Genomic DNA, 104,737 nt, shown 5'->3' on the forward strand with positions numbered 1-104,737 from the left:
GGACACGACGTCGGGGTGAGGAGATCATGCTCGTCAGGACGCCGACAGGATCGGTCGCGGCATGGGCACAGCGTCGGACCCGTCGACCAGGACCGCCCCGAACACATCCGCGTGCGCTTTACTCAGGGAGTCGGCGGCCGAACTCACATCTCCTGCTCGCGTCACATTCTTCACCACGGTCAGGACGGTCAAATCAGCTGCCGCACAAATGAGTTGCGTGTCACCGGACGCAGCGACCGGGGGCGCCATCATCACGATCACGTCAGCTACCGTACGGATCTCGTCGAGGACGGCAGCAACGCGCTCGCGGGTGATCCGGCGCCAGTCCGATCCGTCGGTACGGCCGCCGGGCAGGATCTTCAAGGTCTCGATGTCGCTGTCCCGCAGGAGCGCGTGCACCAGGGTGCTGTCATCGAGTGCCTCGAGGAATCCGTGGGAATCGGTGTCGCACCAACCCCCACGATCCGCACCGATCAGAACGGTGCGATAGCCCTGCCGGGCCCAGAACCCGGCGAGTTCTCCGGCCAGCGGCGACGGCGCCTGCGTACCGGAGCAGTTGGCCACGACGACCGCGGCGTTCTTCGGGAGATCCTCCAGGCTGATCAGGTTGGCGAGCGTACGCACGCGTTCCTGACGCATCTGAATGGCATGGACGTTCGCGCCCGCGGGTATCTCGATGAGCGGTTCGACGGTGGTCTTCTCGCGGATGTCGTCGAGGTTCTTGAGACGTGTCGAGACGGTCGCCAGGGCCAGTGCGGACAGGATCCCCAACGCGAGTCCGCCGATCCCGCCCAGTGCGATCTGCAGTCCCGTCTGCGTTGAGATCTCGGTGACGCCCGCCCTGGGCTGCAGCACCTGCAATTCGTTGGTCCTGTCCGCACTCATCTCCATGATCCTGTTCTGCAGCGCAGCGGCTTCCGCAGGATCATCCGGCGCGCCGGTGGCCAACACCTTCTCCAGCCTGCGCTCCGCGTCCTTGATGGCGGCGCCGAGGCGGGCCTGCTGCATGGCGTTGATGTCGTTGCGGAAGGCGCCGGCCATCCTCTCGGCGGCGTCCTGCGCGACCCTCGGATCACCCGCAGTCGCGTCGACCGTCACGATCGGACTGCTTGCGGCCGTCGCTGCTTGGACCTCGACTCCCGGCGGGATCTCGCTCTTGGCCGCCAACCGGGCATTCACCGCCTCATCGTTGAACAGTTGAACGTAGCCCTGGACGATCACCGCGTCCTGATCGGTAGGCCGGTTCGGGGACGCCACCACCAGCGTCGATTTGCCGACATACGTGGTGTGGGCCTGCGCGACCGACACGGTCGCCGCGCCTGCGCCCAGAACGGCGAACGCGATAACCAGCCACCGGTAGTTCCAGACCTGGCGCACCCGCCGTCCGGGTGATGCGGCTCGGTGATCGCCGGGCACATCGATGTAGCGCTCGGATTCTGCCTTCTTGGATGCGGTCATCGGGATCCTTCCATCAGCCAGTCGCTGTCGTGGTGGTTCGCACCCGCGACCAGATGCTTCGGAGAGCTCAGCTCCACGTCGACGCCGGGAGGCTCGGCGCTCTGGCTACCTGAGGTGACACGGTTCGCACGTGAAACGACACTGTCCACAACTGCCCCCGTCCCATCCGTCAATTTCAGGACTGAGTGTGGCCCAGCTACCGTGCGTCCGGTAGACAACTGCTCAGTGTGAAACACAACGTGCGACGGGCCTTGTCGACGATTCGGAGGACAATCCCGCATACGTCGAATCCCCCGCCTGCCGCACGGTGGCGGGGATCGCTCCTCGTCGCCGGGCATGCGCCGGTGTCGCATGCCCTCACACGCTTGGGCGGATTCGCCCCACTGGCCATTCCTACGAAGTCGGACCTGCCAGCAATCGGGCTTGGCCCGATCGGTTCGGCCTGATGCCGGCGGTCATCCCGTCGACCGCTGAAAGTGTCAGCTACATAGTCGATTCCCTGTAGCATCGGCCGGATGGGCGCGATTGCACGCGATCGACTCGGCCTGAATCCGACCGCGGCGCCGCCGGCGCTGGCGGCGTTCGTGGTCTGCGCCGTGGCCGTCGCGGTCTCGGCGTCCGGAGTCGTGGCGACATCGGCAGGCGTGGACCAGCGGCAGTACCACTGGGTGACCATCCAGTACTTCCGGGAGATCTTTCCGCGCATCGATATCGTCAATGTGGACACGGCGACCGGACCTCTCTATCACCTGATCGTCGCTGCTGTCTCGGGCCCACTTCACCTGGGCGAGTTCGGAACTCAGTTTCTCTCCAGCTTCTTCGCGGCCGGTCTCGCGGCGCTCGCAGTGTGGTACGTGGGCATCGTGACAGAGCCGGTGCTGCGGGTGCTGGCGGTGGCGCCGCTGCTGCTCTCGCCCTACTTCTGGGAGTCGGCTCTGTGGATGCTGACAGACGCCGCGGCACTCCTGTTCGCCTTCGCCGCGTTCGTGTTGCTCCTGCGCCGCGAGTCGATGGACGGCGTGGGTTGTGTGAGCGCCGGACTGCTGCTGGCAGCCGCGGTCGCGACGCGGCAGACATACGTGTGGTCGCTGGTCCCGACGATCGCGGTGATCTGGTATCAGCACCGTGAATCAGATTCCGGGACAAGGCTGTTGCGTGTGCTGGCGGTGGCAGCACCCGCGTTGGTGGTACTCGCCGGGTTGGTGGCACTGTGGCACGGCTTTCTCCCGCCGCGATTCCACGAGATGAACGCTGCCAATCGCAGCTGGCTTTCCCCGACGTACTGCGCCGCGGTGGCCGCAGTGTTCTTCGTGCCGATCTCACTTGCCACGTATGGTCGTGGCCGTCCGCGGCTGTCGACCACGCTGGGAGCGGGCGCGGCTGTCGCGCTGCCCGCACTGGTATGGACGAGTTCTGCAACGACGGGAACCGACAATGCGCGGCGCGGTGGACTGATCTGGGAGTCCGTGGAGCACACTCCGCTGCTGGATGGGCGTTCACTACTGCTGACGCTGCTCGCCTTCGCCGGTGGCTGTTCCATCTGCCACGTTCTGCTCCTGCTCGACAACACCACGGCGATTCTGATCGGGACCGGCCTCATCGGTCTGGCGGCGACGATGACAGCGGGAGGGCAGCTCTACCAGAAGTACTTCGAATTGCCCGTCGCTGCAATGGCATTGATCGCGATCTGCGCACTAGCAGCCAACGGCGCGATCGAACGTCGCTGGCCACTGGTCGGATTGGCGGCACTGCAGGCCCTGTTGACGGCAGCGCTGGTGGCGGGGCCGGTCATCACCGCGCCGTGACCCGCGGGCGATCCTACGGCGTCGTCAGCCTCGCACGGCCACGATCGACTTGACCAGCCCTGCGAAGCGCTCGTGCCATATCGACGATGTCGGAAAGTACCGCCGCATCTGAGAAATGGAGAGCAGGTCGACCTGGTCGACAGCGTTCTCGGCGTCCTCACGGGTGTAGGTGTGCACGTTTCCGCGGTTCCAGCGCAGAGATATCTGCACGCGGGCCTCGTACGGAAGCCACTGCATGCCGGGAAACACCCAGTGCGGCTCGACCGGGAAGTACCGGTACGGCGTCTGTACCCAATATCGCTCGGCGAGAACGCCAATCGTGTCTGCGAGGCGCTGACGTTGGGGGTGGCCACCGACATGCTCGATGAGCGAGTTCGAGAACACCAGATCGAAACGCTCGTGGCGGACAGCGGCGGGCAGGTCGCACGCGTCGGCTTGGACGACGTCGACGGTCGGTTCGTCCGAGGTCAGTGGCAGGAGATTGACGATCGTGACGGCCCGGGGCCGCACGGGAGCGAGAGCCCATGACTCCGGGGTGCCGCCGAGGTCGATCACGCGCATCTCCGAGATCGCCGGAAAGCGTTGTGCGAAACACTGCCAGCGACGTGTCCTGGCGCGGCCCGCCAGCGAGTGTGCCGAATCGAAATCGGCGATGGTGTCATGCAACCAGTTCGTCACCGCTCCCCCATCCACCTCAGCGTTGCTGCGCGACGCCACCTGTCTACGGTCCCCACCTTCGTGCATGCCACGTCAGGTGCTGAGACTTCCGCCGGTCTTGACTACCTTGAGGCGACAGAGGTGTCGGTCATCCGGGGGACATCGCGAAGACGATTTCGCAGCCGATCATCGCGACAGCCCGGCCTCGGTCGCGGCGACGCGAAATCCGGCGTGATACACGATCCCGGTCGGTGCGATACCACGCTGGCGGTAGTAGCCCTCTTTGTAATAGATGCCTGACGTGCCCGGAACCATGGTCCTCACGGTGTAGGTGTTCGAGCCGTTGGTGAACATCTGCGGCACACCGTTCATCCACAGCCTGAGGTAGCCTTCGCTGTCCGACGCGGAGTACTTGATCTCCATCATGACGTCGTGCCAGATCCCTACCGCCAACGGCGTGTCGTAGATGTCCAACCTGTCGATGACGACGTTCGGCGCTGACTGCTTGTGGACGATCAGCGACCACTGTCCGTTCTTCTCGTTCACATCCCAGCCGACCGGTGGACTGCCGCCGCAGTTGCAGTGCCACTGATTGGTCACACCCCAGCCCAGCGACGCATGGTCCTGAGGGAAGCTGGGATCGAACTTGACAGAGAATGCGTACCAGCGCGTCTGACCCTCGGTACCGCCGCTCAGCGGGGTCGTACTCTGCACCTCGGAGCGATCCCCGGACGGAAAGCCGGGATAGTCACCGTCGCGAACCTCGAACCTGGCGGCTTTGCCTTTCGCCGGGTCGTCGACGACGGCAGCGGCATATGTCGGCGTGTAAGCGGCGCCCGACGAGTTGTAGAACTTGTTCTGCACGATGTCCCATTGACTGAAATCACCTGTGCTGTAGTCGCCGACGAACAGCGCAGTGTCACCGGACGCGGGCGGAGCCGCAGTGGTTGTCGGCGCGCACCCCATGCCGCAGGAGAGCACCGCAACAGCCGCCACCCGAGCGAACGTGCTCCTTGATCGACCCACTGCGCACCCCCGATTGAAAGGACGACGGCGTCCGGCGATCAGTGAGTCGAGCACTGACGGGAGCCATCAGCCCCAACGTACGCCGGTTGTGACGGGTCCGACGACGAGTCCGGTGGGACGAGGCAACCGGCAGCGGGCGGTCGACCCCGGACTAGAGTCCCAGTCCTGCCTGGGTTGAGGCCACCCGGAATCCGGCGTGATAGACGATTCCGGTGGGTGCGAGGTCCCGTTGCCGGTAGTAGCCCTCCTTGTAGTAGACACCGCCGCCACCGGGGACCAGCGTCCGCACGTGATATGTGGTCGAGCCGTTGGTGAGGGTTTGGGCGACGCCGTTCTCCCACAGCCGCACTGAACCGATGGTGTCCGAGGCCGACCAGGTGACCTCCATCGTGATGTCGTGCCACGTGCCGACGTTCAGCGGGGTCTGCCAGAGGATGACCTTCCCCAGGTACTGCGCTGGTGCGGACTGCCTCTCGGCCATCAGAGACAGATAACCGTTCTGTCCGTTGACGATGAAGGCCAGCGGCGGGCTGCCACCGGCATCACTGGCGTGCCACTGGTTCACCAGCCCCCAGCCAAGGTTGGCGTGGTTCTGCGGGAATCCGGCATCGAACTTCGTGGAAAGCGAGTACCACGATGTCTGTCCCTCGGTGGCACCGCCGCTCAGCGCGGTCGTGCTCTGCACCTCGGAGCGATCCCCCGACACGAATCCCGGATAGTCGCCCGAGCGCACTTCGAACCGCGCCACTTTGCCCTTCACCGGATCGTTGACGATCGTCGCGGGATACTGCGGTACGTAGTCCTTGCCGTAGGAGTTGAAGTACTTGTTCTGCACCACCGACCACTGGCTGAAGTTGCCGGTGCTGTAGTCGCCGACGAAGATCGGCGGTGCGACGGCCGTGTTGGCGACGGTGACGGTGACCGGCGCGGACACCGCGGTGTTGCCGCTCGTGTCGATTGCCCGTGCGGTCAACGTGTGCGTTCCGTTGCTGACCCCGGCGCTGTTCCAGGACACGCTGTACGGCGACGAATTATCCTGACTACCAATGACTTTGTTGTCGACCAGGAACTGCACCCCGGCCACCGCGACGTTGTCCGACGCGGTCGCGGTCAGGGTCACCGTCCCCGACACTGTCCCGCCGGGCACCGTCACGGACACCGTCGGCGCGAGGGAGTCGACAGCGGTGTTGCCGACGGTGAAGACGATCGGCGCCGACAGTGCGGTGTTGCCGCTGGTGTCGGTCGCCCGCGCGGTCACCGTGTGGGCGCCGTTGGCGGCCCCGGCGCTGTTCCACGACACGCTGTAGGGCGACGACGGATCTGCGGCGCCCACCGCCGCGTTGTCGACCAGGAACTGCACGCCGGCGACCCCGACGTTGTCCGTCGCCGTCGCGGTGAACGTCACCGTGCCCGAGACGGTCCCGGCCGGAACGCTCACCGATACCGTCGGCGCCGTGGTGTCGGGAACGGCAGCCGGTGCTGAGGCCGCTCTGAAGGTGGCCACCTGCATGAGCCACCTGCTGTAGCCGCGCAACGACGCCGTCGCGCTGTACCTCCCGGCGGTGCTCACCGCCTTGTCCTGGGCGATGTCGCCGTCGGGCGTGGTGATGATCCGGGAACTGAAACCGCTGCCGGCGGCGGTGAATCCCCCGGTGGTGATGCCGGCGCCGAACACGAGTTCGTTGCCCGCCGTGGTCCTCACCGTTCCGCTGCTGGCCGACCGTCCCCAGCCCTTCCCTGACGCACCCACGTCGAACGGATCGACCGGGTCGAGTCCGCGGTACTCAAGTGCACGCAGGTCCACGTACGGCGTGGCGGTGTTGAACACGACGGTCACCGTGTTCGAACCCGCGGCGGCGCTGCTGATCCCCGAGGCGTAGTAGATGGCCTGACTGATCCCCGACCCTCGCGCCGTCGGCACCGCGGCGCGGTAGGTGTTGCCGGCCGAATCGGTGACGGACCTGATCGTCGATGTCGCGTTGTTCCAGCCGATGGCAACGACATTCGTGTCACCGGCGGTCTGCGCACCCGAGTACTTCACGGCAACCGAGGTCTGCGGTGTCTGCGGCGTCGCCGCAGCGACCTGTACGAAGGTCGGTGTCACGGCGACCGTCGCCAGCGCTGTCGGCGCGGTGGAGGTCGTCGACCGGAGCGCGGCGGTCGGCTCCGCCTGGCCGGACACCCGGCTCGTCCAGGCCACCAGAAGGGACAGCAGGGCGGTCTGCGCGGGCGTCGCCGGCTGCGGACGTGCCGACAGGTCACGGGTGAGCGTCTCGAGCACCCTCACCACCCGCGGCCGGGCGGGGACGGATTGGCTCGCCGGCGTCACCACAGACGTATCGGGCGCCGGCGCTGCACTGGCGGCCAGCCGTCGCGGCACTCGCGTCGCGCGCACGGTGTCACTGACCGCCTCCCCGGTGGCGGAATCTGCCGCGCCCGCGGTGTCGTCATCCCGGCGCAATCGGTGTCCGGCGCGGGCAGTCCTGTCCGCGACGCCGGGCCCGGCCGCGCTGCGGAACCGCTTCTTCCCCGTGGTCGGCGATTCGGCGTCGTCGCCCTTGGCAGCGGCTCGCCGTTCGGCGCGGGTCACCGAGGGTCCTGCGCCGGCTGCCGCGCCACCGTCGGCCGACGATTGCGCGGCGGGTGAACCGGTGCTGTCCGCAAACGCGACACCCGCACCGCCGAGAAGTGCGCTACCGATGCCCAGCGCCACGGCGAGCGCGCCCACTCGGCCGACATGACGGGCTGATCCATGAGAAATGCAGATCGCATACGAGGGGTTTGCTGTGTTCATAGTCGAACTCCAACGGGATTAAGGCAACCGGGGCGCGCCGACGCACAGCGCGTTAGCTCACTTCGAATCGCCAGGGGGCAATCATCACATGTACCAGTTGTTTAACCTCGGCAGCACTCTCTCACAGAGCATGCAATCCGATAGCCAATCACTGTCTGTTCATTGCGATTGCAATCGATATCGTTTGCTGAATGTCCGATACCTGGTTTGCGGGCAATCGGCCAACGGATAACTGTATTTCGCCGCATGGATAGGTCAGGACGCATTTGCACTGGCCGGCGCCCTCTTCGCCGCTCTCCCACCCGGGCGGCGCGCTCGCCCACATAACGTCAGTTACGTCGCGGATTACCCGCCGAAGTCAAGTGATCAGCAAAAATTACCGTTGGCGGCAATTGTCGCTCCCAACCGGGCCGAGCCGGCTTCTACGCTGTCGCGGCGCACTCGGATTCGGCTGCGGCAGAAGCGAATCGGCGCCGGTAATCCGAGGGGGTGACGCCGATGATCCGGCGGAAGTGGTGCCGCAGCAGCGTGGCGTTACCGAAGCCCGACTGGTCGGCGATGCCGTCGATGTCCATCGTGGTCTCCTCGAGCAACCGGCGGGCGAAGAGCACGCGCTGATCGGTGACCCACTGCATCGGCGTGCGGCCGGTCTCCTCGACGAAGCGGCGCGCGAACGTGCGGCCCGACATGTGCGCCCGGCGCGCCAGCGACGTGACGGTGTGCGGCTTGTCCAGGTTGGCCAGGATCCAGTCCAGGTGCGGGGCGAAACGCTCCGAACATCGCACCGGGATCGGCTGGTCGATGTACTGGCGCTGCCCGCCGTCACGCTGCGGTGGCACCACCATGCGACGAGCGATCTTGTTGGTGATCTCGCTGCCCATCTCGCGGCGCACCAAGTGCAGGCACGCGTCGATGCCCGCTGCGGTCCCCGCGCTGGTGATCAGGTTGCCGTCGTCGACGAACAGCACGTTGCGGTCCACCTTGGCGGTCGGATACATGCGCGCGAGTTCGTCGGCGTGCATCCAGTGGGTGGTGCACGGCCGTCCGTCGAGCAGGCCGGCCGCGCCCGCGACGAACGCACCCGAGCACACCGTCAGGATGATCGACCCGGAGTCGGCGGCCCGGCGAATCGCTTCGAGCGCCTCGGGCAGATACTCCGAACCGCCGATCGCCGGAATGGCGACCAGGTCGGCGCCCACGAGATCGTCGAGGCCGTGATCGGGGATGATCGTCGCGCCGACCGAGGTGCGCAGCGGCTTACCCGGCTCAGGTCCGCAGACCTTGAAGTCGAAGTTGGGAACGCCGTCGGCGGAGCGGTCGATGCCGAACACCTCGCAGATCACGCCGAACTCGAACACTGCCAATCCATCGAGGACCAACGCCGACACCGTGCGGATCGTCATGGCAGCATCTTATCCACGGATGTCGCTTCTGCCACTGTTGGCACGATATTTCGTTGGCGCACGATTACTGCCATGAGCATTGCACTGACCTTCCTGATCCTGTCCCTCCCGTTCGCCCTCGCAGCCGCGCTGACATGGGCGGCTCACCGCTCCGGCGTGCTGCGGCTGCACCGCGAGCAGTTCCGCTTCGCCGCGCCGCTGGCGGGCCGCCTCTTCGAGGACGACCGTGACCTCTCCCGCGTCGCGCACGATGTGGACGCCATCCGGACCCGCTTCGAACGTCAGCCGTCCTGGCCGCGCTCAAGCGCCACGGGTGAACGTCGTTAGAAACGTCTCGACGGCGTCCCGATATTTCCCCGGGGCGTCGTCGTGCACGAGATGACCGGCCCCGGGCACCTGCACGTAGGTGGTGCGCCTGCCCACCCGCGCCATCTCGGCCATCTGGCCCGGCGGCGTCACCGAGTTGCCTGCCTCGATCAGCAGCGTCGGCACGTCGACGGCCCGCCACTGCTCCCAGTAGTCGCGGGTGCCCCATTCCGCCGCGATCTCGATCCACCGGCGGGGGTGCCCGTGCAGCCGCCACCCCGTCGCCGTGCGGTCGAACGCCTCCAGGAAGTACCGCCCCGCGACCGGGCCGAACTCCGCATAGACCTGCTCCTCGGCGCCGAACTCGACCGGCAGCGCGTGCACCCACGGCTCCCACGGCCCCGTCGTCCGGCCGCGGAAATCCGGCGCCATGTCCTCGACGACCACCGCCTCGACCAGTTCCGGCCGGGCCGCGGCCAGACACCACGAGTGCAGGCCGCCCATCGAGTGGCCGATCATGATCGCCGGCTCCCCCAGCGACCCGACGGCGTCGGCGAGATCGGCGACGAAACGTTCGGTCGAGACCGGGTGGTCGTCGGGGACCTCGCGACCGCGGTGCCACGGAGCGTCGTAGGTGTGGACCCGGCCCCAGCGGGTCAGCCACGGCAGTTGCCGCGACCACGTGGAGCCCCGGCCCATCAGCCCGTGCACCAGCACCAGCGGGCGGCCACTGCCGCCCACGGCGGTGAGCAGGTCCATGGGGTCATCATGCCGGGGCCACGCGGTAGCCTGAACGCCATGTCCGAGCAGAACGCCAAGCCGACACCGGTGGTGAAGATCAACGCGATCGAGGTCCCGCCCGGCGCCGGCCCGGAACTGGAGAAGCGGTTCGCCCACCGCGCCCACGCCGTCGACAACCAAGCCGGTTTCCTCGGCTTCCAGCTGCTGCGCCCGATAAAGGGCGAGGACCGGTACTTCGTCGTCACGCAGTGGGAGTCCGAAGAGGCGTTCCAGGCATGGGCCAGCGGACCGGCCATCGAGGCGCACGCCGGTGAGCGTGCCAACCCGGTCGCCAAGGGCGCGTCGCTGCTCGAGTTCGAGGTTGTGCTCGACGTTGCAGGAACCCGCACCGACGCGTAGGGCCGCCGGGGCTCGACGCCGAGTGACCGCCTGCGCGGTCGCGCTGCTGTCCGTCGCAGCCCTGGCGTGCGGCTGCACCGGTACCCGACCCGCCCCGGCCGACGCCGCCTACGGCGTCCCCATCCAGATCAACACCCCGCAGGGTCTGCGCGCCAAGCAGACGATGGACATGCTCAACAGCGACTGGCCCATCGGGGAGAACGGCGTGCGCACCCTGGCGGCGCCGCAGGTCCTCGAGGCCGTCGGCGTGACGATGGACCGGATGTGGTGGGACCGGCCGTTCACCGTGACCAAGGTCGACGTCGGCGCCGGCAGCGCCACCCTGCACGTGCTCACGTCCTACGGGGTGGCTCAGACGATCGAACTGCGCACCGACGACGCCGGCATGGTCGACCGGTTCTCGGCCGAGCTCGTGCCGCCGCGGATCACGTCGTGGCCCGACGTCGACAGGGAGCTGACGAAGTCGGGCGCGAAGTACTCCTACCAGGTGGCCAAGGTGACCGACGGACGGTGCACGAAGGTGGCGGGCACCAACACCGAGATGTCGCTGCCGCTGGCGTCGATCTTCAAGCTGTACGTGCTCTACGCCCTGTCCGACGCGGTCAAGGCCCACACGGTCGCATGGACCGACCCCCTGACCATCACGACCGAGGCCAAGGCCGTCGGTTCCTCGGGCTTCGACAAGCTGCCGCCGGGCGCGACGGTGACGGTGCGCGACGCCGCGCAACAGATGATCTCCGCGAGCGACAACATGGCCACCGACCTGCTCATCGAGCGGATGGGCCCCCGCGCCATCGAACGCGCCCTGGTGGCCGCGGGCCATCACGACCCGGCGAGCATGACGCCGTTCCCGACCATGCACGAGCTGTTCTCGGTGGGCTGGGGCGAACCCAACCTCCGCGAACAGTGGAAGCAGGCCACCCCCGCCGGCCGTGCGCAACTGCTGCAGCAGACCAACGCGCGACCCTACGAGCCGGATCCGCAGCGCACCCACATGCCGGCCTCCGACATCGGCGCCGAGTGGTACGCCAGCGCCGCCGACATCTGCCGACTGCACGCCGCGCTGCAGCGCAACGCGACCGGCGAGGCCGCACCGGTGCACGACATCCTGTCCGTCGTGCCCGGGATCGACCTGGACCGCACGCTGTGGCCCTACATCGGGGCCAAGGCCGGCAACCTGCCCGGCGATCTGACGTTCAGCTGGTACGCCGAGGACCGCACCGGTCAGGGCTGGGTGGTCAGCATGCAGACCAACTGGTCGCAGTACCGCAGCCCGACCGCGGCGTCCTGGCTGCTGTCGATCGCCCGGCAGATGTTCGGCATGGTGGCGCCGCGGTAGCTCAGGGCTGCGCGTGCAGGGTCCAGGCGTGCCCGCGAAAGTGCATCACGGTCGCGCTCACCGGTGCGATGTCGATGCGCCAGAACGACTTCGGCGGCGCATCGAGCACGACCAGCATCGCGGCGCGGATCACCGCCGGATGGGTGACGGCGAGAACCCGGATCCGCTCGGCGGTCAGCGCTTCCATCCACCCGCGGACCCGCTCGATGAGGTCGATGACGGTCTCGCCGCCGTGCGGCGCCTGCGCCGGGTCGGTCAGCCAGATCGCCAGTTCGGCGGGCGGCACCCGGCCCAGCACCTCGCCGCGCCACCGTCCGCAGTCCAGGTCGGCGAGCCGGGGTTCGATCTGCGGGTGCGCGCCGAGCAGGTCGGCGGTCTGGATGGTCCGCGCCTCCGGACCGCAGTAGACGCGGTCGGCGCCGCGCAGGTCGATCCCCGCACCGGCCTGCCTGCGCCCCAGTGCGTTGAGCGGTTCGTCGGTGGGAAATCGTCCGGCCGCCATCGCGTCGGTCATGCCGTGCGACACGAAGGTCAGCCGGACGACCTCGCTCACGATGACCAGACGTCCTGCTTTCGCTCCCCGAGCAGACGCGACACCAGCGCGGCGAAGACCAGTCCGATCGTCGCGTAGACGACCACCTGCGTGCCGAGCGAGGCGAGCCGGAACTCGTAGAGCACGTCGGCGGGGAAACCGCCGTACAGGATCGTGCCCGCGTCGTCGACCAGCGGACCCGGCGTCTCGTCCACCGTCGGCAACGCCAGCATCACGGCGGCGACCGCGACGACGTACGCGCCGGCGGCCGCCAGCGTGGCGTTCCACCCGCCGAGCCGCCCCGCCAGCCGCCGCCCGAGGATCACCGCGCCCACCAGCAGCGCGGCCGAGACCACCACCATCAGCAGGTAGAGAAGTGTGCGCTGGCGGATCGTCTCGTCGAGGCTGAGCGCAGGCGGGCTGGCCGGGTACTTCAGGAACGGCACGACGTACAGGCTGAGCAGCATGCCGCCCGCGACGTAGACCGCCAACAGGCGCGCGGAGACGTCGCCCACCCGGCCGTAGGCCACCGCGAAGACGACGGCGAACAGTGCGCCGATCGCGACGCTGAACAGCAACACACCCAGACCCATCCCGATGTTGGCCTGGATGGCGCGGCTGAAGCCGCCACCCGCCTCGCCGTGGCTGTGTCCGCCGTGTTCCATCGCCTCGTGGGCGGCGCCCACGCCGTCCTCATAGGCGATGGCCTTGTCGATCTGCGGCTCGACGAACAGCCGCGCGAAAAGAAACGCCAGCACACCGGCGACGGCGCCGGCCAGCAGGCCGCGCCCGATGATCTGCTTCTCCATGTTCGGTTGTCCCCTGGGTCGCCGGGTCAGTGGCAGGGGAAGCCGAGCAGGTGCCGCCCGTCGTGCAGGAACTCGTGAATGGCGGTGTTGGCGCCGAACACCGAGGTGGCGCCCTGGTCGAGGCCGACGAAGTACAGCGTCAGCAGCGCGAAGAACGCCGTCAGCGACAGCCAGAGCACCGCCTTGGTGGCGGAGAAGTCGATGGCCTTCGCGCGTGTGGTGGGGGCGTGAGGAGCGGTCATGGTGAGTCCTTTCCGGGATTTCGCGTCCCAGTCGGCGGGTGCCGACGGCATCGGGTCTGACTGTTCACAGTGGCGCGACCGTTCTGGAGTCTCACCAGATTCCGATTTCCGTCGATGACAAGCAGGATCGTATGACAAACGGGCGGCCACTGGTGAAGTGACCGCCCGTTTGCGTGATCGTGCGTTACTCGGCGACGCTCGGCGCGCCCGCCGCTCCCGCCTGGGCCAGATCCGGCTCCGGCGTCTCGGCGCGCTTCGGCCCACCAAGGAAGGTGAACACCGCGTCCTCGCCGGGACCCTCGCCGTCCCAGTTGTCGACGTCGACGGTGACGTTCTGGCCGGGTCCGACCTCCTCGAAGAGGATCTTCTCCGACAGCTGGTCCTCGATCTCGCGCTGGATGGTGCGCCGCAGCGGACGGGCACCGAGCACCGGGTCGAAGCCGCGCTTGGCCAGCAGAGCCTTGGCCCGATCCGTCAGCTCCATGGTCATGTCCTTGGCCCGCAACTGATTGCCGACCCGGCCGATCATCAGGTCGACCATCTTGATGATCTCGTCCTGCGTCAGCTGGTGGAACACGATGATGTCGTCGATACGGTTCAGGAACTCCGGCCGGAAGTGCTTCTTCAGCTCGTCGTTGACCTTCTGCTTCATCCGCTCGTAGTTGTTCTCGCCACCACCCTGGGTGAAGCCGAGGCCCACCGCCTTGGAGATGTCGGACGTCCCGAGGTTCGAGGTGAAGATCAGCACGGTGTTCTTGAAGTCGACCGTGCGGCCCTGACCGTCGGTGAGACGGCCGTCCTCCAGCACCTGCAGGAGGCTGTTGTAGATCTCCTGGTGGGCCTTCTCGATCTCGTCGAACAGCACGACGCTGAACGGCTTGCGGCGCACCTTCTCGGTGAGCTGGCCGCCCTCCTCGTAGCCGACGTACCCCGGAGGGGCACCGAACAGGCGCGAGGCGGTGAAGCGGTCGTGGAACTCGCCCATGTCGATCTGGATGAGCGCGTCGTCGTCGCCGAACAGGAAGTTGGCCAGCGCCTTGGACAGCTCGGTCTTACCGACACCGGACGGGCCGGCGAAGATGAACGAGCCCGACGGACGCTTGGGGTCCTTCAGACCGGCACGCGTACGACGGATCGCCTTGGAGACCGCCTTGACGGCGTCCTCCTGGCCGATGATCCGCTTGTGCAGCTCGTCCTCCATGCGGAGCAGCCGGGTGGTCTCCTCCTCGGTGAGCTTGAACACCGGGATACCGGTCCAGTTGCCCAGCACCTCGGCGATCTGCTCGTCGTCGACCTCGGCGACCACGTCGAGATCGCCTGAGCGCCACTGCTTCTCACGCTCGGCCCGCTGCGCGACGAGCTGCTTCTCCTTGTCGCGCAGGTTCGCGGCCTTCTCGAAGTCCTGCGCGTCGATCGCGGACTCCTTCTCCCGGCGCGCGTCGGCGATCTTCTCGTCGAACTCGCGCAGGTCCGGCGGCGCGGTCATCCGGCGGATCCGCATCCGCGCACCGGCCTCGTCGATCAGGTCGATCGCCTTGTCGGGCAGGAAACGGTCGTTGATGTAGCGGTCGGCCAGGGTCGCGGCCGCCGCGATCGCACCGTCGGTGATCGAGACGCGGTGGTGTGCCTCGTACCGGTCGCGCAGCCCCTTGAGGATCTCGATGGTGTGCGCCACCGTCGGCTCGCCGACCTGCACCGGCTGGAACCGGCGCTCGAGCGCGGCGTCCTTCTCGATGTACTTGCGGTACTCGTCGAGGGTGGTCGCGCCGATGGTCTGCAGCTCACCGCGGGCCAGCTTCGGCTTGAGGATGCTCGCGGCGTCGATCGCGCCCTCGGCGGCACCGGCACCGACGAGCGTGTGCAGCTCGTCGATGAACAGGATGATGTCGCCGCGGGTGTTGATCTCCTTGAGGACCTTCTTCAGGCGCTCCTCGAAGTCACCGCGGTAGCGGCTGCCTGCGACCAGCGAACCCAGGTCCAGGGTGTAGAGCTGCTTGTCCTTGAGCGTCTCGGGAACGTCGCCGTGCACGATCGCCTGCGCGAGCCCCTCCACGACGGCGGTCTTACCGACGCCGGGCTCACCGATCAGCACCGGGTTGTTCTTGGTGCGGCGGCTCAGCACCTGCATGACCCGCTCGATTTCCTTCTCGCGGCCGATGACCGGGTCGAGCTTGCCCTCCATCGCGGCGGCGGTCAGATTGCGGCCGAACTGGTCGAGCACCAGCGACGTCGACGGGTTGCCCGCCTCGCCGCCGCGCCCGCCGGTGCCGGCTTCGGCGGTCTCCTTGCCCTGGTATCCGCTCAGCAGCTGGATGACCTGCTGGCGCACCCGGGTCAGTTCCGCGCCGAGCTTGACCAGCACCTGGGCGGCCACGCCCTCGCCTTCGCGGATCAGGCCCAGCAGGATGTGCTCGGTGCCGATGTAGTTGTGGCCGAGCTGCAGCGCCTCGCGCAGGCTCAGCTCCAGCACCTTCTTCGCACGCGGGGTGAAGGGGATGTGCCCGGACGGCGCCTGCTGGCCCTGACCGATGATCTCCTCGACCTGGCTGCGCACACCCTCCAGGGAGATGCCCAGCGATTCGAGTGACTTGGCGGCCACTCCCTCACCCTCGTGAATGAGTCCCAGCAGGATGTGCTCGGTGCCGATGTAGTTGTGATTGAGCATCCGGGCCTCTTCTTGAGCCAGGACGACAACCCGACGTGCACGGTCGGTGAATCTTTCGAACATCCGTGGTTACCTGCTCTCCATCGCATAGGTAGGCACACGCACGAGAAAGTGCTCTGCACCTGCCGTCCACTGTAATGGGCGGCGGCCCCGGGTGCCCCGCCTGTCGCCCCGGTTCACCGCCGGCTGAAACCGGCGATGGCAACGGGAGCGGATGCGGTGACCACCCGGCACTGCCCAGACCAACGCGTCGGGCCCGGATTTCGTTTCGTCCCGAGCGCCCGGGTGGGTTCGCCGCGAGCGAACGATCACCCCGGAAAGTGTGCTGGCAACGAGGCCCTACGTTGCCTCGTGGAACGCGTCGATGACATCAGCGGGGATTCTGCCGCGAGTGGAGACGTTGTGACCGTTGCGGCGCGCCCACTCCCTGATTGCCGCGCTCTGCTCGCGGTCGATGGCGGCGCGACCCCGGCCGGTACCGACGGCGCGGCCGCGGCGACGGCCACCGACCCGGCGGCCCGCCTCGACCCACTGCTTGAGATCGTTGCGGAGTTTGGCGGCGTTCTTGGCGGACAGGTCGATCTCGTAACTCACTCCGTCGAGACCGAATTCGACGGTCTCGTCGGCGGCGCCTTCACCGTCGAAATCGTCGACGAGGGTGACGGTGACTTTCTTGGCCATGGCCAGTGCCCTTCTGTACGCGCTGCGCGACACAAATGCTCGCTAGGCTCCCAATCCCCGGCACCAATCTGCCATAAATGGGGTTGCCATTCAACAACGCGACAATCGCGGCGGTTCAGTAGCCGTGCCGACGAACAATCGGGAACAAAACCGTCTCCCTAATGGACAGCCCTGTCAACGCCATGAGCAGGCGGTCGATGCCCATTCCGGTACCCGTTGTCGGGGGCATGCCGTACTCGAGCGCGGACAGAAAATCCTCGTCGAGCGCCATTGCTTCGTCATCGCCCGCGGCCGCGGCGCGCGCTTGGGCTTCGAACCTTTCCCGCTGGATCACCGGATCGATCAGTTCGGAATAGCCGGTCGCGAGTTCGATGTGACGAATGTAGAGATCCCATTTTTCGGTGACGCCGTCGATACTGCGATGCTCGCGGGTCAGCGGTGTGGTCTCCACCGGGAAGTCGCGGACGAATGTCGGCGCCCACAAAGTGTCGCCGACCGCGTGCTCCCACAGTTCCTCCACCAATTTCCCGTGCCCATATCCGCGATCACGGGGAATCTCGACACCGAGTCGGTCGGCGATCTGCCAGAGCCGTTCGGCGGAAGTCTGCGGCGTGATCTCCTCCCCGAGCGCTTCGGACAAAGACGGATACATTCCGACGCTGTCCCATTCGCCGTCGAGGTCGTAGACACTTCCGTCGGGCAAAGTCACCTGGCGCGTGCCGATCGCCTCGTCGGCGACCTCCTGGATGAGTTCTCGCGTCACCTTCGCGGAATCGTCGTATGTACCGTAGGCCTGATAAGTCTCCAGCATCGCGAATTCGGGGGAATGGGTGGAATCGGCGCCTTCGTTTCGGAACACCCGATTCAACTCGAAAACCCGGTCGAAACCGCCGACGACGCAACGCTTGAGAAAAAGTTCCGGGGCAATGCGCAGATAAAGATCCGCGTCGAGCGCATTGGAGTGGGTGACGAAGGGACGCGCCGCCGCGCCGCCGGCCAGCGTCTGCAGCATGGGGGTCTCGACCTCGAGGAAGCCCCGCCGCTCCAGCGCCGAGCGCACGGCCCGCACCACCGCGATGCGCTGGCGGGCGATGGTGCGCGCCTCGGGGCGCACGATGAGATCCACGTAGCGCTGCCGCACCCGTGCCTCTTCGCTCATCTCCTTGTGCGCCACCGGCAGCGGCCGCAACGACTTGGACGCGATTTGCCAGGAGTCGGCCAGCACAGACAATTCGCCGCGCCGCGAACTGATGACCTCCCCGTGCACGAACACGATGTCGCCGAGATCGACGTCGGCCTTCCACGCGTCGAGTGATTCCTGGCCGACGCGGTCCAGGCTGATCATCGCCTGCAGCTGGGTGCCGTCGCCCTCCTGCAGCGTCGCGAAGCAGAGCTTGCCGGAGTTACGGGCGAAGATGACCCGGCCCGACACCCCAACCAGCGTGCCGGTCGTCTCGTCGGCGGCGAGCGCGGGGAACGCCTGGCGCACCTCGGCGAGGGTGTGGGTGCGCGCCACCTCGACGGGATAGGGCTCGCGACCCTCGTCGAGCAACTTCTGGCGCTTCGCCTGACGGATCCGGAACTGCTCGGGGAGGTCGTCGGGGATGTCCCCGGGGATGTCACTGGCCAGATCTGCGTTGCCGGATTCGTCGGTCACGACGTGCCAGCTTAAATGAACGGGTGACCGTGCCCGCAGCTGCCGACGAGCCGCTGGACTGGCGCTTCAAGGGCGTCCCGGTGCAGTGGTGGGGTCGCACGGCCGCCGAGATCGTCGCCGAGGGACCCCGGTGGTCCGACGACGACGCCCCCGGTCCGGTCTGCGTGCTGCGCGCCGAGGCGCTGACGCACAACCTGGAGACGATGGCGGCGTGGTGCCGGCAGCGCGGTGTGGAGTTGGCTCCCCACGGCAAGACGCACATGGCGCCGCAGCTGGCCGCGCGCCAGCTCGCGGCCGGAGCGTGTGCGATCACCGTGGCCACCGTGGCGCAGGCCGCGGTCTACCGCGCCTTCGGGGTGACGTCACTGGTCTTGGCGGGCGAACTCGTGGACCGCGCCGGGCTGGCCTGGGTGGGCGCCGAGCTCGACGCCGACCCGCAGCTGACGTTCACGTGCTGGGTGGACTCGGTGCGCGGCGTGGAGCTGATGACGGCGGGGCTGGCCGGCTCGAGCCGCCCGGTCGACGTGTGCGTCGAGGTGGGGATTCCCGGCGGCCGAAGCGGCTGCCGGGATCGCGCCGAGATCGACGCCGTCGCCCGTGCTGTCGCGGCCTCCCCGCGGCTGCGGCTGGCGGGCGTCGCCGGATACGAGGCGGCCGTCGGACAGAAGCTGACGCCGCAGGAGCAGGACGTGGTGGCCGAGCACCTGCGACTGCTGCGCGCGACGGCGATCGGGCTGGCGCCGCTGGTGCAGACCGAGTCGATGATGGTCAGCGCGGGCGGGAGCACATACTTCGACGCCGTCGCCGACGCGCTGACCGGGTGGCCCGGCGAGGTCCCGGTGCGCACGGTGCTGCGCAGTGGGTGCTACCTGACCCACGATCACGGGATCTATCAGCGGACGTCGCCGCTGACCCGGGACGGCGGCGACGCGCTGCGGCCGGCGTTCGAGGTACGCGCGGCGGTGGTGTCCCGGCCGGAACCGGAGCTGGCCGTGGTCGCGATGGGCCGGCGTGACGTCGGATTCGACCAGGGCCTGCCGATGCCGCTCGATCTGCCCGGCAGCGCGTTGACCACGCTGTACGACCAGCACGCCAATCTGCGGCTCGGCGGCGCCGACAGCGCCGACGTCGGGCAGTGGCTGCGGTTCGGGATCTCGCACCCCTGCACCGTGTTCGACAAGTGGCGGCTGATCCCCGTGCTCGACGCCGGGGACCGGGTGGTCGACCTGATCCGGACGTACTTTTAGCGCGGCCCTGACAAGCAGGCCGCTCGGCCTTCTAGCGGGCCTGCTTGAGCTTGCCCCGCTGCCCGTCGCGGTTGCGTTCGAACACCAGCCGCAGCCCGTCCAGCGTCAGGTGCCGGTCGTAGTGCTCGACGGTCCGCAGATCGGGCAGCACCAGCGGCGCGGTGTGGCCGGTGGCCACCACCGCGACGTCGTCGCCGCCGAAACCCTCGACGTCCTCGCGCACCCGGCTGACCAGACCGTCCACCAGGCCGGCGAACCCGAACACCGCACCGGCCTGCATGCATTCGACGGTGTTCTTGCCGACCACCGAGCGCGGCCGGGTCAGCTCGACGCGCCGCAGGGCCGCCGACCGCGCCGCCGCGGCGTCCGAGGACACCTGCACGCCGGGCGCGATCGCACCGCCGAGGAACTCCCCCCGGGCCGACACCACATCGACGCAGATCGACGACCCGAAGTCGACGACGATCGCGGCCGTACCGTACTTCTGGTACGCGGCAAGGCAATTGACGATGCGGTCCGCCCCGACCTCCTTGGGGTTGTCGACCAGCAGCGGGATCCCGGTTCGCACACCGGGTTCGATCAGCACGTGCGGCACCGAAGGCCAGTACTGCTCGAGCATCACCCGCACCTCGTGGAGCACCGATGGCACCGTCGACAGGCCCGCCGCGCCGGTGAGTCGCTCGGCGTCGTCGCCGATCAACCCGTCGATGGTCAGCGCGAGCTCATCGGCGGTGACCTCGGATTCGGTGCGGATCCGCCAGTGCGACACCACCTTGGCGTGGTCGCCGGCGCCGGAGATCAGGCCGACGACGGTGTGGGTGTTACGGACGTCGATCGCAAGGAGCACCGCAGATCACCGAGCCGACAACAGATCCGGCGCGCCTGCCGGCGCGTGCGCGGGAACCCCGGCCGGAACTTCTGCGGGATCACTGCCGAGCTCAACCAATCGGTTCTCGGCGTCGACGAACACCACCCGCGGCTGCAGCGCCTTGGCTTCGGCGTCGTCGACCACCGCGTAGGCGATCAAGATCACCAGATCTCCTGGATGCACCAGATGAGCTGCAGCGCCGTTGATTCCGATGACACCGCTGCCACGCTCGCCGGTGATCACATAGGTGACCAGCCGGGCGCCGTTGTCGACGTCGACGATGGTGACCTGCTCCCCCTCGATCAGATCGGCGGCCTCCATCAGGTCCGCGTCGATCGTCACCGATCCCACATAGTGCAGATCGGCCTGGGTCACGGTGGCGCGATGGATCTTGCTCTTGAGCATCGTGCGGAACATCAATTCCTCCAGGGCAATTCGTGGCTGTCACCGCTGGGGGTGCGGGGATGGCCGTCGATGCCGGCGCTGGCGCCGACGTCGATCGCGATGTTGTCGAGCAGGCGGGTGGCGCCGAGCTTGGCGGCGATCAGCATCCGTGCGGGGCCCTCGGCGGGAGCCGGCCCGAGCATCGGGTCGCGCACCTCCAGGTAGTCCAGCGTGAGTGCGGGCACCTCGTCGAGCACCGCGCGGGCGGCGTCCAGCGCGGCGGGCACCCCGGTGGCCGCGGCGTACATGCCGGCCAGCAGCGCCGCGGACAGCGCCCCGGCCTGCTCGCGCTGCACCGGGTCGAGGTAGCGGTTGCGCGACGACATCGCCAGCCCGTCGGCCTCGCGCACGATCGGGACGCCGATGACCTCGATACCCAGATCGAGGTCGGTGACCATCTGCCGGATCAGCGTCAGCTGCTGATAGTCCTTCTCGCCGAAGTAGGCGCGGTCGGGATGCACGGTGTTGAACAGCTTCAGCACCACGGTCAGCACACCCGCGAAATGCGTTGGCCGCGAAGCGCCTTCGAGTTCAGCCCCCAGCGGCCCGGGCACCACGGTGGTGCGTCGGCCCTGCGGATACATGTCGTCCTCGGTCGGGGTGAACGCAATCTGCACGCCCTCGGCCCGCAGCGCGTCGAGGTCGTCGTCGAGGGTGCGCGGATAGGCGTCGAGATCCTCACCGGCGCCGAACTGCAGCGGGTTGACGAAGATCGACACCACCACCACCGCCCCCTGGACGCGCTTGGCGGCGCGGATCAGCGTGAGGTGTCCCTCGTGCAGGGCGCCCATGGTCGGCACGAGCACGATCCGGCGGCCGGTCGCGCGCAGCGCCTTCGTCACATCGGAGACATCGCGCGGCCGCGCATACACATTCAGGTGACCGGCCGAGAACTTCGGCGCCCTACCGGTGATCATCGTCGTTCCGCCTCCGCCAGCACGTCGAGGACAGCGCGCGGGGCCCGGGCCCGCTGCGCCGTCCGCCACGAATTCGTTCGATACGCCTCTGCCAGTTCGTGGTCCACCTCGTCGAGCGCCTCGAGATGGGCGGCCACGGCGCGCGCGTCGCCGCGGGCCACCGGGCCCGTCAGCGCGCGCTGCCCGCGCCGCAGCGCGTTGTCCAGCGACGCCCGCGCCAGCGGGCCGATGATGCGCTCGGCCAGCCCGCCCGGCGCGTCGGCGACGAGATCCTGCCCCAGGAGCTCCTGACCGCTCAGCGCTGCCCGCAACGCCTCGAGCGCGTCGAGCACCACGGTCACCACGTGATTGCTGCCGTGCGCGAGCGCCGCGTGATAGAGCGTGCGGGCGTCCTCGCGCACCCGGAACGGCTCCCCGCCGATCTCGAGCACCAGCGACTGCGCGATCGCGTACCCGATCTCGTCGGCCGCGGTGATCCCGAAGCAGGTGCCCCGCAGCCGGTCGACGTCCTCGTCGGTGCCGGCGAATGTCATCGCCGGATGGATGGCCAGCGTGATGCAGCCGCGCTCGGCCAGCGGCGCCAGCACCGCGATGCCGTTGGCACCCGAGGTGTGCGCCACGATCGTGTTGGGCCGCACGGCGCCGGTGGCCGCCAGCCCCGCGACCAGGTCGGCCAGCTCGGCGTCGGGGACGGCCAGCAGCAGCAGCTCGGCGCGCGCGGCGACCTCGTCGACCGGGAGCACGGGCGTGTCGGGCAGCCACCGCGCGGCGCGGGCGCGCGACGCGTTCGACACGGCGGCGCACCCGGCGACGACGTGTTCAGCACGCTCGAGGGCCGCGCCGAGGGCAGAGCCCACCCTCCCGGCCGAGAGAACACCGACGGTGAGCCGGGCGGGGCGGAGCCCGTCGTGGGGGGCATTCCCACCGACCGGGGGCTGCACCATTGCAGACGACCTCGCTGGTTGTCGAAGGGTTTCGTTCCGGTCTCGCAGGCGGGTACCGGACGGTCGGCCACAGCCTAACGCAGGCCCGGTTTCAGTCCTCGCGGCGTCGGCGCCGGCCTCCGCCCGACGGCGTGGCCTGCAGCCGGGCCAGCAGTTCGGCGACCGACTGGCCACCGGTGTGGGCGCCTCCGTCCCGGTCGTCGTCGGTCTCCTCGGGGACCGGCTCGGGTTCGGGCGTCTCGCCGGCCGACGAGTGCCGGCCCCGCGGCGCCTCGGGCTCGGGTTCCGATTCGGGTGCGCGCCTGCGGCCGACGTACTCCGGCCCGGTGCCGTTCGCCGGCGGTGCGACCCAGTTGCTTCCCGGCTCGCCTGCCGGGATGAAGCGCCCCTCGGCGGGCACCGGCTGCCACTGGGAGGCAGGTTCTGGTTCGGGCGCCGGTTCCGGCGGGGGCGGGGGCGGGGGGGACGCCTGCGGCGGCAGCCACGGGAACTGGGGTGGCGGCGGTGTCTCGGGGGGCGGCGGGGGCGGCGGAGGCGGCGGAGGCGCCCAGGGTCCCGGAGCGGGTTCACGCTCGCCGGCGCGCCGGTGCGCACCCCCGGCGGGCTCCGCGGCGGGCGGCCAGCTCTCCTCCGGCGGGTGCGGCTCGGCGGGGACGTCGATGATCGGGCTCTCCTCGGTGTCCGGGGAGTGGTCGTCGATCTCGTCGAGGATCGCGGTCTCCTCGGCGTCGATGCGGCTGCTGCGCACGCGGCCGGCACCCTCGGGGCGAGGGCCCCATTCGGTCAGCGACGGCGGCGCCGCGCGATCGGTCTCGATCGCCGGCCGGTGCGACAGGTCGGCGTCGAACAGATACTCGAGATTGGCGCGCAGCGCGGCCAACTCGGCGCGCAGCGCGGCCACCTCGTCGGCGGACTGGGCACGCAACTCGGCGGCGAGCTCGCGGCGAAGGTGCGACTCGACGGACAACTCGTATTCGCGACGCGCCGAGATCTCCCGCTCCAGCTGCAGGTCGTAGACCAGCTTGAGGTCACGCACCTTCGCCTGGTCGGTGTCGCTCTGCCGCCGGTAGATCACCGACACGAACGCAGCGACCACCGCCGCCCACAGCGCCAAGATCACAGCAAGCTTGAGCAGCTCGACCCGATTGGTGAAAACCAAGGCAGAACTGGCGGCGATCGCGAGCACCAGCAAAGCCGTCGTGAGGATCCAACCGGGCCGACGAGGACCGCGCCGGATCCTGGCGCCGCGGGTCGGATCGGTCATGGGGCGACTGTACCCGCCACAGGTCGCTGCGCGTGTCGACCTCTGCGGCGATTCGGCAGGTTGACGACGTGGGCGGGTCAGCCCGGCGCCGGGTCGGCGTCCGGCGGCGCGTCGTCGGGAGACCGGCAGCAATGCTGCAACCACAGCGCCGCCACCACCAGCGCCAGCGCGCACAACCCCGCGATCATCGCGCCCGGGGAGTCGGCCGCGGCCACCCGCAGCGTGCCCCGCCGGGGCAGCACATAGGCCGACACGGCCAGCCACCATCCGAGCACCACGGCGCCCATCCACGCCGAGGCTTTCGCGATGAGCACCGACCGGGCGACCGCGAGAGGATGCAGCCGTCCCCGGCCCACCCCGATCTCGGCGTCCCGGATGCGCGCCCGGACATAGAAGCCCCACCCGGCGAGGCCGATCGCGACGCCCAGCAACGACATGCCGGTCCAGACCGTGATCGGCGGGAAGTACCGGTACGTCGCCCGCACCAGCAGGTAACCCAGCACCGCGGCGGCGACCACCGCGGCGGCCAGGTCCCGTTTGCGCGTCGGCCCCATCAGGTCGCGGCCCCGAACCGCAGCGCGTGCTCCGTGCGCCGCACCCCGGTGCGTTCGCCGGAATCGACGGCGGCCAGCAGCGACTCCACGCCCACCGGCCGACCGGCGACGGTCAGCGTCGCCTCCGGATCGACCACCAGCCACGGCTCGAGCACGAAGGCACGCACGTGCGCGTACGGATGCGGCAGCGTGAGCACGTCGTCGTGAACGCTCACCAGCTGGTCGCCGTCGCGCACCACCACCAGATCCACATCGAGCGTCCTGGGTCCCCACCGCTGCTCGCGGACGCGCTGCGCGGCGTCCTCGAGTTCGTGCGCTCGACGCAGCCACCCGTGCGGATCACGGCTCGAATCATCGGCCAGCACAACAGCATTGAGGAACGCACCCTGTTCCACCCCGCCCCAGGCGTCGGTCTCGTACACCGGCGAGACCGCGGTGACGGCGTCGCCGAGGCCGTCGACGACCGACTGCAGATGCGCCATCCGGTCCCCGAGGTTGGAGCCGATCGACAGCACCACCGACGTCACTGCGGCGCCGCCCCGCGCCCGCCGCGCCGGGACCGGCGCGCGACGACGGCGACATCGGCGAAGTCCAGCGGGATCGGTGCAGCGGGTTTGTGCACCACGACCTCGACGGCGTGCACGCGCTCGTCGCCCATCACGTCCTCCGCGATCTCCGCGGCGACGGTCTCGATCAGTTGCCGCGCCGGGCCGCCGACGATGCCGGCCGCCCGCTGCGCGAGCGCGCCGTAGTCGAGCGTGTCGGCGAGGTCATCACTGGCGGCCGCGGCCTGCAGGTCGATCCACACCGTGACGTCGACGACGAAGTCCTGCCCGTCGCGGCGTTCATGGTCGAACACCCCGTGGTTTCCGCGAACCCGTAAGCCGCGCAACTCGATTCGATCAGCCATGCCGTCCCGCCTGTTGCCCCGCCCGTTTCCAGGCCGCCACCACCGCCAGCGCGTCGACCGACGCGCGGACATCGTGCACCCGCACTCCCCACGCCCCGTGCCAGGCCGCGAGCGCCGAGATCACCGCCGTCGCGGTCTCCCGGCCGCCCGGTGGCCGAGGCTGCCCGTCGGTGTCGGCCAGCAGCGCGCCGAGGAAACGCTTGCGCGACGCACCAACCAGGATCGGGATACCGGTCGCGACGAACTCGGGCAGCGCGGCCAACAGCGCCCAGTTGTGCTGCGCGGTCTTGGCGAACCCGAGGCCGGGGTCGAGGATCAGTTTGTCGGCGGCCACGCCGGCGCGCACCGCGGCGTCGGCTCCGGCCATCAGTTCGTCGCGCACCTCGGCCACCACGTCGCGGTAGGACGGCGCGTCGTGCGGTCGGGCGGCGCCGACCGACCGCCAGTGCATCAGCACCCACGGCACCCCGGCGTCGGCGACCACCCGGACCATGTCCGGATCGGCCCGCCCGCCGGACACGTCGTTGACGATGCGCGCGCCGCTCTCCAGCGCGGCGCGGGCAACCCCGGCATGCATGGTGTCGACGCTGACGGTGACGCCGTGGCCGGCGAGTTCGGCGATCACCGGCAGGATCCGGCCCGTCTCGACCGCCGGATCGACCCGGCTGGCGCCTGGACGGGTCGACTCGCCGCCGACGTCGACGATCGCCGCACCCTGGTCGACCAACTCGACGCCGTGCGCGACCGCACGGTCCCGGTCGAGATACAACCCGCCGTCGGAGAACGAATCATCGGTGACGTTGACGACCCCCATCACAGCCACGCTCGTCGGTGTGGAGGGCGGGAGGCTGGCGGTGGTCACTTCCGCAGGATCAGTTCCAGGGCTTCAGCGCGAGATGCCTTGTCGGTCTTGAACTGTCCGCGCACCGCCGACGTCGTGGTCCGCGCGCCCGGCTTGCGGATCCCGCGCATCGCCATGCACAGGTGCTCGGCCTCGACCACCACGATCGCGCCGCGCGGATCCAACTTGCGCATCAACGCATCGGCGATCTGGGTGGTCAGCCGCTCCTGCACCTGGGGCCGCTTGGCGTACAGGTCGACGACGCGGGCCAGCTTGGACAGACCGGTGACCCGGCCGTCGCGGCCGGGGATGTATCCGACATGCGCGACACCGTGGAAGGACACCAGGTGATGCTCACAGGTGGAGTACATCGGGATGTCCTTGACCAGCACGAGTTCGTCGTGCTGCTCGTCGAAGGTGGTGTTCAGCACCTCGTCCGGATCGGTGTGGAGTCCGGCGAAGATCTCCTTGTAGGCGCGCGCCACCCGTGCCGGGGTGTCGACCAGGCCGTGCCGGTCGGGATCCTCCCCGACCGCGATGAGCAGCTCACGCACCGCGGCTTCCGCGCGGGCCTGGTCGAATTCCGGAGTGGTGATCGTGGCCGAACCGTCTCGCGACCGCGTCATCGGGGTCTCCTCCGCTGTTACCCGTTGCCCGGCGGGGTGCCGCGCCCATCGTCCCTATTGGGGTCCCTATTGGGGTCGCGACCGTTGTCCGGCCCCTGTCCCTGCCCCGTACCCGGCGGGCCGGGTTGCGGGTAGGGCTGATGGTAAGGCGGATAGTACGGCGGCTGCGGGCTCGCCGGTGCGCCCTGGTAGCCCGACGGGGGATACCAGTAGCCCTGCGGCTGATTCTGCTGCGGGGCACCCTGCTGGGGAGGGGGCGGCCAGCCCGGCGCATGCCAGCCGGCGGGCGCACCGTAGTCGGGCTGGGTCTGGCCTCCGGCCGGGGCGCCATTGGCGCCGTTGGCACCGTTGCTGCCGTTGCCGCCGTTGCGGTGCGCGGCCTCGGCGGCCGCCTTGGACGCCTGCGCGATCGCGGCCTTGAACGCCGGCTCGGGCACCGGCTTCGGCCACGGCTCACCACGCTCGATCGCGAGCTCACCGGGTGTCTTGATCGGCGGCTTGTCCGACGGGACGCGACCACCGAAGTCGTCGAACATGGTCAGGCGGGGCCGCTTCTTGACGTCACCGAAGATGGCCTCGAGCTCCGCCCGGTGCAGCGTCTCCTTCTCCAGCAGCTCACCGGCGAGGGTGTCGAGCACGTCGCGGTACTCGGTGAGGATCTCCCACGCCTCGGTGTGGGCCGCCTCGATCAGCTTGCGCACCTCGTCGTCGATGATCTGCGCGACCTCGTGGCTGTAGTCGGCCTGCGTCCCCATCGTGCGGCCCAGGAACGGGTCGCCGTGCTCGGTGCCGTAGCGCACCGCGCCCAGCTTGGAGCTCATGCCGTACTCGGTGACCATCGCGCGGGCGATCTTGGTGGCCTGCTCGATGTCGGACACCGCGCCGGTGGTGGGCTCGCGGAACACCAGCTCCTCGGCGGCGCGGCCGCCCATCGCGAACACCAGCCGGGCGATCATCTCCGAGCGGGTCATCAGGCCCTTGTCGTCCTCCGGCACAGCGACGGCGTGCCCGCCGGTGCGGCCGCGGGCCAGGATCGTCACCTTGTAGATCGGCTCGATGTCGGGCATCGCCCACGCCGCGAGCGTGTGCCCGCCCTCGTGGTAGGCGGTGATCTTCTTCTCGAGCTCGCTGATGATGCGGCCCTTGCGGCGCGGCCCGCCGACGACGCGGTCGACGGCCTCCTCCAGCGCGGCGCCGGTGATGACGGTGCCGTTCTCGCGTGCGGTCAACAGGGCTGCCTCGTTGATGACGTTGGCCAGGTCGGCGCCGGACATGCCGACGGTGCGCTTGGCCAGGCCGTCGAGGTCGGCGTCGGGGGCGATCGGCTTGCCGGCCGAGTGCACCTTGAGCACGGCGCGCCGGCCCGCGATGTCGGGATTGGACACCGGGATCTGGCGGTCGAAGCGGCCGGGCCGCAGCAGCGCGGGGTCGAGGATGTCGGGCCGGTTGGTGGCCGCGATCAGGATCACGCCCTGGCGGTCGCCGAAGCCGTCCATCTCGACGAGCAGCTGGTTGAGGGTCTGCTCGCGCTCGTCGTGGCCGCCACCCATACCCGCGCCGCGCTGACGGCCGACGGCGTCGATCTCGTCGACGAAGATGATGCACGGGCTGTTCTGCTTGGCCTGCTCGAACATGTCGCGCACGCGGGAGGCGCCGACGCCGACGAACATCTCGACGAAGTCCGAGCCGGAGATCGTGAAGAACGGCACCCCCGCCTCGCCGGCGACCGCGCGGGCCAGCAGCGTCTTGCCGGTACCGGGCGGACCGTAGAGCAGCACGCCCTTGGGAATCTTGGCGCCCAGCGCCTGGTAGCGGCTCGGGTTCTGCAGGAAGTCCTTGATCTCGTAGAGCTCTTCGACCGCCTCGTCGACCCCGGCCACGTCGGCGAACGTGGTCTTGGGCATGTCCTTGCCCAGCTGCTTGGCCTTCGACTTGCCGAAGCCGAAGCCCATCCGGCCGCCGGTCTGCATCCGGGAGAACATCACGAACAGACCCACCAGAAGCAGCAGCGGCAGCAGGTAGATCAGCAGCGAGCCCAGCATGCTGGACTGGTTGACCACGGTGTTGGTCTTGACGTTCTTGCCCTGCAGCGCCTCGAACAGCGGCACGCCGTACCCGGTCGGGTACTTCGTGATGATCTTGGTGCTGTCCTCGGTGTCGCTGTTGCCGTCCTTGAGCTCCAGCCGCAGCTGCTGTTCACGGTCGTCGATCTGCGCGCTGGTGACATTGCCGCTGTTGATCTGCGCCGTCGCGACCGAGGTGTCGACGGGCTTGTAGCCGCGAGTGTCGTCGCTGAAGTAGAAGAACGACCACCCGAGCAGCAGCACCACGGCGATCACCGTGAGCGTGCGGATCACATTCTTGCGGTTCATGCAGGAGTCCGGTTCATATGTGTGCGGCCGACGGCGAGCCCTCCGGCCAAATCCTTCCAATACGCGCAGCTGGAAACCTCAAGGCTACCGCTAGACCAACGTTCGGCAGTTCCCGACGGCGTTCTGGCACCGAACGTGCATTCCCGGTCGCGATTCGGTGCTTCGGGCGACAGTACGAGCACGTTCGGCGAGAGTTGAGGGTGTGCGAACGCGGACGATGCACACGAACGGGGTCGCGCTGCAGGTGACCGAGGCCGGCGAACCGGGTGCACCCGCGGTGGTGCTGCTGCACGGCTTCCCCGAACTGGCATACACGTGGCGCCATCAGGTGCGGGCCCTGGCCGATGCCGGTTTCCATGTGCTGGCCCCGGACCAGCGCGGCTATGGCGGCTCCGATCGACCTCCGGCGGTCGAGGCGTACGCGGTGACCGAGTTGGTGAACGACGTCGTCGGCCTGCTCGACGACATCGGCGCCGACGACGCCGCGGTGGTCGGTCACGACTTCGGCGCCGTCGTCGCGTGGGCGGCGCCGCTGCTGCACCCGGACCGCTTCTCGGCCGTGGCCGGCCTCAGCCTGCCCCCGGTGCCCCGTCCCCGCGTCCCGACCACCGAGGCGTTCCGCAGGGTCTTCGGCGACCGCTTCTTCTACATCCTGTACTTCCAGCAGCCCGGCCCCGCCGACGCCGAACTGGCGCGCGACCCCGCGACCACGCTGCGAAAGCTCTTCGCCACCCCGCCGGCCGACGACGAGGCCGCCGCGCTGCGGATGCTCGCGCCCGGCCCCGCCGGGTTCCTGGACCGCATCACCGATCCCGGGGCCCTCCCCGGATGGCTCGACCAGGCCGACTTCGACGTCTACACCGACGCGTTCACCCGCGGCGGCTTCACCGCTCCGCTGAACTGGTACCGCTGCTTCGACCGCAACTGGGAGCTGACCGCCGACACCCCGGCCGCCACGATCGAGGTGCCCGCGCTGTTCGTCGGCGGCACCGCCGACGCGACGCTGGCCTACACCCCGCGCCACCGCGCCAGCGAAGTCGTCACCGGCCCCTACCGGGAGGTGCTGCTCGAGGGCGCCGGGCATTGGCTGACCGAGGAGTGCCCGGAGGCTGTCAATCGGCTGTTGATCGAGTTCCTTCGCGTCTGAGGTGTGATCTTCACCACCGGTGGGTATGTTTGCTGCGGGTTGGGGCGCATTCGGCCGGGGGGAAATCGACATGAACTTCATAGCAAAGCGGCGGGAACGTCAAAATCGGGGGTCTGACCGGGGCGAATTGGTCGCGGCGGCCCGCCGGGCGTTCACCGATCTGGGGCCGGCGGCGAGCATGGCCGAGGTCGCCGACGCGGCCGGGGTCAGCGAGGCCGAACTGGCCGTCCACTTCGGGGACCGCGACGCGCTGCTCGTCGCGGTGATCGACGATCTCGAGGGGTCGTTGCGCGAGGAGCGCCCCGTCACCCGGGCACCGGTCTCCTGGCCACGCCTGCCGGCGCGGCAGATGGTGCCGCCGCTGCTCGCCGCGGCAGCGGTGCTCTCGCTCGGCACGGCGCCGCCGTCGGCCGCCGTGGCCGCCGAGGACCCGGCGCCGGCCACGGTGCTGACGATCAGCCCGCTGTGGCCGGTCTGGTCGATCGACACCGCACTCGAGGGCTCGATGTGCGCGACCAACCGCTGCTCGATGGTGCCGTACGTACCGTTCGTCACCCCTGACGGCGTGCGGGCGCTCGACGCCCGACTCTCGCAGACGACCGGCGTACAGCCCGGTGGAAGCCCGACGATCGTGCTCGGGTTCAGCAACGGGGCCGGGGTGGCCGAGCAGTGGATGGCCGACAACGCCGGCAAGCCGGGCGCGCCGTCGCCGGAGGACGTGTCGTTCGTGTTGATCGGCAACCCGCGACGCGCCTACGGCGGTACCCGGCCGCCGATCACGCCCACGGACTACCACGTGATCGACATCGTGCGGCAGTACGACCCGATGGCCGACTTCCCCGACAACCCGCTGAACCTGCTCGCGCTGGCCAACGTCGCCGCCGGAATGCTGTCGCCGATGCACCTGGACTACCGCAGCGTGGACCTCGACGACCCGGCCAACGTGGTGTGGACGGAGGGAAACACCACCTACGTGTTCGTGCCGACGCAAGACCTGCCGCTGCTGCGGCCGCTGCGCGCGATGGGGATGACCGCGCTGGCCGACGCGCTCAACGAGCCGCTGAAGGAGATCGTCGAAAAGGCCTACGACCGGCCGTATCTGACGACGCCCGCCGAGCCGTCGGCACCGCCCGAGGAACCGGCGTCTGCCGACGACACCGTGGTCACGGCGGCTGCCACGAAGGCTGCCGTCACCAACGACGTCACCGCCGACGAGCCCGTCAGCAAGCCGCCACGCCGCAAATTGTTCTCGAAAAAGGTTGCCGCCGAGGAGGAATCGACCGCAGCGGCGACGTCGTCCGAGCCCGCCGGGAAGGACGAGCCGGCCACGGAGCCCGCGGAGAAACCGACCACCGCGAGAGACACGCCCGAAGCCGCCGAGACACCGACGCGCGACACCACCGCATCGAGCACGTCGAAGGCGTCGACGCCGCACCGCTGGGGACGGCACCGCCAGGAGTGACGCCGCCGGCGGCGATCGGCGGGTTAGTGTGCCAGCCATGCCGATCCCAGCCCGCGCCACGTCCCTCCGGTTCCCCCTCGCCGTCGCCGCGGTGGGCGTCGTCGCCGCGACGCTGGCGGGCTGCGACTCCCAGAGCGGCCCCAGCCTGTCCCCCGGCTCGGACAGCCGGCAGGTGACCGTCGTCGGTGCCGGCGAGGTGCAGGGCACCCCGGACACGTTGACGGTCAACGCGTCGATGGAGTTCCTCGCCGCCGACGCCACCGGCGCGATGAACCAGACCAACGATCGCCAGAAAGCCGTCATCGACGCGCTGGTGGGCGCCGGCATCGACCGCAAGGACATCGCCACCACCGCCGCCGATCTGCAGCCGCAGTACGGCAGCGACAGCACCACGATCTCCGCCTACCGCGCCACCAACGCGATCACCGTCACCATCCGCGACCTCGCCAAGGCCTCCGACGCGATCGGCCTGATCGTCAGCACCGGCGGCAACGCCACCCGGATCAACTCCATCAGCTACTCGATCGAGGACGATTCCCAGCTGGTCCGCGACGCCCGCGCACGGGCCTTCGAGGACGCCAAGGACCGCGCCGCCCAGTACGCCCAGCTGTCCGGGCTGGGGCTGGGCAAGGTCATCTCGATCTCCGAATCCGCCGCGCCGACACCACCGGTGCCGCTGCCCGCGGCGCCGCGGGCGATGGAGGCCGCGGTGCCGCTCGAGCCGGGTCAGCAGACCGTCGGGTTCTCGGTGACGGTGGTGTGGGAACTCGGCTAGGTGAAGTCTCAGCGAGTCGGGCCGACGGTGACCGGAACGCCGTTGAGCACCGCGGTGCCCGACAGCGGATCGAGGACCGATCCGTCGTTGAGCTGGTTGGCGTTGACGCCGGGCGCGCCGGCCGCCAGCTGTTGACCGGTGCCGGCGCGGTCGTGACCCCAGCCGTGCGGCAGGGACAGCACGCCGCGCCGGATGTCCTCGGTGATCTCGACCGGCACCACCAGTTCGCCGCCCGCGCCCTTGACGACGGCGGTGTCGGCGACGCCGAGGTCGGCCGCGTCGTCGGGGTGCATCCGCAGCGTGCACCGGTTGGTGCCGCCCGCCAGCGCGGGCAGGTTGTGCATCCAGCTGTTGTTGGAGCGCAGATGCCGACGCCCGATCAGCACGAACCCCTCGGTGGGTGAGCCCAGGGCGTCGCGCAGCCGGGCCGTGTCGTCGACGAGCGCCGGCGGAGCGAGCTCGACGCGGCCCGACGGTGTGCGCAGCACGTCGAGAAGGCGCGGCTGCAGCGGGCCGAGATCGATGCCGTGCGGCGCGTCCTTGAGCCGCTGCAGGGTCAGCCCGTCGGGCCGCGCGCCGAACGCGTCGCCGTAGGCGCCCAGCCGCAGCATCATGTCCAGCCGGCGCTCGTACCCCGGCCCGTCGGGCAGCATCGCGGTCAGCTCGTCGACCGACCGTCCGGCCACCGGCGACCCGGCGTCGGCGGTCTCCTTGGCCAGCGTCGTCGCGATCACCTGCTCGTCGACCAGCGCGGGGTCCGCGTCGTGCCCCAGCCCGTAGATGACCAGCGCGATCCGCGACAGGATCTCCGCCTCGTCGGGTCGGCCCTGCAGCGGCAGCACGGGCGGCGAGTACCGCGCGTTGTTACGGACCGCCAGACCGTTCAGCGCGAAGTCGAAGTGCGGGGCGCGGGACGGCGGCGGGGGCGGCAGGATGACGTCGGCGTGCCGGGTCGTCTCGTTGAGGTACGGGTCGACGCTCACCATGAACCCGACGGACTCCAGCGCCCGGTCGAGCCGCTCGCCGTCCGGCGCCGACAGCACCGGGTTGCCGGCGACCGTGATCATCGCCCTGATCTGGCCCTCCCCCGGCGTCTCGATCTCCTCGGCGAGGACCGCGACGGGCAGCTCGGACAGCGCCTCAGGGCGGCCGGAGACGCGGCTGTGCCAGCGGCCGGTGACGAATCCGCGGCCGGGCCGGTGGCCGCGCGGCGCCGGTGCGACCGGCGAGCAGGGGAACATCGCGCCGCCGGGCCGGTCCAGGTTGCCGGTGAGGACGTTCACGACGTCGACGAGCCAGCTGCCGAGCGTGCCGAACTCGACGGTCGACGTGCCCATCCGGCCGTAGACCGCCGCGGTGGGGGCGGCCGCGAGTTCGCGCGCCAGCGTCCGGATCTCCTCGGCGTCGACGCCGCAGTACCCGGCGACGGTGTCCGGGGCGAAGTCGCGGGCCAGCGCTTGCACCTCGTCGAGGCCGGTGACGTGCTCGGCGAGCGCGCCGAGCGCGACCAGGTCCTCGTCGAACAGCACGTGGGCGACGGCGAACAGCAGCGCGGCGTCGGTCCCGGGGCGCGGCGCGAGGTGACGGTCGGCGAGCTCGGCGGTGCGGGTGCGGGCCGGGTCGATGACGACGAGCCGCCCGCCGCGTTTGCGCAGCGCGCGCAGCTTGCCGGGGAAGTCGGCGGCGGTCGCGAGGCTGCCGTTGGACACCAGCGGGTTGGCGCCGATGATCACCAGGTAGTCGGTGCGGTCCAAATCGGGCACCGTGAACGCGACCGGGCTGCCGAACATCAGCCCCAGCGAGACGTGCTTGGGCATCTGGTCGAGCGTGCTGGCCGAGAACACCTGGCGGGTGCCGAGCCCGCGGATGATCAGAGGCGGGTACAGCGCCCCCGCCACGGTGTGGGCGTTCGGGTTGCCGAGGTAGGCGCCGACCGACGCGCCGCCGTGCTCGCGCAGCACCGCGCCGAGACCGTCGGCCATCGCCGCGAACGCCTCCTCCCACGTCGCCTCGGTCAGCACGCCGTCGCGCCGGACCAGCGGCGCGCGCAGGCGGTCGGGGTCGTTGTCGAGTTCAGGGAAGCTCGCCCCTTTGGGGCAGATGAAGCCGGCGCTGAACACGTCGTCGCGGTCACCCCGGGCCCCGACGACGCGGCCGTCGTCGATGGTCAGGGTGAGGCCGCAGGTGGCTTCGCAGAGGGGGCAGATCCGGAGCGCGGTCTCGGGCATGGCTTCGATCCTGCGTCCAGATCGACGAAATGGCGAGAACTTCTCGCACTTTCGCGCCCAAACGTGGGTTGGGCGATGGGAGTCAGTCTTCGTAGACCTTCGGGTCCAGCGTGCCGATGTAGGGCAGGTCCCGGTAGCGCTCCGCGTAGTCCAGGCCGTAGCCGACGACGAACTCGTTGGGGATGTCGAAGCCGACGTACTCGATCTCGACGTCCGCGCGCACCGCGTCGGGCTTGCGCAGCAGGGTGCACACCCGCAGCGAGCGGGGGTGGCGCGTCGCGAGGTTGCGCAGCAGCCACGACAGCGTCAGCCCGGAGTCGACGATGTCCTCGACGATCAGCACGTCGCGGTCGTTGATGTCGCGGTCGAGGTCCTTGAGGATGCGCACCACCCCCGACGACGACGTCGACGAGCCGTAGGAGCTGACTGCCATGAACTCGAGCTGGGTGGGCAGCGGGATGGCCCGGGCCAGGTCCGTGACGAACATGACCGCGCCCTTGAGCACGGTGATCAGCAGCAGGTCCTGCCCACCCGCGCCGGGCGTCGGGTAGTCGGCGGCGATCAGCTCTGCGAGTTCGGCGGTCTTGGAGCGGATCTGCTCCTCGGACAGCAACACCGACTTGATGTCGCCGGGATACATTTCCGCAGCATGCGCAGGCACGCCCTAGAGCGTAGCGGTGCTCAGTCGGCCACCGGCTCGCGGTAGAGCGTCAGCGCACCGCCGCGCCGGCCCGCGAACAACCGCTGCCGCGGCACCGGGCTCGGCACGGCCACTCCGCCCTGCCCGCGCCACGCGGTGACCAGTGCGTCGACCGCCCGGATCTGCCCGTCGGTCAGGCCGGCGGCGCCGCCGGCCAGCAGCCAGCTCCGGATCACCCGACGCCGCAGCGCGCCCGGCAGCGCGGTGAGCGACGCGACCGGCAGCTCGGCACCGGGTTCCAGGCCGGAGGTGAGGTCGCCCGCGAGGCCGTCGAGCGCGTCGTTGTCCTCACGCAGCGCGGTCGCGGTGCGGGCCAGCGCCTCGGCGACCCCACCGCCGAGGACGTCGTCGAGCAGGGGCAGCACCTCGCTGCGCAGCCGCACCCGGGTGTAGCGCGGGTCGGTGTTGTGCGGGTCGCGCCACGGTGTCAGCGCCAACTCGTCGCACGCCGCGTGGGTGACGCTGCGCCGCACCCCCAGCAGCGGCCGGCACCACGGCGGATCGTGCGGCCGCATCCCCGCGATCGAGCGGGCCCCCGATCCGCGGCCCAGGCCGAGCAGCACCGTCTCGGCCTGGTCGTCGAGCGTGTGCCCCAGCAGCACCGGGGTGCCCGCCCGGGCCTGGTCGAGCGCGGCGTACCGTGCCGTCCGGGCCGCCGCCTCCGGCCCGCCCTCGGTGCCGACGTCCACGCAGAGAACTTGCACCGCAACGCATCCCAACGCCAGCGCCTGCTCGCGTGCGTTCTCGGCGACCGTGCGCGAGTCGGCCTGCAGGCGGTGGTCGACGATCAGCGCCGTCGTCGGCCTCAGCGCGGCGGCGACCGCGGTCAGCGCCAACGAGTCCGGGCCGCCGGACAGCGCGACGCACCAGCGCTCGCCGTCGACCGCGCGCTCCCCGGCGAACCGGGTGAGCGCCGCGCGCAGCTGCGCTACAGCACCCGGTCGATCCATCGCTGCGGCTCGTCGATTTCCGGTGGCAGCGGCAGGGTCTCGGCGTTGGTCCAGACGGCGTTGAACCGCTCCATGCCGACCGCGGACACGACGTGGTCGACGAACTTCTTGCCGCGGGTGTACTGGTCCATCTTCGCGTCGATGCCGAGCAGCGCGCGCAGCAGCCGCTGCAGTGGCGGCTGCTTGCGGTGCCTGCGCTGGTCGAACCGCCGCCGGATCGTCGCGACCGACGGCACCACCGCAGGACCGACCGCGTCCATCACGTGGTCGGCGTGACCTTCGAGCAGCGTGCCGAGCACCAGCAGCCGGTCGAGCGCCTCGCGTTGCGCATCCGACTGCACAGCCCGCACCAACCCCAGGATGCCAGCCGAATTCGGTTCCGCCTCTTCGGTATTGGATCGCCGATCGCGCACGTACTCGGCGAGCCGACCGACGACCTTGGTCATGTCCTCGGCGCTCTCCTCGGTGAGCACCGCGAGCGCGCCGGACATGTGCCCGGCCAGCCACGGGTTGGCGCGGAACTGCACGCGGTGGGTGACCTCGTGCAGACACACCCACATCCGGAAGTCGGCGGGGTTCACCCGCAGCTGCCGCTCCACGGCGATCACGTTGGGATACACCAGGAGCAGCTCACCGCCGCCGTCACCGTCACCGTCACCGAAGGGGTCGTACTGCCCCAGGATCCCCGACGACACGAACGCCAGCACCGCACCGGTCTGCACGCCGGCGATGCGTCCGCTGATGGCACGCGGCTTGACCGCCGCGTCGTGCCCGCCCGTCATCACCCGCATCGAGTGCGCGGCGGCGCGGATCCAGTCCGGCCGGTTGACGACGCGCGCCTCCGGGATGCCCTCGCCCTCGGCGAGGCCGGTCACCTCGCGCACCGGGATCTCCGCCGCGCGCGCCGACTCGGCCAGCTGGGTCACCGCCTGGGTGCGGGTGTAGTCCGTGGCCGGCGGCTCGGGGCGGGCCAGCTTGCCCCCGAATGAGGCGGCCAGGTTCCAGTCCACCGCGTTGCCCACCGAGAAGCCATGCCCGCCACGCTGATTCATGTTCGGCACCCACACGTCCGCAATGTCGCGGCGAAGGCGTCGAGTGCGGTGCGCCCGCTCGGCCCGGCCTGGTTGGACAGCAGCGCGAACGTCAGCACGCGGCCGCTGGAGTCGGTGACGATACCCGCCAGCGAATTGGTGGCGGTCAGCGATCCGGTCTTGGCGCGCAGATACCCCGCGGCGTCGCGCCCGGCGGCGTCCAAGTAGCGGTTGGACAGCGTGCCGCTGCCCCCGGCGATCGGCAGCAGGTCGACCAGCGGACGCAACCGGGGATGGTCGTCGCCGACTGCGGCGCCCACCACCTCGTCGAGGGTCTCGGCGGTCAGCCGGTCGTCGGCCGACAGCCCGCTGGAATCGAGCAGATGCGCCGCGCCGGTGTCAATGCCCGCGTCGTCCAGCGCGCCGAGCACGGCGCCGGCCGCACCGGCGAAGCTCTGCGGGCGGCCCGCCTCCGCGGCGACCTCGCGGCCGGTCGACTCGGCCATCACGTTGTCCGAAGCGTTCATCATGTCGCGCAGCCGCTGGATCAGCGGCGGTGACTGCACCGAGGCGATCTCCTTGCCCCGGGCCGCGGACGGCAGCACCGTCACCGTCGCCGGGTTCGCCCCGAGCGCGACGGCCAGCGCGCGGCCGGCGTCGAGCGCCGGGGTGCGGGACCGCCGCGATTCCACGGTGACGGGCTGGGTGCGGCCGCCGTCGAGCATCACCGCCTCCATCGGCGCGATGTCGCCGCCGTCGATGTCGAGCGGATCCCAGCCGGGCGCCATGGTGGGGCCACTGTAGGCGCTGACGTCGACCTGCACGGTCCTGACCGAGACTCCGCTGCGGCGCACCTGATCCGCGAGGTCGACGATGCGGGCGGCGTCGCGGTACCAGGTGTCGACGCCGCGCGGGGCGGCCGACAGGGTCGGGTCACCACCGCCGACGAGCACCACGACGCCGGGCGAGGTGCTCACCACGCGCGTGGTCAGCCGGGCGTCCCGGTCCAGTGTCAGCAGTGCCGCGGCGGTGGTCAGCAGCTTGTTGGTCGAGGCGGGCTGCATCGGCACGTGCGCGCCCTGGGCCCACAGCTCGTCGCCGGTCATCGCGTCGGTGATGCGTCCGGTGAACAGGCCGAGGTTCGGGTCGGCCAGCACCGGCCGGAGCACCGCCGCGAGCCCCGCGGGCGTCGGCGCGTCCGCGGTGTCGGGCACCGGGACCACGCCCGGATCGGCGGTGGCCGGCGCGGGCGCGGGCTTGACGGCCACGGCCTCGGAGGTCTGCCGGCCGACCAGCAGCGCGGCCGCGGCCACGACGACCACCACCAGCACAGCGACCACTGCCCCCACCACCACATAGGTGGATCGCCGCCATCGAGTGGGCCGCATACTTCCCCTGTCCCTCGATCGGTCGAAAGCCACCCCGCTACAGCAGGGTATCGCTCCCGATTAAGGTGATTCCGGCCTGTAGATCGCCCGTCACGCGAAGGAGCCTCCCGGTGCAGTTCGACGTTCTCATCGAGATCCCGAAGGGTTCACGCAACAAGTACGAGGTGGACCACGACAGCGGCAAGGTCAAACTGGACCGCTACCTGTTCACCGCGTTCGGCTACCCGACGGACTACGGCTACATCGAGGACACCCTCGGCGAGGACGGCGATCCGCTGGACGCGCTGGTGCTGCTGCCCGAGCCGGTGTTCCCCGGCTGCATCGTCGAGGCGCGCCCGGTCGGCATGTTCCGTATGACCGACGAGAAGGGCGGCGACGACAAGGTGCTGTGCGTGCTCGCCGATCCGCGATGGGACCACATCCAGGACATCGGCGACGTGTCGGACTTCGAGCTCGACGCGATCAAGCACTTCTTCGTGCACTACAAGGACCTCGAGCCGGGCAAGTTCGTCAAGGCCGCCGACTGGGTGGGCCGCGAGGAGGCCGAGGCCGAGGTGAACCGGTCGGTCGAGAGGTTCAAGACCGAGGGGCACTAGTTCCCCCCCGGTGAGATCCACCTTTCGCAGGAGAAATGCGAGTGGATCGCCGGAAAACGTGGATCTCGTCAGACTGGGCCGCACCGAAGTCACAGCAGCCTCACCGATGCACGTTCTGCACGCATCGTGCGAGTGGACCGGTGCAGAACGTCGCGAGGTGTGACTGCTGGGGTCAGGGGCGGCCCGCAGTGGAGAGCAGGCGGAGGAATTAGCGTGGCCGTAACACGGCGTAACGCCCGCGTTCCCTGAAGGTTCGATCATGGCGGTGTGCTGCTGCATCAGGGGATCGGGCTTGAGGCATTCAATACGATGCCGATGCGCCGCGCCGTGCATGCGGTCTACGAATGCTGCTACAGCGTCCCGCTGGCCGCCGACCTGGCCCGGCAACGCCCGTTCGACAATCACGACCAGCTGTTTCGCTGCGCCGACTCGCTGCTGTTCGCCCTCGCCGAGGATTCGATCGACTCGATCCTGCAGGCGTACCCGGACGTGGGGCGGCGCCCGGGCAGCGAGAAGTGCAAGGCCGAGCAGTGCGCGATCAGCGACGAGCGCCCGGAGATGATGGCCGAACTGGCCGCCGCGTCCAAGGCCTACCTCGACCATTTCGGGTTCGGCTTCGTGATGTTCGTCAACGGCTACCGTGCCGACGACGTGCTCGCCACGATGCGCGACCGGATGTTCAATGACTACGAGACCGAACGCAAGATCGTGCGCAACGAACTCGCCCGGATCAATCGCACGAGGCTCGAACGCATGCTCGGCCCGGAGGGCGGCTACGACAACTGGTGACAACAAGGACCGCCTAGGCTCGGCCCATGACTGGAGCCGTGCAGGGTCGCTGGGACCGGCGGTTCGATCGTCTCGCCGAGGCGCTGGCCGGCGAGCTCGCCACCGGTGAGGAGCTCGGCGCCTCGATCGCGGTCGACATCGACGGCGAGCTCGTCGCCGACCTGTGGGGCGGTCACGCAGATCGCGCGAAAACCCGCCCCTGGCAACAGGATACGATCGTCAACTTCTGGTCGTGCACGAAGACGCTGACCGCGCTGGCGGCGCTGATCCTCGTCGACCGCGGCGCGCTCGACCCGTTCGCCCCCGTCGCGTCGTACTGGCCGGAGTTCGCCGCCCACGGCAAGGACGCGATCGAGGTGCGCCACCTGCTCTCCCACACCTCCGGGGTGTCGGGGTGGCAGGTGCCCTTCGACGTCGAGCAGATCTACGACTGGGACGGAGCGACGGCCCATCTGGCCAACCAGGCGCCGTGGTGGCCGCCGGGCACCGCGTCGGGCTACCACGCGATGAACTACGGCCACCTGGTCGGCGAGCTCGTCCGCCGGATCACCGGTGTCACGCTGAAGGACTTCGTGCGCGACGAGATCGCGGGCCCGCTGGGCGCCGACGTCCAGATCGGGGCGCGCGAGGCCGACGAGCCGCGGATCGCGCAGATGGTCGCGCCGCCGCCGCGCGACCGCGGGCTCGACCGGCTCCCCGCGGATCACCCCGCGGTCCAGACGTTCGCGGCCTTCCCGCCCGGCGCCTACGGCGTCGCGATCGCCGAGACCACGCGGTGGCGGCAGGCCGACATCGGCGGCGCCAACGGGCACGGCAACGCGCGCGGCCTCGTCAACGCGCTGCGGCCGATCTCCCTGGGCGGCGGCGTCGACGGCAAGCGCCTGCTGTCCCCCGGCACCGTCGACCTGATCTTCGCCGAGCAGTCTCACGGCACCGACCTGGTGCTCGGTGTGCCGCTGCGCTTCGGCATCGGCTTCGGGCTGTCCACCCCGGAGAGTGTCCGTGCGGTGCCCGCCGGCCGGGTCTGCTGGTGGGGCGGCTGGGGCGGCTCGCTGGTGGTGATGGACCTCGACCGGCGGGCGACGTTCGCCTACGTCATGAACAAGATGGGGCAGGGCACGACGGGCACCGCCCGCTCACAGCGGTACGCACGGCTGATCGGCGAGGCGCTTCAGGACGCGCGGGCCTGATCGCGGGACGCAAGCCCGCGCAGCACGTCACGCCCGATTCGGCCGAGATCCTGACGGTCCGACGCCGCGATCAGCGTCACGCCGTCCGCCACGCCGGCCGACTCGATGTCCCCGAGGAGGCCCACCAGTCCGTCGACGGTCCCGGCGTAGCGGATCGTGTCATCGGCGCTGTCGCCGGCGTCGAACGCGCTGCGCGCAGATCGGAAGTCGCCCGCGACGGCGACGGTCACGTCCAGGATCACCGCGAGGTCCTCCGGACCCGACCGGATGCGGGCCCGGACCCGTCGCGCGCGCTGCAGGTCGGGCGCCGCCACCCGGATGATCGGCTGGTGGCCGTCGGTGAGCTCGCGCACACCCGCGTCGTCGGAGAGGAAAAGCCGCACCCGGCCACGCTAGCCAGTCCCGATACCCGCGGCACCCGTTGCGATCAGCGCGAGCACAACGGAATGTCTCAGCGCGTCGTGTCGGCCGCCGGGTCGGGGTTCTCCTGCTGCGCCTCGTCCTCGGCCTTGCGCACGTCGTGCACCCGCGTCTTGTACAGGCTCGCCGCCGTCGTGATCAACAGCGTCACCACGATGACGCCCAGCGAGGCCAGCGTCGGGATCTCCGGCACCGGCACGGGCTCGCCGCCGTTGATGAACGGCAGTTCGTTCTCGTGCAGCGCGTGCAGCAGCAGCTTCACACCGATGAAGCCGAGGATGAACGCCAACCCCTGCGACAGGTAGACCAGCCGCTTGAGCAGGTCGCCGAGCAGGAAGTACAGCTGCCGCAGGCCCATCAGCGCGAACACGTTGGCGGCGAACACCAGGTAGGGCTCGCGGGTCAGGCCGTAGATCGCGGGGATCGAGTCGAGCGCGAACAGCAGGTCGGTGGTGCCCAGCGCGACGATGACCAGGAACATCGGCGTCATCAATCTTCCGGCGCCGTTCGCCGAGTGATCCTTAACCCACAGCTTCAGGCCGTCCCAGGTGTCGGTGAACTTGAGGTGCTTCTGCGCGAATCGCACCACGCCGTTCTCGGCGTCGTCGTCGTGGTCGGTGTCGCGGACCAGCTTCAGCGCGGTGTACACCAGGAACGCGCCGAACAGGTAGAACACCCAGCTGAACTGCTCGATGGCCACCGCGCCGAGCGCGATGAAGATGCCGCGGAAGATCAGCGCCAGGATGATGCCGACGAGCAGCGCCTGCTGCTGGTAGACCCGCGGCACCTTGAAGCTGGCCATGATGATCAAGAAGATGAACAGGTTGTCGACCGACAGGCTGTATTCGGTGAGCCAGCCGGCGAAGAACTCGACGCCGAACTGGCTGCCGTGGAAGAACCAGGTCCACACCCCGAATGCGATGGCCAGGCCGACGTAGATGGTCAGCGCGGTTCCCGTCTCGCGGCGGGACGGCTCGTGGGGGCGGCGCCCGATCACGATCACATCGAAGAGCAGGATCGCGATGGTCGCGCTGAGCGTGATGCCCCACTCGAGTGCACTGACGTTCATCAAACCTCCGGTCGTCGTTCAACGCCGGAGGTCTCTTCCACCGCCTCCGTCACCGGTGGTCGGCCCACAGCACCGGTCGTCCGGTCACGGACGACGTGATGACGACGCTGTGGCGAAGGAATACTCCCCTCCAAGCCGGTCATTCTGCCAGTCGGGCCGCCGACACGCGAAATCGAAGGCCACCCGACGGCGAGAAGCGGCTTCGCGCAGTGAGTAGTTTGTACCCGTGACAGCAGCGGATCCAACCTCCGAGATCCCCGGTCAATACCTGCTGTCGTCCCTGGCTCCGCAGCCACGCACGCTGATCGACATCCTCTACGAGACCGCGCGGCGCTACCCCGATGCGACGGCGCTGGACGACGGCACCGTGCAGCTCACGTACGCCGAGCTGATCGCCGATGTCGAGGACAGCGTGGCCTGGCTCGCGGCGCGCGGGATCGGCCGCGGGGACCGCATCGGGATCCGGATGCCGTCGGGCAGCTACGCGCTCTACGTCGCGATCCTGGCGACGCTGGCCACCGGTGCGGCGTACGTGCCGGTCGACGCCGACGACCCGCCCGAGCGCGCCGAGCTGGTGTTCACCGAGGCCGACGTCGTCGCCGTGATCACCGAGCGCGGGCTGGTCCGCGGGCCCGGCTCCTCGCGCGGCTGGCGCGCGACGGCCCCCCTGAGCCGCGACGACGCGTGGGTCATCTTCACGTCGGGCTCGACCGGCACCCCGAAGGGGGTCGCGGTCACCCACCGCAACGCGGCGGCGTTCGTCGACGCCGAGGCCGAGATGTTCCTGCAGGGCAATCCGCTCGGGCCGGGAGACCGGGTGCTGGCCGGACTGTCGGTGGCGTTCGACGCGTCGTGCGAGGAGATGTGGCTGGCCTGGCGGCACGGCGCCTGCCTGGTGCCGGCGCCGCGGTCGCTGGTGCGCAGCGGCATGGACCTGGGGCCGTGGCTGGTGTCGCGCGACATCACCGTGGTGTCGACGGTGCCGACGCTGGCGTCGCTGTGGCCGGCCGAGGCGCTGGAGGCGGTGCGTCTGCTGATCTTCGGCGGCGAGGCGTGCCCGCCGGAGCTGGCCGAGCGGCTCGCGGTCGACGGCCGCGAGGTCTGGAACACCTACGGCCCGACCGAGGCGACGGTGGTGGCGTGCGCGGCCCGGCTGACCGGGAACGGCCCGGTGAGCATCGGGCTGCCGCTGGCCGGATGGGACCTCGCGGTCGTCGACGCCGCGGGCAACCCGGTGCAGATCGGCGAGGTCGGCGAGCTCGTCATCGGCGGGGTCGGGCTGGCGCGCTACCTCGACCCCGAGAAGGACGCCGAGAAGTACGCGGCGATGCCGACACTCGCGTGGAGCCGCGCCTACCGCAGCGGCGACCTGGTGCGGCTGGAATCCGACGGGCTGTACTTCGTCGGGCGGGCCGACGACCAGGTGAAGGTCGGCGGCCGGCGGATCGAGCTGGGCGAGGTGGACACCGCGCTGGTCCACCTGCCCGGGGTGAGCGGGGGCGCCGCCGCGGTGCGCCGCACGGCCGGCGGAACGCCGCTGCTGGTCGGCTACGTCGTGGTCGCACCCGGGGCCGCCTTCGATCTGCACGCGGCCCGGTCCCGGCTGGCCGAGTCGCTGCCCGCGGCGCTGGTGCCGCGGCTGGTCGTCGTCGACGAGCTGCCGACCCGCACGTCGGGCAAGGTGGACCGCGACGCGCTGCCGTGGCCTGTGGGCCCGGCAGAGGATGACGCCGCCGACCTCGGCGGCACGCTGGGCTGGCTGGCCGGGCTGTGGCGTGAGGTGCTGGCCGCGCAGATCGACGGTCCGGAAGCCGACTTCTTCGCCCTCGGCGGCGGCTCGCTGTCGGCGGCCCAGCTGATCGCCGCGCTGCGGCAGCGCTACCCGCAGGTGACGGTCGCCGACCTGTACGACCATCCGCGGCTCGGCTCGCTGGCCGGCTACCTCGAGGAACTCGAACCGCCGCCGGCCGTCGAGACCCGGGAGGTCAAGCCGGTCTCGCGCCTGACCCAGGCGGTGCAGGTGGCGCTGACCGTGCCGTTGGCGACGCTGACCGGCATGCAGTGGGTGGTGTGGCTGGCGATCGCGAACAACGTCGCCGCCCAACTGGCCCTGGTGCCGTGGGCGTGGCCGCTCAGCTGGTGGTGGATCCTCGCCGGGTTCCTGCTGTTCGTCACGCCTCCCGGCCGGATGGGCATCGCGGTGCTGGGCGCCCGCGTTCTCGCCGGCACACTCCAGCCGGGCACCTACCGGCGCGGCGGCTCGGTGCACCTGCGGGTGTGGCTGGCCGAACGCCTCGCCGAGGCCAGCGGCGCCGAGAACATGGCCGGTGCGCCGTGGCTGGTGTATTACGCACGGGCCCTGGGCAATTCGGTGGGCACGGGGGTCGATCTGCATTCCGCGCCGCCGGTGACGGGGATGCTGACGCTCGGGCACCGGTGCTCCATCGAACCCGAGGTCGACCTGACCGGGCACTGGATCGACGGGGACCAGTTCCACCTCGGGCCGATCACCGTCGGCAACGACGCCACCATCGGCGCGCGCACGACGCTGCTGCCCGGCGCGGTGGTCGGCAAGAACGCCGACGTGGCGCCCGGCTCCGGCGTCGTCGGGAAGGTCAAGAACCGGCAGTACTGGAAGGGCTCACCGGCGGTGAAGTCCGGCAAGGCCAAGCACCCGTGGCCCGACCACCGCCCGCCCCGGTCCCCGTTCTGGGTCGCGGTGTACGGCGCGACGTCGGTGCTCCTGGGCGCGCTGCCACTGGCGGCGCTGGCGGCGGGGCTGGCCGTGGTCGGCTGGGGTGTGCGCGGGACGGCGACGCTGGGCGAGGCGGTGCTGCCCGCGCTGCTGTGGAGCGTCCCGGCCACCGCGGCGGCGCTCGTGGTGTACGCGGCGCTGACGGTGCTCGGAGTGCGCGTGCTGTCGTTGGGTCTGCGCGAGGGCTATCACCCCGTCCGCAGCCGGTCGGGCTGGCAGCTGTGGGCCACCGAACGGCTGATGGACGGCGCCCGCAACTACCTGTTCCCGATCTACGCGGGTCTGCTGACGCCGTGGTGGCTGCGCCTGCTGGGCGCCCGGATCGGCAAGGGCACCGAGATCTCGACCGCGCTGCTGATCCCGAAGTTCACCGTCGTCGAGGACAGCGCCTTCCTGGCCGACGACACCATGGTGGCCTCCTACGAACTGGGCGGCGGCTGGATCCACGTGGCGCGCGCGACGGTCGGCAAGCGGGCGTTCCTCGGCAACTCGGGGATCACCCAGCCGGGCCGCCGGGTGCCCGACGACGGCCTGGTGGCGGTGCTGTCGGCGACGCCGCACAAAGCCAAGGCGGGATCGTCGTGGCTGGGCAGCCCGCCGATGCGGCTGCGGCGGCAACCGACCGCGGCCGACGCGCTGCGCACATTCCATCCGTCGGCGCGGTTGCGTGCGTTGCGCGCCACCGTCGAGACGTTCCGGTTCGTGCCCGTCGTCGTCACGTTCGCGATCGGCGTCGGTGTGCTGCTGGCCGTGCAGGCCCTGGCGCTGACGCTCGGCTGGCTGGGCGCCGCATGCCTGACCGGACTGGTGCTGCTGGCCGCCGGGGCGGTGGCCGGCGGGATCGCGGTGCTGGCGAAATGGCTTCTGGTGGGCCGGATCACCGCGATCGAACACCCGCTGTGGTCGTCGTTCGTGTGGCGCAACGAGGTGTCGGATACGTTCGTCGAGACCGTCGCGGCGCCGTGGTTCGCCCGGGCCGCTACGGGTACCCCGGTGATGAACGTGTGGCTGCGCGCCCTGGGCGCCAAGATCGGACGCGGGGTGTGGTGTGAGACGTACTGGCTGCCCGAGGCCGACCTGGTGACCCTCGGCGACGGCGCGACGGTCAACCGCGGATGTGTGGTGCAGACCCACCTGTTCCACGACCGGATCATGCGGATCACGTCCACAGGCGCCGCCGCCTCGGACCGGACGTGCGAATACATCCACGAGCCCTGCTCGGTCGGCAGGCGGGCCTCCCGCGGCGCGNTGGCGACGAGGTGCCGGCCTCGACCCGCTGGCAGGGCAATCCGATCGCGCCGTGGCTGCCCTCGCGCAAGAAGCGCGGCGACGCCCCGGGCCCGAAGACGAAGAAGCCCGCGGCCGCGTGAGAGACCGCAAACGGGTGGCCAAGAAGGGGTCACCGCCCGTCATCGATCCGTACCTGCCCGCCACCGGCAACTTCGGCTACCGGGTGTCCCGCTACGAACTCGACCTGGAGTACAAGGTCGCGATCAACCGGCTGGCCGGGGCCGCAACCATCACCGCGGTCACGCTCGCGGAGCTGCAGACCTTCACCCTCGATCTCTCGGCGGCGCTGTCGGTCTCGAAGGTGACGGTGAACGGCAAGCGGCCGGCGCACTTCCGCACCTCGGGGGCGAAGCTGCACATCAGCCTCGCCGACCGGTTGCCCGCGGGCGCGGCGATGACCATCGCGGTGCGCTACGGCGGCACGCCACGTCCGATCCGATCCCTCTGGGGCGAAGTGGGTTTCGAAGAGCTCACCGAGGGCGTGCTGGTCGCCGGGCAGCCCAACGGGGCGTCGTCGTGGTTTCCGTGCGACGACCATCCGAGCGCCAAGGCCAGCTTCCGCATCCAGATCAGCACGGAGAGTCCGTATCTCGCGCTGGCCAACGGCAAGCTGCTGAACCGTCGGGTGCGCGCCGGGATGACGACGTGGGTCTACGAGCAGCCCGAACCCACGTCGACGTACCTGATCACGCTGCAGATCGGGATGTACGAGCGCCACCGGCTGGCCAAGAACGGCGTCGAGATCCACGCCGTGGCGCCCGAGCGGCTGCGCCGGGAGATCGACCACGACTTCGGCCGCCAGGGCCAGATGATGAAGCTGTTCGTCAAGCTGTTCGGCCCGTATCCGCTCGAGTCCGGCTACACCGTGGTGGTGACCGACGACGACCTCGAGATTCCGCTTGAGGCGCAGGGCATTTCGATCTTCGGCGCGAACCATTGCGACGGCGAGCGCGGCGCCGAGCGGTTGATCGCCCACGAGCTGGCCCACCAGTGGTTCGGCAACTCGGTGACCGTGCAGCGGTGGCGCCACATCTGGCTGCACGAGGGTTTCGCGTGCTACGCGGAATGGCTGTGGTCGGAACACTGCGGGGAACGCAGTGCCGACGAACTCGCCCGGCACTATCACCAGCGGCTGAAGAGCTCCGCTCAGGATCTGGTGCTCGCCGATCCCGGACCACGGGACATGTTCGACGACCGCGTCTACAAGCGCGGCGCGCTGACGCTGCACGTGCTGCGCAAACGGCTGGGCGACAAGGACTTCTTCGCGCTGCTCAAAGAGTGGACCACGCGCTACCGGCACGCCAGCGTGGTGACCGACGACTTCATCGGGCTGGCGGCCCGCTACGCCGACGAGTCGCTGCGACCGCTGTGGGCGGCGTGGCTGTACTCGACCGACGTCCCGCCGCTGGACCCCCCGTCGTGACCGACGCCGCGGCGGGTCCGGGCGCGGTCACGCGGGGCAGCGTCGTTCGGGTCGGCGCGGCGACGGCGGTGTCCGCGCTGTGCGGATACGCGGTGCTCTACCTCGCCGCGCGCGATCTCGAACCCGCCGGCTTCTCGATCTTCGGCGTGTTCTGGGGAGCGTTCGGGCTGGCCAGCGGCGCTGCGTTCGGGTTGTTGCAGGAAACCACCCGCGAGGTCCGGCAGGCTGTCTCCGGAGATGATGCCGGGCCGCGCACCCTGCCGGTGCGGGTCGCGATCGGCGTCGGCATCGTCGCGGCCGTGGTGATCGCCGCCAGCTCGCCGCTGTGGGCGGGACACGTCTTCGCCGACGCCCGCCTGCTCAGCGTCATCCTGCTGGCCGCCGGGCTGGCGGGATTCTGCCTGCACACCACGCTGCTAGGGCTGCTCGCCGGGCTGGACCGGTGGTCGGAGTACGGGGCGCTGATGGTGGCCGACGCGCTGTTGCGCGTGGCGGTCGCGGCGGGCAGCTTCCTGCTGGGCTGGGGGCTGGGCGGCTACCTGTGGGCGACCGTGGCCGGCTCGATCGGCTGGTTGCTGATGCTGGCAGCGTCGCCGGTCACCCGCGCGGCGGCGCGGCTGTCGACGCCCGGCGGCACGGTGACATTCCTGCGCGGCGCGGGCCATTCGATCGCCGCCGCCGGCGCCAGCGCGGTGCTGGTGATGGGTTTCCCGGTGCTGCTCAAGGCCACCTCGGGCGACCTGGGCGCGGCGGGCGGTGTGGTGATCCTGGCCGTCACGCTGACCCGAGCCCCGCTGCTGGTCCCGTTGACCGCGATGCAGGGCAATCTCATCGCGCACTTCGTCGACCAGCGCGCGCACCGGCTCCGGGCGCTGATCACCCCGGCCGCCTTCGTCGTGGCGCTGGGCGTGGTCGGGGTGGCGCTGGCCGCCGCGTTCGGACCGTGGCTGCTGCGCGAGGGTTTCGGCGACGACTACGTCGCCGACGGCGCGCTGCTGGGCTGGCTGACCGCGGCGGCGGTGGCGATCGCGCTGCTGACGCTCACCGGGGCGGCCGCCGTGGCCGCCGCGCTGCACCGCGCCTATGCGGTCGGGTGGATGTCGGCGACGGTCGCCTCGGCGTTGCTGCTGGCCCTGCCGCTGGACCTGGAGGTGCGCACGGTCGTCGCGCTGCTGTGCGGACCCCTGCTCGGCATCGCCGTGCACCTGGCCGCCCTTGCCAGAATTCCGACCGCCTGAGCGTGTACTTTGTTGCGCATCGACACCTCGGACATGCGCTACCGCGACGTGTGGGTCGTCATCCCGGCCTACCACGAAGCGACCGTCATCGGCGACGTCATCACTGACGTGCGCTCGGTGTTCGCCCACGTCGTCTGTGTAGACGACGGCAGCGAGGACGGCACCGGGGACGCGGCCCTGCGGGCCGGCGCGCACGTCGTCACCCATCCGGTCAATCTCGGGCAGGGCGCGGCGATCCAGACCGGCGTGGAGTACGCCCGCCGCCGGCCCGGCGCCGAGGTGTTCGCCACGTTCGACGCCGACGGGCAGCACCGCGTGGCCGACGTGGTGACGATGATCGAGCGGCTGCGCGCCGGCGACGTCGATCTCGTGGTCGGCACCCGGTTCGCCGGCGCCGCCACGCAGACGCCGCTGCTGAAGCGGTGGGTGCTCAAGACCGTGGCGCGGGTGAGCCCGCGCAACCGCGAGCTCGGTCTCACCGACGCGCACAACGGACTGCGGGTGTTCGGCCGGCGCGTTGCCGACGAGCTCGACCTCACGATCAGCGGCATGGGGCATGCCAGCGAGTTCATCGCGCTGGCACACGAAAAGCATTGGCGGGTGGCCGAAGTGCCCGTCGACATCCTCTACACCGACTACTCGAAGGCGAAGGGCCAGCCGCTGCTCAACGGCGTCAACATCGTCTTCGACGGTCTGCTGCGCAGAAGGACGACACGATGAACTGGATCCAGGTGCTGCTGATCGCCTCGGTGCTGGTGCTGCTGGTCTACCTGCTGCGCTCCCGCGGCAGCGCCCGCAGCAAAGCGTGGGTGAAGGTCGGCTACGTGTTGTTCGTGATCACCGGCATCTACGCGATCCTGCGGCCCGACGACACCACAGTGGTCGCGAATTGGCTTGGTGTGGACCGCGGTACGGATCTGCTGGAGTACGTGCTGATCATCGCGTTCGCATTCACCACGCTGTCGACCTACATGCGGTTCAAGGACATCGAGCTCAAGTACACCCGGCTGGCGCGCGCGGTGGCGCTGCAGAACGCCCAGGTGCCCGAGCAGTCCTAGCCGTTGGTCCGGAAGTAGTCCACGGTCCGGGCCACCCCGTCGCTCAGTGCGACCGTGGGCCGCCAACCCAGCACCGAACCGGCGCGGCTGTTGTCCAGGCAGGAGCGGCGCACGTCGCCGAGGCGCGGCGGATGGAACTCGGGCTCGTCGGGTGTGCCTGCCGCCTTGGCGATCTCCGAATGCAATTGCCGCGTCGAGGTTTCCACACCGGTGCCGACGTTGAACCGCTGCCCTCCCCCGGCCTCGCCGGACGCGCGCACGAACGCGTCGACGACGTCGTCGACGAACACGTAGTCGCGGGTGTCGCTGCCGTCGCCGAAGATCTTGGTCGGCCGGCCGGCCAGCAGCGCGCGGGAGAAGATCGCGACCACGCCGGCCTCACCGTGCGGGTCCTGGCGCGGACCGTAGACGTTGGCGGGCGCGATGTGGCTGCAGTCCAGGCCGTAGAGGTTGCGGAACATGCCGAAGTACACCTCGCCGCACACCTTGCTGGCCGCGTACGGCGACGCCGGGTCGAGCGGGTTGGTCTCGTCGGTGGGATAGGCCGGCGGGACGCCGTAGATCGATCCGCCCGACGACGTGTGCACCACCTTGCGGACGTTCGCCCGGCGGGCGGCCTCGGCCAGCCGGACGGTGCCGACCACGTTGACGCTGGAATCGAACACCGGCTCGGTGACCGAGCGGCTGACCGAGATCTGCGCGGCGAGATGGAACACCACCTCCGGCTTGACGTCCTCGAGCAGACCGACCAGGTCGGCCTCGACGATGTCGGCCTTGACGAACTCGAAGTCGTCGGAGCGCTCGGCCTGCCCGAGGTTCTCGCTGCGGCCTGAGCTCAGGTCGTCGACACCGACGACGTGGTGCCCGTCCGCGAGCAGCCTGTCGACCAGCGTCGACCCGATGAATCCTGCTGCCCCCGTGACCAGTGTGCGCACGGGGCCACCCTACCGGCGGACTATCAGCGCTCGTCACCTCCGTACAGTCGAGGCGACATGAAGCCCGACGAGCGCTCGCGCGAGGAGACGACTGGCTGGGTCGCCCGCACCGCCGTCGCGCTGATCGCGCTGCACCTGGTGATCCGGGCGGCACTCGCTTTCGGCGGCTACTTCTACTGGGACGATCTGATCCTGGTCGGCCGGGCCGGCACCCAACCGCTGCTGTCGCCGGGCTACCTGTTCGACGACCACGACGGCCATGTGATGCCCGGCGCGTTCCTGGTCGCCGGGACGATCACCCGGCTCGCGCCACTGGAGTGGGTCGGACCGGCGGTCAGCCTGGTGGTGCTCGCGCTGCTGGCATCGCTGGCGCTGCTGCGGGCGCTGCACGTGATCCTGGGCTGGCGCCCGGTGCTGCTGATCCCGTTGACGTTCGCGTTGTTCACCCCGCTGGCGCTGCCCGGGTACGCGTGGTGGGCGGCCGGGCTGAACTCGCTGCCGATGCTGGCGGCGCTGGCGTGGGTGTGCGCGGACGCCCTGCTGCTCGTGCGCACCGGGGCGAGGCGCTACGCCGTAACCGGGACCGTGGTGTTCTTCGGGGCGCTGCTGTTCTTCGAGAAGTCGGCGATCGTGCCGTTCGTCGCGTTCGCGGTTGCCGCGCTGTACGGCCATGTCACCGGCGGTGCGACGGTGCGTCAGGTGTGGCGGCGCGGGCGGCTGCTGTGGCTGGCGTGCCTGGTGCTGATCGCCGGCTGGATCGGCGTCTACGTGGCGGTGGTCGATCAGCAGCGCTGGAGTTTCGACCTGTCGATGACGGCGGATCTGCTGTGGCGCTCGATGACTCACGGCATCGTGCCGGGTCTGGTCGGCGGCCCGTGGGACTGGCAGCGCTGGGCGCCGGCCTCGCCGTGGGCGACCCCGCCCGCGGTGGTCATGGTGCTGGGCTGGCTCGCATTGGCCGCGGTGGTCGCGGTGACGCTGCTGCGCAAGCAGCGGCTGGGCCCCGTGTGGCTGGCCGCGCTGGCCTATGCGGTGGCCTGCCAGGTGCCGATCTATCTGATGCGTTCGTCGCGGTTCACCGCGCTGGAACTGGCGCAGACACTGCGCTATCTGCCCGATCTGGTGGTCGTGCTGGCGCTGCTGGCCGCGGTCGGGCTGTGCGCGCCGAACCGGAACGGCGCGCGGTGGCTCGACGCGTCCCGTATGCGGACCGTCGGGATCGTCGGCGTCACAGGGCTTTTCGTGGTTAGCAGCCTGTATTCCAGCGCGACGTTCCTGACCAGCTGGCGTGACAACCCGACGAAGGACTACCTGCGCACCGCGCAGGCGAGTCTGGCCGCCGCGCACGCCGCATCGGACGCGCCGATGCTCGATCAGGAGGTCGACCCGCTGGTACTGCAGCGGGTGGCGTGGCCGGAGAACCTGGCCTCACACATGTTCGCGTTGCTGCGTGATCGGCCCGATTTCGCCTCGGCGACAACGGATCTGCGCATGCTGGACTCCTCGGGCCGGCTGGTCGGCGCGAAGGTGACCTGGGTGCGCAGCATCCGTCCCGGACCCGATCCGCGATGCGGCTACCTGGTGCAGCCGGACTTCCCGGTGCGGATGCCGCTTGACGGGCCGCTGCTGCCCGCGGACTGGACCGTCGAGATCAATTACCTGGCGAACTCCGACGGATCGCTGATGCTCGCGCTGTCGGAAGGGCCCGAGGTCAAGGTGCCGGTGCGGCCCGGCCTGAACCGGGTGTTCGTCCGGTTGCCCGGAGCCGGGGACGCCATCACCGTGCGGGCGAACACCGCGGCGCTGTCGGTGTGCGTGGCGTCTGGGCCGGTCGGGTTCCTCGCGCCGCGGTAGCGCTGAAGAGGATGGAGCCGCCTGGGGGAATCGAACCCCCGACCTATTCATTACGAGTGAATCGCTCTACCGACTGAGCTAAGGCGGCACGTCGGGCGGCACCACTCTACGACAGGGCCCGCCCGCGCCCCAAGTCAGCCGCGGAGTGCCTGCCCGACGGTCCCGACCATGGCGTCGACCGCGAACTTCGGCTTGACGTTGATCGCCAGCGCCTCCCGGCACTCGAGCACCGCCTCGATGCACCGCAGCAGCGCCGCGGGCGACGCGTGCGCGGCCATCGCCGAGACCTTGTCGCGCATGTCGGGGTGGTTGGGGGCGACGTCGGCGGCCCCGGAGGACACCAACAGCGCGTCGCGGAAGTACGTGGCCAGGTCGATGAGGGCCCGGTCGAGCGCGTCGCGCGAGGCCCGCGTCTGACGGGATTTCTGCCGTCGCTCCAGGTCCTTGAGCGCCCCGGCCGCCCCGCGCATCGTGCCCGCAGTGCCCTTGCCGGTGCCGCCGGCGCCCAGTGCGGTGCGCAGCTCCTCGGTCTCGACCTCGTTGCGGTCCTCGGTCAGCGCCCTGGCCTCGGCCTCCGCGGTGGCCACCAGCTCCTCGGCCGCGGCGTAGGCCCGCGACGGCGTCGCCGCATCCCGGGCCAGCCCCAGCGCCCGGCGGCGCCGCTCCCGGGCCTGCTCGTCGGTGGCCAGCCGGCGCGCCCGGCCGACATGGCCTCCGCTCACCGACGCCGCCCAGGCCGCCTCGGCCTCCGGCAGCCCGTCGGTGTCGACCAGTACCCGTGCGATCGCGTCCACCCCGGGCGTCACCAGCGCGACGTGGCGGCATCGCGAACGCAGCGTGATCGCGATGTCCTCCGGATCCACCGACGGCGCGCACAACAGGAACACCGTCGACGGCGGCGGCTCCTCCACGACCTTCAGCAACGCGTTCGCGGCACCCTCGGTGAGCCGGTCGGCGTCCTCGATGACGACGATCTGCCAGCGGCCCGTCCCGGGCCGGCGCGAGGCGATCTGCACGATCGTGCGCATCGCGTCGACCCCGATCGACAGGCCCTCGGGAATGATGCGGCGCACGTCGGCGTGGGTGCCCGCCATCGTCGTCGTGCAGGCCCGGCACTCCCCGCACCCCGGCACACCGTCGGAGGTGCACTGCAGCGCGGCGGCGAAGCACAGCGCCGCCACCGAGCGCCCCGACCCCGGCGGACCCGTGATCAGCCAGGCGTGCGTCATGGTGCCCACCTCACCGGGAGCCCCAGTGTGAGAGGAATCACCGCGGGCTGCCCGCGCAGCAGCGGTGAGCTCCGCCTCGACGGCGTCTTGGCCCACAAGACGCGAGAAAACACCGGCCATCGCGGATAACAGTAGTGCTGCGAACCGACACGTCCGTCTCAGACGCCCCGTAGCCGTCAGCTCCGCCCGATACGGTGATCTGGTGGCAGCCGAAGCGATGCAGATGGGGCGAATCAGTGCATTCGTCCGCTGGGTCGCGCGCACACCCTGGCCGGTGTTCACCCTCGGCATGCTCCAGGCCGACATCATCGGGGCCCTGCTGGTGCTCGGGTTCCTGCGCTTCGGGCTACCCCCGGAGGACCGCATCCAGCTGCAGGACCTGCCCACCTACAACCTGTCGATCTTCCTGGGCTACCTGTTCGTGTCGTTCACCGTGGCGTCGTACCTGACGCTGCGGATGCTCATCCCGGTGATGCGCTGGCAGCGCCGCGACATGCTGCTCGGCGACCGGGACCCCGCGGACACCGAGGTCGCCCGCATGCGGGCGCTGCGGATGCCGTTCTACCGCTCGGTGATCAGCGCGACGAACTGGTTGCTCGGATCGGTGGTGTTCATCGTCGCGAGCTGGCCGGTGGCCAGTAAATCCGCCCCGGTGGTGGCCGTGGCGACGGGTCTGGGGGCCACCGCGACGGCGATCATCGGCTACCTGCAGTCCGAGCGGGTGCTGCGGCCGGTCGCCGTGGCCGCGCTACGCGGCGGTGTGCCGGAGAAGTTCCATGCCCCCGGCGTCATCCTGCGCCAGGTGCTGACGTGGGTGCTGTCCACCGGAGTGCCGCTGGTGGCGATCCTGCTCGCGCTGGTGGCCAGCAAGTTCGACATCCTCAACGCGCCCGCCGACCGGGTGATCACGACGATCCTGCTGTTGGCCATCGTCGCGCTGGTGATCGGGCTGGCGGGCACCGTGCTGGTCGCCATGTCGATCGCCGACCCGCTGCGCCAGCTGCGCTGGGCGCTCGGGGAGGTGCAGCGCGGCAACTACAACGCCCACATGCAGATCTACGACGCCAGCGAGCTGGGCCTGCTCCAGGCGGGCTTCAACGACATGGTGCGCGACCTCGCCGAACGACAGCGGCTGCGCGACCTGTTCGGCCGCTACGTGGGCGAGGACGTCGCCCGCCGGGCGCTCGAGCGCGGCACGGAACTCGGTGGCCAGGAACGCGACGTGGCGGTGCTGTTCGTCGACCTGGTCGGGTCGACGCACCTGGCCGCCACCATCCCGGCCGCCGAGGTCGTCAACCTGCTCAACGACTTCTTCCGGGTGGTCGTGGACACCGTCAACCGGCACGGCGGGTTCGTCAACAAGTTCCAGGGCGACGCGGCGCTGGCGATCTTCGGCGCCCCGATCGAGCACCCCGACGCGTCCGGGGCGGCGCTGGCCGCCTCGCGGGAGCTGCACGACGAGCTGATCGAGGTTCTCGGCGAGACCGAGTTCGGCATCGGTGTGTCCGCCGGTCGGGCGATCGCCGGCCACATCGGCGCGCAGGCCCGCTTCGAATACACCGTCATCGGCGACCCGGTCAACGAAGCCGCGCGCCTCACCGAGCTGGCGAAGCTCGAGAAGGGCCACGTGCTGGCATCGGCGATCGCGGTCAGCGAGGCACTCGACGCCGAGGCGCTGTGCTGGGACGTCGGGGAGACGGTGAACCTGCGCGGCCGCACCGCGCCGACGCAGCTCGCCCGTCCCGTGCACCTGGTGACGCCCGACAGTGTCGAGCGCGAGGTCAGCGGCGACGTGTCGAAGTCCGCGCGCTAGCGATCAGGCCTTCTTGGCGGCCTTCTTCGCCGGCGCCTTCTTGGCCGCCTTCTTCGCCGGCGCCTTCTTCTTCACCGGTCCGCGCGCCCGCCGGTCGGCGAGCAGTTCCGAGGCCCGCGCGTCGGTGATCGACGCGACGTCGTCACCCTTGCGCAGGCTGGCGTTGGTCTCGCCGTCGGTGACGTAGGGGCCGAAGCGGCCGTCCTTGATCACCATCGGCTTCTCACTGACCGGGTCGACGCCCAGCTCGCGCAGCGGCGGCGTGGCGGCACCCTGCCTGCCGCGCCGCTTCGGCTCGGCGTAGATCTTCAAGGCCTCGTCGAGGGTGATGTCGAACATCTGCTCCTCGGTGGCCAGCGACCGAGAGTCCGTGCCGCGCTTGAGGTACGGGCCGTAGCGGCCGTTCTGCGCGGTGATCTCCTCGTTGGTGGCCGGGTCCACCCCGACCACGCGGGGCAGGGACAGCAGCTTCAACGCGTCCTCGAGCGTCACCGTCTCCAGATCCATGGAGCGCAGCAGTGATCCGGTGCGCGGCTTGGGTCCGGTCGGCTTCTTGCCCTTCTTCGCCGTCGAGCCGGCCTCCCCGTCGTCGGGCGGCTCGGGCAGGACCTCGGTGACATACGGACCGTAGCGGCCGTCCTTGGCGACGATCTCGTGCCCGGTCTTCGGATCCACGCCGAGCGAGCGACCCTCTTGCGGTGTGGCGAACAGCTTTTCGACGAGCTCGAGGGTCAGCTCGTCGGGCGTCAGCTCGTCGTTGAGGTTGGCGCGCTGCGGCTTGAGTTCCCCGGGATTGTCCGGATCGGCCACCATACGTTCGAGATACGGCCCGTTGCGGCCGACGCGGACATTGACCGCGCGGCCTTCGGCGTCGTCGAAGAGCTTGATGGAGTTGACTTCTCGGGCGTCGATCTCCTCGAGGTTGCCGCCCACCAGCTTCTTCAGCCCGCCGGAACGCGCGATCGAGCCGTCCACCCCGTGCTCGCCGCCGAAGTAGAAGTTGTTGAGCCAGTTGGTCCTTCGCTCGTGACCCGAGGCGATCTCGTCGAGCTCGTCTTCCATCGCCGCGGTGAAGTCGTAGTCCACCAGCCGCGCGAAGTGCTGCTCCAGCAACCCGATGACGGCGAACGCCACCCACGACGGGACCAGCGCGCTGCCCTTCTTGTGGACGTAGCCGCGGTCCTGGATCGTCTTGATGATCGAGCTGTAGGTCGACGGCCGGCCGATACCGAGATCCTCGAGCGCCTTGATCAACGACGCCTCGGTGTAGCGGGCGGGCGGGCTGGTGGTGTGTCCGTCGGCGGTCAGGTCCTTGGCGTCCACGCGCTGGCCCTGGGTCAGGTTCGGTAGCCGGCTCTCGGCGTCGTCTGCCTCGCCACCGGCCTGCTCGTCGAGGCTCTCGACGTAGGCCTTCAGGAACCCGGCGAACGTGATGGTGCGGCCGCTGGCGTTGAACACGACCTGCTCGCCACCCGTGGCCTGGCCCGCGATGCGCAGACTCAGCGTGGTGCCGCGCGCATCGGCCATCTGCGACGCCACCGTGCGCTGCCAGATCAGCTCGTAGAGCCGGAACTCGTCGGTGTCCAGCGCGGCGTGCAGCTGGCCCGGCGTCTGGAACACGTCACCCGCGGGGCGGATCGCCTCGTGTGCCTCCTGGGCGTTCTTCACCTTGCGGGTGTACTGGCGCGGCGACGGGTGCACGTACTCCTCGCCGTAGAGCTGGCGCGCCTGGTTACGGGCGGCCTCGATGGCCGACTGCGACAGCGTGGTCGAGTCGGTACGCATGTAGGTGATGTAGCCGTTCTCGTAGAGCCGCTGCGCGATGCTCATCGTGCGCTCGGAGGAGAACCGGAGCTTGCGGCCCGCCTCCTGCTGCAGCGTCGAGGTCATGAACGGCGGATACGGCCGGCGGGTGTAGGGCTTCTGCTCGACCGAGGCGACCTGCAGCTGCGCGCCACGCAGGCCCGCGGCCAGGGCATTCGCCCCCGCCTCGTCGAGGACACGGACCTCGTCGGGCTTCCTCAGCCCGCCCAGCGAGTCGAAATCCCGGCCGGTCGCGACCCGGCGCCCGTCGACGGTGCTCAGCTTGGCGGTGAAGGTCGGCGGACTGGCCTGCGCGTCGGAGACGCTGGCGTCCAGCTCGGCGGTGACGTCCCAGTACCCGGCGCTGCGGAACGCCATCCGCTCGCGTTCGCGCTGGACGATGATGCGCGTCGCGACGGACTGCACCCGGCCCGCCGACAGCTTCGGCGCGACCTTCTTCCACAGCACGGGGCTGACCTCGTAGCCGTAGAGGCGGTCGAGGATGCGGCGCGTTTCCTGGGCGTCGACCAGCGCGTTGTCCAGATCGCGGGGATCTTCGGCGGCGGCGCGGATCGCCGGCTCGGTGATCTCGTGGAACACCATCCGCTTGACGGGGATGCGCGGCTTGAGCGTCTCCAGCAGATGCCACGCGATGGCCTCGCCCTCGCGGTCACCGTCGGTGGCCAGGTAGAGCTCGTCGACGTTCTTGAGCAGGTCCTTCAGCTCGGCGACGGTGCTCTTCTTCTCCGGGCTGATGATGTAGAGCGGCTCGAAGTTGTGCTCGACGTTGACCCCGAGACGGGCCCAGGGCTCGGATTTGTACTTCGCGGGCACGTCGGCGGCATTACGCGGCAGGTCGCGGATGTGTCCGCGGGACGACTCGACGATGTAGTTGGAACCGAGATAGCCAGCGATTTTGCGCGCCTTGGTAGGCGACTCGACTATGACGAGCCGCCGCACTCTGCCGTTGCCACCGCGATCGCGGTCTGCGTCAGCCACCTATCCCGTTCACTGTTCTCACTCGTACTACTTCTCTCTCTGTCGCCCTGCAGGCTCGCACGTTCCTGTGCTGCCCCGCTGCGGCAACAGTCAATTTCGCACCCCGGGCGTGCCGACGCAAACCGGCCCCCCGCGCCGCGATCACCCCCGAACCGTCAGATCCTCGGCCACTGGGACAACGCCTCAGGGGCCTCCGGCGGTTCCCCCACGTTCTCTACCAGGCGCGACAGCCGTCGTCGACCGCTGATCCGCAGCGCCGGCCGCGCCCCCCGCGTCCCGATGAGCGTCGGCGCGATTCCCACCCGCATCATCGCCGACGCGAGCGCGGTATGGGTGTCCGGCGCGTGCGGGTCCAACCCGAGCAGGTAGCGGTCGTCGGCTTCCGGACTGCCCGCTGCCAGCGTCCAGGAGCGCAACTCCCGCGGTCCGGGCAGCCACTGCGCGGGCACGGTCTTGACCGCGCCGCGCGTCCACTCCAGGGCGATCGCGACCAGGCGGACGTCGAGCGCCGTCCGCACCAGCGGGGTGTTCTCGTCGGTGCGCGAGATCTCGGGGTCCAGGCCGGCCTCGGCGATCATCTCCGCCAGCGCCTCGGCTCGCCACAGCTGATCGACCACCACCGACAGGCGGGCGGCCTGACCCTGGGGTCCCCCGGCCAGAACGACCTGTCCCGGCGCAGCCAGAATCCCCGTCAGATCGGCGATCGCCGGCGGCACCGACTCAGCCGAGAAGAAGGACAGCTGGCTCACACTGACGACAGTAGGCCAGCCCGGGCGCGCCGACGTGAACCCCGCGTTGCCGCTGCGCGTCGCCTCACGGCGAAACGAAACACCCCCGCGTCGTCCTGGTGTGGATGGCGCGGGGGTGTTCGAAGAGGTCTTCGGTTACTCAGACGGCGCGAACGCCGGTGGCCTGCGGCCCCTTGGGGCTCTGGCCGACCTCGAACTCGACCTTCTGGTTCTCTTCCAGGGTGCGGAAGCCGGAACCCTGGATCTCCGTGTAGTGGACAAAAACGTCAGCGGAGCCGTCCTCGGGGGCGATGAAGCCGAAGCCCTTCTCCGCGTTGAACCACTTCACAGTTCCCTGTGGCATCTTTCGTAATTTCCTTCTCTTCTTACCGGGAGCGGTCCACCGACATCCGGCAGACCGGGCCCGTTCCGACCGCCATACCTTCGTGGAGTGCTCGGAACTCGACCCGACCTACAACCCTCGCAGGAACCGCGATCGCAACGTCGTTCCTGCGAGTGCGTATACACGAACACAGAAGCTGCGACCGCGGTAAGTCAACCACGTCTCGCGCTGCTGCGACAGTCCGACAAGCGCTTCAGAATCAACATGTAGGCGACAATTCAGGTACGACGCGATGTAGGGGATGTGTGGAAGGGTCCGAGGTGGCTGATCCGGGGCCAGGTTTCGGCCGCGAGCTGCTGGCCTGCGCGGTCGAGGGCACCCCGGCCGACGAGCACCCGCTGCGCCACGTCGCCGACCTCCCGCCGCGCCGTGCGCGCAGCCTCGCCTGGCCGGCGTGGACGCCCCCAGATGTGGTGCGGGCCTTCCACGATCGCGGAATCGAGGCCCCGTGGTCGCACCAGCTCGCCGCGGCCGAACTCGCCCGCGACGGTCGCCACGTCGTGCTCAGCACCGGCACCGCGTCGGGCAAGTCGCTGGCCTACCAGCTCCCGATATTGACGGCGCTGTCGGAGAATCCGCGGTCCCGGGCGCTGTACCTGTCCCCGACCAAGGCGCTCGGGCACGATCAGTTGCGCGCGGTGGCCTCGCTGACCGCGGCCGCCCGGCTCGACGACGTCGCACCGACGCCGTATGACGGCGACACCTCGGCCGACGTGCGCCGGTTCGCGCGCGAACGGTCGCGGTGGATCTTCTCGAACCCGGACATGATCCATCTGTCGATGCTGCGCAACCACGCCCGCTGGGCGATCTTCCTGCGTCATGTCCGATACGTCGTCGTCGACGAATGCCATTATTACCGAGGCATTTTCGGATCCAACGTGGCGATGGTGCTGCGCCGCCTGCTGCGGCTGTGCGCCCGCTACTCCCCCGGCGGGGAGATGCCGACCGTCATCTTCGCCAGCGCCACCACGGCCGAGCCGGCGCGTACGGCGTCGGAGCTGATCGGGCAGACCGTCGCCGAGGTCACCGAAGACGGCTCACCGCAGGGGGCGCGCACCGTGGCGCTGTGGGAGCCTGCGCTGATCGAAGACCTCGTCGGCGAGAACGGGGCGCCGGTGCGCCGGTCGGCCGGCGCGGAGGCCTCCCGGGTGATGGCCGACCTGATCACCGAGGGGGCGCGCACGTTGACGTTCGTCCGCTCACGGCGCGGCGCGGAGCTCGCCGCCCTGGGCGCCCGGGCGCGGTTGGCCGACACGGCACCGGAGTTGGCCGAACAGGTGGCGTCCTACCGGGCGGGGTATCTCGCCGAGGACCGGCGCTCACTGGAACGGGCCCTGGCCGACGGTCGCCTGCGCGGGATGGCGACCACGAACGCTCTCGAGCTCGGCGTCGACATCGCGGGCCTGGATGCCGTTGTGCTGGCCGGGTTTCCGGGTACCGTCGCATCGTTCTGGCAGCAGGCGGGCCGCGCCGGGCGGCGCGGGCAGGGCGCCCTGGTGGTGCTGATCGCCCGCGACGACCCGCTCGACACCTATCTCGTGCACCATCCGTCGGCTCTGCTGAACAAGCCGATCGAGCGGGTGGTCATCGATCCGGGCAACCCCTACGTGCTCGGCCCTCAACTTCTCTGCGCGGCAACCGAATTGCCGCTGACCGACGCCGAGGTACGGATGTGGGACGCCGAGGCGGTGGCGGGGACGCTCGTCGACGACGGACTGCTGCGCCGGCGTCCCAGTGGCTATTACCCCGCCCCCGGCGTGGACCCGCACCCCGCGGTGGACATCCGCGGGGCGAGCGGTGGGCAGATCGCGATCCTGGAGGCCGACACCGGCCGGATGCTCGGCAGCGCGGGTGCGGGGCAGGCGCCCGCCTCGGTGCATCCCGGCGCGGTCTACCTGCATCAGGGCGAGACCTACATGGTGGATTCGCTGGATTTCGAGGACGGCATCGCGTTCGTGCATGCGGAGGACCCCGGCTACACCACGTTCGCGCGGGAACTGACCGACATCACCGCCACCGGCCCCGGCGAACGCTCCGCGCACGGGCCGGTCACCGTCGGCCTGGTGCCGGTGTGCGTGACCAACACCGTGACCGGGTATCTGCGCCGTCGCCTCGACGGGGAGATCATAGACTTCTGCGAACTCGACATGCCCACCCGCACGCTCGACACCATGGCGGTGATGTGCACGATCACACCGGAAGCGTTGGCGGACAGGGGAATCGACCCGCTGCGGATACCCGGATCTCTGCACGCGGCCGAACACGCGGCCATCGGGCTGCTGCCGCTGATCGCCAGTTGCGACCGCGGGGACATCGGTGGGGTGTCCACCGCGGTCGGGCCCGTCGACGGGCTGCCGACGATCTTCGTCTACGACGGGCATCCGGGCGGTGCCGGCTTCGCTGCGCGCGGTTACGGTGCGATCGTGCGCTGGTGGGACGCCACCGCCTCGGCGATCGAGGCGTGCGAATGCCCGGCGGGATGCCCGTCGTGCGTGCAGTCACCCAAGTGCGGAAACGGCAACGATCCGCTGGACAAGGACGGCGCCGTCCGGGTGTTGCGCCTGGTTCTCGACGCGTTGACGAGGGGGTGACCCGTGCTGGCGACCGACCCCTCGACAGTCGCCGTGGTTGCCGACAACGGTATCCGTAATTGCCTCGATGGATCGCAACCTACTCCTTCACAGGCGGGCGGGGCAAGACCGGGGGGCTGCGCTGTCGTGTTTGCCGCGGCCCGTCATCGGTAGGATCGATGCATGAGCCACGACTGGATGCTCGTGGAGACACTGGGCAGTGAGCCCACCGTGGTGGCGCAGGGTGCGCGGACCGTGAACCTCATCCCCATCTCCTCGTTGCTGCGCCGCAACCCCCATCTGATGGCGATCCAGACCGCGATCAGCGAGACGGTGCGCGGCGGATCCGGCTTGAGCAGCATCACCCCGAAGAACGACTGCGTGATCCGCACCGAGGTCGTCGCGATGTCCGACGGCCGCATCCACGGCGTGCAGATGTGGATCGGCGCGGCCGACGAGGAACCGCCCCCGCGCCCGACCGTGGGCCCCCTCGTGTGGGACCTGACCGCGGGAACGGCGACCGACACCACCGAATCACTGGAGATCGGCGGCTGGGATCCAGCCAAGGAGCCCACCCATGACCGCGCTTTCGCCGACGATCTGCCGCGCCGCGACCTCAAGCCCCACGAGGCCGAGGTCATTGGCATGCTGATCAAACCCGAAGCGGGCGTGACGATCTGCACCACCTGGGATGTCACCGACTACCGCGGCGAGCAGATCACCATCGGGTTCGTCGCACGCTCGCTGACCGAGACCGACGACGACGACGGCCGCGAGCGTGTCGTGTGCCGTGCGATGAACTGGCGCAGCGTGCGGGAGGGCCGCACGGTGCAGGACGATCTGCTGGCGCAGCGCATCCTCGCGGGCCTGGCCCGGCCGGGCGTGCACCGGGCGCTGGTCGATCCGCAGCACTGGATGCTGGTGAAGTGGCTCGACGACCCGGCGCCGTTCTTCGACTGGCGTGCCGGGATGTCCGGCGCCGAGGGGATCCACCCGGACGACATGGCCACGGCGATGGAGATGGCCGCCGGTTTCGGCAGCGGCGCCGTGTCCGGAGTGCTGCGCGTGGTCGCCCGTGACGGCGGATGGACGCCGGTGCATGTGACCGTGCACCGGGTCGAGTTGCGCGAAGGTGTGCATGCCGGGCTGGCCGAACTGCGCCTCCCGACGCCCACCGAGATCGAGGACGCGCGACTCGACGAACGGCAACCGACCGCCGTGGACGAAAAGCGCACGCGCACAAAGAGAAACAGCAAGCGCTGAGCCGAGCTCAGTCCTTCTTCTTCCCGCCGCCGTTGCCCTTGCCGTTCCCATGGCCGTTGCCGGGTCCCGGCGCGGGCTGCGGAGGTGCAGGCGCGGGCTCCTGCACGACGGGAACCGGCGCCGGGGGCGGAGGCGGAGCGACGCTGGTGCTGGGCGGCGGCACGCTCGTGCTGGTGCTGACCGACGCCGGCGACGGCGAGGAGGCGAACGGATCCAGCGCCAGGGCCAAAGCCGACACGACGAATGCGGCCAGGATGGCCGCCGCGGCGAGCAGGTAGCGGCGCGGGTGCCTGCGGCGGGGCGAGCGGAGTTGCGGCGGCGGCGGGTAGCCGGCGGTCGGCGGCAGCGGTGCGGCCATCACCCGGGTCGCCGGGCGCGGACCGGTGATGACGGGCGCCGGGGCAGCCCCGCCCCTCAGCGCGGCGGGATCGCCGGCGAGTGCGGCCCGCATCTGATCACAGCTCGCGAAGCGCTGAGCCGGGTCGCGGGCCATCCCGCGTTCGATGACAGCGGCCAGCACCGGATCGACGTCGGCGCGCACGGCGCTCAGAGGCGGCGGCGGGGTGTCGATGATGGCGCGGGCGAGGGCGACGGGGTGGTCGTGCGGAAAGGCGCGGTGACCGAGCAGCGCCTCATAGCCGATGACGGCCACGGCATAGAGGTCGTCGGCCACCGAGGCCGGGGCGCCCATCACCCGTTCCGGGCTCATGTAGCACATGGTGCCGATGATCTGACCGGTCTTGGTTTCGGCGGCGCCGCCCGTCTTCGCGATACCGAAGTCGGCGACCTTCATCCGGTCTCCACTGGCCGAGAGCAGGATGTTGCCCGGTTTGATGTCGCGATGCAGCACCCCGGCGGCGTGCGCGGCGCCCAGGCCGGCGAGAACGTCATCGAGGATTGAACGCACCTGATGCGGGGTCATCGGACCGGTGCCCATGACGTCGTGCAGGGTGCGGCCGGGTAGCCGCTCCATCACGATGAACGGCGATCCCTCGTGCTCGCCGAAATCGTGCACGGCGACGACGTTGGGATGCTGCAGGGCGGCCGCGGCGCGCGCTTCCACCTCGAACCGTCGACGGAGGTCGGGGTCGCTGTTGAACGCCGGATGCAGCACCTTGATGGCCACGGGTCGGCACAGCCGAGTGTCCCACCCGTCGCGGACCTCGGCCATGCCGCCGCGACCGAGGAGGCCGCGCATCTCGTAGCGGCCAGCGAGGAGTTCGCCGCCGGTCATGAGGTGTGCGTAACCCGCCTTACGACGCCGTAAACACGCGGCCGGCCGGCGCTCACCCCGGCGCCACCGNAGCGGCCAGCGAGGAGTTCGCCGCCGGTCATGAGGTGTGCGTAACCCGCCTTACGACGCCGTAAACACGCGGCCGGCCGGCGCTCACCCCGGCGCCACCGGCCCGGCGCGCGCCGACGCCGTCGCCGCGCCGGTCCACCTCGCCCCGAAACCGGGTGCGGCCTCGGCGACCACGATCACGTCCACCCCGTCGACATCGCACCGTGCCACCGTAGCGGCCATCGACCGGGCGATCGCCTCCGCAGCCGAACAGGCTGCGCTGGGACCTGCGGGCAGCTGGGCGGCCGCGGCCAGTGCCGCCAGATCGGCGGCCGCCGACGCCCGGTGCCGGGCCACCACCACCGACCCGACCAGCGCGCCGCCCGTGGTCACGGCACCGAGCGCGAGGAGCATCATCGCGGCGACGACGGTCGCTGCGCCGTGGTCGTCAGCCGCCCGGTTCGACGGCGGACACGCCGCGGGCCGCGATCTCGATGCCGGGCAGCAACGCCGACCTCGCGCTGACCGTCGCGACGACGTAACCGCCGTCCCGGCGCAGGTGCACCCCCGCCCCCGCCGGCGCGACCCGTCGTGCGGCCTCGGCGGCGACGGCGTCGTCACCACGCGCCGCCAACCGGGCCGCCTCTCGGGCCGCGTCGACGCACCGCACCTGCATGGTGACCGCGGTGAGACCCGCCAGGCAGAGCACCAGCGTCGCCACCAACGACACGATCGCGATCGCCGCCTCGACGGTGGCGAAGCCGGCCGCGCCATCTAGATGTTGGTGGTGAGCGCCCGGCTGATGATGTTCGTCAGCGCGCCGACGATCGAGTCGCCGGTGACGACGGTGTAGAGAATGGCGCCGAACGCCGCGGCGGCGATCGTCCCGATGGCGTATTCGACGGTGGACATGCCATCGTCGGCGACCGCGAGCACGAGCAGGCGGGACCGCAACTCCGCCATCCGTTGTCTGACCATGTGTTTCCTCCTCGATGGTTGTCACAACACCCCTGACCGCAGGACGTCTGCGGCCAGTCCGGCCACGACGGGCACGATGCCCAGGCACAGAAAGGCCGGCAGGTAGCAGAGGCCCAGCGGGCCGGCGATGAGCACGGATGCGCGCTCGGCCCTGGCTCCCGCGGCATCGGCGGCATCGGCGCGCAGCGCCACGGCGAGGTCTTCGACACCCTGAGCGAGCGCCGCCCCCGACGCCGCCGACCGCCGCGCCATCCGCAGAAAAGCTCGCACATGCGGATCGCTGTCGTCCGGCCGATCGCCCCAGGCCTGACCGGCGTCGGCGCCGAGCGCCAGCAGGTCGGCGGCCCGTTGCAACACCGCCGCGAGCGGTGCGGGTGCCGACGCGGCGACGCCGGCGGCCGCGGTCGACACCGCCATGCCGGCGCGCAGACACGCGGCGAGCAGGTCGAGCGTGGCGGCCACCGCGAGCGGATCGTCGGACGTGACCGGTGCACCGGCGTCGGCGGGCGCACGCCGGCCGGGAACGATCCTCGCCCCGGCGGCCCGCGGCAGGGCGAGCACCGCGGCAGCGAGCAGCACCGCAGCCCATATCACGTCAGCACCCGCGCGGTGATGCGGTCCGACCACAGCAGGCCGGCCCCGACGAGCAGCGTCCCCAGGCACAGCAGCCAGCCGCCGGCACCACCGGAGAACATAAACCTCAGCGGGTCGGCGCCGATCGCACACCCCAGCAGCACGCCCAGCAGGGGCAGCCCGGCCAGCACACTCCCGGTGGCCCGCGCACCGGCCATCCCGGCGTCGACGCGCGACCGGAACCGTTCGCGCTCGCCGAGGTCGCGCTGCGCGGCCTGCATCAACGTCGCGATCGCCAGCCCATGCGTCTGCGCGAGCTGCCAGCACACCGCCAGCCGCTCCCAATGGCCCGGCGCACCGGAGTGGCGAGCCTCCGCACGCAATCCGGCCGCCACGTCGGCGCCGAGCATCGCACGCGCCGCGACCGCGCCGAACGATCTGGCGACGCGGCCGTCGGATTCGCGGGCGGCGACCCCGATGGCAGCGACCGGGTGGGCCCCGACGCGCAATTCGGCGACGAGCACGTCGAGCGCACCCTGCAGGGCCGTGGCCTCCTCGACGGCCTCGCGGCGGCGCCGGCGTCCGCGCCGCCGCAGCACCAGCACGCCCAGCATCACCGCGGCGGACACGACCGCGCTCAGCGGCAGCAGCGGCGTCAGGGCCAGACCAGCGAGCAGTCCCCCGGTCGCGGCGGGCGGCCGGCGCCGCCGGGCTCTGAGGACCGGGACCCGCCGGCGCGAGGTGGACGGCACCACGAGCACCGCCAGCGCCAGGATCACCGCCGCCGTCACGATCGGCTCCGGGTGTCGATGAGCCGGCGCAGGTCGTCGGCCCAGCGGTCGAAGCCGTCGTCGATGTGCCAGCAGCGCAGCACTCGCACACGGCCGTCGTCGCCGCGCCGGAGCATGCCGATCTCACTGAGCCGGCGCCTGCCGGAGCGGTCCCGCGACACGTGCAGGACGACCTGGATCGCGGCGCCGAGCTGGCTGTGCAGCGCGGCGCGGCCCAGACCGCCGAGCGCGGCCAGTGCCTCGAACCGTGCCGGCACCTCGGCGGGATTGTTGGCGTGCACGGTGCCGGCGCCGCCGTCGTGGCCGGTGTTCAGCGCGGTCAGCAGGTCGACGACCTCGGCGCCGCGCACCTCGCCGACGACGATCCGGTCGGGCCGCATGCGCAGCGCCTGCCGGACCAGGTCGCGGACGGTGACCTCGCCGACTCCTTCGACGTTCGCGCAGCGCGCGACCAGCTTCACCACGTGGGGGTGGCGGGGCGCCAATTCGGCGGCATCCTCGACACACACGATCCGCTCGTCGGCGGGCACGGCCCCGAGCAGCCCGGCGAGCAAGGTGGTCTTCCCCGCGCCGGTCCCGCCCGAGACGAGGAACGCCAGCCGGGCCTCGATCACGCCACGCAACAGCGCGGCCGCCTCAGCGGTGATCGCTGCGGACTCGATGAGTGCGTCGAGATCCTGGGTCGCCGGCCGCAGGATCCGCAGCGACAGGCAGGTACCCGCCGCGGCGATCGGCGGCAGCACCGCGTGCAGCCGAACACTCAGTGCCGCTCCCACTCCCGCCGGACCGAGACCGCTCAGATGCCCGTCGACCCAGGGCTGCGCATCGTCGAGACGACGCCCTGCGGCGAGCGCCAACCGCTGGGCGAGGCGCCGGACCGCCGCCTCGTCAGCGAACGAGATCGGGGTGCGTCGCAAACCGGATCCGTCGTCGACCCAGATCGCGTCGGGGGCGGTGACGAGCACGTCGGTGGTGCCCGGCGCGCACAGCAGCGGTTCGAGGATGCCGGCGCCGACGAGTTCGGTCTGCAGCTCACGCATGCTGGTCAGCACTTCGGTGTCGCCGAGCACCCCGCCGGACTCCGCGCGGATGGCCGCTGCGACCACGCTCGGCCGCAGTGCCGCACCTTCGGCGGCCAGCCGCTCGCGCACCCGGTCCAGCAGCGGGGCGTTCACGCGGCGGCCTCCGCCTCGGCGCCCGACGGCTTGGTCTGCAGCAGCGCGAGCACCGTGCGCGCCGCCACCGCGAGCGGCGACCGGCGCGGCACCCGCAACCCTCCGCGCTCGAGCTGCTGTTCGATGCCCGGCTGGGGTCGCATGGACGCGAGCAGCGGCAACCCGACGATGCGGGCGACGTCGACCGGGCGCAGCCCGCCGGGAGCCGGCCCCCGCACGAGCACGCCGGTGTTGGGGTTGGCGCTCGCGACCCACCGGCCGGTGGCCGCGGCCGCGGCGCACGACCGGACGTCGGCCGGTGTGACCAACACCACCAGATCCGCCGCGGCCAAGGCCGTGTCGGTGGCGGCCGCGGGCCGACGGGCGACATCGCAGACCACGGTGACCCCGCCCCGGCTGCCGGCATCGAGCACCGCGCCGAGCGGCAGCGGATCGATGTCGTCGCACGGCCGCTCCCCCGACAGCACGCGGCTACCGGACAGCACGCTGACGCCGTGCCGTCGCGGCAGCGCGTCGCGCAACGCCGGATAGGTCAGCCGTCCCCCTGCGACGGCGAGATCCGGCCAGCGCAAACCCTGGTCGGTCTCGCTGCCGAGCACCAGATCCAGTCCGCCGCCCCACGGATCGCCGTCGACGAGCAGCGAGTCGGCGGCCGTCCGCGCGAGCGCCACCGCGAACACCGAGGCACCGCCACCACCCCGGCCGGACATCACCGCCACCACCGCGCCGCGCGCACCGCCGTCGTGTGCGGCTTCGGCAGCCTCCGCGAGCACCGCCATCAGCTCCGCCTCCTGAGCGGGGACGGTCAGCACCCGCGCAGCGCCGACGGCGACGGCGGCTTCCCACGCCGCCGATTCGGGCGCAGAACCGCTGACCAGCAGCACGCGGGCGCGGCGCGGCAGCCCCTGCCCCGCGCACCGGCGGGCTGCGGCCGCGTCGAGCAGCACCGCCGCGGCACCGGTCCACGCGCGCCGGTTCGACGGGTCGGTGGCGCGCACCACCTGCAGTCCCGCGGCGGCCACGACGCGGTCGACCGTCACGTTCAGCGTGGCGTCCTCGACGAGGATCAGGATGGCGGCGGGGGTCGACATGCTTCTCAGCGTGGGCGGCGAGCGCCGGGTGGAGAAGGGCCGTCGAGGGATCTGTGGAGCGATGCGGACTTATCCACAATCTGCCCGGTCGACTTCGCCGAAAACGGCGTTCCGCAACCATCTACAGAGCAGCGGACCTATCCGCTTTGCGAATGACCCCAGAAAAGGGACGACCCCCGCCAGGGGGGGAGGAGGCGGAGGTCGTCGTGTATCAGCCCCGGGGGGTCGGGCTGATGCACACCCGGCATAAGCCGAGTGATGCCCACTATACACACGCCGGAGCGGGCTGGCGCAAGACCGCAACGCAGAGAAGTCGGTCGAATCCAGAAAAGATTGCAGTTCTAGCCACCTGTCGTGAACTGCCAATTTGTACGATCTGTCGCGATTTGTCACTCGGGCGCGCTCTATGCTGGCGCTGTGACCTCATCCGACCCGGTGACGAGCCCCCGAGCTGCTGACGGTCCGTCCCCTTCCGAGCGCCCGGTCCGCACGGCAGCGTTCTTCGATCTCGACAAAACCGTCATCGCAAAATCCAGCACTTTCGCTTTCAGCAAACCCTTCTTCAGCCAAGGGCTAATGAATCGACGGACTGTTCTGAAGTCTGCGTACGCGCAATTCCTGTTTCTGATGTCCGGGGCCGACCACGACCAGATGGACCGGATGAGGTCCTACATCACGACGATGGTCGCCGGCTGGGACGTCGAGCAGGTCAAGTCGGTGGTCGGCGAGACGCTGCACGACATCGTCGACCCGCTGGTGTTTGCCGAAGCAGCCGAGCTGATCTCCGATCACAAGCTCTGCGGCCGTGACGTCGTGATCGTGTCGGCCTCCGGGGAGGAGATCGTCGGACCGATCGCCCGCGCGCTGGGCGCCACCCATGCGATGGCCACCCGGATGGTCGTCGAAGACGGCAAGTACACCGGCGACATCGCGTTTTATTGCTACGGCGACGCGAAGGCCGAGGCCATCCGCGCCCTGGCCGCCCGCGAGGACTACGCGCTGGAACATTGCTACGCCTACTCCGACTCGATCACCGACGTGCCGATGCTCGAGACCGTCGGCCATCCGACCGTGGTCAATCCCGACCGGACGCTCCGCAAGGAAGCCGCCGCTCGCGGATGGCAGATGCGGTCGTTCTCCAAGCCTGTGTCGCTGCGTGACCGTCTTCCCGCCGCGCCGTCCGGAGCCGCCGTCGCGACCAGTTTCGCCGTCGGGGTCAGCGCCCTGGCCGCCGGCGCACTGACGTACACGCTGCTGCGCCGGTTCGCGTTCTGAGCGCAGGCGGCGCCGTTGCTGACGGGGCGCGGGTCACAATCCGGAATTGACCCTTGATGTGACCGTGGTCACGGAGTACAAAGGAAGCACGGAAGCCGGGTGAGGCCAAGGCCGAGCCGGAAGAGAAGGCTCGATCTCCCGATCTCGGCTCCCCAGCACGGGTCCCGGAACCCACGCGGCGCACATGCCGCGGAACGGCAAAAGTGTTGCGGGCCTGCGTAAGTGCGAAGATCGGATGACATCGACGGCCCTTTGGGTGGGGTCGCAGTCGAAGCGGATCGCACAGGCGCCGAGGCCACCCACGCAACCCCATACGCACGCATGGTAACCGGAGGCTCGTGCTCGCGGGCGGCGCGCCGAAGTACTTTTCGAATTACTTCGGACGCCGCCCGTTTTCTTTTGCTGCAGGTGGTCTTCGACCCGTCCGTCAGGAGGTCTGCGCCACCGCGATCGCGAGCGCTTCGCGGGCCCCGGCGTGCAGTGCCTCACTGCTGAGCACCAGCCACGCCGCCAGCCCGTCCGGTGTGCCCGACGCGAATCCCCGTGCCGCTGCGGTGTAGTCGCCCGAGCGTCGCATCCAGTGCATCTCCGGGACGCCGAGCCCGTGCGGGTCCAGCCCGCTGGCGATGGTGATCAGCCGTGACACCCCGCGCGCCACGACGCCGTCCGCGCTGCCGAACGGGGCGAGCGTGAGAAGTTCGCCGTGCGCCACCGCGGCCAGCACCGTCGCGGGCACTCGGGTGCCGCCGGTCACGAGGTCGGCCAACAGTTCCAGCCGCCGCCCGATGTCGGCGTCGCCGCGGGGCCGACCCAGCGCATCGTCGGCGACCAGGTCCGCGGCGGCCAGGGAGTGCAGCCGGGCGATGGCCTGCAGCGGTGCGCGCCGCCACACACCGATCAGCGCGCCCTCACCGCCCTCCAACGCCTCGGCCACCCGCAGCGCGCCGGCGAGCACGGGATCGTTCTCGGCGCCCTCCGAACCGAGGGAGCCTTCGGGCGCGAACTGCAGCGGTCCGCCGTCGAGCACCGAGGACGCGCGCGCCGCCCGCAGGGCCGCCTCGGCGGCCGTCGCCGGCCAGCCGCGCAGGTTGGTGCGGTGCCGGTGGGCCCGCCCGAGCGCCTCGCGAGCCTCCTCACCGGCCTCGGCGACACCGGGCAGAGCGGTCAAAGGGGCGAGCGGATCGGTCACGCCCGCACACGGTAGTAGATGTACCGGGTACCGATGGGCGCGCCGGCCGTGACGTTCGGCGCGCGTCAACTGCCGTCCGCAGCGGCGCCTGTGAGTTGCCAACGTCGATGCAACGTTGGGTGACTACCCTCACAGACATGACCGAGACGCACGTTGACGTTCAGGCTTCCTACCCGCCGCCGCCCGAGTTCAGCGCCCAGGCCAACGCCACCGAGGCGCTCTACGACGAGGCCGCCGAGGACCGGCTGGGCTTCTGGGCCACGCAGGCCGAACGCCTGGCCTGGGACACCCCGTTCACCGAGGTGCTGGACTGGTCGGAGGCCCCGTTCGCGAAGTGGTTCGTCGGCGGCAAGCTCAATGTCGCCTATAACTGCGTGGACCGCCACGTCGAGGCCGGCAACGGAGACCGCGTGGCCATCCACTGGGAGGGCGAGCCGGTCGGCGACGCGCGCGACATCACCTATGCCCAGCTCAAGGACGAGGTGTGCCAGGCCGCGAACACGCTGACCGAACTCGGGCTGACCAAGGGCGACCGGGTGGCCATCTACATGCCGATGGTGCCTGAAGCGATCATCGCGATGCTCGCCTGCGCCCGGCTCGGCGCCATGCACTCGGTGGTGTTCGCCGGGTTCTCCGCGTCAGCCCTCAAGGCCCGCATCGAAGACGCCGAGGCCAAGCTGGTGATCACCACCGACGGCCAGTTCCGCCGCGGCAAGGCAGCCCCACTGAAGGCCGGCGTCGACGAGGCGATCGAGGCCCTCGGCGACAGCAGCCCCGTCGAGCACGTGCTGGTGGTGCAGCGCACCGGCATCGAGGTGCCGTGGACCGAGGGCCGCGACACGTGGTGGCACGAGACCGTGCCGAACGCGTCGACCGAGCACACCCCCGAGGCCTTCGACTCGGAGCATCCACTGTTCCTGCTCTACACCTCCGGCACCACGGGCAAGCCCAAGGGCATCATGCACACCTCGGGCGGCTACCTGACGCAGGCGTCCTACACCCATCACTATGTGTTCGACATCAAGCCCGAGTCCGACGTCTACTGGTGCACCGCCGACATCGGCTGGGTGACCGGCCACACCTACATCGTCTACGGGCCGCTCTCCAATGGCGTCACCCAGGTCGTGTACGAGGGCACCCCCGCCTCCCCCGACGAGCACCGGCACTTCCAGGTCATCGAGAAGTACGGCGTCACCGTCTACTACACGGCGCCGACGGTGGTGCGCACCTTCATGAAGTGGGGCCGCGAGCTCGCCTTCGAACACGACCTGTCCAGCCTGCGGCTGCTCGGCTCGGTCGGTGAGCCGATCAACCCCGAGGCCTGGCGCTGGTATCGCCTGGTGTTCGGCGGCGACAAGACGCCGGTCGTGGACACCTGGTGGCAGACCGAGACCGGCGGGATCATGATCTCGCCGCTGCCGGGCGTGACGCACTGCAAGCCGGGGTCGGCGATGCGCGCGCTGCCGGGCATCTCGGCCAAGATCGTCGACGACGACGGCAACGAGCTGGCGCCCGGCACCGATCACGGCGAGCAGGCCAGCGGTTACCTGGTGCTCGACCAGCCGTGGCCGGCGATGCTGCGCGGCATCTGGGGCGATCCGGAACGGTTCAAGGAGACGTACTGGTCGCGGTTCGCCCAGCAGGGCTGGTACTTCGCCGGGGACGGCGCCCGCTACGGCAAGGACGGCGAGATCTGGGTGCTGGGCCGCATCGATGACGTCATGAACGTCTCCGGGCACCGGATCTCGACCGCGGAGGTGGAGTCCGCCCTGGTCGGGCATTCAGGGGTGGCCGAGGCCGCCGTCGTCGGAGCGACCGACGAGCACACCGGACAGGGCATCTGCGCGTTCGTCATCCTCAAGTCGCACGCCAAGGAGATGTCGCGCGAGCAGATGGTCGACGAGTTGCGCGCCGAGGTGTCCCGCGAGATCTCCCCGATCGCCAAGCCCCGCGAGATCCATGTGGTGCCCGAGCTGCCGAAGACGCGCAGCGGCAAGATCATGCGACGGCTGCTGCGCGACGTCGCCGAGGGCCGCGAGCTCGGGGACACCTCGACGCTGGTGGATCCGAGTGTGTTCGAGGCGATCCGCGCCAGCAAGTAGGAACGACTACGACACCGGGACGAAACCCGTCCCGGGCCTGTCCTTGGCCGCGATGTCGGCGAGCTGGGTGTTGATCGACATCGTCACCGCCGGGGTGTGCAGCGGGATGAACTTGACGACGCACGTCGGCAGATCCTCGGAGAACGCTCCGTGGATCATGCCGACGAGCTTGTTGTCGACGGTCACGGGCGCGCCGGAGTCCCCGGGCTGACCGCAGACCTGATTGACGATCGTGCCCGGCTGTTCGCCGGGACCCCACGTCACCCCGCACGAGTAGCCCGTGGTGCGGCCGAGTTTGCAGGCCACCTGACCGAACACCGGATCGGGCCCGATTCCGTCGATGCGGAAACCGTTGACCTCGCTGACCGGCCGGACCTTCTGCGGATCGAACTTGATCACCGCGTAGTCCAGGGTGTCGTTGCCGGCCACCATCGTCCCGACGAGGCCGGCGCCCTGGTCGGCTTCGGACGCCACGACGGCGCCCGGTCCGCCGCAGTGCGCCGAGGTGAAGCCGATCAGATTGCCGCGATTGTCGTTACCGATCGCGGTGAGCGTGCACAGTGTGTCGCCGTTGACCACCAGTCCCGAACCGCCGCCCAGCGGAACCGGCGCGGCGGCGTGGGCGACCCCGCCGCCGAGCAGCATCATCGCCGACAGCACGGCGGCGATCGCGCGAAAACTCATGCTGCGGACACCAGGCTGGTCGCTGGTCTTCAACCTGCTCACCCCAATCGACGTGGCCCGACCCGCCATGGAAGGAATCAAGGCAGTCTAACGTCACGGCGGAATCGTTTCGTTGTCCGCCACGTGGCAACATAAGCCGCGACCAGAACTCATGCGGGAAGGGAAGCTCTTGTGAGCGATCGCAGAAACGGCGCGCCGGCCACGGTGACATCGATACCGCTGGTGGACCCGCACGCGCCGAAGCCCGACCCGTCCATCGGTGATCTGGTCAAGGACGCGACCGCCCAGGTGTCGACGCTGGTCCGCGCCGAGGTCGAACTGGCCAAGGCGGAGATCACCCGCGACGTCAAGAAGGGCCTCACCGGAAGCGTCTTCTTCATCCTGGCGCTGGTGGTGCTGTTCTACTCGACGTTCTTCTTCTTCTTCTTCCTCGCCGAACTGCTCGACAACTGGTTGTGGCGCTGGGCGGCCTTCCTGATCGTCTTCGGGATCATGGTGGTGGTCACCGCGGCGCTGGCCCTGCTGGGGTATCTGAAGGTGCGCCGGATCCGGGGACCGCAGAAGACCATCGAGTCGGTGAAGGAGATCCCCGAGGCGTTCACGTCGGGGGCGGACAAGAGAGCTGTCGCGACGACCGACGGTAAGCAGGCGGCGCCCGCCGATCCCTCCGGCTGGTAATGGGCAAACCCGATCCGTCGGTGGTGCGCATCGACGGACCGTGGCGTCATCTCGATGTGCACGCCAACGGGATTCGCTTCCACGTCGTCGAAGCCGAGCGGGAGGCGCGCGCTGACGACCAGTCGCGCCCGCTGACGGACCGGCCGCTGGTCATCCTGTTGCACGGTTTCGGCTCGTTCTGGTGGTCGTGGCGCCATCAGCTGCGCGGGCTGACGGGTGCGCGCGTCGTCGCGGTGGATCTGCGCGGCTACGGCGGCAGCGACAAACCTCCGCGTGGCTACGACGGCTGGACGCTGGCCGGCGACACCGCGGGTCTGGTGCGGGCGCTGGGCCACAGCTCCGCGACGCTGGTCGGTCACGCCGACGGCGGGCTGGTGTGCTGGGCGACGGCGGTGCTGCACCCGCGGGTGGTCAACGCGATCGCCGCGGTCAGTTCGCCGCATCCGGTCGCGCTGCGGGTGTCGGCGATGCGGCGACGCGATCAGGGGCGTGCGCTGCTGCCGTGGATGATGCGCTATCAGATACCGACCTGGCCGGAGCGCGCCCTGACCCGCCACGACGCAGCCGAACTGGAGCGTCTCGTCCGCAGCCGGTCGAGCGCGAAATGGCAGGCGACAGAAGACTTTTCGGAGACGATGGCGCACATGCGGCGGGCCATCCAGATCCCGTCCGCGGCGCATTCGGCACTGGAGTACCAGCGGTGGGCGGTGCGTAGCCAGCTGCGCGGCGAGGGGCGGCGCTTCATGCGCTCGATGAAGCGGCCGATCTCGGTGCCGGTGCTGCACCTGCGCGGTGACGCGGACCCCTACGTACTCGCCGACCCGGTGTACCGGACCCAGCAGTACGCGCCACACGGACGCTACGTATCCGTCACCGGCGCAGGGCATTTCGGTCACGAGGAGGCGCCGGACCCGGTGAACGAACAGCTCACCCGGTTCCTGGGCCAGGTCTACGGCTAGCGACTCAGCCGCTGATGCAGGTCCCCGTCGGCACCCGCTCGACGTTGCCGACCTTGGCCATCTGCCGCGACACTTCCTCGGCGGTGAGCACGAACCCGGTGTCGACGTCGTCGACGGCCGCGCCGAACACCACCCCGAGCACCTTGCCGGAGCGGTTGATCATCGGGCCGCCCGAATTGCCCTGCTTCACCGTGCCCCGGATCGTGTACACCTCACGCGTCACCGTGGTGCTGCGGTAGATGTCGGGTCCGTTGAGTTCGATCACCTCACGCACCCGAGCGGGCGTCGCGGTGAAGTCACCGCCGCCGGGATAGCCCATCACGATGCCGTCGGTGCCGCTGGGCGCCGGGGCGTCGGCGAACTGCAGGGGTGCCGACGGAAGGTCGGGCACGTCGAGGATCGAGATGTCGGCGTTGGGATCGTAGGAGACCACCCCGGCGTCGTAGGTCTTGCCGTCGACCTCGACGGTGACGCTCTCCGAGCCCGCGACCACGTGCGCGTTGGACATCACCCGGTTGGGGGCGACGACGAAACCGCTGCCCTCCAGCACCTTCTGGCAGCTCTGCGCGACACCGCGCACCTTGACCACACTCGAGCGCGTGGCGCCCACCACCGCCGACGTGGCCAGCGACGCATCGGGGGCGTCGACCGCGGCGACCGGCGTCGGCCCGAAATCCTTCAGCACGTCGTGCAACCCGGAGGTGTCCCACAGCCCGGACAACCGGCCCGGCACGCTCCGCAACCAGTTCGGCGCCACCGAGTCGACTTCGGCGATCACCTTGGAACCCTGCACGGCGGCGGCGAGATTGGGCTGCGGCGAAGAGACCAGCGCGGTGCCCAGCAGCCAGGCCGCCGTCAGCACGAGCACCAGCTGCACCGCGACGCCGACCACCGAGTCGACGACCCGCAGCGTCGGGTTGCGGATCGCCCCGCGTACGGCGCGGCCCAACACGACGCCAGCGATCTCACCGATCACCACCAGCGCGAGGATCAGGAACAGCGTGGCGAACAGTTTGGTGCGCGGCCCGTCGATGTGGCTGACCACGTGCGGGGCCAGCAGCACCCCGGCGACCGCGCCCAGCACCACCCCGACCAGGGCCAGCACGGAACCCGGCGCCCCGGACCGCCAGCCCGAGATGGCGGCGATGAGCGCTACGGCGAGTACGGCTATGTCCAGCCACTGTGACGATGTCATCGTTGGACCTCACCGTAGCTGTCCTCGGCGTCGAGTCGCGCCATTGCATCGCCGAGTTCGTACACGGCGTCGGTGTCCCACGGCACGGCCCAGCCCGCGACGTCGAGCATCGCCGCGATCACCTGACCGGTGAAACCCCACACCACCATCTGGTTGAGCAGGAACGCGGGCCCGGCGGTGCGGCGGGTGTTCTCCTTGCGGTACACCATGATCCGGTTGGCCGGGTTGACGAAGGCGCGCACCGGCACGCGGGCGACGAGTGCGGTCTCGAACTCGTCGACGACCGCGACCGGTCCGGGATCGTTGGAGTGGGCGAGCACGGGCACGACGTGGAACCCCGACGGCGGGATGAACATCTTCTCCAGCGTCGCCAGCGGCCGCAACCGGCCGGCGTCGAGCCCCGTCTCCTCCGTCGCCTCCCGCAGCGCGGTGTGCACCGGGCTCTGGTCGCCGGGGTCGGCCGCGCCGCCGGGGAACGCCGCCTGGCCGGCGTGGTGGCGCAACGTGGACGCGCGCACGGTGACGAGCAGGTCGGCGTCGGCGGGCAGGACGCCGGGCGTGCCCTCGTCGGGTCCGGAGAACAGCACCAGCACGGCGGCGTCGCGCCGGGAGCCGGTGACGGCCGCGGTCACGTTGGCGGCGGTGAGCGCCGCGAGCACCTCGGCGGGCACCCGGCGGCGGTAGGCGTTCTTGATCGCGTCGGGCTGGGAGACGAGCGGGGTGAGCCAGGGTGGCGCGGCGTCGGGCGTCAGTTCCCCGTCCCTGCTGTCCCAGCTCACCTCACTCCAATCTTCGGGTCGACCGCGGCGGCGATCTCGTCGGCGGTCGCAAAGGACCGGGGCAGGATCTCGGCAACGCTACCGTCCGCGCGCAGCACCACCGTCGCCGGCATCACGTTGGGGACCTGCAGCGCAGCGGCGATGCGGCGGCGTCCGTCCTGCAGCGTCGGCAGGTGTACCCCGAGTTCGGCGAGCCGGAGCAACGCCGCGGTCTCGTTCTCGTCCTGGTGCACGGTCAGCACGGTGACGCCGGGCCCGACGCGGCGCTGATACTCGGCCATGGCCGGCAGCTCGTCGGCGCACGGGCCGCACCAGTACGCCCACAGATTCAGCACGGTCGGCCGTCCCGCGACGGCCTGGGCCACGTCGACGGGCGCGCCGTCGCCGGCGCACTCGACGACGATGCCGCGCAGCACCTCGGGACCGGGACCGGCGCCCGGCGGAGGGCAGGGCGCGAGGTCGGCCCGGGCCCGCGGCGGGCCGAGCGCGGCATCGGTGTCGGCGTCGCGCTTGTCGCGCGCGGACACCGTCCCCGGCGTGGCAAGCCCGGCGCCGTCGTCGCCCAACTCGGCGAACAGGGCCACCCCGACCGCGATCAGGACGACCAGCGCCACGATGCTCCAGCGTGCCGATGCGCTCATCGGCGGTTACAGCCCGGCGAGCGCCAGCAGGTGCTCGGTCTCGGGGCCTTTCACCAGCTGGGCCGCCACCAGCGGATCGGTGGGTCCGGCGCCGAATGACGGGCAGTCCTTGGCGAGCACGCAGACGCCGCAGGCCGGCTTGCGGGCGTGGCACACCCGGCGCCCGTGGAAGATCACCCGGTGGCTGAGCAGTGTCCACTCGCTGCGCTCGATCAGCGCGCCGATCGCGTGTTCGACCTTGACCGGGTCCTCCTCGGCGGTCCAGCGCCAGCGGCGCACCAGCCTGCCGAAATGGGTGTCGACGGTGATGCCGGGGATGTCGAACGCGTTGCCGAGGATGACGTTGGCGGTCTTGCGGCCCACCCCCGGCAACGTCACCAGCTCGTCGAGGGTGGCCGGCACCTGCCCGTCGAATCGCTCGACGAGTTCCTGGCCCAGCCGGATCAGGGAGTTGGCCTTGTTCCGGAAGAACCCGGTGGGCCGGATGAGCTCCTCGAGCTCGGCCCGGTCCGCCCCCGCGTAGTCGGCGGCGGTGCGGTACTTGACGAACAGCGCGGGGGTGGTCAGGTTGACGCGCTTGTCGGTGCTCTGAGCGGACAGGATCGTCGCCACCGTGAGCTCGAGCGGGTTGGTGAAGTCCAGCTCGCAGTACACATGGGGAAACGCCTGCGCCAGAGTGCGATTCATCCTGCGGGCGCGCCGCACGAGGCCCAGGTGGGTCTCTTTGTCCCATTTGCTGTTCCGCTTCGTCACGGTCACCAGGCCAGCGTACTGAGCACCCCGGACACTTCGGCGACGCGCCGGTCCGCGGATCGGTCCTTAACGAGGGCTTTTCGTGATCCCGCCGAGACCTTGGCCGTGTTTACTTCCGACTTGTGTCGTGGTTGCTCGTCGCGCTGATACCCGGGTTGTTGATGCTGGCGACGTTCGGTCTGGAGCGGGTGGAGGCCGGGCTGCGCCGCGAGACGATCTCGGCGGCCGAGGTCGCCCAGTTCCTGGATCAGGCCGAGGCCAGCGACGTCGACGCGCTCGTGCGCGACGGCCTCGACACGGCCATCCACGATCAGCACCGCCGCCGTGGTGAGCGAGAGGCGGCCGCCGCGACCGGCGGGCGCAGCGCGCCGGTGCCGGGTTTGCCGACGGTCCGGTCATTTCCCCAGCGCGTCAATACGGGGTTTCAGCAGACCCCGCATGCCAATCCTGTGTAGCGTGGGCTGGTCATGGAAGGCCATGCCTCTAGACTGATCTGACGATTGATCACGGGTCAGCGTGCGCATGTCTGACCACCAACATCTCCAAAGAGGGGCAACGTGGACGAGATCCTGGCCAGGGCCGGAATCTTCCAGGGGGTCGAACCCAGCGCCGTTTCCGCGCTGACCAAGCAGCTGCAGCCTGTCGACTTCCCCCGCGGACACACCGTGTTCGCTGAGGGGGAGCCCGGGGACCGGCTCTACATCATCATCTCGGGCAAGGTGAAGATCGGACGGCGTTCGCCGGACGGTCGCGAGAACCTGCTGACGATCATGGGCCCGTCCGACATGTTCGGCGAGCTGTCGATCTTCGATCCGGGGCCCCGCACGTCGAGCGCCACCACCATCACCGAGGTGCGGGCCGTCTCGATGGACCGCGAAGCCCTGCGGGCCTGGATCGCCGACCGGCCCGAGATCGCCGAGCAGCTGCTGCGGGTGCTGGCCCGCCGGCTGCGCCGCACCAACAACAACCTCGCCGACCTGATCTTCACCGACGTGCCCGGCCGGGTGGCCAAGCAGCTGCTGCAGCTCGCCCAGCGCTTCGGCACGCAGGAGGGCGGCGCGCTGCGCGTCACCCACGACCTGACGCAGGAGGAGATCGCCCAGCTCGTCGGCGCCTCCCGCGAGACCGTGAACAAGGCGCTGGCCGACTTCGCCCACCGCGGTTGGATCCGGCTCGAGGGCAAGAGCGTGCTGATCAGCGACTCCGAGCGGCTGGCCCGCCAGCGCGTTAGCGCGACAGACGATCCGAGCGCGTTAGCGCGACAGACGATCCGAGCGCGATAGCTCAGCGGCGCAGGTAATTCAGCTGCGCCTGCACGCTCCACTCGGCGACGTCCCAGAGACTCTCGTCGACGTCGGTGTACACGTGCTCCACCACCGCGCGGGTGGTGGCGTCCTCCCCCAGGTCGCGCAGCGCGCCGCGGATCTGGTCCAGCCGTTCCTGGCGGTGCGCCAGGTAGGTGGCGGTGACGGCGGCCATGTCCTCGAGGTCGGGCCCGTGCCCCGGCAGCACCCGGCGGTGCCCGAGGCCGTGCAGGCGTCGCAGGGATTCCAGGTAATCGCCCAGGTCACCGTCCTCTTGGTCGATGACGGTGGTGCCGCGGCCCAGCACGGTGTCGGCGGTCAGCACGGCATCGTCGAGCAGGAACGACAGCGAATCGGCGGTGTGCCCGGGCGTGGCCATCACGGTGATCCGCAGCCCCGCCGCGTCGATCAGCTCGCCGTCGGTCAAGGGTCCGCCGAGGCCGCGCAGGAATCCGCTGCCCACCGAGCGGACGACGGCGCCGGTCAGCCCCACGATGCGGTCGATGCCGCCGGTGTGGTCGCCATGCCGGTGACTGATCAGCACCAGCGGGATCGGGCCCAGCGCGGCGAGCCGCTCGATGTGCTCGTGCCGATCGTCCGGTCCGGGGTCGACGACCACCATCTCGTCGCTGCCGGGCCCGCGCAGCACCCACGTGTTGGTGCCGTCGAGCGTCATCCGCCCCGGGTTGTCGCACAGCAGCACCGACGCGGTGTCGGTGACCGGCCGGAGCAGTCCGTACGCGGGGTGCTCCACCTACGCGACCTCGACGATCACTTCCACTTCCACCGGCGCGTTGCGCGGCAACTCCGACACCCCGACCGCCGAGCGGGCGTGCGCCCCGGCCTCGCCGAAGATCTCGCCGAACAGTTCGGACGCCCCGTTGATGACGACGGGCTGGCCACCGAAGCCGGGCGCGGACGCGACGAAGCCGACCACCTTGACCACGCGGACCACCGCGTCGATGCCGACCAGCGCGTCGATCGCGGCCAGCGCGTTCAGCGCGCACCGGCGGGCCAGGTGCGCCGCATCCTCGACCGACACCTCCGCGCCGACCTTGCCCGTATCGGCCAGTTCGCCGCCAGAGATGGGCAGCTGACCTGCGGTGTAGACGAGGTTGCCGGTCCGCACCGCGGGCACGTAGGCCGCCAGCGGCGCGACGACCTCGGGCAGGGCGATGCCGAGCTCGTCCAGCCGGGCCGACCAGTGCCGATTCCCCGGGTCGCTCCGCTCCTGCCCGCCGGACGTCACTTGGGTCGCTTCAGGTAGGCGACGTGCTGCTCACCGGTCGGGCCGGGCAGCACCGAGACCAGCTCCCAGCCGTCCTCGCCCCACTGGTCGAGGATCTGTTTGGTCGCATGCGTCAGCAGCGGAACGGTGGCGTACTCCCAGCGGGTCGGTTCGCTCATGCGGCTGAGCTTATCCGGCGCCCGATCCGCTATGGCTAGCATGCAGTGGTGGCAACCACACCAGAGGTGACAGCGCACGGTTCCAAGCCGGCCGGCTGGCCGTCCCGCCTGACCGAGGCGCGGCTGCATTTCGTCTCCGGCAAGGGCGGCACCGGCAAGTCGACGATCGCCGCCGCGCTGGCCCTGGCGCTGGCCGCCGGCGGACGCAAGGTGCTGCTGGTGGAAGTCGAAGGCCGGCAAGGGATTGCGCAGCTGTTCGACGTGCCCCCGCTGCCGTATGAAGAGGTGAAGATCGCGACCGCCGAGGGGGGCGGGCAGGTCAACGCGCTGGCCATCGACACCGAGGCGGCCTTCCTCGAGTACCTCGACATGTTCTACAACCTCGGGCTGGCCGGGCGCGCGATGCGGCGCATCGGCGCGGTCGAGTTCGCCACGACGATCGCTCCCGGCCTGCGCGACGTGCTGCTCACCGGCAAGATCAAAGAGGTCGTGACCCGTACCCCGAAAGAGGCGAAGGGCAAGTACGGCTACTACGACGCGATCGTGGTCGACTCTCCGCCCACCGGGCGCATCGCCCGGTTCCTCGACGTCACCAAGGCGGTGTCGGATCTGGCCAAGGGCGGACCGGTGCACTCGCAGGCCGAGGGGGTGGTGCGGCTGCTGCATTCGGACATCACCGCCATCCACCTCGTCACGCTGCTCGAGGCGCTGCCGGTCCAGGAGACCCTGGAGGCGATCGCCGAACTGCGGGAGATGGAACTGCCGATCGGCAGCGTGATCATCAACCGCAACATCCCGGCCTACCTGCCCCCCGACGATCTCGCCAAGGCCGCCGAGGGCGGTATCGACGCCGACGCGATCCGGTCAGGTCTGGACAGCGTCGGAATCACGTTGTCCGACAACGACTTCGCTGGACTGCTGACCGAGACCATCGAGCACGCGACACGCATCGCGGCCCGCGCCGAGAGCGCCGAGCAGCTCGTCGAACTGCAGATCCCGCGTCTGGAACTGCCCGCGCTGCCCGACGGGGTCGACCTGGGCAGCCTGTACGAATTGGCCGAAGCGCTCGCCCAGCAGGGCGTGCGGTGACGGGAGGCATCCGATGAGCACCACCCCCACGGCCCTGGACATGGCCTCGATCCTGCGCGACAGAGGCAACCGCGTGGTCGTGTGCTGCGGCGCCGGCGGCGTCGGCAAAACCACCACGGCCGCAGCCATGGCACTGCGCGCCGCCGAATACGGACGCACCGTCGTGGTGTTGACGATCGATCCGGCGAAGCGGCTGGCTCAGGCGTTGGGCATCAAGACCCTGGGCAACACTCCGCAGCGGGTTCCGCTGGCGCCCGAGGTGCCCGGTGAGCTGCACGCGATGATGCTCGACATGCGCCGGACGTTCGACGAGATGGTGGTCCAGTACTCCGGCGCCGACCGCGCCGACGCCATCCTGGACAACCAGTTCTATCAGACGGTGGCCACGTCGCTGGCGGGCACGCAGGAGTACATGGCCATGGAGAAGCTGGGACAGCTTCTCGCAGAGGACAAGTGGGACCTGATCGTGGTGGACACGCCACCGTCGCGCAACGCCCTGGATTTCCTGGATGCGCCGAAACGGTTGGGCAGCTTCATGGACAGCAGGCTGTGGCGGCTGCTGCTGGCTCCCGGTCGCGGCATCGGCCGGCTCGTCACCGGCGCGGTCGGCTTGGCGATGAAGGGCATGTCGACGATCCTGGGTTCGCAGATGCTCTCGGACGCAGCGGGTTTCGTGCAGTCACTGGACGCCACGTTCGGTGGGTTCCGCGAGAAGGCGGACCGCACCTATGAATTGCTCAAGCGGCGGGGGACGCAGTTCGTCGTCGTGTCGGCGGCCGAACCGGATGCGCTGCGCGAGGCGTCGTTCTTCGTGGATCGGCTCTCCTCTGAGCGCATGCCGCTGGCCGGGTTGATCCTCAACCGGACGCACCCGACGCTGTGCGATCTGCACGCCGACAAGGCGGCGGAGGCGGCCGAGGAACTGGAGAAGTCCGATCCCGAGTCCCTGGCGGCCGCGGTGCTGCGGGTGCACGCCGACCGGGCATCGACCGCCAAGCGGGAGGTCCGGCTGCTGTCGCGGTTCACCGGCGCCAACCCGCACGTGGCGATCGTCGGTGTGCCGTCACTGCCGTTCGACGTGTCCGATCTGGAGGCCCTGCGGGCCATCGCCGATCAGATCACCGGAGAAGCAGCCGCGGCCTGAAACAGGTCAGGCCGCGGCAGATAAAGCAAATTTTGACGGTGGGGAAAGCCGTCGCGTCTAGCCGGCGCTGCGGTGTTTGCGCTGCGCGGCGAAGAAATCCGACCAGGACACCACTTCCGGGTGCTGCTTGAGCAGGGCGCGGCGCTGCCGTTCGGTCATGCCGCCCCAGACGCCGAACTCGACGCGGTTGTCCAGAGCGTCGGCGCCACACTCGGCGATCACCGGGCAGTGCCGGCAGATGACCGCCGCCTTGCGCTGGGCTGCGCCGCGGACGAACAGTTCGTCGGGATCGGTCTGACGACACCGGGCCTGCGAAACCCACGCAATACGGGCTTCGGCCTCCGCGCCGTGCAGAATGGACTCACCGGACGGATTCACACTGGTCTTGCGAGCGGCGGGCTTGGTAACTGACACCAGCGATCCCCTTCGTTCTGGCCGCGCCCCGACAACGCAGACGACTGATTCACCGACGTCGACCACGCAATGCGATCTACGCCACACTGCGAGGGTCTAGTGTGACCTGTATCGCACTGTGCGCTCAATTTAGGTGGTCACAGGCATTCTGCGCAATACATTCGTGACCACTTTTTTGGGACGACCGTGCCGTCAGGCCGGTACAGTGCCCGACCACTGCATTTGTCAGCCTCTGCCAGGAGTCAGTCGGGCCCGCTCGGCGTCAGTGTGCCCGGTACCCGTCGCTACTCTGTACCCATGCCGGAGGACGAGACGACCCGGCCGCCCAAGGCGGTGACGGTCATCAAGCTCGCCTGGTGCGTGCTTCTCGCGAGCGTGGTCGCCGCGGGATTGATGTTCCCCGTCGTCGGCGGAGTGGGGCTGATGTCCAACCGCGCCTCCGACGTGGTGGCCAACGGCTCGGCCCAGCTGGTCGAGGGTGAGGTGCCGCAGGTGTCGACGATGGTCGACGCGAAGGGCAATGTGATCGCGTGGCTGTACAGCCAGCGGCGCTTCGAGGTGCCCAGCGACCAGATCGCCAACACCATGAAGCTGGCGATCGTGTCGATCGAGGACAAGAGGTTTGCCGAGCACAACGGCGTGGACTGGCAGGGCACGCTGACCGGCTTGTCGGGCTACCTCTCCGGCAACCTCGACACCCGCGGGGGCTCGACGCTCGAGCAGCAGTACGTCAAGAACTATCAGCTGCTGGTGATCGCGCAGACCGACGCGGAGAAGCGCGCGGCGATCGAGACCACCCCGGCCCGCAAGCTGCGGGAGATCCGTATGGCGCTGACGCTGGACAAGACGTTCACCAAGCCGGAGATCCTGACCCGCTATCTGAACCTCGTCTCCTTCGGCAACGGCGCCTTCGGCGTGCAGGACGCCGCGCAGACCTATTTCGGTATCAACGCCGCGGAGCTGAACTGGCAGCAGGCCGCGCTGCTGGCCGGCATGGTGCAGTCGACCAGCACGCTGAACCCGTACACCAACCCCGACGGTGCGCTGGCGCGGCGCAACCTGGTGCTCGACACGATGATCGAGAACCTGCCCGAGCACGCCGACGAGTTGCGCGCGGCCAAGCAGGAACCGCTCGGCATCCTCCCGACGCCCAAGGAGCTGCCCCGGGGCTGCATCGCCGCCGGTGACCGCGCCTTCTTCTGCGACTACGCGCTGGACTACCTGGCCCGCGCCGGCATCAGCAAGGACCAGGTGGCCAAGGGCGGCTATCTGATCAAGACCACGCTGGATCCCGACATCCAGAACACCGTGAAGTCGTCGATCGACGGCATCGCCAGCCCGGACCTCGAGGGCGTGGCCAGCGTGATGAGCGTGATCCGCCCGGGCAAGGAGTCCCACCCGGTGCTCGCGATGGCCAGCAACCGCACCTACGGTCTGAACCTCGACGCCGGCGAGACCATGCAACCCCAGCCGTTCTCGCTGGTCGGCGACGGCGCCGGGTCGATCTTCAAGATCTTCACCACCGCCGCTGCGCTGGAGATGGGGATGGGCATCAACGCGACGCTCGACGCGCCGTCGCGGTTCGAGGCCAAGGGCCTGGGCACCGGCGGGGCGAGAGGCTGCCCGCCGGCCACCTGGTGTGTGCAGAACGCCGGCAACTACCGCGGCCAGATGAGCGTCACCGACGCGCTGGCGACGTCGCCGAACACCGCGTTCGCCAAGCTGATCGCCCAGGTCGGGGTGCAGCGCGCCGTCGACATGGCGGTACGGCTGGGCCTGCGGTCCTATGCGCTGCCCGGAACCGCGCGCGACTACGACCCCGAGAGCAACGAGAGCCTGGCCGACTTCGTCAAGCGGCAGAACCTCGGGTCGTTCACGCTGGGCCCGATCGAGGTGAACGCCCTCGAGCTGTCCAACGTGGCCGCGACGCTGTCCTCCGGCGGCACCTGGTGCCCGCCGAACCCGATCGCCCAGGTCGTCGACCGCAACGGCGAGGAGGTGTCGGTGACCACCGAGACCTGCGAGCAGGTCGTGCCCGAGGGGCTGGCCAACACGCTGGCCAACGCGATGAGCAAGGACGACCAGGGGTCGGGTACCGCGGCCGGCGCGGCCGGCTCGGTGGGCTGGACGCTGCCGATGTCGGGCAAGACGGGGACCACCGAGGCGCACCGGTCATCGGGCTTCCTCGGCTTCACCAATCAGCTCGCCGCCGCCAACTACATCTACGACGACTCGAACGCCCCCGGCGAGCTGTGCTCGTTCCCGCTGCGTCAGTGCGGTGACGGCAACCTGTTCGGCGGCAACGAGCCGGCGCGGACGTGGTTCACCGCCATGCAGCCGATCGCGACTCAGTTCGGGGATGTCGCCCTGCCGCCGACCGATCCGCGCTACGTCGACGGCGCCCCAGGCTCGCGGGTGCCGAGCGTGGCCGGCATGAGTCAGGACACGGCGCGGCAGCGGTTGCGCGAGGCGGGTTTCCAGGTCGCCGATCAGGCGACGCCGGTCAACAGTGCGTCCTCCTACGGCACGGTTGTCGGCACGTCGCCGAGTGGTCAGACGGTGCCCGGGTCGATCATCACGATCCAGATCTCCAACGGCATCGCTCCGGCCCCGCCGCCCCCGCCGCCCGGCGCCGCGCCTCCGGGGCTGCCTCCGCCGCCGGTGGGCGAGACCGTGATCCAGATCCCTGGTCTGCCCCCGATCACGGTCCCGGTGTTGGGACCGCCGCCGGCCCCGCCGCCGCCTCCGTGATCGTCGCAGCCCGCTCGTCGCACAGCGACTGGCAGTAGTCTGGACCGCGTGTCTTCGGTTTCTGCCAGCTCGATTGTGAAGAACGCCGCACTCGCCTCGGCGGGCACGCTCGCCGCCGGGATCGGCTACGCCTCGCTGATCGAGCGCAACGCGTTCGTCGTGCGTGAGGCGACGATGCCGGTGCTCACGCCCGGGTCGTCTCCCCTCAAGGTGCTCCACCTGAGTGACATCCACATGCGGCCGACCCAGCGCCGGAAGCAGGCGTGGCTGCGTGAGCTGGCGGGCCTGAAGCCCGACCTGGTGGTCAACACCGGCGACAACCTGGCGCACCCCAAGGCGGTGCCCGCGGTCGTGCAGGCCCTCGGGGACCTGCTGTCGGTACCGGGCGTGTTCGTGTTCGGCAGCAACGACTACTTCGCGCCGCGGCTCAAGAACCCGGCCAACTACCTGACCAACCCCGGTCACCGCATCCACGGTGAGCCGCTGCCCTGGCAGGACCTGCGGGCGGCGTTCACCGAGCGGGGCTGGCTGGACATGACCCACACCCGGCGCGAGTTCGAGGTGGCGGGGCTGCACATCGCCGCGGCCGGCGTCGACGACCCGCATCTGTCGCGGGATCGCTACGCCACCATCGCCGGGGCGGCTGATCCGACCGCGAACCTGACACTGGGGCTGACGCACTCCCCCGAGCCGCGGGTGCTGGACCGCTTCGCCGCCGATGGTTACCAGCTGGTGATGGCCGGACACACCCACGGCGGCCAGCTGTGCCTGCCGTTCTACGGCGCGATCGTCACCAACTGCGATCTGGACAGGTCCCGGGTCAAGGGTCCGTCCCGCTGGGGGGCGCGCACCCAGCTGCACGTCTCGGCCGGCATCGGCACGTCGCCGTTCGCGCCGCTGCGGTTCTGCTGCCGCCCGGAGGCGACGCTGCTGACGCTGGTGGCCGCTCCGACCGGCGGGTCGGACGCCGGGACGCGGGCCGGGCAGTCGGACACCACCGTATCGGCGCGGTGAACCACTCGGCCTCGTCGGCCGTGCGCGACCGGTCCCGTTCGTGGGCGGACAACGCCGTGCGGCTGATCGAGGCGGACGCCCGCCGCAGCGCCGACACCCACCTGCTGCGCTATCCGCTGCCGTCGAGCTGGTCCCACGACTGCGACCTGGCGCTGTATCTCAAAGACGAGAGCACGCACATCACCGGCAGCCTCAAACACCGGCTGGCGCGCTCGCTGTTCCTCTATGCGCTGTGCAACGGCTGGATCTGCGAGGGCACCACCGTCATCGAGGCGTCATCGGGGTCCACGGCCGTGTCGGAGGCCTACTTCGCGTCGATGCTCGGACTGCCGTTCATCGCGGTGATGCCGGCGTCGACGAGTGCGACCAAGGTCGCGTTGATCGAATCCCAGGGCGGCCGTTGCCATTTCGTCACCGAGTCGGCCCAGGTGTACGCCGAGGCGCAGCGGCTGGCCGAGCAGACCGGCGGGCATTACCTCGACCAGTTCACCAACGCCGAGCGCGCCACCGACTGGCGCGGCAACAACAACATCGCGGAGTCGATCTTCGATCAGATGGCGCGCGAGACCCATCCGGTGCCGGACTGGATCGTGGTCGGCGCCGGCACGGGCGGCACCAGCGCGACGATCGGGCGGTATCTGCGCTACCGGCGCCACCCGACTCGGCTGTGCGTGGTCGATCCGGAGAACTCCGCGTTCTATCCGTCGTATCTGCACGACGATCCCGGTGTGGTCACCGGGAAGTCCTCGCGCATCGAGGGGATCGGCCGGCCGCGGGTAGAGCCGTCGTTCCTGCCGGGTGTGGTGGACCGGATGGTCGTGGTGCCCGACGCGGCGTCGGTAGCCGCCGCCCACCACGTGAGCCGGGTGCTCGGCCGGCGGGTGGGGCCGTCCACGGGGACGAATCTGTGGGGCGCGTTCGGCCTGCTGTCCGAGATGAGGTCGCAGGGGCGCAGCGGATCGGTGGTGACGCTGCTCGCCGACGGCGGCGAGCGTTACGCGGAGACCTACTTCCGCGCGGAGTGGCTCGACAGCCACGGGCTGGACCCGTCCGAACCGGCCGAGGTGCTCGCCGAGTTCGAGCGGTCGGGCCGCTGGCCCTGATTCTCCGAGCGCCGCGTGAGCGGGCCGTCGGAGGTCAGGAACAGCCACAGCGCGGCCAGCGCGAAGAAGCCCAGGTAGATCGATGCGCCCAAGCCAGTCATGTCCCGCCCGCTTTCGTCCGTTTCTCGTTCGTCAGTGTGCATAACGCTTTCCACAAGCCGGATGCTTCCCGGGGCGTGTCGCGGAGCCGATACGCGTTTGGCTTCAACGGCAGGCGGTGCGATACGCTGTCGTGGCTTCACTCGGGGTGTGGCGCAGCTTGGTAGCGTGCTTCGTTCGGGACGAAGAGGTCGTGGGTTCGAATCCCGCCACCCCGACTCGTGTGATCGTCAGTGAGAGGCCCTGATCCGGTTCCCCCGGTCAGGGCCTTCTTGCTGCGCGGGTCGTCATACCCAGGTGACGAACTGCACGATGATGCCGTTCGGATCCTCGAACTGGCAGTACCGCTCACCCCACGGCTCGGTCTCCGGCGCGGTGGCGACGGGCACCCCTGCGGCACGGAGCTTCTCGTACACGGCGTCGACGTCCTCGACGACGAACACCAGAAGCAGACCGTCGCCCGCGCCGCCCGCCCGATGTGCGGGCCGGAACGTCGCCAGGCCCGTGCGCAGGAAGATCACGTTGGGTCCACCGTCGGGGTGGCTCAACGACACGAACCCGTCCGCCTGCATCGCGACCGTGTGGCCGACGTGTCGGGTCAGGAAGTCGGCTGACGCGCTGGGGTCGGCGACGTTGAGGGAGATCGCCGTGTCGGTCACCTTCATGGACACCTCTTTCTCGTATTCAGTACGAGAACCAGTATCCGTACACTGCACGGAAATGCAACCGGTCTTGTCGGAAAGCGAAGGGCATGGACATCATCGAGCTGCTGTGGCGACGGGACCTGCCCGCCGCACCGCGCCGCGGCAGGCCACCCCGGTACACGGTCGACGCCGTCGTCGCCGCGGCCATCGCCGTGGCCGACCGCACCGGCCTGTCCTTCACGCTGCGTGATGTGGCGCATGCGCTGGGCGCACCGGTGATGTCGGTGTACTCGTACATCGACGGTCGCGAGCAACTTCTCGAACTCATGGTGGACCAGTGCCGGGCGGACATGACGCACCGCGAACCGTCCGGTGACTGGGAGGCCCGGCTCCGATCCGTCGCCGCCGACAACGCGCGACTGTTAGACGAGCACCCGTGGATGGCGGACATCGAGTCGGAGCGCAGCGTGCTCGGCCCGGGCACGCTCGCCAAGTACGACCGCGAGCTCGCCGCGGTCGAGGCGCTACGACTCTCCGACACAGACAAGGACGCCGCGCTGACCCTGGTGCTGGACTTCGTCCGGTCGTGCGCGCGGGCGCGGGCACATGCGCGCCGTGAACGCCGGCAGGAATCACCGGAGCAGTGGTGGCAGCGAGAAGGCGCCAAGCTCGCCGCGCTCGGGGTGACCGACCGCTACCCGCTGGCGTCGCGCATCGGAACCGCTGCGGGACAGGCGCATTCAGCTGCCCATGACGTCGACGCCCACTACGAGTTCGGGCTGCGGGCGATCCTGCAGGGCATCGACGCGCTGCAGGCGCCCTGACCGCGCCGAACGCGCTCAGGCAGTCGGTTCGCCGCCGTCTTTGTCGACGTCGGGGGTGTCGCGATCAGGGTCCTTCTCGGTGTCCTGCGCCTTGTCGGCGGTCGACCCGTCGTCGTCGTCGTAGATTCCACTGCCTCGCGTCATCGGCACGTCCTCACTGTGCGGCACTGCGGAGTTTGTCGAGCAGCGGCTCTGCCGCTTCTTTGAAGAATGCGTCCTGCGAGTCGCCGCCGACCTGGACCAGCGCGATGTCGGTGAACCCGGCCTTCCAATACTCGCTCACCGCCTCGACGATGGCGTCGAGGTCGGGCCCGCACGGAATCGACTCCGCGGTGTCCTCGGGCCGCACGAACTGGGTCGCGCCGTCGAAGCCCATCGTGGTCGGCAGGTCGGCGTTGACCGCCCACCCGCCGGCGAACCAACGGAACTGGTCGTGGGCCCGTTCGACCGCTGCGTCGCGGTCGCGGTCCCAGCAGATCGGGATCTGCCCGATGACGCGCGCGTCGCCGGGCAGGCCGGTGGCGCGTCGCGCGTCGTGCCAGGCGTCGACCAGGTCCTTCTTCGGCTCGACGGCGATCAGGTGATCGGCCAGCGGCGCGAACGCCTCCACCGAACGGTCGCCGGACACGGCCGCCGCAATCGGGACCGGCACCTCGGGCACGTCCCAGATCCGCGCCGAGTCGACCTCGAAGTGCTCGCCCTTCCAGTCGACGAGCTCACCGGTGTGCAACTCGCGGATGATCTGGATCGCTTCTCGCAGCATCTCCAAGCGACGCGCCACGGTGGGCCAGCCCTTGCCGACGACGTGCTCGTTGAGGTTCTCGCCAGTGCCCACCCCGAGGGTGAACCGGCCGTCGGCCAGGATCTGCAGTGTGGCCGCCTTCTGCGCGACGACGGCCGGGTGGTACCGGATCGTCGGGCAGGTGACATACGTCATCAACTCGACACGTTCGGTGGCGTGCGCGACGGCGCCGAGCACCGACCACGCGTACGGAGCGTGGCCCTGCGAGGCCAGCCACGGAAAATAGTGGTCACTCGAGACTTCGAAGTCGAAGCCCGCCTCCTCCGCCGAAACTGCATAGCGGACAAGATCTTTCGGGCCGCTCTGCTCGGTCATCAGGGTGTAGCCGAAACGGGTCATGCGGCGGGAGTACCCGTGACGGCGTCGTCGAAACGGGGTGCGCGCGCAGGTGACGTTGCCGATCGGGACGGCGATCGACAAGATGGTGATCATGACCTACAGCGCCGGCGGATACGGCCCGGCGGGGACTCCACCCCCAGGCATGCCGCCGCCGGGTTATCCCGGATATCCGCCCCCGGGCTACGCCTACGGTCCCCCACCGGGCTACGGACCGCCGCCGGGCTACGGGCCCCCACCCGGCTACGGGCCAACACCGGGATACGGGCCCCCACCGGGCTACGGTCCACCGCCGGGGTACGGCCCGCCGCCCGGCTATGCGCCTCCGGTGCTGCGGCCCGGCATCGTCCCGCTGCGGCCGCTCAGCCTGTCGGACATGTTCAACGGGGCGTTCGCGTACATGCGGAGCAATCCCAAGGCCACGCTCGGCCTGACGACCATCGTGGTGGTGGCCGCGCAGTTGCTCGCGCTGATCCTGTCGTTGTGGCCGTTGGCGTTCAGCGGTGACGTCAACCAGGCCGTGGACGGTGCGGCCCCCGGCGCCACGATGTTCGAGACCGGCGCGGGAATCGCCTCCCTGGTGTCGAGCTTCGCGGCCGGCATCGCCACCGCGTTGTCGACGATCCTGCTCAGCGGACTGCTGACGGTCGTGATCGGGCGCTCGATCTTCGGCGCGGGAATCTCGATCGGCGAGGCCTGGCACCGGTTGAAGCCCCGGCTGTGGGCCCTGCTCGGATTCACCGTGCTCGAAGCCCTCGGCGCGATCCTGTTGATCATCGTCGTCGCGGCGATCATCGCCGTGGTGGCGGTGGCCGCCAACGGCTGGGCGGCGTTCGCGATCGGCGCTCCGCTGGTGCTCGCCCTGATCGCGGCATTGGTCTATCTCGGCACGATGCTGTCGTTCACGCCGGTGGCGATCGTGCTGGAGCGCCGCGACATCATGTCCTCGATCCGTCGCTCGTTCGCCCTGGTGCGCCACGACTTCTGGCGGGTGCTCGGCATCCGACTGCTCGCGGTGCTGGTGGCCCAGCTCGTCGCCGGCGCCGTCGCGATCCCGTTCAGCTTCGGCGGTCAGATCCTGCTCACCACCGGAACCACCGTGACCGCCGCGATGATCGCGTTGGTCATCATCGCGGTCGGCGGTGCGATCGGCCAGATCATCACCGGGCCGTTCAGCGCCGGAATCGTGGTGCTGCAGTACACGGATCGCCGCATCCGCGCCGAGGCGTTCGACCTGGTGCTGCAGACCGGTGCGGCGCAGACGGCGGTGGCGCCGCAGACCACCGACGACCTGTGGCTGACCGGCCAGCGCTGACGTGGTGCCGATCGACATCGACCGCGACGCTGCGCGGGACGCCGCCCGGCGGGAACTGTCCAAGGCGATCTACCCGAGGGAGTCGCTGACCGACCAGATCCTCACCTGGATCGAACGACTGCTGTACCGGATCACCGCCGGCGCCGCGTCGGTGCCCGGCGGCTGGTTCACCGTGGCGATCCTGCTGATGCTGCTCGCCGTCGCCGTCCTGGTCGCCGTGCGCATCGCGCGACGGGCCATGCGCAGCAGTCGATCCGGTGCCGATCTCCTGTTCGACGACCACGAACTCAGCGCCGCCGAACACCGGGCGGCCGCCGAGCGCGACGCCGCGGCCGCCGCCTGGGCGTCGGCCATCCGGCACCGGCTGCGTGCGGTCGCGCGCCACCTCGAGGAGAACGGCACCCTGGCCGCCGCGCCGGGTCGCACGGCCACCGAATTGGCCCGCGACGCCGGCCGGGTGCTGCCCGACCTGGCCGGCCGATTCAGCTCCGCAGCGGAGGCTTTCAACGACGTCACCTACGGTGAACTGCCCGGCCACGAGGCCCAGTACCGGATGATCGTCGCGCTGGACGACGACGTGGCAACTCACCGGCCCGCCCCCACGGATCCCGATGCCATCCGGGCACAACAGGATTGGGCCGCACTCCGATGAGCACTGCGCTCGGTCCCACCGTCGGCCAGCGGTGGCGCACCTGGCGTTGGGTGCTGCTGGGCCTGGCCGCGGTCATCGCGGTCGCCGCCGTGAGCACCTGGCTTACGGCGCCACGCCCCGGCGGTCATCTCGACGCGGGCTCGACCTCCCCCGACGGCGCCCGCGCCCTGGTCACCCTGTTGCGTGACAACGGGATCGACGTCGTCGTGGCCGACACCGTCGGCGACGTCGCGCGCGCCGCACGTCCCGACACCCTCGTGGTCGCGGCGCAGACGTTCTGGCTCTACGACGACGAGCAACTGGCCCGGCTCGCGGCGCTGCCCGGGGACCGCCTCATCATCGAGCCGGTCGGCAAGACCCGCGAGGCGCTCGCACCGGCGCTGCGCAGCAGCGGCTCGACCGAATTCGGCGGTCTCGCAGCCGAATGCGATCTGCGGGAGGCCGAACGGGCCGGGGCGGTGCAGTTCGACGCAGCGGACACCTACGAGGCGGCGGGCGCGACACCGGTGACCCGGTGCTACCGCGGCGTGCTGGCACGCTACGACGATGCGGGCCGCACCGTCACCGTGGTGGGCGGCTCGGGTTTCATGACCAACTCCGGGCTGCTCGAGGAAGGCAACGCCGCGCTGGCGATGAACCTCGCGGGCAGCCGACCCACGGTGATCTGGTACGCCCCCCAGCACAGCGAGGGCGCCGGGTCCGTCGGCGACGCCGCCATCACCGACCTGATTCCCGACCAGGTGACGTGGCTGGTGGTCCAGCTCGTGGTGGCCGTGGCGCTGCTGGCGCTGTGGCGGGGCCGCCGGGTCGGGCCGCTGGTGGCCGAACCGCTGCCGGTGGTGGTCCGGGCGTCGGAGACCGTGGAGGGCCGCGGACGGCTGTACCGGTCCCGTCGCGCACGGGACCGGGCCGCCGAGGCGCTGCGCTCGTCGGCCAGGCAGCGTCTTGCTCCGCGGCTGGGGGTGCGCGGTGACGCCGCCCCGCCGGCGGTCGTCGCGGCCGTCGCTCAGCGGTGCGGCCTCGACCCTCAGACCGTCGCCCATATCCTCTACGGGCAGCCACCGGCGAGTGACACCGAACTGGTGGACCTCGCCCGTGCGCTCGACGACATCGAAAGGCAGGTCGCACAGTCGTGACACAGCCCAGCACCCACGAGGGCGCGCGCACCGCGCTGATGGCCCTGCGCACCGAGATCGCCAAGGTCGTGGTCGGCCAGGACGCCGTGGTCAGCGGTCTGGTGGTGGCGCTGCTGTGCCGCGGGCACGTCCTGCTCGAGGGTGTGCCCGGCGTCGCGAAGACGCTGTTGGTGCGCACGCTCGCCGCGGCTCTGCAGCTCGAGTTCAAGCGGGTGCAGTTCACGCCCGATCTGATGCCCGGCGACGTCACGGGGTCGCTGGTGTACGACGCGCGCACCGCGGAGTTCACCTTCCGCGCCGGGCCCGTGTTCACCAATCTGCTTCTCGCCGACGAGATCAACCGCACGCCACCCAAGACGCAGGCGGCACTGCTGGAGGCCATGGAAGAGCGGCAGGTCAGTGTCGAAGGCGAACCGCGTCCGCTGCCCGACCCGTTCATCGTCGCGGCCACCCAGAATCCCATCGAGTACGAGGGCACCTATCAGCTGCCGGAGGCGCAGCTGGACCGGTTCCTGCTGAAGCTCGACGTGCCGCTGCCCCCGCGCGATCAGGAGATCGCGATCCTCGACAGGCACGCCCGCGGGTTCGATCCGCGCAACCTGTCCGCGGTGCAGCCGGTGGCCGGACCGGCGGAACTGGCAGCGGGCCGCGAAGCCGTCGGGCAGGTGCTCGCCGGTGAGGAGATTCTCGGCTACATCGTCGACATCGTCAGCGCCACAAGGCATTCCCCGTCGTTGCAACTCGGGGTGTCACCCCGCGGCGCGACAGCCCTGCTGTCGACGGCGCGCACCTGGGCGTGGCTGTCCGGACGCACCTATGTCACCCCCGACGACGTCAAGGCGATGGCCCGGCCGACGCTGCGCCACCGGGTGGCGCTGCGTCCCGAGGCCGAACTGGAGGGCGCATCCGCCGACGGTGTGCTCGACGGGATCCTCGCGGCCGTACCGGTGCCCCGCTGGTGATCCTGACCGGGCGCACCGGTGTCATCGCGCTGATCTGCGCGTTGCCGATCGCGCTCTCGCCCAGTCCGGCAATCACTTTCGTGGTGCTGCTGGCACTGCTGGCCGCGGCGGTGGTGATCGATGCGGTGCTGGCGGGCAACCCCCGTGCGCTGGAGTTCGCGCGCGGCGGCCCCACCTCGGCCCGGCTGGGTCAACCCGTCGACGCGGTGCTGACCGTCACCAACAGCGGCCGGTCCCGCTTCCGCGGTGTGGTCCGTGATGCGTGGGCGCCCAGCGCGAATGCGACGCCGCGGTTGCATCCGGTGGATATCATTGCGGGACAACGGGTTCAGATACGTACACAGTTGACACCGGTACGCCGCGGCGATCAGGTGGCCGGGCCGGTGACCGCCCGCTCGATCGGACCGCTGGGCCTGGCGGGCCGGCAGGGTTCCCACCAGGTCGCCGGATCTCTGCGTATCCTGCCCCCATTCTTGTCGCGCAAGCACCTGCCGTCGCGGCTGGCGCGGTTGCGGGAGCTCGAGGGTGCGACGCCGGCGCTTATCCGCGGGCAGGGCACCGAGTTCGACTCGTTGCGCGAGTACGTCATCGGTGACGACATCCGCTCGATCGACTGGCGGGCCACCGCCCGCCGCGCCGACGTGGTGGTGCGGACGTGGCGGCCGGAGCGGGACCGGCGGGTGGTCATCGTGCTGGACACCGGCCGCACCTCGGCGGGCCGGGTGGGCGTGGACCCGACGGCGGCCGGGCCGGCCGGCTGGCCGCGGCTGGACTGGTCGATGGACGCGGCGCTGCTGCTGGCCGCGCTGGCCGCCCGCGCCGGCGATCACGTCGACTTCCTCGCCCACGACCGGGTGACGCGGGCAGGGGTGTTCGGCGCCTCGCGCACGGAACTGCTTGCGCTGCTGGTCGATGCGATGGCGCCGCTGGAGCCTGCACTCGTGGAGTCGGATGCGCGCGCGATGGTCGCCGCGGTGCTGCGGCGGGTCCGGCGCCGCGCCCTGGTGGTGGTGTTGACCGATCTGAACGGCACGGCGATCGACGAGGGTCTGATGGCGGTGCTGCCGCAGTTGACGGCCAAGCATCAGGTGCTGCTGGCGGCGGTGTCGGACCCACGGGTCGACGCGCTCGCCGCAGGCCGCGCGGATGCGGTCGAGGTGTACGACGCTGCCGCGGCCGAGCGCGCCCGTGGCGACCGCCGCGACGTCGCCTCGCGACTGCGCCGCCACGGCGTCGACGTCGTCGACGCGCCACCCGAGGACCTGGCGCCCGCCCTGGCCGACCACTACCTCGCGATGAAGGCCACCGGCCGCCTCTAGGTCGCTTCTTCCCGTGCGCCTCACCTACGCACGTTCTGCACTCGCCCACTCGCACTTCTCGTGCAGAACGTGAAGAGGTGGGGTTCGATGCCCAGGGCTCGCGGAGAAACTCAGCCCGTCGGCGCGTAGTCCGGGGCGTTGTCGATGTCGCCGGTCTCGCCGCGTCGGACAGCCCGGCGGCCGAAGTACACCACGTATCCCAGGAACGCGAGCTCGGCGGCCACCCCGATGGCGATCCGCACGAACGTCGGCAGCGGCGACGGCGTGACGAACGCCTCGATCAGGCCTGCGACTGCGAGCACCGCGACCAGCCCGATCGCCACCGAGATCACGGCGCGGCCCTGCTCGGCGAGCACCTGCCCGCGCGGCCGGTCCCCCGGTGAGACCACCGACCAGCCCAGCCGCATCCCCGCCGCCGCGGCCAGGAACACCGCCGTCAGCTCGATCAGCCCGTGCGGGGTGATCAACCCGAGGAACACGTCGCCTCGGCCCGCCCCGAACATCACGCCCGCCAGGACCCCGAAGTTCAACGCGTTCTGGAACAGGATGTAGGGGATCGGGAGCCCCAGCAGGATCGCCGACACCACGCACTGCGCGGCGATCCACGCGTTGTTGGTCCAGACGCTGAACGCGAACGACGCCGCCGGGTGTTCGCTGTAGTACGAGGCGAATTCGCTGTTGACCAGCTGCTCCAACTCGCTCGGCGTGCCGATCGTCGCCTGCACCTCCGGGGTCGACGCCACCCACACGGCGAGCGCGACCGACACGAGGAGGAACGCGGCCGCCGTCCCCAGCCACCACCGCCACGACCGGTAGGCCACCACGGGGAACGACACCGTCCAGAACCGGACGAACTCCCGCCACAGCGGCGCATGGGCGCCGGTGACCACCGAACGCGCCCGCGCCACCAGACTCGACAGCTTGCCGACGAGTACCGCGTCGGTCGAGGACGACCTCACCATCGACAGATGCGTCGACACGCGCTGATAGAGGTCGACCAGCTCGTCGGCCTCGGCGCCGGACAGCCGCCTGCGCTTCTTGACCAGATGGTCGAGACGATCCCAGGCCGGCCGGTGCGCCAGCACGAACGCGTCGACATCCATCGGCGCGATTTTAGTACCGTGGCGGGCATGGTCAGTCCGCAGCAACCGGTGGTGACCGGTGACGCGGTCGTCCTCGACATCCAGATCGCCCAGTTGCCGGTGCGCGCGCTGTCGGCGTTGATCGACGTCATCGTGGTGTTCGTCGCCTACGTGCTGGGTGTGGTGCTGTGGGCGATGACGCTCTCGGAGTGGAACTCCGCGTTCTCCGACGCTGTGCTCGTCGTGTTCACGGTGCTGGCGCTGGTGGGATATCCGCTGATCCTCGAGACCGCCACCCGGGGGCGGACGCTGGGCAAGATGGCGATGGGCCTGCGGGTGGTCTCCGACGACGGCAGCCCGGAGCGGTTCCGGCAGGCGCTGTTCCGCGCGCTGTCCGGGGTGCTCGAGATCTGGATGCTCACCGGCGGGCCCGCGGTGATCTGCAGTCTGCTCTCCCCGAAGGGCAAGCGCATCGGCGACATTTTCGCCGGGACGCTGGTGATCAGCGAACGCGGCCCGCGAATGGCGCCGCCGCCCCCGATGCCGCCGCAGCTCGCGGGGTGGGCGAGCGCTCTCGAGCTGTCCGCGCTGCGGCCCGAAAGTGCCGAGCTGGCACGGCAATTCCTCACCCGCGCGCACCAGCTCGATCCCCGCGTCCGCGACGAGATGGCGGGCCGCATCACCGGTGAGGTGGTCGCGCAGATCTCCCCGCCGCCCCCGCCGGGGGCACCGGCTGCTCTGGTGCTCGCCGCCGTCCTGGCCGAGCGGCACCGCCGGGCGGTGCAGCGGCTGCAGCCGCGGTACTGACTCAGCGCTGCGCCACCCCGACCATGGTCAGCACCGCGGCGGCCAGTCCCGTCACGGTGCGGACGTGGTTCCACGCGACCCAGCTCTGCAGATAGGTCTGCCACACCGCCGGGGAGGGGTCGGCCGCGTCGAGTCCGTCGTTGAGCGGCACGTTGGCGACCACGGTGACGAACGCGCCGGCGACGCCGAGCACCGCACCGGCCACCAGCCAGCCGCTTCCGGGCGCCCGCCACTGCAGCGCGGCCAGCACGCCGACCACCACCGCCAGCAGTGCGGCGCCGAAGTAGGCCAGGAGGAACACCGGACTGGTCTGCGCCTCGGCGTTGATCCCCCGCATCGCGCCGATCGCCGCGACCGGGCCGGCGCGGTCGAGCCCCTGCATCACGAAGGTCGAGAACACGAGCATCATGCCGCCCGCCACAGCGCTGGCGAGGGCCGACGCGGAGGCGAGGGCGGTGAGAGGACTCATGCCTCGAGTCAAGACCACGAAGGCGAGACGATCCATTGCTGATACTGCCGAGAACATCATCGAGCGTCTACGCTGCGAAGTATGGACGCGGTGGCCGGACTGCTCGATGGGGTCCGTGCGCGCGGTGCGTTCGTGCTGCGGATGCGGCTGGACCCGCCGTGGTCGATGAGCGTGCGCGACCAGGCGCCATTGACCGTCATCTGCCAGACCCACGGCCGGGCGGCCCTCGTCGCCGCCGACGGGCGCACGGTGTGGTTGGACGCCGGCGACCTCGCGCTCACGCGCGGCACCGAGCCCTACGTCTACGCCGACGATCCCCGCACGCCGCCGACGGTCGTCATCCATCCGGGGCAACGCTGCACGACGGTCGCCGGCGACGATCTGCGGTTCGAGATGTCACTGGGTGTGCGCACCTGGGGCACCAGCGATTCCGGATCCTGCCGGTCGGTGATCGGCGCCTACGAGGGGCACAGCGCGGTCGGCGCCCGCCTGCTCGACGCGCTGCCCGCGGTGGCGGTGCTGCGCGCCGACGAATGGGACACCCCTCTGGTCAGCCTGCTGTCCGACGAGGCCGGGCGTGACGGACCGGGACAGGAGGCCTACCTGGACCGGCTGCTGGACCTGCTGCTTATCGCCGCGGTGCGGGCGTGGTTCGACCGCGGGGACACCGCACCGACGTGGTGGCACGCCGAACAGGACGCGCTCGTCGGACCGGCCCTGAAGCTGATGTACCACAACCCGACTCATCCGTGGACGGTCGCGAGCCTGGCTGCAGCCGTGGGCTGCTCGCGGGCCGCGTTCGCGCGCCGGTTCGCCGATCTGGTCGGCGAACCCCCGATCGCCTTCCTCACCGGCTGGCGGCTGGCGCTGGCCGCCGACCTGCTGCGGTCAGGCGCCACGGTGGCCGCGGTGGCGCGCCAGGTCGGCTACGGCAGCCCATTCGCGCTGAGCACCGCGTTCAAGCGCGTCTACGGCGTCAGCCCGCACGCGCACCGGCGAGGGTGATCAGGCGGGGATCCAGTTCCCGTGAAACCCGTAGGGAACCCGTTGCGGCAGAGCGATTCTGGCGACGGGCGGACCGGTGAAGTCCGAGGCGTCGAGGATCACCAGGTCACTGCCGTTACGTGCGGAGTCGTAGACGTAGGCCAGATACCAGCCGCTGGTCTCGTCGGCCGGCCCGGACGACGGCACGAACACGGCCTCCCCCGGCCCGCCGGGTGAGGCGGACGTTCCGAACGTGTGCTCGACAGCAGCGCCGGTGACGAGGTCGTGGCGGACCAGGCTGGCCTTGCCGACCGACACCGAGAACCGGGCCGGCAGCGTCGCGAGCCGGTCGTCGATGCGCGGGAACTCCACGGCGCGGTCGTCGAGCTGCGATTCGGTGACGGTGCCGCGCCGCAGGTCGATCTCATAGGTCCACATCACGGCCTGCGCACCGAAATCAGCCCCCTTGCGCCATAATTCGGGATAGCGGACGGCCTGCACAGTGAGGACGTCACCCGCCTCGTGGGCGTTGACGACATGGAAGATGTAACACGGGTCGATGTCGAACCACCGCACCTCGGCGAACGGATCATCGCGGCGCATCACTCCGAATCGCGCCCCGTAGTCGTCGTCCCAGCGGAAGGGCATCCCGCCCCTCATCGCGGCCTCGGCGTTGAACACGATCGGAAGATCCATGAAGACAACATGATTGGCCGTCAGCGCGAAGTCGTGCATCATCGTCAGGGCCGGCACGTCGAGCGGCCGGTCCACCACCAGCGCTCCGGACGCGTCGGCGCGGTGATAGGTGACGTACGGTTCGAACAGGTTGCCGTAGCCGAAGAAGTGCAATTCGCCTGTGCTGGGGCAGATCTTGGGGTGCGCGGTCATCGCGTCGACGAGCTTGCCGTCGAAGTCGTATGCGCCGATCGTCTCGAGATCGTTGGTGATCTCGTAGGGCAGCGACGATTCGACGAGCGCGAGGGTGCGGCCGGCGTGGTTGACGACGTGCGTGTTGGCCACGCTGGAGTGCAGATTGCGCGTGCCGTCCCCGTTGTAGAGGGGGAACGAGTCGTCGAAGCTGTCGGTGCGCACCCAGCGGTTGCGGTACCAGGCCGCGCGTCCGCCTTCGATGCGCACGCCGTGGATCATGCCGTCGCCGGTGAACCAGTGCCCGGTCCCGGCGCGGGGGTTGGGTCCGTTACGCAGGTACCACCCGTCGAGTTCGGGTGGGATCGCGCCGTGGACGGGCAGATCGAACTCGGTGAGTTCGGCAGGAACGGGTGCATAGTTTCCGGTGCGGAAGAAGTCGCCTTCACCGGGCAGGTTGCGCTGCTCGGTTTCGATCTCGGTCATGGAGTCAGCCTGACATTCCACAAGTGACATGTCAATGGTGGATTATGTGGGGATAGTCCAATAGTGGAAGGTCAGCGCTTACGATGCCGCCATGAGCCTTCGGATCGCGGCACTGGGCCTGCTCGCCCAGCGCCCGGGCAGTGGATACGACCTGCTCAAGTTGTTCGAGAACTCGATGGCCAATGTGTGGCCGGCCACCCAGAGCCAGCTGTACTCCGAACTGAACAAGCTCGCCGACGGCGGCCTGATCGAGGTGACCGACATCGGCCCGCGCGGGCGCAAGGTCTATCGGATCACGACGGCCGGGCGCGCCGAACTGCACCGCTGGATGACAGACCCGAGCGCGGACCCACCTTTCCGCAGTGCTGCGCTGCTGCGGCTCTTCCTGCTCGGTCAGATACCCCAGGAGCAGGCGCGTCGGCACCTGGAGCACACGGCCGAGCACGCCCAGGCCGAGATCGCGCGGCTGCTCGCACTGCGCGACTCCCTGGGGCTCACCGATTCCCCGGACGCCGACGACGACGCCTTCTTCGGCCTGGCCGCGCTCGATTACGGCCTGCGGCTCAATGCCATGCAGGGCGAGTGGGCGCGTGACGTCCTCACGAAATTGGACGACCGTCGGAAATAAACGTTGCATCCCGATAGTTTCCGATATATCGTCAACGTATCGGAAACGCGATCGGCGTTTCCTCCGCAACGTAAGGAACCAACACCATGAACACCCCCTTCACACCCCCGGAACATCCCTTCGAGGCGCGTGGATTCGGCTTCGGCTTCGGCCCCCAGGAGCGCCGCGCCCTGCACGAACACCGCCGGGCCTCCCGGCGTGAGTTCCGCGACCATCTGCGCGAGCACCGCGGCCAGGCCGGCTTCGGTCCGGGCTTCGGCGGTTTCGGCCCCGGTCCCGGGTTCGGCCCGGGATTCGGCTTCGGCCCCGGCGGCCCCGGCGGACGCGGCGGCGCGCGGCGCGGCGGT

General features: G+C 70.1%; 97 protein-coding genes, 2 tRNA genes and 3 pseudogenes. 42 read left to right on the forward strand and 60 right to left on the reverse strand.

All coding sequences use genetic code 11. The annotated features are described in order from the left end of the window. Positions 1–33: 33 nt before the first annotated feature. On the reverse strand, positions 34–1,458 hold the full coding sequence (locus MCHUDSM44219_RS12745) for a hypothetical protein (protein ID WP_048418594.1): 1,425 nt from the start codon (positions 1,456–1,458) through the stop codon (positions 34–36). Between the two features lie 515 nt (positions 1,459–1,973). Here MCHUDSM44219_RS12745 and MCHUDSM44219_RS12750 point away from each other — a divergent pair. Further along, the gene (locus MCHUDSM44219_RS12750) at positions 1,974–3,263 is read left to right on the forward strand and encodes a hypothetical protein (RefSeq protein WP_048418595.1); all 1,290 of its coding nucleotides are present in this window, start codon (positions 1,974–1,976) and stop codon (positions 3,261–3,263) included. Positions 3,264–3,287: 24 nt separating this feature from the next. On the opposite strand, the gene MCHUDSM44219_RS12755 is transcribed toward MCHUDSM44219_RS12750, so the two are convergent. The 4 genes from MCHUDSM44219_RS12755 to MCHUDSM44219_RS12775 form a co-directional block, all read right to left on the reverse strand. After that, positions 3,288–3,941: a class I SAM-dependent methyltransferase gene (locus MCHUDSM44219_RS12755; protein WP_048418705.1), complete on the reverse strand. Its 654-nt coding sequence runs from the start codon at positions 3,939–3,941 to the stop codon at positions 3,288–3,290. Between the two features lie 165 nt (positions 3,942–4,106). Beyond that, complete coding sequence (locus MCHUDSM44219_RS12760; RefSeq protein ID WP_236695444.1) at positions 4,107–4,916, reverse strand: polysaccharide lyase family 20 protein; 810 nt, start codon at positions 4,914–4,916, stop codon at positions 4,107–4,109. Between the two features lie 181 nt (positions 4,917–5,097). Further along, positions 5,098–7,674 (reverse strand): heparin lyase I family protein, encoded by a 2,577-nt coding sequence (locus MCHUDSM44219_RS29975; RefSeq protein WP_157868763.1) that lies wholly within the window; start codon positions 7,672–7,674, stop codon positions 5,098–5,100. A 488-nt stretch (positions 7,675–8,162) separates the two neighbouring features. After that, a complete protein-coding gene (locus MCHUDSM44219_RS12775; RefSeq protein ID WP_048418597.1) occupies positions 8,163–9,143 on the reverse strand; it encodes a helix-turn-helix domain-containing protein in 981 nt (326 codons plus the stop codon). 72 nt (positions 9,144–9,215) lie between these two features. Here MCHUDSM44219_RS12775 and MCHUDSM44219_RS12780 point away from each other — a divergent pair, with 72 nt between their 5' ends. Next, positions 9,216–9,470, forward strand: coding sequence for a hypothetical protein (locus MCHUDSM44219_RS12780; RefSeq protein WP_048418598.1), 255 nt, complete (start codon positions 9,216–9,218; stop codon positions 9,468–9,470). Here the strand turns inward: MCHUDSM44219_RS12780 and MCHUDSM44219_RS12785 are convergent. Then, on the reverse strand, positions 9,444–10,208 hold the full coding sequence (locus MCHUDSM44219_RS12785) for an alpha/beta fold hydrolase (protein WP_048418599.1): 765 nt from the start codon (positions 10,206–10,208) through the stop codon (positions 9,444–9,446). The two genes, MCHUDSM44219_RS12780 and MCHUDSM44219_RS12785, sit on opposite strands and share 27 nt — an antisense overlap. A 39-nt stretch (positions 10,209–10,247) precedes the next feature. Between MCHUDSM44219_RS12785 and mhuD the strand changes: the two genes are divergently transcribed. Beyond that, positions 10,248–10,589, forward strand: a complete 342-nt coding sequence (gene mhuD / locus MCHUDSM44219_RS12790; protein ID WP_048418600.1) for a mycobilin-forming heme oxygenase MhuD — start codon at positions 10,248–10,250, stop codon at positions 10,587–10,589. A gap of 22 nt (positions 10,590–10,611) precedes the next feature. After that, complete coding sequence (locus MCHUDSM44219_RS12795) at positions 10,612–11,928, forward strand: serine hydrolase (RefSeq protein ID WP_109777746.1); 1,317 nt, start codon at positions 10,612–10,614, stop codon at positions 11,926–11,928. Between the two features lies 1 nt (position 11,929). On the opposite strand, the gene MCHUDSM44219_RS12800 is transcribed toward MCHUDSM44219_RS12795, so the two are convergent. From MCHUDSM44219_RS12800 to lysS, 6 genes are all read right to left on the reverse strand, one after another. Next, complete coding sequence (locus MCHUDSM44219_RS12800) at positions 11,930–12,481, reverse strand: histidine phosphatase family protein (protein WP_048418602.1); 552 nt, start codon at positions 12,479–12,481, stop codon at positions 11,930–11,932. Next, positions 12,478–13,269 (reverse strand): CbtA family protein, encoded by a 792-nt coding sequence (locus MCHUDSM44219_RS12805; protein ID WP_048418603.1) that lies wholly within the window; start codon positions 13,267–13,269, stop codon positions 12,478–12,480. Before MCHUDSM44219_RS12805 ends, MCHUDSM44219_RS12800 begins: the two co-directional genes overlap by 4 nt. Before the next feature lie 26 nt (positions 13,270–13,295). Further along, entirely contained in the window at positions 13,296–13,511 is a 216-nt protein-coding gene (locus MCHUDSM44219_RS12810) for a CbtB domain-containing protein (RefSeq protein WP_048418708.1), read from the reverse strand. Positions 13,512–13,695: 184 nt separating this feature from the next. Then, positions 13,696–16,239 (reverse strand): ATP-dependent protease ATP-binding subunit ClpC, encoded by a 2,544-nt coding sequence (gene clpC1, locus MCHUDSM44219_RS12815; protein WP_048418604.1) that lies wholly within the window; start codon positions 16,237–16,239, stop codon positions 13,696–13,698. A 276-nt stretch (positions 16,240–16,515) separates the two neighbouring features. Beyond that, positions 16,516–16,857: a histone-like nucleoid-structuring protein Lsr2 gene (gene lsr2 / locus MCHUDSM44219_RS12820; protein WP_048418605.1), complete on the reverse strand. Its 342-nt coding sequence runs from the start codon at positions 16,855–16,857 to the stop codon at positions 16,516–16,518. A gap of 115 nt (positions 16,858–16,972) precedes the next feature. Further along, positions 16,973–18,475 (reverse strand): lysine--tRNA ligase, encoded by a 1,503-nt coding sequence (lysS, locus tag MCHUDSM44219_RS12825; protein WP_048418709.1) that lies wholly within the window; start codon positions 18,473–18,475, stop codon positions 16,973–16,975. A gap of 62 nt (positions 18,476–18,537) precedes the next feature. Between lysS and MCHUDSM44219_RS12830 the strand changes: the two genes are divergently transcribed. After that, a complete protein-coding gene (locus tag MCHUDSM44219_RS12830; protein WP_053081244.1) occupies positions 18,538–19,761 on the forward strand; it encodes an alanine racemase in 1,224 nt (407 codons plus the stop codon). 31 nt (positions 19,762–19,792) lie between these two features. Here the strand turns inward: MCHUDSM44219_RS12830 and MCHUDSM44219_RS12835 are convergent, their stop codons facing one another. The 11 genes from MCHUDSM44219_RS12835 to ftsH all read right to left on the reverse strand — a co-directional run bounded on the left by MCHUDSM44219_RS12835 (position 19,793) and on the right by ftsH (position 29,501). Next, on the reverse strand, positions 19,793–20,608 hold the full coding sequence (locus tag MCHUDSM44219_RS12835) for a type III pantothenate kinase (protein ID WP_048418607.1): 816 nt from the start codon (positions 20,606–20,608) through the stop codon (positions 19,793–19,795). Positions 20,609–20,614: 6 nt separating this feature from the next. After that, a complete protein-coding gene (panD, locus tag MCHUDSM44219_RS12840) occupies positions 20,615–21,046 on the reverse strand; it encodes an aspartate 1-decarboxylase (protein ID WP_048418608.1) in 432 nt (143 codons plus the stop codon). Further along, a complete protein-coding gene (panC, locus tag MCHUDSM44219_RS12845) occupies positions 21,046–21,987 on the reverse strand; it encodes a pantoate--beta-alanine ligase (protein ID WP_172506341.1) in 942 nt (313 codons plus the stop codon). Before panC ends, panD begins: the two co-directional genes overlap by 1 nt. Continuing rightward, a complete protein-coding gene (locus MCHUDSM44219_RS12850; RefSeq protein ID WP_048418610.1) occupies positions 21,987–22,934 on the reverse strand; it encodes a Rossmann-like and DUF2520 domain-containing protein in 948 nt (315 codons plus the stop codon). The genes panC and MCHUDSM44219_RS12850 overlap by 1 nt, the downstream gene beginning before the upstream one ends. A 91-nt stretch (positions 22,935–23,025) precedes the next feature. Next, the gene (locus tag MCHUDSM44219_RS29980) at positions 23,026–24,198 is read right to left on the reverse strand and encodes a DUF6779 domain-containing protein (protein ID WP_048418611.1); all 1,173 of its coding nucleotides are present in this window, start codon (positions 24,196–24,198) and stop codon (positions 23,026–23,028) included. Positions 24,199–24,275: 77 nt separating this feature from the next. After that, complete coding sequence (locus MCHUDSM44219_RS12860; RefSeq protein WP_048418612.1) at positions 24,276–24,752, reverse strand: DUF3180 domain-containing protein; 477 nt, start codon at positions 24,750–24,752, stop codon at positions 24,276–24,278. Further along, positions 24,752–25,279, reverse strand: a complete 528-nt coding sequence (folK, locus tag MCHUDSM44219_RS12865; protein WP_048418613.1) for a 2-amino-4-hydroxy-6-hydroxymethyldihydropteridine diphosphokinase — start codon at positions 25,277–25,279, stop codon at positions 24,752–24,754. The genes MCHUDSM44219_RS12860 and folK overlap by 1 nt, the downstream gene beginning before the upstream one ends. Continuing rightward, positions 25,276–25,662 (reverse strand): dihydroneopterin aldolase, encoded by a 387-nt coding sequence (gene folB, locus MCHUDSM44219_RS12870; RefSeq protein WP_048418614.1) that lies wholly within the window; start codon positions 25,660–25,662, stop codon positions 25,276–25,278. Before folB ends, folK begins: the two co-directional genes overlap by 4 nt. Next, positions 25,655–26,476: a dihydropteroate synthase gene (folP, locus tag MCHUDSM44219_RS12875; RefSeq protein WP_048418615.1), complete on the reverse strand. Its 822-nt coding sequence runs from the start codon at positions 26,474–26,476 to the stop codon at positions 25,655–25,657. Before folP ends, folB begins: the two co-directional genes overlap by 8 nt. Before the next feature lie 44 nt (positions 26,477–26,520). Then, a complete protein-coding gene (gene folE / locus MCHUDSM44219_RS12880) occupies positions 26,521–27,129 on the reverse strand; it encodes a GTP cyclohydrolase I FolE (RefSeq protein ID WP_048418616.1) in 609 nt (202 codons plus the stop codon). Positions 27,130–27,146: 17 nt separating this feature from the next. Beyond that, positions 27,147–29,501 carry an ATP-dependent zinc metalloprotease FtsH gene (ftsH, locus tag MCHUDSM44219_RS12885; RefSeq protein WP_048418617.1) on the reverse strand — a complete coding sequence of 785 codons (2,355 nt, stop codon included), beginning with the start codon at positions 29,499–29,501 and terminating at the stop codon, positions 27,147–27,149. Between the two features lie 217 nt (positions 29,502–29,718). Between ftsH and MCHUDSM44219_RS12890 the strand changes: the two genes are divergently transcribed. The 3 genes from MCHUDSM44219_RS12890 to MCHUDSM44219_RS12900 all read left to right on the forward strand — a co-directional run bounded on the left by MCHUDSM44219_RS12890 (position 29,719) and on the right by MCHUDSM44219_RS12900 (position 32,885). After that, the gene (locus MCHUDSM44219_RS12890) at positions 29,719–30,648 is read left to right on the forward strand and encodes an alpha/beta fold hydrolase (RefSeq protein ID WP_172506300.1); all 930 of its coding nucleotides are present in this window, start codon (positions 29,719–29,721) and stop codon (positions 30,646–30,648) included. 70 nt (positions 30,649–30,718) lie between these two features. After that, complete coding sequence (locus MCHUDSM44219_RS28440; protein WP_162232093.1) at positions 30,719–32,110, forward strand: PE-PPE domain-containing protein; 1,392 nt, start codon at positions 30,719–30,721, stop codon at positions 32,108–32,110. A gap of 37 nt (positions 32,111–32,147) precedes the next feature. Further along, on the forward strand, positions 32,148–32,885 hold the full coding sequence (locus MCHUDSM44219_RS12900; protein ID WP_048418619.1) for an SIMPL domain-containing protein: 738 nt from the start codon (positions 32,148–32,150) through the stop codon (positions 32,883–32,885). 8 nt (positions 32,886–32,893) lie between these two features. Here MCHUDSM44219_RS12900 and MCHUDSM44219_RS12905 read toward each other — a convergent pair whose 3' ends face one another. The 5 genes from MCHUDSM44219_RS12905 to dacB form a co-directional block, all read right to left on the reverse strand. Next, positions 32,894–35,113 carry a molybdopterin-dependent oxidoreductase gene (locus tag MCHUDSM44219_RS12905; protein ID WP_048418620.1) on the reverse strand — a complete coding sequence of 740 codons (2,220 nt, stop codon included), beginning with the start codon at positions 35,111–35,113 and terminating at the stop codon, positions 32,894–32,896. Between the two features lie 82 nt (positions 35,114–35,195). Beyond that, a complete protein-coding gene (gene hpt / locus MCHUDSM44219_RS12910; protein WP_172506342.1) occupies positions 35,196–35,753 on the reverse strand; it encodes a hypoxanthine phosphoribosyltransferase in 558 nt (185 codons plus the stop codon). Positions 35,754–35,794: 41 nt separating this feature from the next. Continuing rightward, positions 35,795–36,763 carry a tRNA lysidine(34) synthetase TilS gene (gene tilS, locus MCHUDSM44219_RS12915; RefSeq protein WP_048418622.1) on the reverse strand — a complete coding sequence of 323 codons (969 nt, stop codon included), beginning with the start codon at positions 36,761–36,763 and terminating at the stop codon, positions 35,795–35,797. Continuing rightward, positions 36,742–37,815, reverse strand: a complete 1,074-nt coding sequence (locus MCHUDSM44219_RS12920) for an Rv3626c family coenzyme F420 biosynthesis-associated protein (protein WP_048418711.1) — start codon at positions 37,813–37,815, stop codon at positions 36,742–36,744. The genes tilS and MCHUDSM44219_RS12920 overlap by 22 nt, the downstream gene beginning before the upstream one ends. Beyond that, entirely contained in the window at positions 37,812–39,182 is a 1,371-nt protein-coding gene (dacB, locus tag MCHUDSM44219_RS12925; RefSeq protein WP_048418623.1) for a D-alanyl-D-alanine carboxypeptidase/D-alanyl-D-alanine endopeptidase, read from the reverse strand. The genes MCHUDSM44219_RS12920 and dacB overlap by 4 nt, the downstream gene beginning before the upstream one ends. A 110-nt stretch (positions 39,183–39,292) precedes the next feature. Between dacB and MCHUDSM44219_RS12930 the strand changes: the two genes are divergently transcribed. The 3 genes from MCHUDSM44219_RS12930 to MCHUDSM44219_RS12940 all read left to right on the forward strand — a co-directional run bounded on the left by MCHUDSM44219_RS12930 (position 39,293) and on the right by MCHUDSM44219_RS12940 (position 41,757). Continuing rightward, positions 39,293–39,778 (forward strand): inorganic diphosphatase, encoded by a 486-nt coding sequence (locus tag MCHUDSM44219_RS12930; protein ID WP_048418624.1) that lies wholly within the window; start codon positions 39,293–39,295, stop codon positions 39,776–39,778. A gap of 267 nt (positions 39,779–40,045) precedes the next feature. Continuing rightward, on the forward strand, positions 40,046–40,567 hold the full coding sequence (locus tag MCHUDSM44219_RS12935) for a 2-oxo-4-hydroxy-4-carboxy-5-ureidoimidazoline decarboxylase (RefSeq protein WP_048418625.1): 522 nt from the start codon (positions 40,046–40,048) through the stop codon (positions 40,565–40,567). Positions 40,568–40,593: 26 nt separating this feature from the next. Further along, positions 40,594–41,757: a serine hydrolase domain-containing protein gene (locus MCHUDSM44219_RS12940; protein ID WP_048418626.1), complete on the forward strand. Its 1,164-nt coding sequence runs from the start codon at positions 40,594–40,596 to the stop codon at positions 41,755–41,757. Here MCHUDSM44219_RS12940 and MCHUDSM44219_RS12945 read toward each other — a convergent pair. After that, entirely contained in the window at positions 41,739–42,140 is a 402-nt protein-coding gene (locus MCHUDSM44219_RS12945; RefSeq protein WP_048418627.1) for a hypothetical protein, read from the reverse strand. The two genes, MCHUDSM44219_RS12940 and MCHUDSM44219_RS12945, sit on opposite strands and share 19 nt — an antisense overlap. Positions 42,141–42,208: 68 nt before the next feature. After that, on the reverse strand, positions 42,209–43,246 hold the full coding sequence (locus MCHUDSM44219_RS12950) for a TerC family protein (protein WP_048418628.1): 1,038 nt from the start codon (positions 43,244–43,246) through the stop codon (positions 42,209–42,211). A 226-nt stretch (positions 43,247–43,472) separates the two neighbouring features. Between MCHUDSM44219_RS12950 and MCHUDSM44219_RS12955 the strand changes: the two are divergent. The 5 genes and pseudogenes from MCHUDSM44219_RS12955 to MCHUDSM44219_RS12975 form a co-directional block, all read left to right on the forward strand. Beyond that, positions 43,473–47,249: pseudogene (locus MCHUDSM44219_RS12955) on the forward strand (Pls/PosA family non-ribosomal peptide synthetase); the annotation flags it as partial. 118 nt (positions 47,250–47,367) lie between these two features. Beyond that, positions 47,368–48,714 (forward strand): M1 family metallopeptidase, encoded by a 1,347-nt coding sequence (locus MCHUDSM44219_RS12960; RefSeq protein ID WP_236695446.1) that lies wholly within the window; start codon positions 47,368–47,370, stop codon positions 48,712–48,714. Next, positions 48,711–49,952, forward strand: coding sequence for a hypothetical protein (locus MCHUDSM44219_RS12965; protein WP_048418712.1), 1,242 nt, complete (start codon positions 48,711–48,713; stop codon positions 49,950–49,952). Before MCHUDSM44219_RS12960 ends, MCHUDSM44219_RS12965 begins: the two co-directional genes overlap by 4 nt. Before the next feature lie 33 nt (positions 49,953–49,985). Then, complete coding sequence (locus tag MCHUDSM44219_RS12970) at positions 49,986–50,672, forward strand: polyprenyl-phospho-N-acetylgalactosaminyl synthase PpgS (RefSeq protein ID WP_048418713.1); 687 nt, start codon at positions 49,986–49,988, stop codon at positions 50,670–50,672. Then, the gene (locus MCHUDSM44219_RS12975) at positions 50,669–51,010 is read left to right on the forward strand and encodes a DUF2304 domain-containing protein (RefSeq protein WP_048418630.1); all 342 of its coding nucleotides are present in this window, start codon (positions 50,669–50,671) and stop codon (positions 51,008–51,010) included. The genes MCHUDSM44219_RS12970 and MCHUDSM44219_RS12975 overlap by 4 nt, the downstream gene beginning before the upstream one ends. On the opposite strand, the gene MCHUDSM44219_RS12980 is transcribed toward MCHUDSM44219_RS12975, so the two are convergent. Continuing rightward, positions 51,007–51,945, reverse strand: coding sequence for a GDP-mannose 4,6-dehydratase (locus MCHUDSM44219_RS12980; protein ID WP_048418631.1), 939 nt, complete (start codon positions 51,943–51,945; stop codon positions 51,007–51,009). The two genes, MCHUDSM44219_RS12975 and MCHUDSM44219_RS12980, sit on opposite strands and share 4 nt — an antisense overlap. Before the next feature lie 57 nt (positions 51,946–52,002). On the opposite strand from MCHUDSM44219_RS12980, the gene MCHUDSM44219_RS12985 reads away from it, so the two are divergent. Beyond that, positions 52,003–53,799 carry a hypothetical protein gene (locus tag MCHUDSM44219_RS12985; protein WP_201778147.1) on the forward strand — a complete coding sequence of 599 codons (1,797 nt, stop codon included), beginning with the start codon at positions 52,003–52,005 and terminating at the stop codon, positions 53,797–53,799. A 12-nt stretch (positions 53,800–53,811) separates the two neighbouring features. Here the strand turns inward: MCHUDSM44219_RS12985 and MCHUDSM44219_RS12990 are convergent. Both MCHUDSM44219_RS12990 and MCHUDSM44219_RS12995 read right to left on the reverse strand, forming a co-directional pair. Then, a tRNA-Thr gene (locus tag MCHUDSM44219_RS12990) sits at positions 53,812–53,887 on the reverse strand. 46 nt (positions 53,888–53,933) lie between these two features. Beyond that, on the reverse strand, positions 53,934–55,148 hold the full coding sequence (locus tag MCHUDSM44219_RS12995) for a DNA polymerase III subunit delta' (protein ID WP_048418632.1): 1,215 nt from the start codon (positions 55,146–55,148) through the stop codon (positions 53,934–53,936). 82 nt (positions 55,149–55,230) lie between these two features. Between MCHUDSM44219_RS12995 and MCHUDSM44219_RS13000 the strand changes: the two genes are divergently transcribed. Next, a complete protein-coding gene (locus tag MCHUDSM44219_RS13000) occupies positions 55,231–56,841 on the forward strand; it encodes an adenylate/guanylate cyclase domain-containing protein (RefSeq protein WP_048418633.1) in 1,611 nt (536 codons plus the stop codon). A gap of 3 nt (positions 56,842–56,844) precedes the next feature. Here the strand turns inward: MCHUDSM44219_RS13000 and topA are convergent, their stop codons facing one another. From topA to MCHUDSM44219_RS13015, 3 genes are all read right to left on the reverse strand, one after another. Beyond that, the gene (topA, locus tag MCHUDSM44219_RS13005) at positions 56,845–59,643 is read right to left on the reverse strand and encodes a type I DNA topoisomerase (protein WP_048418634.1); all 2,799 of its coding nucleotides are present in this window, start codon (positions 59,641–59,643) and stop codon (positions 56,845–56,847) included. 155 nt (positions 59,644–59,798) lie between these two features. Continuing rightward, positions 59,799–60,392, reverse strand: a complete 594-nt coding sequence (locus tag MCHUDSM44219_RS13010) for a hypothetical protein (RefSeq protein WP_048418635.1) — start codon at positions 60,390–60,392, stop codon at positions 59,799–59,801. Between the two features lie 139 nt (positions 60,393–60,531). Then, complete coding sequence (locus MCHUDSM44219_RS13015; protein WP_006243848.1) at positions 60,532–60,735, reverse strand: cold-shock protein; 204 nt, start codon at positions 60,733–60,735, stop codon at positions 60,532–60,534. Between the two features lie 299 nt (positions 60,736–61,034). Here MCHUDSM44219_RS13015 and MCHUDSM44219_RS13020 point away from each other — a divergent pair, with 299 nt between their 5' ends. Both MCHUDSM44219_RS13020 and MCHUDSM44219_RS13025 read left to right on the forward strand, forming a co-directional pair. Continuing rightward, positions 61,035–63,365, forward strand: coding sequence for a DNA 3'-5' helicase SftH (locus tag MCHUDSM44219_RS13020; protein WP_048418715.1), 2,331 nt, complete (start codon positions 61,035–61,037; stop codon positions 63,363–63,365). A gap of 162 nt (positions 63,366–63,527) precedes the next feature. Beyond that, entirely contained in the window at positions 63,528–64,607 is a 1,080-nt protein-coding gene (locus tag MCHUDSM44219_RS13025; protein ID WP_048418636.1) for a PAS domain-containing protein, read from the forward strand. 7 nt (positions 64,608–64,614) lie between these two features. Here the strand turns inward: MCHUDSM44219_RS13025 and MCHUDSM44219_RS13030 are convergent, their stop codons facing one another. The 8 genes and pseudogenes from MCHUDSM44219_RS13030 to ssd all read right to left on the reverse strand — a co-directional run bounded on the left by MCHUDSM44219_RS13030 (position 64,615) and on the right by ssd (position 70,497). Then, positions 64,615–65,841, reverse strand: coding sequence for a serine/threonine-protein kinase (locus MCHUDSM44219_RS13030; protein ID WP_048418637.1), 1,227 nt, complete (start codon positions 65,839–65,841; stop codon positions 64,615–64,617). 153 nt (positions 65,842–65,994) lie between these two features. Next, positions 65,995–66,324 (reverse strand): annotated as a pseudogene (locus MCHUDSM44219_RS30985) (Rv3654c family TadE-like protein); the annotation flags it as partial. A 13-nt stretch (positions 66,325–66,337) separates the two neighbouring features. Further along, positions 66,338–66,628 (reverse strand): TadE family type IV pilus minor pilin, encoded by a 291-nt coding sequence (locus MCHUDSM44219_RS30990; protein WP_272818926.1) that lies wholly within the window; start codon positions 66,626–66,628, stop codon positions 66,338–66,340. 35 nt (positions 66,629–66,663) lie between these two features. Further along, the gene (locus tag MCHUDSM44219_RS13045; protein WP_162232094.1) at positions 66,664–66,852 is read right to left on the reverse strand and encodes a DUF4244 domain-containing protein; all 189 of its coding nucleotides are present in this window, start codon (positions 66,850–66,852) and stop codon (positions 66,664–66,666) included. Between the two features lie 36 nt (positions 66,853–66,888). Next, positions 66,889–67,461, reverse strand: a complete 573-nt coding sequence (locus MCHUDSM44219_RS13050; RefSeq protein ID WP_048418717.1) for a type II secretion system F family protein — start codon at positions 67,459–67,461, stop codon at positions 66,889–66,891. Beyond that, positions 67,458–68,234 carry a type II secretion system F family protein gene (locus MCHUDSM44219_RS13055; RefSeq protein WP_048418640.1) on the reverse strand — a complete coding sequence of 259 codons (777 nt, stop codon included), beginning with the start codon at positions 68,232–68,234 and terminating at the stop codon, positions 67,458–67,460. The genes MCHUDSM44219_RS13050 and MCHUDSM44219_RS13055 overlap by 4 nt, the downstream gene beginning before the upstream one ends. Then, positions 68,228–69,406 carry a TadA family conjugal transfer-associated ATPase gene (locus MCHUDSM44219_RS13060; protein ID WP_048418641.1) on the reverse strand — a complete coding sequence of 393 codons (1,179 nt, stop codon included), beginning with the start codon at positions 69,404–69,406 and terminating at the stop codon, positions 68,228–68,230. The genes MCHUDSM44219_RS13055 and MCHUDSM44219_RS13060 overlap by 7 nt, the downstream gene beginning before the upstream one ends. After that, positions 69,403–70,497 (reverse strand): septum site-determining protein Ssd, encoded by a 1,095-nt coding sequence (ssd, locus tag MCHUDSM44219_RS13065; RefSeq protein ID WP_048418642.1) that lies wholly within the window; start codon positions 70,495–70,497, stop codon positions 69,403–69,405. The genes MCHUDSM44219_RS13060 and ssd overlap by 4 nt, the downstream gene beginning before the upstream one ends. 417 nt (positions 70,498–70,914) lie before the next feature. Between ssd and MCHUDSM44219_RS13070 the strand changes: the two genes are divergently transcribed. Further along, complete coding sequence (locus tag MCHUDSM44219_RS13070) at positions 70,915–71,772, forward strand: HAD-IB family hydrolase (protein ID WP_048418643.1); 858 nt, start codon at positions 70,915–70,917, stop codon at positions 71,770–71,772. A 427-nt stretch (positions 71,773–72,199) separates the two neighbouring features. On the opposite strand, the gene MCHUDSM44219_RS13075 is transcribed toward MCHUDSM44219_RS13070, so the two are convergent. Continuing rightward, positions 72,200–72,961: a hypothetical protein gene (locus MCHUDSM44219_RS13075; protein ID WP_048418644.1), complete on the reverse strand. Its 762-nt coding sequence runs from the start codon at positions 72,959–72,961 to the stop codon at positions 72,200–72,202. A 137-nt stretch (positions 72,962–73,098) separates the two neighbouring features. Here MCHUDSM44219_RS13075 and acs point away from each other — a divergent pair, with 137 nt between their 5' ends. Then, complete coding sequence (gene acs, locus MCHUDSM44219_RS13080; RefSeq protein WP_048418645.1) at positions 73,099–75,063, forward strand: acetate--CoA ligase; 1,965 nt, start codon at positions 73,099–73,101, stop codon at positions 75,061–75,063. Between the two features lie 6 nt (positions 75,064–75,069). Here acs and MCHUDSM44219_RS13085 read toward each other — a convergent pair whose 3' ends face one another. Then, positions 75,070–75,747 carry a S1 family peptidase gene (locus tag MCHUDSM44219_RS13085; protein ID WP_048418646.1) on the reverse strand — a complete coding sequence of 226 codons (678 nt, stop codon included), beginning with the start codon at positions 75,745–75,747 and terminating at the stop codon, positions 75,070–75,072. Between the two features lie 171 nt (positions 75,748–75,918). Here MCHUDSM44219_RS13085 and MCHUDSM44219_RS13090 point away from each other — a divergent pair, with 171 nt between their 5' ends. Next, positions 75,919–76,425 carry a phage holin family protein gene (locus MCHUDSM44219_RS13090; RefSeq protein ID WP_048418647.1) on the forward strand — a complete coding sequence of 169 codons (507 nt, stop codon included), beginning with the start codon at positions 75,919–75,921 and terminating at the stop codon, positions 76,423–76,425. Next, entirely contained in the window at positions 76,425–77,384 is a 960-nt protein-coding gene (locus tag MCHUDSM44219_RS13095) for an alpha/beta fold hydrolase (protein WP_048418648.1), read from the forward strand. The genes MCHUDSM44219_RS13090 and MCHUDSM44219_RS13095 overlap by 1 nt, the downstream gene beginning before the upstream one ends. Before the next feature lie 4 nt (positions 77,385–77,388). On the opposite strand, the gene marP is transcribed toward MCHUDSM44219_RS13095, so the two are convergent. Genes marP through nth form a run of 4 tightly spaced genes read right to left on the reverse strand, consistent with a single transcriptional unit; the run spans position 77,389 to position 80,761 of the window. Further along, a complete protein-coding gene (gene marP, locus MCHUDSM44219_RS13100) occupies positions 77,389–78,579 on the reverse strand; it encodes an acid resistance serine protease MarP (protein ID WP_048418649.1) in 1,191 nt (396 codons plus the stop codon). Continuing rightward, positions 78,576–79,358 carry an NUDIX hydrolase gene (locus MCHUDSM44219_RS13105; RefSeq protein WP_048418650.1) on the reverse strand — a complete coding sequence of 261 codons (783 nt, stop codon included), beginning with the start codon at positions 79,356–79,358 and terminating at the stop codon, positions 78,576–78,578. Before MCHUDSM44219_RS13105 ends, marP begins: the two co-directional genes overlap by 4 nt. Then, positions 79,355–79,999 carry a TlpA family protein disulfide reductase gene (locus MCHUDSM44219_RS13110; RefSeq protein ID WP_048418651.1) on the reverse strand — a complete coding sequence of 215 codons (645 nt, stop codon included), beginning with the start codon at positions 79,997–79,999 and terminating at the stop codon, positions 79,355–79,357. The genes MCHUDSM44219_RS13105 and MCHUDSM44219_RS13110 overlap by 4 nt, the downstream gene beginning before the upstream one ends. Positions 80,000–80,005: 6 nt before the next feature. After that, on the reverse strand, positions 80,006–80,761 hold the full coding sequence (gene nth, locus MCHUDSM44219_RS13115; RefSeq protein WP_048418652.1) for an endonuclease III: 756 nt from the start codon (positions 80,759–80,761) through the stop codon (positions 80,006–80,008). Positions 80,762–80,874: 113 nt separating this feature from the next. On the opposite strand from nth, the gene MCHUDSM44219_RS13120 reads away from it, so the two are divergent. Both MCHUDSM44219_RS13120 and crp read left to right on the forward strand, forming a co-directional pair. Beyond that, a complete protein-coding gene (locus MCHUDSM44219_RS13120) occupies positions 80,875–81,207 on the forward strand; it encodes a hypothetical protein (protein ID WP_048418653.1) in 333 nt (110 codons plus the stop codon). A gap of 102 nt (positions 81,208–81,309) precedes the next feature. Next, a complete protein-coding gene (gene crp / locus MCHUDSM44219_RS13125) occupies positions 81,310–82,035 on the forward strand; it encodes a cAMP-activated global transcriptional regulator CRP (RefSeq protein ID WP_048418654.1) in 726 nt (241 codons plus the stop codon). Between the two features lies 1 nt (position 82,036). On the opposite strand, the gene MCHUDSM44219_RS30470 is transcribed toward crp, so the two are convergent. From MCHUDSM44219_RS30470 to MCHUDSM44219_RS29445, 3 genes are read right to left on the reverse strand one after another with little or no spacing between them, the layout of a single operon-like run. After that, entirely contained in the window at positions 82,037–82,810 is a 774-nt protein-coding gene (locus MCHUDSM44219_RS30470) for an MBL fold metallo-hydrolase (RefSeq protein ID WP_048418655.1), read from the reverse strand. Then, positions 82,811–83,305: a RidA family protein gene (locus MCHUDSM44219_RS30475; protein ID WP_048418656.1), complete on the reverse strand. Its 495-nt coding sequence runs from the start codon at positions 83,303–83,305 to the stop codon at positions 82,811–82,813. It abuts the gene before it with no gap. Next, positions 83,302–83,463, reverse strand: coding sequence for a Sp36 family protein (locus tag MCHUDSM44219_RS29445; RefSeq protein WP_014817956.1), 162 nt, complete (start codon positions 83,461–83,463; stop codon positions 83,302–83,304). Before MCHUDSM44219_RS29445 ends, MCHUDSM44219_RS30475 begins: the two co-directional genes overlap by 4 nt. A gap of 48 nt (positions 83,464–83,511) precedes the next feature. On the opposite strand from MCHUDSM44219_RS29445, the gene MCHUDSM44219_RS13140 reads away from it, so the two are divergent. Both MCHUDSM44219_RS13140 and MCHUDSM44219_RS13145 read left to right on the forward strand, forming a co-directional pair. Continuing rightward, entirely contained in the window at positions 83,512–84,552 is a 1,041-nt protein-coding gene (locus MCHUDSM44219_RS13140; RefSeq protein WP_048418718.1) for an ATPase BagA, read from the forward strand. Between the two features lie 13 nt (positions 84,553–84,565). Next, positions 84,566–85,696, forward strand: a complete 1,131-nt coding sequence (locus MCHUDSM44219_RS13145; RefSeq protein ID WP_048418657.1) for an ATPase BagB — start codon at positions 84,566–84,568, stop codon at positions 85,694–85,696. Positions 85,697–85,753: 57 nt separating this feature from the next. Here the strand turns inward: MCHUDSM44219_RS13145 and MCHUDSM44219_RS13150 are convergent, their stop codons facing one another. Beyond that, the gene (locus tag MCHUDSM44219_RS13150; RefSeq protein WP_048418658.1) at positions 85,754–86,110 is read right to left on the reverse strand and encodes a WhiB family transcriptional regulator; all 357 of its coding nucleotides are present in this window, start codon (positions 86,108–86,110) and stop codon (positions 85,754–85,756) included. A 297-nt stretch (positions 86,111–86,407) separates the two neighbouring features. Here MCHUDSM44219_RS13150 and ponA2 point away from each other — a divergent pair, with 297 nt between their 5' ends. From ponA2 to MCHUDSM44219_RS13170, 4 genes are all read left to right on the forward strand, one after another. Then, positions 86,408–88,861: a transglycosylase/D,D-transpeptidase PonA2 gene (ponA2, locus tag MCHUDSM44219_RS13155; RefSeq protein ID WP_048418659.1), complete on the forward strand. Its 2,454-nt coding sequence runs from the start codon at positions 86,408–86,410 to the stop codon at positions 88,859–88,861. A gap of 48 nt (positions 88,862–88,909) precedes the next feature. Continuing rightward, positions 88,910–89,875, forward strand: coding sequence for a metallophosphoesterase (locus MCHUDSM44219_RS13160; RefSeq protein ID WP_048418660.1), 966 nt, complete (start codon positions 88,910–88,912; stop codon positions 89,873–89,875). After that, positions 89,872–90,978, forward strand: a complete 1,107-nt coding sequence (gene cds1 / locus MCHUDSM44219_RS13165; protein WP_048418661.1) for an L-cysteine desulfhydrase Cds1 — start codon at positions 89,872–89,874, stop codon at positions 90,976–90,978. The genes MCHUDSM44219_RS13160 and cds1 overlap by 4 nt, the downstream gene beginning before the upstream one ends. A gap of 243 nt (positions 90,979–91,221) precedes the next feature. Then, a tRNA-Pro gene (locus MCHUDSM44219_RS13170) sits at positions 91,222–91,295 on the forward strand. A gap of 69 nt (positions 91,296–91,364) precedes the next feature. Here the strand turns inward: MCHUDSM44219_RS13170 and MCHUDSM44219_RS13175 are convergent. Next, entirely contained in the window at positions 91,365–91,742 is a 378-nt protein-coding gene (locus tag MCHUDSM44219_RS13175; RefSeq protein WP_048418662.1) for a VOC family protein, read from the reverse strand. An 86-nt stretch (positions 91,743–91,828) separates the two neighbouring features. Here MCHUDSM44219_RS13175 and MCHUDSM44219_RS13180 point away from each other — a divergent pair, with 86 nt between their 5' ends. Continuing rightward, positions 91,829–92,545, forward strand: a complete 717-nt coding sequence (locus MCHUDSM44219_RS13180) for a TetR/AcrR family transcriptional regulator C-terminal domain-containing protein (RefSeq protein ID WP_048418663.1) — start codon at positions 91,829–91,831, stop codon at positions 92,543–92,545. 15 nt (positions 92,546–92,560) lie between these two features. Here MCHUDSM44219_RS13180 and MCHUDSM44219_RS31535 read toward each other — a convergent pair whose 3' ends face one another. Together MCHUDSM44219_RS31535 and MCHUDSM44219_RS13185 are read right to left on the reverse strand one after the other, a co-directional pair. After that, positions 92,561–92,689: a hypothetical protein gene (locus tag MCHUDSM44219_RS31535; RefSeq protein ID WP_269084081.1), complete on the reverse strand. Its 129-nt coding sequence runs from the start codon at positions 92,687–92,689 to the stop codon at positions 92,561–92,563. Positions 92,690–92,699: 10 nt separating this feature from the next. Beyond that, positions 92,700–93,686: an LLM class F420-dependent oxidoreductase gene (locus MCHUDSM44219_RS13185; protein WP_048418664.1), complete on the reverse strand. Its 987-nt coding sequence runs from the start codon at positions 93,684–93,686 to the stop codon at positions 92,700–92,702. A 91-nt stretch (positions 93,687–93,777) separates the two neighbouring features. On the opposite strand from MCHUDSM44219_RS13185, the gene MCHUDSM44219_RS13190 reads away from it, so the two are divergent. Genes MCHUDSM44219_RS13190 through MCHUDSM44219_RS13210 form a run of 5 tightly spaced genes read left to right on the forward strand, consistent with a single transcriptional unit; the run spans position 93,778 to position 99,067 of the window. Next, entirely contained in the window at positions 93,778–94,998 is a 1,221-nt protein-coding gene (locus MCHUDSM44219_RS13190; protein ID WP_172506343.1) for a DUF7847 domain-containing protein, read from the forward strand. 1 nt (position 94,999) lies between these two features. Then, on the forward strand, positions 95,000–95,650 hold the full coding sequence (locus tag MCHUDSM44219_RS13195; RefSeq protein WP_048418665.1) for a DUF4129 domain-containing protein: 651 nt from the start codon (positions 95,000–95,002) through the stop codon (positions 95,648–95,650). Further along, positions 95,647–96,786, forward strand: coding sequence for a DUF4350 domain-containing protein (locus MCHUDSM44219_RS13200; RefSeq protein WP_048418666.1), 1,140 nt, complete (start codon positions 95,647–95,649; stop codon positions 96,784–96,786). Before MCHUDSM44219_RS13195 ends, MCHUDSM44219_RS13200 begins: the two co-directional genes overlap by 4 nt. 38 nt (positions 96,787–96,824) lie before the next feature. Further along, positions 96,825–97,748, forward strand: a complete 924-nt coding sequence (locus tag MCHUDSM44219_RS13205; RefSeq protein WP_413783604.1) for an AAA family ATPase — start codon at positions 96,825–96,827, stop codon at positions 97,746–97,748. Further along, complete coding sequence (locus MCHUDSM44219_RS13210; protein ID WP_048418668.1) at positions 97,745–99,067, forward strand: DUF58 domain-containing protein; 1,323 nt, start codon at positions 97,745–97,747, stop codon at positions 99,065–99,067. The genes MCHUDSM44219_RS13205 and MCHUDSM44219_RS13210 overlap by 4 nt, the downstream gene beginning before the upstream one ends. 110 nt (positions 99,068–99,177) lie before the next feature. Here the strand turns inward: MCHUDSM44219_RS13210 and MCHUDSM44219_RS13215 are convergent, their stop codons facing one another. Then, positions 99,178–100,170 (reverse strand): stage II sporulation protein M, encoded by a 993-nt coding sequence (locus MCHUDSM44219_RS13215; RefSeq protein WP_048418669.1) that lies wholly within the window; start codon positions 100,168–100,170, stop codon positions 99,178–99,180. A gap of 27 nt (positions 100,171–100,197) precedes the next feature. On the opposite strand from MCHUDSM44219_RS13215, the gene MCHUDSM44219_RS13220 reads away from it, so the two are divergent. Beyond that, entirely contained in the window at positions 100,198–100,956 is a 759-nt protein-coding gene (locus MCHUDSM44219_RS13220; protein WP_048418670.1) for an RDD family protein, read from the forward strand. Position 100,957: 1 nt separating this feature from the next. Here the strand turns inward: MCHUDSM44219_RS13220 and MCHUDSM44219_RS13225 are convergent, their stop codons facing one another. Next, positions 100,958–101,425, reverse strand: a complete 468-nt coding sequence (locus MCHUDSM44219_RS13225; RefSeq protein WP_048418720.1) for an anthrone oxygenase family protein — start codon at positions 101,423–101,425, stop codon at positions 100,958–100,960. 81 nt (positions 101,426–101,506) lie between these two features. On the opposite strand from MCHUDSM44219_RS13225, the gene MCHUDSM44219_RS13230 reads away from it, so the two are divergent. Next, a complete protein-coding gene (locus tag MCHUDSM44219_RS13230; RefSeq protein WP_048418671.1) occupies positions 101,507–102,430 on the forward strand; it encodes an AraC family transcriptional regulator in 924 nt (307 codons plus the stop codon). Here the strand turns inward: MCHUDSM44219_RS13230 and MCHUDSM44219_RS13235 are convergent, their stop codons facing one another. Next, positions 102,431–103,762 (reverse strand): carotenoid oxygenase family protein, encoded by a 1,332-nt coding sequence (locus tag MCHUDSM44219_RS13235; RefSeq protein WP_048418672.1) that lies wholly within the window; start codon positions 103,760–103,762, stop codon positions 102,431–102,433. Between the two features lie 91 nt (positions 103,763–103,853). Between MCHUDSM44219_RS13235 and MCHUDSM44219_RS13240 the strand changes: the two genes are divergently transcribed. Together MCHUDSM44219_RS13240 and MCHUDSM44219_RS13245 are read left to right on the forward strand one after the other, a co-directional pair. Next, positions 103,854–104,390 (forward strand): PadR family transcriptional regulator, encoded by a 537-nt coding sequence (locus MCHUDSM44219_RS13240; RefSeq protein ID WP_048418673.1) that lies wholly within the window; start codon positions 103,854–103,856, stop codon positions 104,388–104,390. A gap of 86 nt (positions 104,391–104,476) precedes the next feature. Beyond that, positions 104,477–104,737 (forward strand): annotated as a pseudogene (locus tag MCHUDSM44219_RS13245) (PadR family transcriptional regulator); the annotation flags it as partial.

The sequence above is a fragment of the Mycolicibacterium chubuense genome (assembly GCF_001044255.1).
In the GTDB taxonomy this organism is placed as follows: domain Bacteria; phylum Actinomycetota; class Actinomycetes; order Mycobacteriales; family Mycobacteriaceae; genus Mycobacterium; species Mycobacterium chubuense.

Coding starts and splice junctions, on each gene's coding strand:
- MCHUDSM44219_RS13030 (WP_048418637.1), bottom strand. CDS start 65,841: ATGACCGGCGGCGAACTCCTCGCTGGCCGCTACGAGATGCGCGGCCTC.
- ftsH (WP_048418617.1), bottom strand. CDS start 29,501: ATGAACCGCAAGAATGTGATCCGCACGCTCACGGTGATCGCCGTGGTG.
- MCHUDSM44219_RS13220 (WP_048418670.1), top strand. CDS start 100,198: ATGGTCAGTCCGCAGCAACCGGTGGTGACCGGTGACGCGGTCGTCCTC.
- MCHUDSM44219_RS13225 (WP_048418720.1), bottom strand. CDS start 101,425: ATGAGTCCTCTCACCGCCCTCGCCTCCGCGTCGGCCCTCGCCAGCGCT.
- MCHUDSM44219_RS29980 (WP_048418611.1), bottom strand. CDS start 24,198: ATGACCGATCCGACCCGCGGCGCCAGGATCCGGCGCGGTCCTCGTCGG.
- MCHUDSM44219_RS12860 (WP_048418612.1), bottom strand. CDS start 24,752: ATGGGGCCGACGCGCAAACGGGACCTGGCCGCCGCGGTGGTCGCCGCC.
- dacB (WP_048418623.1), bottom strand. CDS start 39,182: ATGCGGCCCACTCGATGGCGGCGATCCACCTATGTGGTGGTGGGGGCA.
- MCHUDSM44219_RS31535 (WP_269084081.1), bottom strand. CDS start 92,689: ATGACGCGAGGCAGTGGAATCTACGACGACGACGACGGGTCGACCGCC.
- MCHUDSM44219_RS12940 (WP_048418626.1), top strand. CDS start 40,594: ATGACTGGAGCCGTGCAGGGTCGCTGGGACCGGCGGTTCGATCGTCTC.
- MCHUDSM44219_RS12780 (WP_048418598.1), top strand. CDS start 9,216: ATGAGCATTGCACTGACCTTCCTGATCCTGTCCCTCCCGTTCGCCCTC.
- MCHUDSM44219_RS13180 (WP_048418663.1), top strand. CDS start 91,829: ATGGACATCATCGAGCTGCTGTGGCGACGGGACCTGCCCGCCGCACCG.
- MCHUDSM44219_RS12810 (WP_048418708.1), bottom strand. CDS start 13,511: ATGACCGCTCCTCACGCCCCCACCACACGCGCGAAGGCCATCGACTTC.
- MCHUDSM44219_RS13215 (WP_048418669.1), bottom strand. CDS start 100,170: ATGGATGTCGACGCGTTCGTGCTGGCGCACCGGCCGGCCTGGGATCGT.
- mhuD (WP_048418600.1), top strand. CDS start 10,248: ATGTCCGAGCAGAACGCCAAGCCGACACCGGTGGTGAAGATCAACGCG.
- tilS (WP_048418622.1), bottom strand. CDS start 36,763: ATGGATCGACCGGGTGCTGTAGCGCAGCTGCGCGCGGCGCTCACCCGG.
- MCHUDSM44219_RS12775 (WP_048418597.1), bottom strand. CDS start 9,143: ATGACGATCCGCACGGTGTCGGCGTTGGTCCTCGATGGATTGGCAGTG.
- MCHUDSM44219_RS13110 (WP_048418651.1), bottom strand. CDS start 79,999: ATGAGCGCATCGGCACGCTGGAGCATCGTGGCGCTGGTCGTCCTGATC.
- folB (WP_048418614.1), bottom strand. CDS start 25,662: ATGGCTGATCGAATCGAGTTGCGCGGCTTACGGGTTCGCGGAAACCAC.
- MCHUDSM44219_RS13045 (WP_162232094.1), bottom strand. CDS start 66,852: ATGGCGGAGTTGCGGTCCCGCCTGCTCGTGCTCGCGGTCGCCGACGAT.
- clpC1 (WP_048418604.1), bottom strand. CDS start 16,239: ATGTTCGAAAGATTCACCGACCGTGCACGTCGGGTTGTCGTCCTGGCT.
- MCHUDSM44219_RS12920 (WP_048418711.1), bottom strand. CDS start 37,815: ATGAATCAGCGTGGCGGGCATGGCTTCTCGGTGGGCAACGCGGTGGAC.
- folP (WP_048418615.1), bottom strand. CDS start 26,476: ATGGGGGTCGTCAACGTCACCGATGATTCGTTCTCCGACGGCGGGTTG.
- MCHUDSM44219_RS13200 (WP_048418666.1), top strand. CDS start 95,647: ATGAGCACTGCGCTCGGTCCCACCGTCGGCCAGCGGTGGCGCACCTGG.
- MCHUDSM44219_RS12750 (WP_048418595.1), top strand. CDS start 1,974: ATGGGCGCGATTGCACGCGATCGACTCGGCCTGAATCCGACCGCGGCG.
- MCHUDSM44219_RS28440 (WP_162232093.1), top strand. CDS start 30,719: ATGAACTTCATAGCAAAGCGGCGGGAACGTCAAAATCGGGGGTCTGAC.
- MCHUDSM44219_RS12970 (WP_048418713.1), top strand. CDS start 49,986: ATGCGCTACCGCGACGTGTGGGTCGTCATCCCGGCCTACCACGAAGCG.
- MCHUDSM44219_RS12900 (WP_048418619.1), top strand. CDS start 32,148: ATGCCGATCCCAGCCCGCGCCACGTCCCTCCGGTTCCCCCTCGCCGTC.
- MCHUDSM44219_RS29445 (WP_014817956.1), bottom strand. CDS start 83,463: ATGAGCGAACCGACCCGCTGGGAGTACGCCACCGTTCCGCTGCTGACG.
- MCHUDSM44219_RS13175 (WP_048418662.1), bottom strand. CDS start 91,742: ATGAAGGTGACCGACACGGCGATCTCCCTCAACGTCGCCGACCCCAGC.
- MCHUDSM44219_RS12905 (WP_048418620.1), bottom strand. CDS start 35,113: ATGCCCGAGACCGCGCTCCGGATCTGCCCCCTCTGCGAAGCCACCTGC.
- panD (WP_048418608.1), bottom strand. CDS start 21,046: ATGTTCCGCACGATGCTCAAGAGCAAGATCCATCGCGCCACCGTGACC.
- MCHUDSM44219_RS13240 (WP_048418673.1), top strand. CDS start 103,854: ATGAGCCTTCGGATCGCGGCACTGGGCCTGCTCGCCCAGCGCCCGGGC.
- MCHUDSM44219_RS12995 (WP_048418632.1), bottom strand. CDS start 55,148: ATGGCCGGTGTTTTCTCGCGTCTTGTGGGCCAAGACGCCGTCGAGGCG.
- MCHUDSM44219_RS12890 (WP_172506300.1), top strand. CDS start 29,719: ATGCACACGAACGGGGTCGCGCTGCAGGTGACCGAGGCCGGCGAACCG.
- marP (WP_048418649.1), bottom strand. CDS start 78,579: ATGACATCGTCACAGTGGCTGGACATAGCCGTACTCGCCGTAGCGCTC.
- MCHUDSM44219_RS12975 (WP_048418630.1), top strand. CDS start 50,669: ATGAACTGGATCCAGGTGCTGCTGATCGCCTCGGTGCTGGTGCTGCTG.
- acs (WP_048418645.1), top strand. CDS start 73,099: ATGACCGAGACGCACGTTGACGTTCAGGCTTCCTACCCGCCGCCGCCC.
- MCHUDSM44219_RS13235 (WP_048418672.1), bottom strand. CDS start 103,762: ATGACCGAGATCGAAACCGAGCAGCGCAACCTGCCCGGTGAAGGCGAC.
- MCHUDSM44219_RS12985 (WP_201778147.1), top strand. CDS start 52,003: ATGAAGCCCGACGAGCGCTCGCGCGAGGAGACGACTGGCTGGGTCGCC.
- MCHUDSM44219_RS13025 (WP_048418636.1), top strand. CDS start 63,528: ATGAGCCACGACTGGATGCTCGTGGAGACACTGGGCAGTGAGCCCACC.
- MCHUDSM44219_RS13095 (WP_048418648.1), top strand. CDS start 76,425: ATGGGCAAACCCGATCCGTCGGTGGTGCGCATCGACGGACCGTGGCGT.
- MCHUDSM44219_RS12850 (WP_048418610.1), bottom strand. CDS start 22,934: ATGGTGCAGCCCCCGGTCGGTGGGAATGCCCCCCACGACGGGCTCCGC.
- lsr2 (WP_048418605.1), bottom strand. CDS start 16,857: ATGGCCAAGAAAGTCACCGTCACCCTCGTCGACGATTTCGACGGTGAA.
- MCHUDSM44219_RS12745 (WP_048418594.1), bottom strand. CDS start 1,458: ATGACCGCATCCAAGAAGGCAGAATCCGAGCGCTACATCGATGTGCCC.
- MCHUDSM44219_RS13230 (WP_048418671.1), top strand. CDS start 101,507: ATGGACGCGGTGGCCGGACTGCTCGATGGGGTCCGTGCGCGCGGTGCG.
- MCHUDSM44219_RS13205 (WP_413783604.1), top strand. CDS start 96,825: ATGGCCCTGCGCACCGAGATCGCCAAGGTCGTGGTCGGCCAGGACGCC.
- ponA2 (WP_048418659.1), top strand. CDS start 86,408: ATGCCGGAGGACGAGACGACCCGGCCGCCCAAGGCGGTGACGGTCATC.
- MCHUDSM44219_RS12805 (WP_048418603.1), bottom strand. CDS start 13,269: ATGGAGAAGCAGATCATCGGGCGCGGCCTGCTGGCCGGCGCCGTCGCC.
- folE (WP_048418616.1), bottom strand. CDS start 27,129: ATGACGCGGTCGCGAGACGGTTCGGCCACGATCACCACTCCGGAATTC.
- hpt (WP_172506342.1), bottom strand. CDS start 35,753: ATGTATCCCGGCGACATCAAGTCGGTGTTGCTGTCCGAGGAGCAGATC.
- ssd (WP_048418642.1), bottom strand. CDS start 70,497: ATGTCGACCCCCGCCGCCATCCTGATCCTCGTCGAGGACGCCACGCTG.
- MCHUDSM44219_RS13185 (WP_048418664.1), bottom strand. CDS start 93,686: ATGACCCGTTTCGGCTACACCCTGATGACCGAGCAGAGCGGCCCGAAA.
- MCHUDSM44219_RS13190 (WP_172506343.1), top strand. CDS start 93,778: ATGACCTACAGCGCCGGCGGATACGGCCCGGCGGGGACTCCACCCCCA.
- MCHUDSM44219_RS13145 (WP_048418657.1), top strand. CDS start 84,566: ATGAGCACCACCCCCACGGCCCTGGACATGGCCTCGATCCTGCGCGAC.
- MCHUDSM44219_RS12950 (WP_048418628.1), bottom strand. CDS start 43,246: ATGAACGTCAGTGCACTCGAGTGGGGCATCACGCTCAGCGCGACCATC.
- MCHUDSM44219_RS13015 (WP_006243848.1), bottom strand. CDS start 60,735: ATGCCACAGGGAACTGTGAAGTGGTTCAACGCGGAGAAGGGCTTCGGC.
- MCHUDSM44219_RS12785 (WP_048418599.1), bottom strand. CDS start 10,208: ATGGACCTGCTCACCGCCGTGGGCGGCAGTGGCCGCCCGCTGGTGCTG.
- MCHUDSM44219_RS13085 (WP_048418646.1), bottom strand. CDS start 75,747: ATGAGTTTTCGCGCGATCGCCGCCGTGCTGTCGGCGATGATGCTGCTC.